The sequence below is a fragment of the Qipengyuania huizhouensis genome, from assembly GCF_019711635.1.
In the GTDB taxonomy this organism is placed as follows: Bacteria; Pseudomonadota; Alphaproteobacteria; order Sphingomonadales; family Sphingomonadaceae; genus Qipengyuania; species Qipengyuania huizhouensis.
Genome location: NZ_JAIGNT010000002.1, coordinates 166,553 through 277,918, shown reverse-complemented (window position 1 = coordinate 277,918; position 111,366 = coordinate 166,553). Strand labels below are relative to the sequence as shown.

Genomic DNA, 111,366 nt, shown 5'->3' with positions numbered 1-111,366 from the left:
CCGAAGGCATGCATGTCACGCTGCAGAGCGAGAACGGAATGCTGGGCATCGGCCCTTTCCCCTATGAAGGGGAGGAAGATGCCGACCTGATCAATGCGGGCAAGCAGACGATCAGTGAATTGCCCCACAGCGCCTATTTCGACAGTGCGCAGAGCTTCGCGATGATCCGCGGCGGCCATATCGACCTGACCGTGCTCGGCGCGATGGAAGTGGCGGAGAACGGCGATATCGCCAACTGGATGATTCCCGGCAAGATGATCAAGGGAATGGGCGGCGCGATGGATCTTGTGGCCGGCGTGAAGAAGATCATCGTGGTGATGGACCATAATGCCAAGGACGGATCGCCCAAATTCATTCCGTCCTGCACTCTGCCGCTGACCGGGCAGAACGTGGTCGACATGATCGTGACCAATCTCGGCGTTTTCCATCGCCCGGATCACGAGAGCGCTTTCCGACTCATCGAGCTCGCCCCCGGAGTGACGGCTGAAGAGATCGCCCAGAAAACAACCGCGAAATACGAGGTCGCGCTGGGCTGACCATTCATGGCCGACTGGCTCGAGAAACCTCGTAATGAGAACAGCCCGCTCGCAGGACTGAAGGTACTCGAACTCGCCCGCGTCCTGGCCGGTCCATGGGCGGGCCAGATTCTCGCCGATCTCGGCGCCGACGTCATCAAGGTCGAGAGCCCCGAAGGCGACAATACGCGCATCTGGGGACCGCCCTGGGTCGAACATGGCGGCGAAACGACCTCCGCCTATTACCATGCCTGCAATCGCGGAAAGCGCGGGATTACCGCGGATTTCAGAAACGAGAGCGAACTTGCGCACATCGCGGAACTGGCGACGGGTGCGGACGTCTTGCTGGAGAATTTCAAGCCCGGAGGGCTCGCCAAATTCGGCCTCGATTACGAGACGCTGGCGCGCGCAAATCCCGGAATCATCTATTGTTCTATCACGGGATTCGGGCAGGACGGCCCGCGGCGCAACGAGCCCGGCTACGACTTCGTAATCCAGGCGATGAGCGGCTTCATGGCACTGACCGGAGAGCCGGAGGGAGATCCCATGAAGATGGGCGTGTCCATCAGCGACCTGTCTTGCGGATTGTGGGCCACCAACGCTGTGCAGGCAGCGCTGTTGATGCGGCACCGCACGGGCAAAGGTCAGTGGATCGACATGAGCCTGCTCGATTGCTCGGTCGGCCTGCTTGCCAATCAGGCGATGAGCTACCTTGCGACCGGGGAGAACCCGCCCCGCATGGGCAATGCGCACGCGCAGGTCAGCGCCTATGGCGTATTCCCGACACAGGATGGTCCTGTGGTCCTGGCCCCGGCGAACGATGCACTATTCCGGAAGCTGCTGGCGCTGATCGACCGCAACGACCTGCTCGATGATCCGCGCTTCGGTACCAATGCAGACCGTGTGGAACATCGCGCTGAATGCGACGCGCTTATTGGCGAAGCTACGGCAGGATGGTCACGCGATAATCTCCTCGCTGCCTGTGCGAAATCAGGCATTCCCGCAGGTCCGATCAATTCCATCGACGAGGTCTTCGCCGATCCGCAAGTGGTCTCAAGAGGCATGCGGATCGCCCCCGAAGGCATGCCGGGCGTGCGCAGCCCCTTCGTCTTTTCCGACGCCGAACTGACTCTCGACAAGCCTTCTCCTGCCAAGAGCTAGAACGACGAAATATCGACGCGTTGCGGAAAGTCGTTGACGCAGTCAGTAATTTCTGTATTTTCAGAAATAAAGAAAAGGGAATCGGTTATGGCCGACATCATGGACATCCCCGAAGCGCGTGCTTTTATCCTCCACTGGGGTGAGATGGGCAGCGAGTGGGGCGTGAATCGCTCGGTCGCGCAGGTCCATGCCCTGCTCTATCTCTCAGACAGGCCCCGCCATGCAGAGGACATTTGCGAAAAGCTGGGCCTGGCCCGCTCCAATGTCTCGAACGGCCTCAAGGAACTCCAATCCTACCAGATCGTCCGCCGCGTCCACGTCGAAGGCGACCGGCGTGACCATTTCGTCGCCGAAAGCGATTTGTGGGACATGCTGATGAAGATCACGGCCGAGCGCAAACGGCGCGAGATCGATCCCACGATCCAGCTGCTTGGCGAATTGTCGGAAAGCCTCGGCAAGCGCGATGACGTACCTGCCCATGTGCGCGAACGTATCGGCCGGATGCATGAATTCATCGGCAATCTTGCAAGCTGGTATTCCGACGTTCGGCGCCTGCCCAAATCGACCTTGGTCACGCTGATGAAACTCGGCAGCCGCGTCGCGCGCTTGCTCCCCGGAAGCAAGACGAAGACCTGATCCCACAGACCTGAGAAAGGATGGACAATACCTGCAATCCCAAATGTGATTTCTCAAATTACAGAAATTAGAGGAGAAGCAATATGTACCTCGTTCCCGCCTATATCGTCTATCTCGTCGTGAGCATTGCGCTAACGGTCTGGGTCGCACGCACGCTGTCGAAGAACGGAATCGTATTTCTCAAGGAGTGCTTCGGGCATGACGACAGCCTCGCCCATTCGACGAACCACCTGCTTGTCGTGGGCTTCTACCTGGTCAATCTGGGATGGATATTGCTGTCGCTGCGGTTTGGCAGCGAACCGCAGGGAATGGCCGAAGCCTTCGAGTTTCTATCGACGAAAATCGGACTGGTCGTCGTCGCGCTCGGCTTCATGCACTTTTTCAATATGAACGCTGTCGCCAAATTCGGCCGCAAAGTAGGACAGTGGCTGCGTGAAGATGATTTCGGCAATCAGTTGAAGCCGGAACCGCAACGCGGCATTCTCGATTGAACGACGCAAGCCAACGGAAGGGGCGGCCCCGCAATGGCCGCCCTTTCCTGTTAGCGCAGAGCGGCTTTCAGGTCCTCGATCAGATCTGTCCGCTCCCAGGGGAAGTATTCACCATCCGCCTGGCGACCAAAATGACCGTAAGCGGCACTCTTGCGATAGATCGGCTTGTTTAGGCCGAGGTGCATCCGGATACCGCGCGGGGTCAGGCCGCCGAGCTTTTCGATATTGCGGATGGCGTCTTCGAGCGCTTCATCGGTTACGCCTTCCGAACCGGTGCCATGCGTGTCGACATAGATCGAAAGTGGCTTCGAAACCCCGATCGCATAGGACAGCTGGATCGTGCAGCGCCGGGCAAGGCCCGCAGCGACAATGTTCTTCGCAAGGTAGCGGGTGATATATGCTGCCGAGCGATCGACCTTGGTCGGATCCTTGCCGCTGAACGCTCCCCCGCCATGCGGCGCCGCCCCGCCATAGGTATCGACGATGATCTTGCGGCCTGTCAGGCCTGCGTCCCCATCGGGCCCGCCGATTTCGAAAGCGCCGGTCGGATTGATGTGCCATTCGGTCTCGTCCGACACCCAGCCTTCGGGCAGGATTTCTGCGACGACGCCCTTCACATAGGCCTTGAGCTCGGCTTCCTTCTCGCCCTCGTGATAGCCCTTGGCATGCTGGGTCGACACGACGATGGCCGTGCAGGCGACCGGCTTGCCGTTTTCATACCGCAGCGACAACTGGCTCTTGGCATCGGGCTCGAGGAAGGGCGCCTTGCCATTCTTGCGGTCGGCGGCAAGCCGCTCGAGGATCTTGTGCGAATAATCCAGCGTCGCCGGCATGAGATCGGGCGTTTCGTCGCAGGCGAAGCCGAACATGATGCCCTGATCGCCAGCGCCTTCGTCCTTATTGCCATTAGCGTCCACGCCTTGGGCGATTTCGCTCGACTGGCCATGGAGGTGGTTTTCGAAAGTCAGCGTCTTCCAGTGGAAGCCGCTCTGCTCGTAGCCTATTTCGCGAACGGTACGGCGCACGGCCTGTTCGATCTCTTCCTTCGCGCCCGGTGCCCAGCCGCCGTTTTCGGCCCATGCGGCATTGTTTGCGTCATACATCGGCGCGCAGCGAATCTCGCCGGAGAGTATCACGCGCTGAGTTGTCGTCATCGTTTCGCAGGCGACGCGCGATTCCGCGTCCTTCGACAGCATCAGGTCGACGATTGCATCGCTGATCTGGTCGGACACCTTGTCGGGATGGCCTTCCGAAACGCTTTCGGAAGTGAACAGGTAACTGGTGCGCATCAAAACCCCGGCAGAAAGATATAAAGAAAGCTTTATGTTGTGCGAGACAGGTAACGATGGCGCGCGCCCATGGCAACCAGCGATCCGGCAAGAAGCACTACGCCCCATAAAAGCGTGAGCCAGTGACCCAGCCTTGCGAACCACGTAGGAACTGCGGGGGGAGGCACGAGCGTATCGATCCGGTCGGCCTTGTCGCGGCCGATATGGCTTCTTAACACACCGCGCGCATCGATGACTGCGCTGATCCCCGTAGTGGTGGAGCGCAGTACGGGCAGGCCTTCCTCGATCGCCCGCATGCGCGCTTGGGCCAGGTGCTGGGGTGGCCCCCATGCACCGAACCAGCCATCGTTGGAGGGGTTGAAGATGTAATCGGGCCGGTTGCCGCGTTCGGCCACCTCGCCCGAGAAAACGATCTCGTAACAGATCTGCATTCCGGCCTGCCCGTAAGCGCCAAGGTCGATGGTCTGGGGCCCGGGACCGGGGATGAAATCGATCGAACCGGCCACCAGCCGCGACATTCCGAGCGGTTCGAGCAATGCACGCATCGGAAGATATTCGCCATAGGGCACCAGATGCGCCTTGGCGTAGCGCTGGCCCAGATTGCCGTCGGCATCGATCGGCGTGATCGCGTTATAGGCTCCCACCGCCCGCTCCCGTCCCTCGACTTCGGCTATTTCCAGGTCGACTGCGCCTGTCAGCAGTAGGCTGCCTTCGCCGATCGTCCGGCCGATGCGGAACCTTGCGAAGGCCGGGTCGCCGCCAGCGGTCATCTGGGTATAGTAGCGCTGCGGATAGCCGTCTCGCAGATAATCGGGCACGCCGCTTTCGGGCCAAAGCACCAGCCTGCGGCTGTAGGCACGTTGCGGTTCGCTTAGGGCGGAGATGCGCTGGAACTGCTCTTCGTATTTGCTCGGATCGTCGAGTTCTTCCTGCCTCAGGTTCGGCTGGACCAGCGTCAGGGGAAGGAAGCCGTCTTCGGCTTCGGGTGCCGGCCAGAACATGCCCGCGGTCACAATCACTATCACCGCCCCCAGGCCTTTCCAGCGGCGCGTGGATGCGAGCAGGGCGAAAATGCCGGCAAGGGTCACGACGAGGCCCGAAAGCGCGTAAGAACCCATGAAGGGCAGCAGGCCCGCGACGCCTGGCCGATCCCAATCGCCCAGCATCATTTGCGAGAACGGGCCCCAGGCATAGCCGGTGAAGACCCAGCTCCGCAGCCATTCCGCCGCGATCCAGAAAGCGCCCAGCAGGAGCGCGAAGACACCCACCCCCCGCCCTCGCCCGAGTAGCCATGCAGCAAGCACTGCCAGGGCAGGCCAGACCGCGAGGTAGAGCGAGAGCAGCGGAACAGCCGCCCAGCCGAGCGCGGCGGGCATTTCTGCCTGATAGGTGAAGGCCGTGGCGATCCAGTTGTTGGTCAGCGTGAAATGGGCAACGCCGAACAACCAGCCGAGCAGGAATGCGCGCTTGCCGCTGTCTTGCTGGTAAGCCAGCCAGACGAACGCCGCCATCGCAGCGAGGCCCGCAGGCCAAAGGTGGAGCGGCTGGAATCCGGTCGCCGAAATCAGGCCGAGAAGAAGCGCGCTCCAGCGAGGGTGGCGCTGCAGGAATTCAGGGATACGATCCATCGACTGCGCCTGTTAAACCGGGGCGCGGCGATGGCAAGGAAAAGCAGACGGGACGAGCGCGATCAGCCGACCGCGCTCACATCCTCGTTCTCTTCGACCTTGCGGCGGCGGCGCGGCGCCGGCTTGTCGTCTCCGCCGATTGCGGGCGGCAGGGCAGCCGCATCGATCTCGCCTTCGTTGCCGGGCGCGCCTTCCTCGCCCTTCTTCGCCTTGCGCGGGGCACGGCGCTTCTTGGGCGCTTCGACCTCGTCATCCTTGCGGATGAAAGGGTTGTCGGCGGGCTCGTAATCGTTGCCTTCGCTATCGCCTTCATCGTCCCTCGACGCGCGGCGCGGCTTGCGGCCACGATTGTCCTGCTGGCCCTGATCGTCGTCGCGACGGACCCGTGGACGACGGTTCTGGCGGTTGTCGTCACCGTCGTCGTTCGATTCGTCGTCCGACTGGTTCTGGCCGCGATCGTCTGGGCGCTTGGCCTTGGCCTCGTCCTGACGGGCCTTGTTGTCGGCGATCACGCGGAAATAATGGTCGGCGAACTGGAGGTAATACTCGGCCTGCACGCGGTCGCCATTGTGCTGGGCGTCCTGAGCAAGCTTCTTGTATTTGTCCAGCAGCTGGGGCGCATTGCCGCGTGCCCGGCTGTCGATCCTGTTGGCCGAATTGCCGCCGCCCTGGGTACGATTGTTCTGACGACCGCGGCGACGGTTGTTGCGATTGTTGTTCAAGGAATACTCGTCCTTTTCATGGCGCGGCGCGAACCCTCGGTCCGCCTCTGGCCGCGTTGCCCATCGGTCATACTGCGCCCTCACGCAGTATGCGTGCTCCTGTCTGTGCATGGTATACGGGGCCTGCGCCTCGCACCGGAACTGCCATGTCGGAGCTGTGAGCCGGCGGGTCGGACATATCCGCGCACCACTGGCCTATGGCCAGAGGTAGAGCTTCGATTCCGCTTTGCCAACCCCTTTATGTCAAAATGAGGGCGCGGGGGCGATTCGCAAGGTCGCGGCGGAGGTTTACGGCGAATTTCTGCGCCCGCGCAAGAACGCTTACGGGCTCCGCCTGCTCGTGCCCGATTTCGAGAATCGCCACCCCGCCATCTTCCATCAGGCTGCGCAATTGCGGGATGAGGATGCGGTAATCGTCGAGCCCGTCGGCGCCTGCGAACAACGCGCCATGCGGTTCGTGGTCGCGCACATCGGGATCGAGCGCGGCATTCTCCTCCACATAGGGGGGATTGCAAAGGATCAGGTCGAAGCACCCGAGTTCGTCCGCCCAGCCTTCCTGCCGCCAGTCGAGCAGGTGGAAGCGGACGCGCTCTTCCAGGCCAAGGAGGTCGGCATTGTCATGCGCCACGCCAAGCGCCGCGGGCGAGCGATCCGTGCCCACGCCCCGCGCGCCGGTTTCGGCAATCACGCTTAGAAGCAGTGCGCCCGTCCCCGTCCCGAGATCGAGCACGCGACCTGCATCGGGGTTGAGTTCCAGCGCCGCCTCGACCAGCACTTCGCTGTCGCCGCGCGGGATCAGCGTGTCGGGGGTCACCCTGAACCGGCGCCCGAAGAATTCCTGGTGGCCGAGGATATGCGCCACGGGCTCGTGCCGAGCGCGGCGCTCCACCATCGCTGCGAATGACGACGGCACGGCATCGCGCATCGCGCGCAGCAGCATGTCTGACCTTTCTATGCCCAGCGCATCCGCCATCAGCAGCTCGGCATCGAGCCGAGCGGTTTCGCTGGTTTCGGACAGATGTTCAGCGGCGGCGCGAATAGCATCTACTACCCGAAGCCCCGTTCGCCCTGAGCTTGTCGAAGGGCCGTCCTTCATTTTGGTGCTGCGCTCAAAGAAAAATACTGTGCTTCGACAAGCTCAGCACGAACGGATTTAGAGCGTACCGGCACTCTCACTCGCTCAGCGCCGAGAGCCGCTTGGCTTCGTCCTCGGCGATCAGCGCGTCGACCAGCTCGCCCAATCCCGGTCCGGCCATGATTTCAGGGAGCTTGTGCAAGGTCAGACCGATGCGGTGATCGGTCACGCGTCCCTGCGGGAAATTATAGGTGCGGATGCGCTCGGAGCGGTCGCCGCTGCCGACCATGGCCTTGCGCGCTTCGGCTTCGGCGCCCTGCGTGGCTTCGCGCTGCGCCTCGTAGAGCCGCGCGCGGAGCACCTGCATCGCCTTTTCCTTGTTCTTGTGCTGGCTGCGGGCGTCCTGGCAGGTGACAACCGTGCCCGTAGGCAAGTGCGTGATGCGGATCGCGCTGTCGGTGGTGTTGACGTGCTGTCCGCCCGCCCCACTGGCGCGATAGGTGTCGATCTTGAGGTCGTTCTGGTCGATCTGCACATCGACCTCGTCGGGTTCAGGCAGCACCGCCACGGTTGCCGCAGACGTATGGATGCGTCCGCCGCTTTCGGTTTCGGGAACGCGCTGGACACGGTGCACACCGCTTTCGAATTTCAGCTTCGCGAACACGCCGGCCCCGGCGACATTGGCGACGATTTCCTTGAAGCCACCGACTTCGCTGGCGTTCATGCTTACCGGCTCGACCTTCCAGCCCTGCTCGACGGCGAAGCGTTCGTACATGCGGTAAAGATCGCCCGCGAACAGCGCCGCCTCGTCGCCGCCCGTTCCGGCCCGGATTTCAAGCATCGCGGGCCTGCTGTCAGCGGAATCGCGCGGCAGCATGGCGATGGCCAGTTCGCGCTCTGCATCGGGCAGGCGCTTGCGCAGATCGGCCAGCTCTTCCTCGGCCATCGCCCGCATTTCCGGATCGGCGAGCATTTCCTCGAGACCGGCGATCTCCTCGCGTGCCGCCTTAACCTCTGCGGCGACTCGGGCCACCGGCTCAAGCTCGGCATAGTCGCGGCTCGCCCGGACGAATTCGTCGCCCTCGAGCGTGCCCGAAGCCATGCGCGCCTCGAGCTCGGCGAAGCGGTGAGCGATCTGGTCGAGACGTTCTGCTGGAATGGTCATTTTGATCGAATGAAATCCTCGACCGCCGTTGCCCGCTCCCCTCCATCACCAAGTACCCTCAGCGGAGAGCCGGAGTCGGTCACTGTGAAGGAAACCAGAGTATGCGATGGAAGTTTCTTCGCCTTGTCAAAGCGCTTACGGGGAGAGCCAGTAGCAAAAAGTTCAGCGGCAAACTGCGCGTTTCGAAGTGCCGTCACCATCTTCATCGCTTCGTCGAGCCGTTCGTCATTCTCGACAACGACTACAACGTCAGCGGTCGGTTCGTCCCTCTCACCGACCAACATCGCCAGCCGTTCGATCCCCGCTGCCCAACCCACCGCAGGCGTTGGCGCTCCGCCGAGGCTTTCCATCAGCCCGTCATAGCGTCCGCCGCCGAGAATGGTGCTCTGGCTGCCGAGCTTGCCCGCCGCTTCGCTGCCCTCGTCGGGAATGAATTCGAAAGCGGTGTGGCGGTAATAGTCGAGCCCGCGCACGAGACTTTCGGCGCGCTGCCATTTGACGCCTGCCGCATCGAGGCCGCTGGTTACCGCCTCGAAAAACGCCCGCGCATCGTCGGACAGGAACTGATCGATCTTCGGCGCATCTGCAACGAACTTCCGGTCACGGCGATCCTTTGAATCGAGGATGCGCAGCGGGTTCTTTTCCAGCCGTTCCTGCGAATCTTCCGAGAGTTCATCCTTCACCGCGCGGAAGTGTTCGACCAGCGCGGCGCGCCATGCTTCGCGGCTGTCGCCATCGCCCAGCGTGTTGAGGTGCAGCGTCACGCCGGTGATGCCCAGTTCCTTCAGCAGCTGGTCGGCCATCGCCAGCAGCTCGACATCGGCCTGCGGTTCGGCAGCGCCGATGATCTCCGCATCGATCTGGTGGAACTGGCGATAGCGCCCCTTCTGCGGGCGCTCGTAACGAAACAGCGGCCCGTGCGTCGCCAGCTTGACCGGCGCGTATTGCTGCCAGCCGTTGGAAAGATAGGCGCGCGCAATCCCGGCAGTGAATTCGGGCCGGAGAGTCAGCGACTCTCCCCCCCGGTCCTCGAAGGAATACATTTCCTTGGAGACGATGTCGGTCGTCTCGCCGATGGAGCGAGCGAAAACCTCGGTCTTCTCGAAAACAGGCATTTCAACCCGGCGGAAGCGATAGAGCCTGCGTACGCGCTCGAAGGTTTCGACCACGAAGGCGAAGGCTTCGGCATCTGCTCCGAAGATATCCTGTGTGCCGCGAACGGCCTGCGGTGTTTTCGACATGGCGCGCGCTTAGGCGAGAGAACAGGTTGCCGCAATATCGCAGGGACGCTATCGGCCCCGCGAAGTCTTTCTGGGGAGAGGGGCCGACAACATATTAACTAGAGAGCCGCAATGCGTATCGACATGATCCCCGCGGGCGACAATGTGCCCGAAAGCCTCAACGTCATCATCGAGGTGCCGACCGGCGGCGAACCGGTGAAGTACGAATTCGACAAGGAAAGCGGCGCGCTGTTCGTCGACCGCATCCTGCACACACCGATGCGCTATCCGGCGAATTACGGCTTCGTCCCGCACACGCTGAGCCCCGATGGCGATCCGCTCGACGCGCTGGTGATTGCCCGCTCGCCTTTCATCCCGGGCTGCGTGGTGCGCGCCAGGCCGATCGGCGTCCTCAACCTCGAAGACGAGCATGGCGGCGACGAGAAGCTGATCTGCGTCCCTGTCGACACGACCTTTCCCTATTACTCCGATGTCGGGGAAACAAAGGATCTGCCTTCGATCATCTTCCAGCAGATCGAGCATTTCTTCACCCACTACAAGGATCTGGAAAAGGAAAAGTGGGTCCGTGTGGGCGCATGGGGCGATGCGACGGAAGCGCGAAAGATCGTGCTCGAAAGCATCGACCGCTACAAAGCGAACAAGAAGTAGGAGAGAGGGGCGCCGCGAAGCGCCCCTTTTTCATTCGACCGGGCGTGAATGATCGAGCAGATCCCGGTCCTGCTCGCTGCCGCTCTCGCGGCGTTCCTTCTCGACCATTTCGGCGATTTCATGCGTGGGCCGCACATCCTCGCTCGCCGCAATGGTCGCAGGCTGCCGGACATCTCTTGCAGGAGGGGCAGAAGCCTCATCGCGCTTCCCCTCTGCGGCATTCCCGAACGGCACAGAAGCCGAGCGCGGATCGAAGCGCAGGCGGTAGATCGGTTCGGGCAGGCCGAAGCCGGCTTCTTCCAGCGCGTGTTTGACCGCCGGAATCGCGCGGCTCTGGGCCTTCCACCAATCGGTTTCGTTCTGGTCGATCCAGCCGAGGAAGCGGATTACAACGTTCGAATCGCCGACCTCCACGATCCGCCCCTCGGGCGGCGGATCGGCGAGGATGAAATCGAGCCCTTCCAGCACTTCGCGCCCCAGCTGGCGCGCAGCCAGCGCATCATCATCCGCATCGACGCCCAGATCGAACTGGAAGCGGCGCTGCGGATTGCGGGTGAAATTGGTGATGACCGCCTTGAAGACCTGGGCGTTCGGGATGCGCAGGTGATTGCCGTCCAGCGTCATCATCACCGTGGCACGGCTGGTCAGGCGGATGACGCGGCCTTCGAGGTCGCCGATCATGACCCAGTCGTTGGCCCGGAACGGCTGGCGCAGCGACAGCATGAGCGAGGCGACGTAATTTTCGATCGTTTCGCGTAGCGCAAAGCCGAGTGCGAGGCCGATGAGCCCCGCCCCGCCCAGCACCGCGCCGAGCAATGCGCTCGCCCCCAGAATCTCGAGCGCGATTACCAACCCGCCGATGACGAAAACGAACCTGATGGAGCTGGCGATCAACTCGGCAAGAAAGCCGTTGGGTGCGAGCCTATGCCACAGCGCTCCGAACCCTGCGATCAGATAGCCGAGAAAGGCGATGACCGCCCAGACAAGCAGCGCCAGCCCGATCAGCGGCACCATGGCGACGAAGCCGTCCCACCTTTCCGCAAGGCTGGCGATTCCGCTTCCCTGCGAAGAAATCGACAGGTCGCGCTCCAGACCGTTCTCGACCGTTACCACGCCGCTGACACGGCCAGCGATAGCTTCGGCGCGGGCGATGTCCTCCTGTCTCGGGACGGTGCCCGAAAGGGTCACCACGCCCTGGCTCACGTCGACCTCGACTGCCCCGAATGCCGGAAGTTCGGAGAAAATCCCCTCGATGCGCTGCGCCATGCGCTCGTCCGCTCCGGCGGCTTGCGTATCCTCGATAGTCTGAACCGGCGCCTCGGCCTCGGCCGTCCCACCTGTCTCAGGTATCGCCGGCAGGAGCGCCGATGCAGGTGTTCCGGCAATCAGAACAAGGATCGGAACAAAAAAGGCGGCAATGAAGCGCTTCATTCACCAGCCACCATCATACGGTCGATGCGCAATGTGGGCACGTTGATGGAACGGATCATCTCCAGATCGTCCGCCGGGGTCAGCGCGCGGAACATATCGATGAGATTGCCCGCGATCGTGATCTCGGCCACCGGCTCGGCAATCTCGCCCTTCCTGATGCGGAAACCCGTCGCCCCGCGGCTGTAATCCCCGGTGACGGGGTTCACACCTTGTCCGAAGAGCGAGGTGACGTAGAGCCCGTCCTCGATATCTTCCATCAACCGGGTGGGCGAGACACTGCCCGGCTCCATGTGCACATTGCTTGCGCTGACGCCTGGCGATCCGCCGCCTCCGCGCGAGGCATGGCCGGTGAGGCCGAGGCCCAGCTGGTCGGCCGAAGACACGTTGGTCAGCCAGCCGGTGACACGCCCGCCCTCGACCAGCGTGCGATCTGTACAGGGAACGCCCTCTCCATCGAACGGCCGCGAACGCTGGCCGCGCTTGCGCAAGGGTTGTTCGACGATGCGGATGGCGGAATCGAACAGGTCCTCGTCCTCGCGTCCCAGCAGGAAGCTCGCCTTGCGGGCGATGGCAGGCCCAGACATCGCGCCAAGCAGATGCCCCAGAAGACCGCCGCCAATGCGTGGTTCGAACACGACTGGAAGCTCGCGGCTCGGCATCGATTTGGGATTCAGCCGCGCAACGGCGCGCTGTCCGGCCTCGCTCCCCACCGATTCGGGAGTGGGCAAATCGGCGCGGAAGCGGGCACTGCGCGAGGCATGATCGGTCTGCATCGAGCCACCCTCACCCGCTATGACGCTGGCCGAAAGCGAAAAGCCGCTGCCGGCATAGCCGCGCGCAAAGCCTCCTGAAGTCGCCAGGGCTACGACCGCCCGGTTGGCTTCCGCACCGCCACCATTGCTGTTGGTCACACCATCAACCGCCCGCGCCGCATCCTCGGTGGCCAGAGCCGCTTCGCGCAGGGCTTCCGGGTGAGGCTGGTCCGGATCGTCCAGCTCGAGATCGGGCATCTCGCCGGTAAACAGCTTTTCCTGCGGGGCTAGGCCGGAGTGCCGATCCTCTGGTGCATGGCGCGCCATCTGGACCGCCCGCTCGGCGAGTGCCAGAAGGCCGTCGGGCGCAAAATCGCTGGTGTGGATCGAGGCGGAGCGTTTGCCGACGAAGACCCGCAACCCGATCTCCTCGCTCTCCGAACGCTCGACCTCCTCCAGCTTGCCCAGCCTCATGCTCACTGCTTCGGAAGCATTGGCCCGGGCGATAGCATCGGCCGCATCGGCACCCATTCTCTGCGCAAGCGCGACGAGGTCCTGGCAACGCGCCAGCGCGGTTTCTTTATCGATCATGTCGTTTCTATAACTCCGCAAACCTTCAAGAGGTCCGGCTAGGGAGCCGCAGCGGGTGGCGCAAGACTTCAGGCGGTTGCGGAAAAGATCGCCTTGAACAGCGCTGTGAGAATGAGCGGGAGTCCGATTGCGGCAGCCCAGAGAATGATCTGGTCGCGGCGGAATTCTCCTTTCAGCGATTCGTCGCTGGCGGCTTCGGGCGAGAGGTCCTTCCAGCGTTTTTCCGCCCAGCGGCAGGCCGGGATAATCGCGGCGACGAGGATGACGAGGGCGAAATAAGGCAACGTTGAGGACACGCCTTCCTTCAGCGCATTGACCGTCACGAAAATCTGCAGGCCGGTATAGACGATCAGGGCGAGCGCGACATTGTCGCTCATGGCCTTGCGCCAATCGCGCGGGCGGCCGTGATCCACAGCGCCCATATCGTGGTTATTTTCGATCGCCTTGCCCATCGCATGTCTCCCCGGACATTCTCTCCGAAAAGGTATAGTTTCAAAATTGTTGCAATCTGGCAAGCGGCGCGTGTCCTGATGCACCGCTATCTGCGGTTCATGCACGAATCTTGCCAACTTCGTCGAACAGCGCCCGCTCGGGGGTTTTCCTCTTCGCCCCGCATGCTATGGCGCCGCGCATGGCCGAAGACCTGATGAGCCCTGACAATCAAGCGGTGCACGATGCCGCCCCGCCAATCCCGCAGGGCGGGCTCGAAGTGATCTCGATTGCCAAGAGCTACGACAAGCGGCAGGTGCTGACCGATATTTCGCTCAGCGTCGGCAAGGGCGAAGTGCTCGGCCTGCTGGGTCCGAACGGTGCCGGCAAGACGACCTGCTTCTACTCGATTATGGGCCTCGTGCGCCCCGATGCGGGCCGCATCCTGATGGATGGCGAGGATGTCACCAACCTGCCGATGTATCGCCGCGCGATCCTCGGCCTCGGCTATCTGCCGCAGGAAACCAGCATCTTCCGCGGGATGACGGTGGAACAGAATATCAATTGCGTGCTCGAAATGGTCGAGCCGGACAAGGAGGCGCGCACCGCCGAACTCGATCGCCTGCTCGACGAATTCGGCCTTACCCGCTTGCGCGAAAGCCCCGCTATGGCGCTCTCGGGTGGCGAACGGCGGCGGGCGGAAATCGCTCGCGCCCTGGCGGCCAAGCCCTCGATAATGCTGCTGGACGAGCCCTTCGCCGGAATCGATCCCCTCTCGATCAGCGATATCCGCGACCTCGTGAAAGATCTCAAGACCCGCGGCATCGGCGTGCTGATCACCGATCACAACGTACGCGAGACCCTGGAAATCGTCGACCGCGCCTGCATCATCTATGGCGGACAGGTGCTGTTTGCCGGGACGCCCGAGGCGCTGGTGGCGGACGAGAACGTCAAACGCCTCTATCTCGGCGAGAACTTCACGCTGTGATTGCGGCGCGCGTCCGGAGCTAGATCATGGCGCTCGGTCCGAGGCTCGACCTACGGCAAACGCAATCGCTGGTGATGACGCCGCAGTTGCAGCAGGCGATCAAGCTGCTGGCGCTGTCGAACCTCGAAATCGAAAGCTTCGTTTCCGAGGCGCTGGAGAGCAATCCGTTGCTCGAAGTGGGCGAGGTCAGTCGCGAGAAATCCGAAGATGCAGGCGAAACTGCGGGTGAGCATGAAGCGACGCCCGACTTCGACGGGGATTCCGCGCTCGACATCGCCGATTATGCGCGCGATCCCGAATCCGCGCCGGGCGACCGAGGTGACTGGTCGGAAGCTGGCGCTACGGGACTTGGCGGAGAGGATTTACCCGATCTCGAGAACCGCTCTTCCGACGGGCCGAGCCTTGCCGAACATCTGTCCGGCCAGATCGGTGCCCTCGCCCATGACGCGCGCGAAGCATTGATCGCGGGGCGGATCATCCACGAGCTGGACGAGGCCGGCTACCTCCATACCGAGCTTCGCGAAATCGCCGACGATATGGGCGCCCCCCTGGCCGAAGTCGAACGCGCGCTGGCACTCGTACAGTCACTCGATCCGACGGGAGTGGGTGCGCGCAACCTGTCGGAATGCCTCGCCCTGCAGGCGAAGGAGGCGGACCGCTACGATCCGTGCATGGCGCGGCTGATCGATCATTTGGATTTACTTGCCAGCGGTGATATCCTGCGGCTCAGGCGTCTGTGCGATGTCGACGAGGAAGACTTCGCCGACATGCTCGCCGAACTGCGCAGCTACGACCCCAAGCCGGGCTGCCGCTATGGCGGGGAAAGCGAAACACCCATCGTACCGGATGTCATCGTCACCCCGGCCCAGGATGGCGGTTGGCAAATCCGCATCAACGAGGCGAGCCTGCCCCGTCTGGTGGTGAACCGCGAATATTATGTCGAGCTGGAGGCAGGGGCGCGGGACAAGGCATCGCGGGCGTGGCTGAACGAGCAGCTGGGCGAAGCGGACTGGCTGATCCGTGCGCTGGACCAGCGGCAGAAGACCATTCTCAAGACCGCGAGCGAGATCGTGAAGCGTCAGGAAGGCTTCTTCCGCGAGGGCGTGTCCGCCATGCGGCCGCTGACCCTGCGCGAAGTGGCCGAGAAGATCGAAATGCACGAATCGACGGTGAGCCGCGTTACCAGCAACAAATACCTGTCCTGTCCGCGTGGCACTTTCGAGATGAAGTATTTCTTCTCCAGCGGCGTCGGCGCAGCCGATGGCGAGGGTGCCAGCAGCGAAGCGATCAAGGCGCGAATCAGGACGCTGTGCGAGGCGGAAGACCCGAAAAAAGTTCTCTCCGACCAGAAGCTTGCCGACCTTCTGAACGAAGAAGGCTTCGATCTCGCCCGCCGCACCGTTGCCAAATATCGCGAGGCCATAGGAATCGGATCATCGGCGCAGCGCCGCCGCCAGAATAAACTGCGCGGTCTCTGAGTCCTTCTTGCAACAGGGAAAAAGTTAACGGCTTTTACCTCGCGTTAACCTTTTTCATTCACACCCCAAATAGTTAACAAGGGACGACACCCCTCCTTAGGGGGAAGGGGCACCGCAATTCAGGGCTAGGGGGGACTACCCATGCGTGTACTGCTGATCGAAGACGAGCCGACAACGGCGAAAGCCATCGAGCTCATGCTCACCACCGAAGGCTTCAACGTCTACTCGACCGATCTGGGCGAGGAGGGCCTCGATCTTGGCAAGCTGTATGACTACGACATCATCCTGCTCGATCTGAACCTGCCGGACATGCATGGCTACGACGTGCTCAAGAAGCTGCGCGTGGCCAAGGTACAGACCCCGGTCCTGATCCTTTCCGGCGTTGCCGAGATGGACAGCAAGATCCGCAGCTTCGGGTTCGGCGCCGACGATTACGTCACCAAGCCGTTCCACCGCGAAGAACTGATCGCCCGCATCCACGCCGTGGTGCGCCGCTCGAAGGGCCACAGCCAGTCGATCATCCGCACCGGCAAGCTGGCCGTGAACCTCGATGCGAAGACGGTCGAAGTCGACGGCGCCCGCGTCCACCTCACGGGCAAGGAATATGCGATGCTGGAGCTGCTCAGCCTGCGCAAGGGTACCACGCTGACCAAGGAAATGTTCCTCAACCACCTTTACGGCGGCATGGACGAGCCCGAACTCAAGATTATCGACGTCTTCATCTGCAAGCTGCGCAAGAAGCTGAGCCACGCATGCGGCGGCGAGAACTACATCGAAACCGTCTGGGGCCGCGGCTACGTGCTGCGTGACCAGGAGGACGAGGCGGAAGCCGCCTGATACCGAATTCTTCCTGGACGGGACAGCGAGACGCCCGGAGGCCTTGGCTTCCGGGCGTTTTGCTTTTAGCGGGCGCGGCATGAGTGCGTTCAAGGAAGGCGACCCCACTACCCTCAACCGGCTTTATGGTCGTAGCCAGGGAAAGCCCCTGCGCGCCGCCCAGCAGGAACTGGTCGACAAGCTGTTGCCGCAGATCGCCGTGCCGCAGGAAGGCCCTGTGACTTCCGAAGCGCTGTTCGGCTTCGACCGGCCGCTGCATTTCGAAATCGGTTTCGGCGCAGGCGAGCACCTTGCCTATCGGGCCGACCTCCTGCCCGATCATGGCTTCATCGGGGCCGAACCATTTCTCAACGGCGTGGCGCAGGCCCTGACCCACGTCCGGGATGGGAAACTGGCGAATATACGCATCCACCACGGCGATGCTCTCGATGCCCTCGCCCGCGTACCGGACGGCGCGCTCACAATGCTCTACTTGCTCCATCCCGACCCCTGGCCCAAGAACAAGCACGCGAAGCGCCGCATGATGAACGATGGTCCTGTGCGGATGATCGCCGACAAGCTGAAATCCGGCGGCGAATTCCGCTTCGGGACCGACCATCCCGTTTATTTACGCCATGCGCTGATGGTGATGCGCCGGTTCACTGCGGAATTCGAATGGGTGGTGGAGGACCGACACAGTTGGGAGAACCGACCTTCAGGCTGGTGCGAAACGCGCTACGAACACAAGGCGCGCAACACCTATGGCCACGAGGTATGGTACTTCCGGTTTCGGCGTCGATGATTCAATCGATTGCGGCAGTAACTCGTGACTCTACCGAGTTTTGGATACGCCGCTATTTTCGATATTCCACCATGAATTCCGCCTACATGATTGCCAAAAAGGACATGAGGGTCCGGAATGGCAGCATTGGGTCAGTTCTTTAACGCAGCGGCGATCCGGCCCAGATGGTTCAGCAGCATTGATAGTCGTTCCTCTTGGCCCAATCGAGCCTGTTGCTCGGTAGCAAATTCTTGCTGGCCAGTTCCGCCAACATCGCATCGAACCTACTCTTCGAAAGCCAGCGCCCGTCCGAAAACACGCCGGCAATCTTGCGTGTATTGGCAATGTCGGCAAGCGGATTGGCATCCAGCAGAACGACGTCGGCGAGCTTGCCCGGTTCGATCGTCCCGATCCGATCTTCCAGTTCAAGCCATGTGGCCGAACGGACAGTGGCGGCGGCCAGAGCTTCCTCTGGCGTCAGCCCGGCTTCGACAAGCAATTCCAGCTCGTCATGCAATGAGAAGCCCCAGACAATTCCCGAAGTCTCGGCATCCGTACCTGCGAGCATAGGGATCTGCGCATCGAGAAAGGCTCGTACAAGCAGTCTGTGGAATGCAACGAGTTGGTCGTAATATGCGATCCGGCGGGGATTGGAGCCGGCGTTATACTGGTTTGCGGTGATCCATTTGCTCTGCATCAGGGGATGCACATATTTGAAGCTCGGCAAGTTTCGGATCGCATCGAGACCGCGCCCTTGCTCCGCGATACGAACCAGATTGGACAGGTTCGGTATGACCCACGTCCCATTGGCTTTCGCCATTTCGGCGAAGCGGCGCGCTTCTGCCGCAGTGAACTGATCCGCCTGCTTGGAGAATTCTTCCGCATGGGCGACCAAGCCAAAATGCGGAACGAACGCGTCTTCGGTATGGCCCTCGAAAGTGCTGGGTATGTGTCCGACGACCTTCAGCCCCTGCTTTTCGGCTTCATTGATGATCGCTTCGAAGGTTTCTTCATCGAGGCGGCTATAGACCTTGATGAACTCGTAACCCTGCGCTTTGGCAATACGCACACTCTGACGACCATCTGACGGCGTGTGGGCAGCATTGCCGGATTCGCCCCCATCGATAAGGAACGCCAGTGCTATCCGAGGGCCGATCACCTCTCCTTTCGCGATCTGATTGCGCTGCGCGAAATGCTCTACCCTGCCATTGAGCTCGAAAGCAGTCGTAACGCCGTGCAATCATCATAGGCATCGCGTTGTGGTTCGGGTAGTCCGCAAAGTAGATCCAATCTCTCCACGTCGGCTTTCGAGAGCACGTTGGCTCTGCTCAATGTCCGAATGGGGACAAAGCGGACCTGCTGATTTGGAGACTGGTCAAGGATCGGTGCAGGCAAGTTTGAGATTATACGACGCTTGGGCAATTGCTGGCGCTTCTTTAAGTCAATGACTTAGCAATATATTGCTACGGAGTCTGGCACTTCAGGTTCCGGCGCAAATAGGTTTCGGAACGGGACCGGAGCGCGGCGATTGATTGGGTGAACCCAGCCCGGAGCATCCACCCGTGATCACCACCACCAACCCCGCAACCGGCGAGACTATCGCCACCTACGAAACGCTCGACGAAAAAGGGATCGACGCGAAGCTCGAGACGGCGGCACGCGCCTATCGGGAATGGCGCGGCACCTCGCTTGACGCTCGCACGAGGGTACTCTCCGCTCTTGGCGATCTTTACGAGGCGAACAGAGAAGAGCTCGCCCGCCTGGCCGTGACAGAGATGGGCAAGCCGATCACGCAGGCGCGCAGCGAAATCACCAAATGCGCGAGCCTGCTGCGTTATTACGCCGAACATGGGCCTCCCATGCTCGATTCGAAATTCTGGGACCTCTCCGACGGTGGCCGCGCCGAGGGCCGCTGGTTGCCGCAAGGTCCGGTACTGGCGGTCATGCCGTGGAACTTCCCCTACTGGCAGGTCATCCGCTTCCTTGCGCCGACGATACTGGCAGGCAATGTCGGCGTGCTGAAACACGCCAGCATCGTGCAGGGCGTGGCGCAGCGGATGGAGGAGCTGGTCCTCGAAGCCGGTGGGCCGGAAGGGCTGTTCCAGAACCTATGCGTATCCTCCGATCCGATCGGCGACATTATCGCGGACCCCCGCGTCGTTGCCGCAACGCTGACCGGCAGCGAAGGTGCAGGCAGCGCGGTGGCGCAGCAGGCGGGCAAATACCTGAAGAAGGTCGTGCTCGAACTCGGCGGCAGCGACCCCTTTATCGTTATGCCCTCGGCCGATCTCGACCAGGCAGTGAAGGACGCGGTGACAGCACGCATCCAGAACAATGGCCAGTCCTGCATCTGCGGCAAGCGCACCATCGTCCACGCCGAAATCTATGACGATTTTTCCGACAGGTTCATCGCGGCGCTAAAAAATGTGAAGCTGGGCGATCCGATGGAGGATGATACCGGCCTCGGCCCGCTTTCGAGCGAAGGCCAGCGCGATACGGTGCTTAAACAAGTTGCCAAGGCCAAGGAGGAAGGGTGCACGCTGCTGTTCGGCGGCGAGAAGATCGACCGCCCTGGCGCATGGATGACCGCGGGTCTCCTCACCGATGTCCCGCTCGCCAGCGAGACGGGGACCGACGAAATCTTCGGCCCGGTGGGCCAAATCTACAAAGCCAGGGATATCGACGAGGCGACGGCCATCGCCAACGCCATACCCTTCGGCCTCGGCTCCGCAGTCTGGACCCGCGACGAAGGGGAGAAGGAGCATTTCGCCAATGCCATCGAGGCGGGCATGACCACCTTCAACGGTGTGAACGGATCGAAGATCGAAGCGCCCTTCGGCGGCATCAAGCGTTCCGGACACGGGCGCGAACTGGCCGAATTCGGCCTCCACGAATTCATGAACCTGAAAACGCTGGTCCACCCGGCTTAGGAGTTATTCGAAATGAGCAAGCATATCCTCATCGTCGGCGCATCGCGCGGTATCGGCCTCGGCCTCGCCAAGGAATTCAAGGCGCGTGGCTGGGACGTGACCGGCACGGAACGATCGAAGAGCGAAGAATTGCACGCAGTTGAAGGAATCCAGATCGAAACGCTGGACGTAACCGAACCTTCCACCTTCGACGCTATCGAAGGCGAGTTCGATGCGGTTATCGTGAATGCGGGCATCACTGGCGCGAGGCACCAATCGAGCGAGCAGGCGACTGCAGAGGAGGTGGCCGAGGTCATCATGACGAACGCCTTCGGCCCGGCGCATCTGGGCAAGAAGCTGCTGCCGCATATCAGGCAGGGCGGCTCGCTGTCCTTTATGAGTTCGCTGATGGGATCGATCGAGGATTCGTCCGGCGGCTACGATCTCTATCGCACCAGCAAGACAGCGCAGAACATGCTGGCCAAGGGCATTGCCGAGCAGGAGGCGAAGGAGCGCGGCGTGACTGTCCTCTCGCTCCATCCGGGGTGGGTGCAGACCGATATGGGCGGCCCGAACGCCAAAATCACTGTCGAGGAAAGCGCGAAGGGCCTTGCCGATGTGGTCGAGAATGCTCGCGGTGGCTATGCATTCATCGACTACACCGGCAAGACCCTCCCCTTCTAGCGAGGGTTAGCTTTTAGAAGCGCACGCCCAGGCCAAGCGTGACCTGGTCGGTTGTGGCGTCGCCCTGATCGATGTCGGCCAGGTCGTCATATTGCGAACGGCGATATTCGAGACGGCCTTCGAGGGGGCCGGGAAGCTGGACCTGCAGGCCTGCACCGTAGCGGATGCCGTTGGCGTTCTCGTCCAGTTCGTCAAGCGATCCGCTTTCGGTGAACGCCTTGGTGTCGAGAGCGGTGTAGCCAACCTTGCCATAGGCCGCGATGCCGGGCGTCAGAGCAAAACCGGCACGCGCGCCGATGTAATACTGCCCGCCGGTCTCGAGGCCCTCGCGGGCACCGTCGAAGCTGTCGGGGAAGCTGGTCGAACCGTCGCTGGTCGAAAGCTCGCCTTCGACGCCAATGAATGCGCCGCCAAGACTGAGGTCGTAGCCGGCGTTGATGCCGTAAACTACGCTGTCGGCGGTTGCGGTCGCCGAACCGTCGGCGGATTCGACGTCGACACCTTCATAGCCGCCGAGCGCGCCGACATAGAAGCCGCCGGGAGCCTCGTTCTGCTGCGCCATTGCAGGAGTAGCCGCGAAGCCTGCGCCGATGACGGCGAGAGCGATATATTTCTTCATTTTTCGTCCTTTCCTGTGCGATCCCATGCACGGTGAAAGGCGCTTAGCGCTGCGACCGATTGCCGCGGGATGAACTGGGGCAAACCTCGTCGACGGGTCGTGCAGGCAAATCGTTCAGGCGAGGCAATCGCGAAGGGTCTGGACCAGCGCGTCGGTATCGGCGGATGTGTTGTAAAGATGTGGTGTCACGCGCAGCGACGAACCTCTGAGCGAAACATGGACCCGCCGTTCCGCCAGACTCTGGGTAAGGCCATCGGGCACGCCGTCCGGAAAGCCGAGCGAGAGGAAATGCGGTGCGCGGGTCCCGATGGGCGCAGAGACCAGCCCGAGATCCTGCGCTTCGGTAGCAAGTTCTTCGGTCCGGTGACCAAGTTCTGCAGAGATCGCCTCTACGCCAAATTCCATCAGGAAATCGAGCGCCGCGCCTGCTCCCTCCAGCAGCGGCGGGTTCGACTTCTCGCCCATGTCGAAGCGCCTTGCCCCGGGTTGGAAATCGTCGCGGTAGTCGACCAGACGGGCGAAATCTTCCGAGCCCGCGCGGTTGATCCAATTGTGCTCGATCGGCTCGCCATCGTGATACTTCGGATCGACATAGAGCATGGCGATCCCGTAAGGACCCATCAGCCATTTATAACACGCCGCGACGGCAAAATCCGGCTGCACCGCCGCAAAATCAAGCGGCATCGCACCCAGAGACTGCGTGAGGTCGAGCACCAGTGCCGCACCATGTGCACGGGCTTTTTCCCCAACCGCCACAAGATCCACCAGTCGCCCGTCGGCCCAGTGATTATGTGGCACTGCCACAATCGCCGTGTGGGGTCCGATGGCATCGAGCACCGCCTCACTCCAGCAGCTTTGCGACGGACGCTGCACCGCGATCACCTGACCGCCGCAGCGCGCAGCCTTCTCCTGCCAGACGTAAACATTGGAAGGGAACTGGTCGCCGAGTGTCACGATGCTTTGGCCGCGTTCCAGCGGGATATTGGCTGCAGCAACCGCAAGGCCGTAACTGACCGAGGGAACCACCGCGATACGGTCGGCATCCACCTTCGCCAGACGCCCCGCCCGCTCGCGAAACGCCTCGACTACGGCGAAGAAATCTGCCGGACGAAAATTCCACGGCTGTTCCTTCAGCCGCGCACCTTCCACCATAGCCCCACTGACCCCATGTGACAGCGGCGCCATATAGGCACAGTTGAGGTAGTGAAGATCCTCAGGAATCGCAAAGCGATGGCGCTGCGACGCGATGCCCGGCAAGCCTGCCCTCCCCTCAGCCGACCACGCCCGCGCTGGCAAGCACTGCCAACGTGAGGAGATCCGGCGCGATGGCGGTCATCGGCGCGATCTGGACCGGCTTTTCGCTGCCGATCATCATCGGGCCGATCATGGTCTCGCCGCCCAGTTCGCGTAGCAGCTTGGCCGAAAGATTGGCCGATTGCAGGCCGGGCATTATCAGGACGTTGGCCGGGCCCGACAGGCGATTGAAGGGATAAAGCTCCATCACCTTGCGGTTCAGTGCGGCATCCGGTGCCATTTCGCCCTCATACTCGAAATCAACGCTGTCGTCGGCATCGAGCAGCGCCACTGCGTCCCGGAGGTTGCCCAGCCACTGACCGGATGGATTGCCGAACGTCGAATAGGACATGAAGGCAACGCGCGGTTCATGACCCATGCGCCGAGCCACGGCGGCGGTTTCCCTGGCGATATGCGCGAGCTCGGACGCGCTCGGACGTTCGTTGATCGTGGTATCGGCCAGGAAGGTGGTCTGGTTCTTGCCGATCATCATGTGAATGCCGAAAGGCGTGGCACCGGGCTTTGGATCGATCACCCGCGCCACTTCGCGCGCGGTCTGCGCGTAGGTGCGGGTCAGGCCGGTTATCATACCTTCACCATGACCGAGAGCCACCAGCAGCGCGGCGAAGACGTTGCGTTCCTGGTTGACCATGCGGCTTACGTCGCGCTGGGTATAGCCACGGCGTTGTAGGCGCTTGTAGAGATAATCGTTCATTGCCGGCACCTTGTCCGACAGGTTCGAGTTCTCGATGATCCAGTCCTCGGGATCGTCCACGCCAAGTTCACGCAGCTTGTCGAGTACCTTGTCGGTCCGCCCGACGAGGATCGGTTCACCATAGCCGTAGTCACGATACTGGATCGCGGCACGCAGGGCGACTTCCTCTTCCGCCTCGGCAAAGACCATCCGCTTGGGGTTGGCCTTGGCCTGATCGTAGATATTGGTGAGCGCGCCGGTGGTCGGATTGAGCCGCGCTTTCAGCGAATGGCGGTAGGCATCGAAATCCTCGATCGGGGCTTGCGCCACGCCGCTGTCCATCGCCGCCTGCGCCACAGCGGAGGACACCACTTCCATGAGCCGCGGATCGAAGGGCGCAGGGATGATGTATTCCCGGCCGAACTGATGGCTCACACCATAGGCGGCAGCAACCTCTTCGGGCACGCGTTCGCGGGCGAGTTCGGCAATGGCGCGCGCGGCTGCGATCTTCATCTCTTCATTGATCGCGGTGGCCTGCACATCGAGTGCGCCGCGGAAGATGAAGGGGAAACCGAGCACGTTGTTGACCTGGTTGGGATAGTCGGAACGTCCCGTGGCAATGATCGCGTCGGGACGCACGGCCTTGGCATCTTCGGGCATGATTTCGGGCACGGGATTGGCCATGGCAAAAATGATCGGCTCATCCGCCATGTTCGCCACCCATTCGGGCTTGAGTGCACCGGCAGCCGACAGGCCGAGGAATACGTCCGCGCCAACCAGTGCTTCTTCCAAACTTGTCGCCTCGGTCGCCACGGCATGGGCGCTCTTCCACTGGTCGACATTGTCGCGGCCCGGCGTGATCGGGCCGGAACGGTCGCACACGATGACGTTTTCGTGCCGCACACCCATCGCCTTGATCAGCGCGGTACATGCCAGCGCCGAAGCTCCGGCGCCGTTTACCACCATCTTGACTTTGTCGAGATCGCGCCCGGTCAGATGGCAGGCATTGATCAGTCCGGCTGCGGAAATGATCGCCGTACCGTGCTGGTCGTCATGCATGACCGGGATATTCATTTTCTCGCGCAGTGCCTGCTCGATGATGAAGCATTCAGGCGCGGCAATATCTTCGAGGTTGATGCCGCCGAAGCTCGGTTCCATCAGCGCGACCGCATTGATGAAGGCCTCTGGATCTTCGGTGTCGAGTTCGAGGTCGATCGAATCGACGTCGGCGAAGCGCTTGAACAGCACCGCCTTGCCTTCCATCACCGGCTTGGAAGCCAGCGCGCCGAGATTGCCGAGACCGAGGATGGCGGTGCCGTTTGAAATCACCGCAACGAGGTTGGAACGGGCAGTATAGCGCGCCGCATTCTTCGGATCGGCGGCAATCGCCTCGACCGGGGCCGCGACGCCCGGCGAATAGGCCAACGCGAGATCGCGCTGCGTCGCCATAGGCTTGGATGCGATGATCTCTATCTTACCGGGACGGATTGTCTCGTGATAGAATAGCGCTTCGCGCGTGTTGAAACCGGTCTGCTTTTCTTCGGCCATGCGTGTCCTCTGCTATCTTGTGGAAAGCCCCTAAGGAGATTTTTGAAGAAGTCATAGGGGAAACACTTGCGGCGCCGCTTCCCGAATCGAGGAACGGGCCGCTACGGCATGGCGAATGGCCGACAAACCCACCCCGATGATGGAGCAATACCTCGCACTCAAACGCGAGGCGGGCGATGCGCTGCTGTTCTATCGGATGGGCGATTTCTTCGAGCTGTTCTTCGAGGATGCCAAGGTGGCCGCGCAGGTGCTCGACATCGCGCTGACCACGCGGGGCGAGCATGAGGGCGAACCTGTACCCATGTGCGGCGTGCCGGTCCATTCTGCCGAAGGCTATCTCGCCAGGCTGATCAAGGGCGGCTGCCGCGTTGCCATTGCCGAGCAGACCGAAACGCCGGACGAAGCCAGGGAGCGAACCAAACGCGAAGGCAAGCCGGTATCCAAGGCACTGGTTTCGCGCGACATAGTGCGCTTCGTGACGGCTGGGACGCTGACCGAGGAAGCGCTGCTCGAGCCCCGGCGCGCAAACCTGCTGGTGGCGGTTGCTCCCGTGCGCGACGGGGTAGGCATCGCAGCCTGCGACATTTCGACCGGAAGGATGGAGCTGGAAGAATGCGCTCCCGACCGGCTCGATGCGGCACTGGCGCGGCTCGGGGCGAGCGAGATAGTGGGACCCGAGGATTGGGACGATGCCTCTTCCGACGTCATTGCCCGACCGCGGCACGATTTCCGCAGCGAGGACGGCGAAGCGAGGCTGAAGGATATTCACGGGATCGCAACGCTCGACGGACTGGGCGATTTCACCCGGCCGATGCTGGCGGCGGCGGCGGGGCTCATTGCCTATCTCGGCCATGCCGGGCGCGGCAAGCTGCCCTTTCTCCTGCCTCCGGTTGCAAGAGGCAGCGGCACGCACCTTGCAATGGATGCGGCAACGCGGACCAGCCTCGAAATTCTCGCCGCGCAGAATGGCGGGCGTGAAGGTAGCCTGATCGCCTGCATCGATCGCTGCGCAACCGGCGCAGGTGCGCGCCAGCTTGCGGAGGACCTGTCAGCCCCCCTCGCCGATCTCGGCTCGATCGAAGAGCGGTTGGCGAGCGTGCATCATTTCCATGTCGACCCACTTCTACGCGCCGATCTTCGGGGCGTCCTGCGACAGGCACCCGATATCGGCCGGGCACTGGGGCGGCTCGTTGCGGGCCGCGGCAGCCCCCGCGACCTCGGCCAGATCCGCGATGGCCTGTCCGAGGCGAGGCGCGTGCGCGAGATGCTGTCTGCCAGCGTGGACCTGCCGCCGCTGCTGAACCGCATGATCCAGGCGCTCGGCGGCCATGCAGCGCTGGTCGATCACCTCGCTCGCGCACTTGTACCCTCGCCGCCAACCGAGCGCAGCCAGGGCGGTTTCATCGCCGGCGGCTACGACCACGCGCTCGACGCCCTGAGAGAGACATCCGGCAATGCGCGCAAGGCCATCGCCGCGCTGGAAGCGAAATATCGTGACGAAACCGCAACGCCTTCGCTCAAGATCAAGCACAACAAGGTGCTCGGCTACTTCATCGAAGTCCCAGCGAAGCACGGCGACAAGCTGATGGCGCAGGACAGCGGGTTCACGCACCGCCAGACCATGGCTGGGGCAGTACGGTTCAATTCGGTCGGTCTGCATGAAGAAGCAACGCGCATCGCACAGGCAGGCGCGCATGCGATCGCTGCCGAGGAAGCGCACTTCGAGGAACTGGTCGGCGAGGTCATTGCCGCGCGCGAAGCGATCGCGGCGACCGCCGCCGCCCTTGCCCGCATCGACGTGTCGGCAGGGCTCGCCGAACGGGCGGTGGAAGGCGATTGGTCGCGCCCACAAATTCTCGACGAACCCTGCCTGGAAATCACCGGCGGGCGCCATCCGGTCGTCGAGCAGGCACTGGCCAGGGCAGGCGAACGCTTCGTCGCCAACGACTGTGCCCTCGACCCCGACGACCGGCTCTGGCTGATTGGCGGACCAAACATGGGGGGCAAGTCGACATTCCTGCGCCAGAATGCCCTGATCATACTGTTGGCGCAGGCAGGCAGTTTCGTGCCAGCCACTTCGGCCAGGATCGGCCTCGCCGACCGCCTGTTCAGCCGGGTGGGCGCATCGGACAATCTTGCGCGCGGACGCTCGACCTTCATGGTCGAGATGGTCGAGACTGCGGCGATCCTTTCGCAGGCGACCGAACGCAGCTTCGTGATCCTCGACGAGGTCGGGCGCGGCACGTCCACCTACGACGGCATGGCGCTGGCATGGGCGGTGGTCGAAGCGGTGCACGAGCAATTGAAATGTCGCTGCCTCTTCGCCACGCATTATCACGAACTGTCGAGGCTGGCCGAAACCTGCGACGCGCTCAGCCTCCACCACGTTCGCGCGCGCGAATGGAGGGGCGATCTGGTGCTGCTGCACGAATTGGCCAAGGGCGCAGCCGACCGCAGCTATGGCCTGTCGGTCGCGAAACTGGCAGGTATACCCCCGCCGGTGATCAAGCGCGCAAAAGCGGTGCTCGACAAGCTGGAAAAGAGCCGTGCGGAAACGGGCGGTCTCGCGGCGGGACTTGGCGATCTGCCCCTGTTCGCGGTCACGGCAGAGGCAGAGGAGAAAGGCGATGCCCTCCGCGAGGCGATCATCGCGCTCGATGTGGATTCACTTTCGCCGCGCGAGGCGCTGGACGAACTCTACCGGTTGAAGGCCGAAGCCGCGAAAAGCGGATTTTAACTATTCAGGGCCAGAATCCGCTTATGTCCCTCCGCTCGGCCTTCATCGGATTGGCTCTCCTCACTGCCCTATGCGGCGGGGGACTTTACGTGCTGCAAAGCCATTTCGGACGCGAGACAGAGATGCGCGATGCGGAACGGGCCTTTCTTACCGGGCATGCAGGTAATAACGCCCCGGACAGCATAGTAGCCACCGATCCCTCGCCATCCCGGGGCGGCTCCGCGAGCGTTCCCGCCGAACCTGCCGCCCTGAGAAATGAGGAACCGCTGACACTGGATAGCTGGTATGCGGACGCCGGTTCGAACGAAGGCCCCGCGGACACGGTTCCTGAAGACAAGAGCTACCTGATCAACGATGCCCAACCTCTGGTCAGCGCCGAACCTATTTGATCGTTCTGGAACCGCGATCCCTGCGGGTCGGTTGTTCTCACATGGCACAGGACGATCCGCCTGAAGATCAAGACAAAAGCACGGCGTGGGCAGAGCTTCGGACCGACCTGGCCGAAGATCGCAACATCATGGCGATGGAGCGGACCTTCGCGGGATGGATGCGTACAGCCTTTGCCGCGATCGGCATCGGCCTCGCATTCAAGGCCGTGTTCGGGGAATTCGATCCGCCATGGCTGGCCAAGGCGATCGCCACCATCTTCATCCTTGCCGGAGGCTGGCTAGCGATCAATGCACAAAGAAGGACCTATCACACGCTCAAAAAGCTTGATTCGCATAAGCTCGATCCGATCGAGCAGCCGAATTTCCGCCTGCTCGCCTATTCGGTAGCGTTCGGAGCACTATTGCTGACCGCCGGGCTGTGGCTCCTTAACGACGGAAATCTCGACAACAATTGATCAGGTGCCGTCGCCGCGCAGGCCGTCGGGCTTTTTGCCCTTGCCGTATTTGTCGACATTGTCATCGTGATTTTCCTCGCCGCGATAGGCACCCATGTCGATGCGGCCCGAACTTTCCATGTCGCGCATGTGATCGACCGTATCCTGCGTCGAATCGTTCATCAGACCGGACACGTTCTCGCTCTTCTCGCTTTCGGTCGGTGAGTGGGTTTCGGTGGTCACGCCGCGGGCTTGCTCGGCGACTTCCTGCGCTTGATTGCGGTGATCGTCCTGCTCATCGTTATGTGTTTCGGGGGCGAGGCCCGCCTGGCGCGCTTCCTGGCTTTCGCCAACGGGGGTGTTCTTGCTGTCGTTCATTGAAAATCTCCTTTTCGAATGAACGAGCGGCGCTTCCGCCCCGTTCCCGCTTCTTGCCCGCTATCTGGTAGGAACCGGCTCCTCGCCCGAATAATCGTAGAACCCGCGCCCGGTCTTGCGCCCCAGCCAGCCGGCCTCGACATATTTCACCAGCAGCGGCGCGGGCCGATATTTGGTGTCCCGCGTAGTCTTGTAGAGCACCATCAGGATGTCGAGGCAGGTATCCAGTCCCACGAAATCGGCCAGTTGCAGCGGCCCCATTGGGTGGTTCAGGCCGAGACGACACCCCTTGTCGATATCCTCGATGCCGGCGGTCGACTGGCCGAGCACGAAGACGGCTTCGTTGATCATGGGCAGAAGGATACGGTTGACCACAAACCCAGGTTCGTCCTGGCTCAGCACCACTTCCTTACCGAGCGCCTCGGCGAAAGCCCGGGTACGGGCAGTCGTGGTTTCCGAGGTGGCAAGACCGGGGATCACTTCGATCAGGCCCATGACGGGCACGGGATTGAAGAAGTGCAGCCCGATGAAGCGGGCCGGATCGGGCGCATAGTTTGCCATGCGGGTGATCGGGATCGAACTGGTGTTCGAGGCCATGATGGCATCGGCGCCCAGCTTCTCGCCCGCCTTCTCGAAGATCGCCTTCTTGATCTCTTCCTTCTCGGTCGCCGCCTCGATGATGAATTCGGCCTCGCCCATCCGGTTGTAGTCGCCGACCGGGGTGAGGCGCTTCATCGCGGCGTCCGCTTCGGCGATCTCGATTTTGCCGCGTCCGACCAGCTTGCCGAACGCCTTGTCGATCTTACCGACAGCCTGTTCGGCCAGTTCGAGACTGACGTCGGCGAGCAGCACATCCATGCCGTTCTGGGCGATGGTCTGGGCGATGCCCGAACCCATCTGGCCAGCGCCGATAATGGCGATCGTCTTGCTCATCGAAAAATCCCTTCGCACCTGCAGCAAAACGCGCGGTCTAACGAGGGAGAGGAGCCTTGGCTAGCGATTAGCGCCCGGAATCCATTTCACGTCGTCCCTACCGCCGTCGTTCGCGACGCGGGCAAGCACGAAGAGGTAATCCGACAGGCGGTTGATATAGGCAAGCGCCTGCGGATTGGTCGGCTCGGTAGCCGCCATGGACGTCATCGCACGCTCGGCGCGGCGCGCCGCTGCGCGTGCGACATGGAGGCGCGCGGCCTGCTCGGTCCCGCCCGGCAGCACGAAGCTGGTCAGCGGCTCGAGATTCGCGTTGAGGGCATCGATACCCTTCTCCAGCCATTCGACCTGCGCCGATACGATCCGCAGCACCATTTCGGACGGGCTGAAATCGTCACCCTCCCCGGCCGGTGTGGCAAGGTCGGCGCCAAGATCAAACAGGTCGTTCTGGATGCGATTGAGCGCCTCGCCATGCTCGCTGGGGGCCAGCGCCACGGCAGCGAGACCGAGCGCGGAGTTCGCCTCGTCCACCGCGCCAATCGCTTCCATGCGCGCGGCATGCTTGGGCAGGCGCGAACCATCGACGAGACCCGTGGTGCCGTCATCCCCGGTACGGGTGTAGATCTTGTTGAGCTTGACCACTGGCGGCGGCGGATCAGCTGGCGGTTGCGAGGATGACCGCGATGATCACGATCGCCACTGCCTGCCATTTCACGCGTGCCATCATCGCCTTGTTCTGCTTCAGCTGCATCTGTGTGGCGTCGACCTGCTCGCCGCTTTGCAGATCGATCTTGGTGCTTTGCAGGAAAGCGACCACTCCCCGCACGAGCGAGATGACGACCATGATCATGGCCAGGAGCAGGACAATGACGAGGACTGTGTTCATGCCCCCTACTTAGGCGCTCGCCAGCGTAATACCAGCGGGGAATTCCCCCTTCCGAAGCTGGCGGGCGAGCGCGCGCCCGTCTTCGCCCGCTGCGCGGCGGTCGGCCAGGCTGGGCGAGCCGCGCCGCTTGGCCAGCTTCTCGCCTTCCTCGTCCAGCAGAACCGGGTGATGGTGCCATGTCGGCACCGGCAGGCCGAGCAGTTCCTGCAATACACGGTGGATATGCGTGGAGGAAAACAGGTCCTGCCCGCGCGTGACCAGCGTCACCCCGTCGGCGGCATCGTCGAGCGTCGCGGCGAGATGGTAGCTCGCCGGCGCATCCTTCCTGACCAGCACGACATCGCCGAAGGGCCGCGGATCGGCGATCTGCGTGCCGTCCACCTCGTCTTCCCAGAACAGCTCACCCAATGTCGTCATCGCGCGGTCGACATCGAGTCTCAGCGCCGCCGGCTTGTCCGGATCGAGTGCCTGTCCCTTGCAGGTGCCGGGATAGACCACGCCTTCCGGGCCCATGCGCGGTCCCAGCGCAGCGATATCCTTGCGCGTGCAGGTGCAGGGATAGAGCAGGCCTTCGTGCAGCAGGTATTGCGCCGCCTCCTCGTAATTCGCCAGCCGGGTCGATTGTTCAGGCACCTCCTCCCATTCGAGACCCAGCCAGGCTAGATCCGCACGAAATTCCTCTGCCTTTTCGGGCAGCGAGCGTTCGCCGTCGATATCCTCTATCCGCAGAAGGAAGCGCCCGCCCCGCTCTTTCGCGATATCGTGCGCCGTAATCGCCGAAAAGGCGTGACCGAGATGCAACGATCCGTTGGGACTCGGCGCGAAACGGGTAACCACCATGCGTGCTTCCTATCGCGGCCCATGTGGATATGCACGGGACAAGTCTGTGGAAAGCCAGTGCGTAACACACTTGACGCTTTCCCGTGCAAGTGGATGTATCAAACCCAAGAGATCGGGGAGAACGCCAAAGTGTTCAGGGCCGAACTGCTGGAACGGGCCGCCAGGTTCCGAAGTAGCGCCGAGGATCCGACGCGCAATCTGCAATCGTGCCCTAGCCTGGTGCTCAACGCGGACTATACGCCGCTGTCCTATTACCCGCTCAGCCTGTGGCCCTGGCAGACGGCGATCAAGGCGATCTTCCTCGACCGGGTCGACGTGATCGAGACCTATGACCGCGAGGTCCATTCGCCTAATCTCGACATGAAGATCCCCAGCGTGATCGCCCTGAAGCAATATGTGAAGCCGTCCGAATTTCCGGCCTTCACGCGCTTCAACGTCTTCCTGCGCGACCGGTTTTCCTGCCAGTTCTGCGGCGACCAGCACAATCTCACCTTCGACCATGTCGTCCCCCGCCGACTGGGCGGCAAGACGACATGGGAAAACATCGCCACCGCCTGCGCGCCCTGCAACATGAAGAAGGGCGGCCGCACACCGAAGCAGGCCGGGATGCAGCTCTATGCCGAACCGATCCGCCCGACGCATTGGCAGTTGCAGCAGCACGGCAAGCAGTTCCCGCCGAACTACCTCCACGAAACCTGGCGCGACTGGCTCTATTGGGACATCGAACTGGAAGCGTGATTCGTTCAGCGTCGCGAGTGTGACGCTGAGACATGGACCACCTGTTACACTGTCCAAGAGCTAAAAAGCTGGAGGGAGCGGTAGCCCGTTTTCTACGGTGTTTGTGAAGGGGAAGCTGGCAACGCATCATGCCGCGATGGCATAAATTGCGGGATGTAGGACAGCACGTGCGGGAAGTCTGCTAACGACGCCATTCAGGACATTCCAATGCCTCGCAAACTGCATAAAAGCGGACTGTGATTTTACGGTTGCTCTGTTTTGCCGGCGTCGGGCTATTATCGGGATGCGCAACCGCTCCGTCATCTCTGGCTTTGTCACCGATAGAAATTGAAGCGATCTGTGAAATGACCGCTGATGTTGAATGGCAGCCGTTCGGGACTGTCTCCTGGGAAGAAGACCCCAAAAGAATGGCTGACCTAAACGCCATTTCCGGCGATGAGAAATTTAAGGCGCTACCAGCCCGAGTTCGATGCCCAGGCGGCCGGGTCACGCTTCATCACTCCAATGACATTCCTTTCGACAAATTCTGGATCTCATCGGACGCCAGACAAGCAGCTATTTCCGGAGGCTGGCTCGGTGGTGAATTGCTCGGTAGCGGCGGTGTTTGCTATTTTTCGAGGATAGAGAACAAGTGGGTCCGACAGGGCTGCGTCTCCACTTGGTCGGTCTAATATGGTGACCGCTTTTGAGGTTTCCTTGGCTAACAGCCGACGGTCGCAAATCCACCCCATTTTAGTTATCAGGTAACCGCTGCCCGCTCGCGAAATTCGTCGCGCTGCCATTCGCCGGTTTCGAGCACTTCTGCCAGATGCCGCGCGGCTTCGGTCATATCCTCGAAGCGTAGATAGGCCGGGGCAAAGCCGAAGCGGAGGATATCGGGATCGCGGAAGTCGCCAATGACGCCGCGAGCGATCAGCGCCTGGCAGATGGCGTAGGCCGCGGACGCACGGAAGGAAAGCTGGCTCCCGCGCTGGGCGGGATCGATCGGGCTGACGAGGTCTAGTATGATGCCCTGTTCGGCGAGGCACTGGCGGAAGAACTCGGACAGTTTCTGCGATTTCGCATAAAGCCGTTCGACACCGATTTCGGCGATGAGGTCGACGCCCACTTCCAGCGCGGCGAGGCCGAGGATCGGGGGCGTGCCGCAGAGCAGTTTCTCGACGCCCGGTGCAGGGGCGTAATCGTCGCTGAAGGCGAAGGGGGCGGCGTGGCCCATCCAGCCGGTCAGCGGTTGCTGCGCGGCTTCCAGATGCCGTTCGGCGACGAAAGCATAGGCCGGCGCGCCGGGGCCGCCACCCAAATACTTGTAGCCGCAGCCGACGGCAAAGTCGGCTCCACACCCGTTCAGGTCCACCGGCAGCGCGCCGCCCGAATGGGACAGGTCCCACAGCACCAGCGCGCCTGCGTCATGTGCGGCGAGGGTCAGTTCCGCCATGTCGAACAGTTCGCCGGTCTTGTAATGCGTGTGGGTGAGCAGCAGCAGGGCTACGTCGTCACCCAGTGCTTCGACCAGCTTGCCCCGCTCGGCCAGTCGCCGTGTCGCAAGGCCCTGCTTTTCCAGCCCGTCGATCATGTAGAGATCGGTCGGGAAATTGCCGGGTTCGCTGAGAACGACCTTGCGATCCGGCCTCATCGCCAGCGCGGCGGAAATCAGCTTGAACAGGTTCACGCTGGTCGAATCGCAGGCGATCACTTCGTGCGGCTGCGCGCCGATCAGCGGGGCGATCTTGGCCCCGACGCGGACGGGCATGTCGATCCAGCCGGCGCTGTTCCAGCTGCGGATGAGGTCCTGCCCCCACTCTTCGCGCACCACCTGTTCGATCCGTGCTGGCGTGGCCTTGGGCAGGCAGCCCAGCGAATTGCCATCGAGGTAGATCACGCCTTCTGGCACGAGGAAGCGTTCGCGATAGTCCGCCAAGGGATCGCCCGCATCAAGGACTCTTGCCCGGTCGAGCATCACGCAAGCTCCCGCAGGATCGCACGGCACAGCCCGGCATCGCCGCCGCCAACCTTGAGCGGCGGGGCGATCAGTTCGTAACGCCCTTCCGGCACGTCATCGAGCACCAGCCCTTCGAGAATGCGCATATCGTGTTTCAGCACCGCGTGATGCGCGTCCATCGTCTTGCTCTCCTGCGGATCGACGCTGGGCGCATCGGTGCCGATCAGCTTGACGCCCTGCAGCGCGAGCCATTCGACCGTTTCGGCGGCGATCGGGAGCCAGTCGCTGCGCCATTCGTCATGTGGGAACGCGTCCCAGGTTCGGAACAGCACGCGGTCCACGCTGTCGATATGCGGCAGATCGGCCACGTCGACTTCGCCGTTCACGCCGCGCGCATCGACCACGAGGCAGGTGCCGATATAGGGGTCGAGCTCCATGCTCGCTGCGTCGAGCCCGTCTTCGGCATAATGCAGCGGCGCATCGGCATGGGTGCCCGAATGCGTGCTCATGGTCATCTTGCCGACATTGACTGGCGAGCCTTCGTCCATCCGCCATGTGCGCTCGAAAGCGAAGGCGGTATCACCCGGCCAGACGGGCAGGCCCGGACGGAGGACCTGGCTGATATCCCAGATACGGCGCTTGCTCTTCCAGCTGCTCACAGGGCCGTCCTCACGCTGAGAAGTTCCGGGAAGAAGGCAGCCTTAAGCACGCCCGCGAGATACGGAACGCCAGGAGTTCCACCGGTGCCCTTCTTGAAACCGATGATCCGCTCGACCGTCTTGAGATGGCCGAACCGCCAGCGCTGGAAATGGTATTCGAGATCGACCAGCTTTTCGGCGAGTTCGTAGAGGTCCCAATATTCTTTCGGATCGCGATAGATTTCAGCCCAGGCGGCCTCCACCGCGGACGAATGCTCCCAAGGGCTGCCATGGTCGCGAGCGAGCACCTCTGCCGGAATATCGAGCCCGCGCCGCGCCAGCAGTGCGATAGCCTCGGCATAAATGCTCTTGCGGGTGAGTTCCTCACGCAGCTCCTTGGCCACTTCGGGCGTCGCTTCGTGCATGGTGATCATGTCCGGATTACGCCCGCCGAGGAGAAATTCCATCATCCGGTATTGCGCGCTCTGAAACCCGCTCGATCCGCCGAGGAAGGGGCGGATGGTCGAATAATCATGCGGGGTCATGGTGCTGAGCACGTCCCAGCTCTGGATCAGCTGCCCCTGCGCACGCGCCACGCGGGCGAGCATCTTGAAGGCGGGGCGCAGCCGGTCCTGCTGGATGCAGGTCCGGGCTTCCTCCAGTTCGTGCAGGCACAGCTTGAGCCACAGCTCACTGGCCTGATGGACGATGATGAACAGCATCTCGTCATGCGCATCGCTGGCCGGATGCTGGGCGGACAGGATTCGGTCGAGATCGAGATAGCTCGAATAGGTAACGTCGGAAGCCATGCCCGCCGCCCTAGCGCGCATTACGCGCCGCGCAAACTACTGGTCGATGACCTTCGTTTCGGGGTGATGCCTGTCGAGATGTTTCCTGATCGTCTTCAGGTTCCTGCTGTTCGACCGGTAAACGAGGTCGAACGCATCCCCCACCAGAGGTACCGCGCCCACCGCCGTATCGAAACCGATGCGACCCATCATGTGCCACAGCTTCCATTTCGGCAGGCCGAGATTGCGCGCTTCCCAGACGATGTAACTACCCATAGCGGCCGTAATCAGATCGCCAATCACGGGCACAAGACCCACGATGGTATCGAGACCGATCCGGTAGTTCGTGCCCGGCAAGACCAGGCTGCGCTCAAGGATCATCTCCATCGCTTCGACCCGGCGACGGATCGACTGAGGATCGCTGCCGGTCGGAAAGTCAAAACGCAGCGGTCCCGTGGTGCCTTGCGAACCGAATCCCGTATTCCCAGAGGCATTCTCAGGCTCGATCGGCGTAAGGCGATTGTCTTCCATCGAGCCTAGATGGGGGCGCGGCTCAATGGGAACAAGGGATGGAAAGCCCAGCTGTTTTCCGAAAATCCTTCCACCCCCGCCCGCACCTGCGACCAGCGGATAGGCGCGCCCAGGGGGACGTAGAGATTGGTCGCGGTGAGCGTCTGTTCCGCTTCGGAAAGGTACGACGCTTCTTCCGCCGGGTTCGCCGCGTCGACCGAAAGCTGGACGAGGAAATCCACGTCCGCCGAACAGACTGGTGCCGAAACCTCGCAATTGAACTGGTTCAGGAACCAGCGCGCGCCGGGATAACGCGCGACCGTATCGCGCAGGGTTAGGTCGGCATACTCTGCGCTTTGAACCCTTTCCAGATCGACCCCAATCGCCGAGAAATCTCGTGCAAGGGCGGAAAAGAGAAAGTCGGAGCCGGGACCGGGCGGCAGTGCGATGGCAAGCATGACATCGCTACCGGCCCCATTTTTCCATTGCTGCACGATCGAGGAAGCGCGTGCACGCCGCTGTTCCAGCGAAAGACCCTGCCAGCGTTCGCCCACCGTACCATCATCGCCCGGCAGGCCATCGGCCACGATCCGGCTCGATCCGGTCCAGCCGGCAAGATTGAACTGCTGCACAAGTGCGGGCCGATCTATCGCCAGCGCCAGCGCTTCGCGGTTAGTCGGTGAAGCGAGAAAACCCTCGGGCCGCACCACATCCAGCCCGTAGAGTCCGATTGCCGGATCCACCCGTACCGTGCCGCGCGACAGGGCCCCGGTAATGGCCAGTGGCAAGGTCTCCAGCCGTCCGCCAAGGAGAATGTCGACCTGTCCCTGTGCGAAGGCGCGAGCCGCCGCTTGCGGCGCAAGGGGGCTGATGCGCACCGTCCTGACCTGGTCTTCCCAGTCGTCCTGCGGGGACAAGCCCCGCTGTTCTGGGGGCAAGGCCTGAAGCACGGCCGCGCCGTTTTCGAGATTCGCCACCATCGGCCCCGCATCGGTATTGCGCAGGGCAATACCCAGTTCGGGCTGGGCGAGCAGGCTGAGAAAGCCCGGCATCGGGCTGCGCAGACGTATCTCGATGACCCGCCCCGTCATTGCGCGCACATCGAGCACCTTTTCCAGATCGAAACCGAGGCTGGTGCCATCGAGCCGGTCGATCGTGCGGTCGAGGCTGTCCGCCACGGCCTGCGCCGTCAGGCGCGTTCCATCCGGCAGATCGAATTCCCTGATTCGGAAGATGTAGCTTTCCCCGTCGTCGGTCACGATCCAGCGTTCGGCCAGTCCGGGGACCACTTCGCCCTGTGCGTTCAGGCGCACGAGGCCCTGCCGCTGGGCGGAACGCATCAACTGCGCCCCGGCGTTCAGTTCCCGATCGGAGGAAAACAGCGATGCGGTAGTACCGATATAGGCCACGTCGACCTCGCCGTCATCCGCGCCGGCGCTGCAGGCGCCCAGCAGGGCGAAGATCAGCAGGACCGGAATGGGGCAGCGCATAATTCCGACGTAGCAGCGCCGCGCCTATGTTCAAGCACGCCGTTCAGACCTGGCGGACACCCCAGACGTGCGTTGCCGGAGCGACTGCGGGGCGGGCATAGCGCGGTGCCTCGGACTTTTCGCTCACGAGGCTGGTGCGGGCGAGCCCGGCATCGACCGGTTCGTCAAAGGAAATTCCAACGCGCGCGCTCTGGCTCCACGCCACCACACCACCTACTTCGCCAATCTTTTTCAAGGTGACTACGACGCGTTGCCCGGCTGAGGCGACCAGTTCGCCTTCTATCATCATGCCGCCATCGGAAAGGTTGCGGACCTTGACCCGTTCGCTCCGCTCAGACCCTTCGAGCCGCACGTCGGCCATGAGGAAAAGGCTGTCGCGCTTCAGATTGCGCGTGTCGATTGCAGTCATCACACTTCGCTTCCCGTTATTATCGATCCCGGTCGCGTCCTGTCCCAATGGCAAGAAACCTACGCGCAGGATGATAACCAATGGTTGGCGAAAACGGTTAATCCGCTAACTTTTCCAGTAAGACGTTCAATCGTCGCGCGAAATTTTCTCGCGGCGTTCATGCGCTTCCTGCGCTTCGACCGTCATGGTCGCGACCGGCCGAGCGATAAGACGCTTCAGGCCGATCGGATCGCCGGTCACTTCGCACCAGCCATATTCGCCCTGGTCGATCCGTCGCAGGGCAGCGTCGATTTTCGAGATCAGCTTGCGCTGGCGATCACGGGTCCGCAGTTCGATACCCCAGTCGGTTTCCGAAGAGGCCCGATCATTGAGGTCGGGTTCGCGGATCGGACCATCCTGCAGGGATTGGAGCGTCTGGTCGGCCGCATCGTGGATCGATTTCTTCCAGTCGAGCAAAAGCATGCGGAAATAATCGAGCTGCCTGTCCCCCATGTATTCTTCGTCATCCGAGGGCACATAATCAGGGTCGACGGCAGCCTTCGCCTTGGCGAGCTTTTCCGAAACATTCGAAGCCGTAGTGGCCATTGAGTGTGGTACCCTTCTTCCCAACTCTCTTGTGCGGAGAGCCGCCTTCCCGCTGGCCCGGATTTTTCCGGCTCCCGCGGCGCTCCGATGGCGCGGCCTATAGGAGCGCCACAGAATGCCCGCAAGCGGCTTTCGGGAATTCCCATAGGCTGTGACAGATTAAGCGCAGACTACCGAAGAGGATCGACGCAATTCGATGCTTTTCGCCGTTAACTATTTATTGACCATAACAGGCGAACTTGGACTTCACCGGCGGGGGCCGGATCCGGAACGGGGGAGTTTCCGAACATGCAACTCAAGGCCATTGAAGGCGGCGCAGGCCGTATCGAGCAGAGCGACGAAGCTCTGGTCACCATCAACGAATATATGCGTGACTACGAGAACGGCAGTCTCGATGCGCTCTACGATCTGGGAGTCGCCTTTTCGACCGGCAGCCACGGCTGCTGCGCCGACATGATCGAAGCCCACAAATGGTTTAACATCGCTGCCTCGAAGGGTCACGAAGAAGCGGCCTGGTGCCGGGCGGACGTTTCCGATGAGATGACTGCCCGCGAGATCGCCGAAGCCCAGCGCCGCGCGCGCGAATGGCTGGCAGACGGATCGCGCAAGGTTGCCTGAATCAACCCCCTTTGCGGAAGGGCGTTCGACTCTCGAGATAATTGCGATCGGCGGCCACGCCTTGGCGCTCGCGCTCGAGGAAATCCGCCACCGCCGCGCGGAAGCCGGGATCGGCAATCCAGTGGGCGGAAACGGTCTCGACCGGTTCGTAGCCGCGGGCCAGCTTGTGCCCGCCCTGCGCACCCGCCTCGACCCGCGATAGGCCCCGCTCGATCGCCAGATCGATAGCCTGATAATAGCACAACTCGAAATGCAGGAAGCGGACCTGCTTCGTGCAGCCCCAATATCGCCCGTAAATTGCCTCGGCGCCGATGAAGTTGAGTGCCCCGGCAATGGGTTCGCCGTCTTCCAGCGCCAGTACCAGCACGATTTTTTCGCCCATTCTTTCGCCCAGCAGGTCGAAGGCTGCGCGGGTCAGATAGGGCTGGCCCCACTTTCGCGCCCCGGTGTCCTGGTAGAAATGCCAGAACGCATCCCAGTGTTCGGAGCGGATGGCATCGCCGGTGAGCCGGACAATTTCCAAACCTGCCTGCGCAGCAGCGCGTTCCTTGCGCAGATCCTTGCGCTTGCGCGAGGTCAGCGTGGCGAGGAAATCGTCGAAACTTCCGAAGCCCTGATTGATCCAGTGGAACTGGATATCGCTCCGCAGCAGCCACCCCGATGCTTCGAACAGCGGAACCTGATCCGGTTCGATGAAGGTGGCGTGGGCAGAGGAGAACCGGTTCTGCAGGCAAAGCTGCTCGGCCGCCGACAGCAGCGGCGGGGCCAGCGCCGGGTCCGACAGCAACAGTCGCGGTCCCGTGGCAGGGGTAAAGGGTACGGCGATCTGCAGCTTGGGGTAATAGCTTCCTCCGGCCCGCTCATAGGCATCGGCCCAGCTATGGTCGAAGACATATTCGCCCTGGCTGTGACCCTTGGCATAGGCGGGCATGGCGGCAAGTGGCGGGCCGTCTCCGGAAGAAATCGCCAGCGGCACGGGTTGCCAGCCCGTGCCGGGACCAACGCTGCCCGAATCTTCCAGCGCGGTGAGGAATTCGTGGGAAACGAAGGGATTGTCGCCTGCCAGCGCGTTCCATGCCGCGGCGTCTATCGAGCCGACCGATGCGGCGATTCGCGCGGCTAGCCCTTCCCCGTTCACGCCAGGCCTTCTCCCTCGGCGATCAAGGCGTCTGCATGCGCCAGGCCGTGCGCGCGAGCGGCGGGAGAATCCACCGTCCAGGTCAGGACCGGCATACCACGGCCTTGAAGTGCGGAGACCATCGAGTTGGGTAATGCCGCAACGTGATAGGCCAGGAATTCAGGCTTCGCGACCCACAGCGCCATGTGCCGCTGCCACGCCTTCTGCGTCATGCCGACTTTATCTTCACGCATCACGAGGCCGCAGACCGTCTGCGGCGAGTGCTTTACGAACCACACGCATACGCGCGGGTCGAAGCTCATCACCGCATGCGGCCCGTCATAGCCTTCGAGCGCCTTCGCCACCGCACGGCAGCTGCGTTTCACATCGTATCCGCGCCGTGACTTGATCTCGATCAGGATCGGCACCCGTCCGCCGACGATTGGCAGCAGGTCGTCGAGCCGCGCCAGCTTGTGCTCGCTGTCGAGGAAGGCGATCTGCGCCAGTTCCTCCGCGCTATGCGCGGCAAGCGGCCCGCTTACGCCGGTCAGCCGTTCGAGTTCCCAGTCATGGACAAGCATGGCACAGCCATCGCGGCTGCGCTGGATATCGCATTCGATGCCCAGGCCGCGCTCGACTGCCAGCGCGAAGCCGGCGAGCGAATTCTCCGGCACGCCCGGGCCATGCAGCCCGCGATGAGCATAGGTCCATTCACGCAACCACCCGACCCGCGCTGGATCGGGCGAGTGAACGATTAACCGGTCAAGCGGGGCGAAGAGCGACAATCGCGTCAACCTCGACCGCGGCGTCGAGCGGGAGCACCGGTACGCCGACCGCGCTGCGAGCATGGCGGCCCGCATCGCCGAACACTTCGGCCATCAGGTCGCTGCACCCGTTCACCACCTTGGGCTGACCTGTAAAGTTCGGCACACTACTAACGAAACCGCCCAGCTTGACGACCTTCTCCACGCGGTCGAGCAGGCCTGCCGCCTTCAACTGCGCGAGGATCATCAAACCGCAGGCGCGCGCCGCTTCCTGTCCGCGTTCGAGCGTGACGTCCTGGCCCAGCTTGCCGGTAACGAGATTGCCATCGACAAAGGGCAATTGGCCCGAGACATAGGCCGTGTCGCCCGACACAACGAGCGGCTGATAGCTGGCAACGGGCGCAGCCGCTTCGGGCAGCGTTATACCCAGCTCTTCCAGTTTGGCTTCGATACTCATGCGTTTTCCCTTTCCAGTTGCGCTCGCAGCCACGGCAAAGCATCATCCCAGCTGTCGATCCGCGCGTCGGCATGGCCCGAACTATGGGCGCAGTCGATATGCGGGGCGAGCATAGGCTCGCCGCACAGGTGGAGCGTCGTGATATCCGAAATCGTTTCGCGCGCGGACCGGTGGTGCTGCGCCAGATCGTCGATGAAAATCGCCTTGGACGGGCGATATTCCTGAAGGATGTTCTGCAGTGCCGGGCCCTTGGGGCCCTGGTTGGTGAAGACTCGTGCGTTGAGGCCGTGGCCCGCAAGCTGCTCTGTCCGCATCGCTTGCCGCTTGTCCACGAGATTGGTGAGGATCACCACATCGGCTTCCTCGGCCAGTGTGTTGATCCCCTCGATCGCTCCCGGAATCGGGGCCTGCCTGTGCATTTCGGTGTCGAAAAACTGACCGAGCTTGCGCCAGATTTCATCCTGCTCGAGCACCTCGCCACTGTCCTGCCAGCGCAGCGCCTGCGAAAAATCATTGCCGCTCATGCGGAATTCCACGCCCTGCGTTTCGGCCAGCCAGTCCCTGAAGGGCGAGACCATGTAGAGCAACACCTCGTCGCAGTCGGAAATGATCAAGGGGCGGGTCATGCGTTCAATTCCTTCGCGGCAGCGACAAGGGTTTCGGGCCTGGTATTAAGGGCATCGGCAGCGGCGACGAGATCGGGTTCGTGGCCTGCGAGAAAGTCCAGCACCGCTGCCTGGACGCTGCGGTCGTCGATTCCGTGGCGCAGACGTTCGGGGGTGAGACCCGTCAATGAAAGCAGGCGCTCAGCGCGCTTTTCATCGGTCAGCGCCCAGCCGAGCGCTTCCAGTGCGAACACCTCGGGCGTGCGCTCGTCTCGATCCGCCGATTTATCGCTTACCGGAATTGTCAGTCCTTTCGCTTGCTCCTAAGCCTGCGGTCCATATTCGCAGGAGTGACTGGCCCCGTGGCAAAGAGAATCCTCGTTGTCGAGGACAACGACCTTAACCGTAAGCTGTTTTGTGACGTGCTGAAGGCGAACGGTTATGAAGTGGTGCCGGTTTCCGACGGAAGCAATGTTCTGGCCACTGCGAAGAAATCCGAACCGCAACTGGTCATTATGGATATCCAGCTTCCCAATGTCAGCGGGGTGGATCTGATCGCGCGGCTGAAGGCCGACAAGTCGCTGGAAAGTATACCCGTTCTTGCCGTAACCGCCTATGCCGGCAAGGGCGATGAAGAGCGGATCCGCGATGCAGGCGCGGAAGATTACCTTGCCAAACCGGTGTCGATTGGCCCCTTCATGGCCGCCGTGCGCAAGCTGCTTTCCGACTGAGAGAAACGGCTGCACGCTTGACAAGCGGCACCGGAAACCGCTTTGCCGCCCCATTCGTTCGGACCCGTAGCACCGCGGGCCGCACCGCTTATTTTGAAGAACTGGACCCACCAATGGACCGTGCAGAGGTAGACGCGAAAATCCGCGAACTTGCCGAACCCTTCAACAAGAAGGGCATCGAGATCAAGGAAGAGACCACTTTCCAGAACGATCTCGAATTCGACAGCCTGACGGTGATGGATTTCGTTGCCGAGATCGAAGACGAATTCGACATCATCATCTCGATGAACCAGCAGGCCGAAATCGAGAATTACGGCCAGCTCGTTGACGCGGTCCACAAGCTCCAGGCCGATTCATGAGCGAAGGCATCCTTCAGCCGGACAAGCCCGAGGCGCTGGAAGGCGATAACCGGGACCTGTTCTCCAAGTTCGACGATGTCATCGCGCTGCGCGAAGGCCTGCTTGCGCAGGGGCGGGAGGATCCGTTCAACCTGGTGATGGAAAAGGTGCTCTCGCCCACCCGCGCGATCTGTAACGGGCGCGAGACGATCCTGCTCGGCACCTATAATTACATGGGCATGACCTTCGATCCCGATGTGGTCGAAGCCGGAAAGCAGGCCCTGTCCGATTTCGGTTCCGGCACCACTGGCAGCCGCGTCCTCAACGGCACCTACCAGGGCCACAAGGAATGCGAAGAGGCGCTGCGCGAATTTTACGGAATGGACCATGCGATGGTCTTCTCGACCGGCTACCAGGCCAATCTCGGGATCATCTCCACCATCGCGGGCAAGGGCGATTACATCGTTCTGGACATCGACAGCCATGCCAGCATCTGGGACGGCTGCGCGATGGGCCAGGCCGAAGTCGTGCCGTTCAAACACAACGATATCGAGGCGATGGAAAAGCGCCTGCGCCGCATCCCCGAAGGTGCGGGCAAGCTGGTCGTGCTCGAAGGCGTCTATTCGATGCTCGGCGACATTGCGCCCCTGAAGGAAATGGTCGCCATCGCCAAGAAATACGGCGCCATGGTGCTGGTCGACGAAGCACATTCGATGGGCTTCATCGGCGAGAACGGCCGCGGCGTGGTGGAAGATGCGGGGGTGATCGACGATGTCGATTTCATCATCGGCACTTTCTCCAAGAGTGTCGGCACGGTGGGCGGTTTCTGCGTCTCGAACCACCCGAAGTTCGAGATCATGCGCCTCGTCTGCCGTCCATATGTCTTCACCGCCTCGCTGCCGCCGAGCGTGGTCGCGACTGCGGCCACCAGCATCCGCAAGCTCATGCACGGCTCCAACAAGCGCGCGCATCTGTGGGAAAATTCACGCGCCCTGCACAAGGGTCTGCGCGATCTCGGCTTCAAGCTGGGGACCGAGGAGGCGCAGAGCGCGATCATCGCGGTGATCATGCCCGATCTCGAAAAAGGCGCGCATATGTGGGAGGCGCTGATCCGCGGCGGGCTCTATGTGAACCTTGCACGGCCCCCGGCAACGCCTGCCAATATGACCCTGCTACGCTGCTCGCTCTGTGCCGAGCACAGCGAAGAAGAAGTCGGACAGATACTCGAAATCTTCGAGAAAGCGGGCCGCGAAACCGGGATCATCTGAGGCGGCCCATGCCATCGGGTCGCGCCGAACTCTCCATCGCCGATAGGCAAGGACGGGGCCGGCCTGCCGGGCAGGAAGCATGAGAGTAGTTTTCGGATGGCTGGGACGGACGGGACTGCTCTATCTCGTCCTCTGTCTTGCCTTTGCCTTCTACATCCTCGCCTGGCCGCGCATCGTGCCGCAATTCGGCAGCGACAGCCTGCGGCAGGACACCATGTCCGTTGCCCAGATCCGCGAGACTGTCCTGCAGGAACGCGAACAGCTTCAGTCGGAACTAACGCAGCGCGAGGCGGATATTCGGGCCATGGGCGTGGGGGCAATCGACCGGCGGCTGGTGCAGGCGCGCCGCCAGCAGGAAGAAGTGCAGCGCGAGATCGAGGAGAGCAACGGGTTTCTCGACGCGGTCCGTCCTTCGCGCATTCTCGCCCTGCAGCGTGCGAAATTGCGGGACGCCGCGCTCGAAGCCGAGATTGACGCACTCGAATCCGCTCGGAAGGCTAAGCTTGCCGGCTCGCTCATTACCCGGGCAGAGGCCGAGTTCGACCGCTATTCGAGAATTCCGACCGCTAATGCCGTGCGGGTATCCCACCGGCTTTGCGACAGCGCCGAGAAGGATCTGAAAGAGTTCGAGCGGCGCAGCATGCTGGACCAGACCACGCGCGAGATTTTCCTGCGCGAACGGGAGGTGCTGGAGGCGACCCGCGACCGCCGCTGCGATGCGGCAGAAAGCCGCGAGACCCGGCGAAACGCAGGTCTTGCCGCCAGTCAAAAGCTCGCAAAGGCCCACCGAGCCTACGAGGAAGCGCGCGAGTGGGACATGGCTGCCCTGCCCGACACGACGCTGGGTATGTCGGAAACGAGCCTGCGCGAAGTTCTGGTCGCCGCCGCATGGGCGTTGCTGGGTATATTGCTCCTGCCCTATCTGATCCGCACCCTTCTCTACTATGTCATCGCCCCCATCGCGCAGCGGCGGCGGGCGATCCGGATCTCGGTTCCGGGCATGAACAGCGTGGCAGTGAAACCGCCGCAGGAACAGTCGCGCGCCTCGATCCCCGTCCGGCTCGGAGCAGGGGAGGAATTGCTGGTGCGGCAAGGTTTCCTGCAATCCAGCCCGGCGGATGCGAAACTGCGCACGCGCGCCCTGCTCGACTGGAAGGCCCCGCTCGCCAGCCTTGCCAGCGGCATGGCCATGCTGACCCGCGTGCGTGGCAGCGACACGACGACAGTGATTTCCGCCGATGACGATCCCTTCGCCGAAATCACCGCCATCGACCTGCCCCAAGGCGCGGCCATGGTGCTTCAGCCCCGCACGCTGGCCGCAGTGGTCCAGCCGCAGGATAGGCCGTTGCGGATCACCAGCCACTGGCGGCTCTTCAGCCTCAACGCATGGCTGACCCAGCAATTGCGCTTCCTCGTCTTCCACGGCCCTGCCCGGCTGATCGTCAAGGGCGGACGCGGCGTGCGGGTGGAGCCGGTCGACAGCGGCCGCCGCTTCGGGCAGGACCAGTTGGCGGGCTTTTCCGCCGACCTGTCCTATTCGGTCGCCCGCAACGAAACCTTCGTTCCCTATCTCCTCGGCCGTGAACCGCTGCTGCGGGACCGTATAGAAGGCGGAGAGGGCGTGCTGGTGCTGGAAGAAACACCCTATGCGGGCCGCCGGAAAGGCATTCGCGGCGGGCTGGAAGGGTTGTTCGATGCCTTCCTGAAGGCCTTCGGTATCTAGTGCGCATCCGGCAGTAATCGAAAGAAAAACCTGCCCTTGGGTTCAATTTTTATTTCTGAACGGGGCGTGACCCGAAGTTCAGAATGCGTTCAATGGAGTCCTCCTAGAAAGTTCCCAATATTTCAGGAGATTTCGGGATGACCCTATCCATAATGAAGGCAGCTGGCCTTGCAGCGGCAACTACATTACTAGGCGCCTGCAGCATCGGTTCATATGGCGGACTGTCAGTAGGCAGCGCAGGATATTACGATGACGGATATTACGACGACGGCTACTATGGTTGGTACGACGATTACTATTATCCGGGCACCGGTTATTACGTTTATGACCCCAACCGGACGGCCTACCGCTGGAATGCACGCCAGCAGCGTTACTGGATGGCACGCAGGGCCGCGATCCGCGACCAACGCCGCATCCGCGCCAACTGGAACCGCTGGGAACGCCGCGAAGCACGGCGCGAATATCGCCGCGACGCCAGACGGGATGCCAGGCGTGAATATCGCCGCGAATACCGACGCGATGCACGGCAGGAAGCAAGGCGCGAGGCCAGGCAGGTAGCCCGCCAGCAGGCTCGTCAGCGCGCCAGGCAACAGGCACGGCAGGAAGCGAGGCGTGAAGCCAGACGCGAAGCCATTCGCGATGCCCGTCGCGAAGCGCGCATGGACAATCGCCGCGACGCGAGACGCGATGCACGCCGTGAAGACCGGCGCGAACGCCGCCGCGAGAGGCGCCGCGAACGCGACGATTGATCGCCGCCAGCACGCCGGGCAAAGGAACATAGCTCCTTTCGGGACGTCTCATTCCCGAAAGGAGCTTTTTCATGAAGATCACGAATTCGGGCAGCGCCACCTATGAGGGCCTCGGCAAGGACGGCAAGGGCCATGTCTCCACCGGATCGGGCGCACTCGCCGCCCAGCCCTACGGCTTCAACACCCGTTTCGAGGATGCACCGGGGACCAATCCGGAAGAGCTGATCGCCGCCGCGCATGCCAGCTGCTTCACCATGGCGCTGAGCTTCAAGCTGGCCGAAGCCGGTTTCACCGACGGCCGCGTGACCACCAGCGCGGAAGTGACGCTGGAAAAGGAGGATGGAGGCTTCACCGTGACCAGGTCGGCGCTTTCCACCAAGGGCAAGGTCGAAGGGATGGATCAGGCCAAGTTCGAGGAGCTGGCCGCCGACGCCAAGGCCAATTGCCCGATCTCCAAGCTGCTCAAGGCAGAGATTACCCTCGACACAAAGTTCGAGGGTTAGAAGTAGCTAGGACTGCGAAAGCCGCATCTTGCTATTCCACCAAGCGAATCTCGATCGGTTGATCGTTTCGTAGCACCGTCAGCCGCTGCGCCGACCGGGCCGGGCCCGCTTCCACCAACCACTGCGCCGTCTCGCAATTGGATGCGCCGGTCGCAAGCGTCCGGTCGTCGATGGCCACCACCTTGTCTCCCAGTTTCAAGCCGGCCCGCTCTGCCAGCGAGCCGTGGTAAAGTTGTACGACGCGAACGTTCCCGGCGAGTTGCATCAGCGCATAGCCCGGATGCGGAGGAGCGGTATGGGGCCGTTCACGGGGATGGAGGATTATCCGCGCCTCCGAATAGTCGAGCGCTACATCGTGCGTATCAAGGATGCCGAGCCCAACTAGAGAGGGAGGGGCGCTGCGCGTCGTTGCGCGGTGCTTTCCCAGCTCCGTCATTCCCATCCGCATGCCCTCGATCTCGAAGCGCAGCAGGTCAGTGTCGGCTCCCAGGCCAGCGGCTGACACACCGTGCGAACCGCGTCCCTCGCGTACGGTGCCAGGAATGATCGCACTTGCAACCCGAGCGTCCTGCATCACCTGGTCGAACAGAACGATGGTATCGGAATTGCCGGTGTCAAACAGGCCCTTGTCGGCAAATTCACCTATGGCGTAATCGAATACCGGGGCGTGCGGATAGCCGAAGTCGTGCAGCGGGACGACGATCGTATCTTCCGCCGCTGCAATCTCAGGCAAATCCGCAAGGCGTTCCGCGATCTGCAAGATCTGCCGTTCTGCATCGATGTGCCAGACACTGCCGGGGAATATTTCCGAGCCAATCACGCCTGCGTCGATGAAGCATCCGGCCGGATCGATGGCGCGAAAATCGCTTACCAGCACCGGCACGGAGCGGAACGTCACGCCGCCGATCGTCAACCGGTCGACGATGCCGATATCGGTCGTAACCTCCCGTCCGTTGGCGTCGCGCCCGGTGTTCGAGCCGATTACTACCAGATCGAGCTCGGCTGCAAGCTCGCGCGAGATCATGGTGGGAGACCCGGTGTCGAAAACAAAGCGGCGTTCGAGACCATTCATGGCTGCATTGATCGAGAACTTGCCCATGTGCGGGATGAGGGGCACTCTCGCGACCACTTCTTCCCGCTCGATCGCGATCGGTTTTTGTAAAACCGTCGCCACCTCGGGTGTAATTTGCGCGTGCGTTTGCAGCGGCAGGAGCATTGCCGACAGCGGGAAAAGAATTGCAACCGCGAATGATTTCATGGTCTGGTTCCTTTTCTGACAAAAGGCCGCACGGCATTGGAAACTTGCGGGTGAACCGGACCTTAGTCCCACTCGGTCCTTTTCGGAATGTTCAACCAAACCCGACAGGCCGCTCCCGACCCATAGCAGCCATCCCCACTCAGGCCTCTCTCATCACGGCAGACCCTTCCTCCGCGATCAACCCTTTTTGCTCCGGGAACACCGGCCACAGCAGTTGCTGGCCCAACGTGGTCGGCGGCAGGTTCTCCACGCCGTAACTTTCGGGATAGGTCCGCGTGATCTTTGCGGTGCCGAACAGTACATCCCAGAAAAACAGCAGGTTTCCGTAATTGCCCTTGTAATGGACCGCCGGATCGCTCGCGTGGCGGCCGTGGTGCGCGTGATGAGTGGCGGGGGTCGAAATGGTCCTTTCGACCAGCCACATCACCGGTGACAGCCACTTAACTGCGTAAAGCGGCCGGTCCCAGGCGATGTCCGAATGCGCGCCGGTGATGACCGCCAGCTTGACCACGATATAGCCCGCATAGACCCAGCCGAGGCCGAGGTAGATCAGCACGCCCGACAGCCAGATGCCCGGCATCATCATGTAGTAGAAGAGATTGTTCCGGTAGACGACCCGCACGCTCATGTAGCGCGCGTTGTGGTGCGGGCGGTGGAGATTGTAGAGCCACGGGAAGGTGTGCGCTGCGCGGTGCCACCAATATTGCATCATGTCGTCGAGCAAGAGAAACAGCGCGATTGCCGCGAAGGCGTTCAGATCGGCAAGCGCGCCGGCATATTGCGGCGCGACCATTCCAGCGAACGCAGCGGAGAGGAACAGGATTGCCGGCTGGGTCAGGCCGAGCAGCACGACAATGCTGGCCGCCTCGACGATCCCGTCGTCACGGGTCTGCCCTGGCTTGGCGAACAGATTGCTGCGCCATAGCTCGAGCAACGCGAAGCCGAGATAGATGGCAAGGATGGCGATGGTCGATGCGGGCATGGTTCTCTCTCCCCGAGGCGAACTTGTCGATTTGCCTTCTAACCTTTACCGAAGCGCAAGAATGTCCAGAATTTTACATTTGAATGCGACTCGGCGATCGCTGGTCACGCCGATGCTGTTTTCGGCGCTCGATAACGGCTTGCAAGCGCATCTCGTCCGCATCTCGCATCTGCGCAAATTTGCCGACGGGCAGATCATCCAGCAGCGGGGCGATGCGGCGGATGGCTTCTGGCTGATCAAGGACGGTGCGGTGCGGGTCGGGCAATTCCTGCCCGATGGGGAGTTCCGCGCGGTCGCCCTGCTGGGCCCCGGCGATTCCTATGGGGAGCTGGCAGTATTTTCGGGCAAGCCGCGGATCGTCGATGCCATTGCGCGCGGGACCAGCCGGTTGCGGTTGATCGGCGCGCGCGCCTTCCTCGATGCGCTGGGCAATTACCCCGCGTCCAGCCGCGCGCTACTGGGTGCGCTGTCGGAGCAGTTGCAGGATACGTTATCGCTACTCGCCGGACTGCGGCACGGTACCAACCCGGCGCGCCTGGCCGGGCTGCTCGCCGCTATGGCGGGCGAAGGAACGGGCGCGGCGGAGGTCACCATCACCCAGCAGGAGCTGGCCGACCTTCTCGGCGTGACCCGCGCCACCGCCAACGCCGCTCTGCGCGAACTGCAACGCCAGCGGCTGGTGAAGCGCGGCTATGGAAAGATCCGGATTGCCAACCGCGAAGCCCTCGCCAGTTTTGCGCTGAGTTAGGGCTTGGGCTCCACCGACTCCCGCACCGGCATTACGGGAATGCGCAGGTAGGCGACGCCGTTCGCTTCCGCTTCGGGGAACTTGCCCGCGCGTATGTTCACCTGGACCGAGGGGAGCAGCAGGCGCGGGACAGCGAGGTCGGCATCGCGCGCTTCGCGCCTGGCGACGAATTCGTCTTCGCTCACCCCGTCGTGGACATGGACGCTGTTGCGGCGCTGTTCGGCCACAGTGGTTTCCCAGGCGTAGGTATCGCGCCCGGGCGCCTTGTAATCGTGGCACATGAACAGGCGCGTGTCCCCGGGCAGTTCGAGCAGGCGGCGGATCGAACGGTAGAGCTGGCGCGCATCGCCGCCGGGGAAGTCTGCCCGAGCGGTGCCATAGTCGGGCATGAACAGCGTATCGCCTACGAAGACCGCATCACCGATGTGATAGGCAACGTCGGCCGGGGTGTGGCCGGGCACGTGCAATACCTCGACTTCCATCTCGCCGATCCGGAAGCGTTCGCCATCGGCAAACAAATGGTCGAAATCCGAACCGTCGGTCTTCAGGTCGTCGAGCCCGAAAACCGGACGGAAGATCTTCTGCACCTTGCGAATATCCTCGCCGATACCGATCGCCACGCCGGTCTTCGCCTTGATGAAGGGTGCGGCGGAAAGGTGATCGGCATGGGCATGCGTTTCCAGCACCCAGTCGAGCGTGACGCCTTCTTCCTTCGCCGCATCGAGGATGGCTTCGGCCGAACGGATGTCCGCCTTGCCCGCGGCGAGATCGAAATCGAGCACGGGATCGATCACCGCACCGCGCATGGTGGCCGCGTCCCAGACGAGATAGCTCACCGTATTGGTGGGTTCATCGAAGAAGGCGCGGATCAGGGGGGTGGTCATGAGAAGCTCCTTTCGCTTGCCCTTGACATATATTAGCTGTACCTTATTTAGCAAGAGCTAATGGAAAAGACATCTATCTTCCCCCCGATGGACCTCGCCACGTTCGAGGCCAATGCCGGCACGGTGGCCGAGCTGCTCAAAGCACTCGGCAATACGCGGCGGCTGATGATCATGTGCAAGCTGGCCGAACATGGCGAGATGCGCGTGGGCGAACTCGCCGAAGAGGTCGGCCTCGGCCAGTCGGCGCTGTCGCAGCATCTGGCGAAGTTGCGGGCGGAAGATCTGGTGGCTTTCCGGCGCGAGGCCCAGTCGCTGTGGTACCGGATCGCCGATCCGCGCTGCGAAACGCTGCTGGCCACGCTCCATCATCTCTATTGCGAGGAACCCGAAACATGAGCCTGCCGACCATTTCCCCCGTCAATGCCAGCGAGCTGGTACGCCGCGGCGCACGGCTGATCGACATTCGCGGCGCGGACGAATTCGCCCGCTCGCACGCCAGGGGCGCTGAGAGCCATCCGCTGGATACGCTCGGCCCCGTCACCGGCGAAGCGCCGGTCGTCTTCCTGTGCCGTTCGGGCATGCGCACCAGCGCCAATTCGGCAAAGCTGGCCGCATTGCGCGAAGGCGAGGCCTTCTGCCTCGAAGGCGGGCTCGATGCCTGGCGCGCGGCGGGCCTGCCGGTTGAAGAGGACCGGTCCGCTCCGCTGGAAATCATGCGGCAGGTGCAGATTACCGCCGGCCTGCTGGTGCTGGCGGGCGTGGTGCTGGGCTTCACGGTAGCGCCTGCATGGTTCGGCCTGTCTGCCTTCGTCGGCGCAGGGCTGACCTTCGCCGGGGTGACAGGCTGGTGCGGCATGGCGAACCTGCTGGCGCTGATGCCCTGGAACCGCTCGGCAGCCTGATCGGGCCATGCCCTTCCCCGAATTCGTCCTGCCCGCGCTGCTATCGGGCGCGCTGATCGGCTTCGTGCTGGCGCTGGTGGGCGGCGGCGGGTCAATCCTGGCCGTGCCACTGCTGGTCTATTTCGTCGGCGTGGGCCAGCCGCACATGGCCATCGGGACGGCGGCAGTGGCAGTGGCGCTCAATGCGGCGACCGGCCTTGCCGGGCATGCCCGCGCCGGAAACGTGCGCTGGGCCTGCGCGGCCTCCTTCGCGCTGGCGGGCGTCATCGGCGCGGCGCTGGGCGCGGAGGCGGGCAAGGCCTTCGACGGGGATAAGCTGCTGGCGCTGTTCGGCCTGCTGATGGTGGTGGTGGGTGCACTGATGCTGCGAAAGCGCACCGGCGGCGAGAACCCCGATGTCCGCATGACCCGCGAAACCGCGCGCCCCCTGCTCGGCCGGATCATTCCAACCGGCCTCGGCGTGGGGCTGATGGCGGGCTTCTTCGGGATCGGCGGCGGGTTCCTGATCGTGCCCGGCCTCGTCTTTGCGACCGCCATGCCTATCTCGCTCGCCATCGGCAGTTCGCTGCTGGTGGTCACAGCGCTGGGCGCGACTACGGCGGCGTCCTATGCGCTGTCGGGCCTCGTCGACTGGGTGCTGATCGGCTGGATGCTGGCAGGCGGAATCGCGGGCACACTACTCGGCCGGATGGCGGGCAAGCGGCTGGCGGGGCGCAAGCGGACGCTCGAGATCGGGTTCGCCGTAATGGTGATCGCGATCGGGGTCGGGATCGTTGCCGAAGGCGTGGCCAAGCTGGCCTAGCGCGCCTCTATCGGCGGGGGATTTGCACACACCCCGCCCTCCTCGTCCTCTCCGCCGAGCTGGGTGAGGACCAGCACGCCGCCAACCACCAGCAGCACGAAGACGGTCGTCACTGTTCCGAGATAGTTGTCGATGAAGCGCTTGATCGGGGCGCCGAACACGCGGAACAGGATTCCCACCGTCATGAAGATCAGCGAGCGGCCCACGATGCTGGAAAGCACGAAGGTGGCGAGGTTCATGCCGATGAAGCCGGCGGTGATCGTCAGCAGCTTGAAAGGCACCGGAGTGGCGCCCGCAATCAGGATCGCCTCGAAATCATATTCGCGCAAATGGCAGGCGGCGACGGGGAAGGCCTCGGTCAGGCCGAGCGCACCGATCAGCCACACGCCGATCGTGTCGTAGAGACCCCAGCCGATCGCATAGCCGAGCAATCCGCCCGCGACCGAGGCGGCGGTGCAGACCGCGGCGAACTTCACCGCCTTCTTCGGCTCGGCCAGGCACATCAGCCCCAGCAGCGGGTGCGGCGGGATCGGGAAGAAGGAGGATTCGACGAAGCTGAAGAACGCCAGCCACCAGATGGCGTGCGGGTGCGAGCTCTTCTCCATCGTCCATTCGTAGAGCCCGCGCAGCGGCTTCATGATCATGTCAGGGGGTATCCTCGCGTCCCGATGGGCGCGGGGTTAGGCGAGCGCGGTGGCGGGGGAAAGCCCCTTTTTGCCGCTCACCACCAGCGGCTTCGCCTGCGGTGCCTTTCCCTGCGCTTACGGCGCAGGGCGGCGATCATGATGCCGATGCCCACGGCTATTATGGCAATGATTATGTAGGCGAGAATCGTGCGGGTTTCCATGCGAGGTGCATTCCGGAATGAGAGGGAAGATTTTCGCCGCAAGTGCGCGCCACAAGCTGTATGGGAGGTGTCAGACCGGGCGCTTTTCGTCGGGCGGCGCGGATTTCGGGACCGGCTGCGCGCAGGCGCGTAGGACCCGCTTACACGTTAACCTATTTGGCACTTTTTGATTGACATCGTCACGCTGTTCTGGCACAAATAAGGAACATCGCGATAGTGCATCACGAACGGGCGGGGCCTGACCCTTCAGGGGGTCGGGCCGCCGCCCTTTTTCGTGCCCGCCGTCGCCAGCAGAAGGAGCAGAGGACATGAACAGGAAGGACCGGCGCAAGGACAAGGACGAAACCCCCGCATGGGCCGAACCCTTCCTCGCCGCCCTGCGCGCCGGAATGGGCGTCCGCGCCGCGGCGCGCGAGGTGGGCGTGGCAAGTTCCACCCCCTATCACCTCCGCCGCCGGAACGTGCCCTTCCGCAAGGCGTGGGAGAAGATCCAGCCGGTCGATGATCGCCGCAAGAGAAAGGCCGGACCGCGCGCCCTGCGACAGGCCGCCCGGCTCACCCGGTTCCTCGAGGAGCTGGCGCGAACTTCCAATGTCGCGGCGGCAGCCGAGGCGGCCGAGGTCGGTCTGGGCCGGGTGTACCGCCTGCGCCGCGAGGATCCCGATTTCGCGCGCCGGTGGTATGCCGCGCTGGCGGAAGGCTACGACAATCTGGAGATGGAGCTGCTCCACAGCCTGCGCAGCGGCGAGAGCGCGGACAGGCAGAAATTCGACACCGCCACCGCGCTGCGCTGCCTGACCGCGCACCGCGAGAATGTCGCCCGCGAAAAGGCGCGGCGCAGGCTGGCCGAAGAGGTCACCACCATCGCCGCGATCAATGCCAAGATCGATGCCATGCGCGCCCATGCGAAACAAAGCGATGCGGCGGTCCGCAAGGCGCGGCAGGCCAGATCGGCGCAGGCGAAGAAGGCGGCAGGTCGCCATGACGCATGAACCGCGAGTCCCCTCTCGCGGAAGCTGGCTGCGGCGCCCCGGCCCCGAGGCGGATGCCGAGCGCGAGGAACTGGCCCGCCAGCTCGCCCCGCACGAGCTGGCCGCGCTGGGCAGCTATTACTGGGAAGGCTGGGCCCGCGATGCGCAGCTTCCCCCGCCCGAGAACCGGAAGAACCCCTGGCGGACATGGCTGATCTGCGCCGGGCGCGGCTTCGGCAAGACCCGTGCGGGCGCCGAATGGGTGCGCGGCGTGGCCCGGGCCGACGGCAAGGCGCGAATCGCGCTGGTCGGGGCGAACCTGGCCGAGGTGCGCAACGTGATGGTCGAGGGCGACAGCGGCGTGCTGGCCGCCGCACCCGGCGCGCTGGCCCCGGTGTACGAACCTTCGCTGCGCCGGCTGACGTGGGAAAACGGCGCGATCGCCTGGCTCTATTCGGCAGGCGAGCCCGAGATGCTGCGCGGGCCGCAGCACAGCCATGCATGGTGCGACGAGATCGCCAAATGGGACAATTCCAGCCAGCGCGCCATGGCCGCGTGGAACAATCTGCAGCTGACCATGCGGCTGGGGGACGGCCCGCGCGTGCTCGCCACCACCACCCCGCGCCGCACCGAACTGATGCGCAAGATCATGGCCGAAGCGGAGGCGGGCAAGGTGGCGCTGGCCACGGGCCGCACGCTCGACAACCGCGAGGTGCTGCCCGCCGAATATTTCGCCGCCATGATCGAACAGTTCGAAGCCAGCGCCTTCGGGCGGCAGGAACTCGACGGCGAGATGGTCGACGCGGTCGAAGGTGCGCTGTGGAGCCGCACGCTGCTCGACCGCTGCCGCCACGAGGGGGCGATACCCCCTGCCCGGCGCGTGGTGGTCGCGGTCGATCCGCCTACCAGCGCCACCGGGGATGCCTGCGGGATCGTGGTCGCCATGCTCGGTGCGGACGGCGCGGCCTATGTGCGCGCCGATTGCACCGTGGAAAGCGCCACGCCCGAGACATGGGCCCGCGCCGTGGCGCAGACTGCCCACGCCTGGAACGCCGACCGCGTGGTGGCCGAGGCCAACCAGGGCGGCGCAATGGTCGAAAGCGTACTGCGCGCCGCCGACATCGCGCTGCCGCTCAAACTGGTCCACGCCAGCCGGGGCAAGGTGGCGCGCGCCGAGCCCGTCGCCGCGCTCTACGAAGCGGGACGGGTAAAGCACGCAGGCCTGTTCGCCGCGCTGGAGGACCAGCTGTGCGGGTTGATGACGGGCGGCGGTTACGAGGGGCCGGGGCGGTCGCCGGACAGGGCCGATGCGCTGGTGTGGGCGCTGAGCGAGCTGATGCTGGTGAAGAAGGCGAAGCCGCGGGTGTGGCAGTTGTGAGAAGAACTGCACTGGTCCGGGTCAAGCCCGGACCGACGAAATGGGGAGGCAGTCTATTTCCTCGTCGCCCCGGACCTGATCCGGGGCCGGTGCTTCCTTTGGAAAGTCCACGCTGCCAACCAAGCGAGCGGCCCTGCCAATGCGATGGACGCAATCATGGTACCAGACGGGTCATATGTCGCGATCAACATACCGCCCAGAGCAAAGAACACGACTAAATTGGCGCCGAACTGGATCGACCACCCTTGGTCAATAGAAGGTCCACACCGCGCATTCCAGAAGCAAAGCGCAGCGATCCCGAACAACAGCGCCACCCAGCATAAAACCAGATACAGATCTTCGGGTTCACGCTCGAACCTGTTCAATACGCCCGGAAGAAAAGCCAGCATCAGGACGCAACCGATCAAGAGCAGTCCGAAGGCGATGATATTGACCGACTTGATGACCATTTCCGCAGGTTAGCACGCTCTGTGCAGCGGGCAAGGAGGGGGTGGTTCAGGAGCGGAAGAGCAGCACTGGCCCGGGTCAAGCCCGGGCCGACGATGCGGGTTTGTCGCCTGACCTCGACCCGTCGCCCCGGACCGATGCGCTGGTGTTGGCGCTTGCGGAGCTGATGCTGGGGAAGAAGGCGGAGCCGCGGGTGTCGTTGGTTTGAACGGTGACTATTCGAACGAATAGGAAGGATAGCCTTCGACTTCCCAGATCAACTTTTTCTCGAATATCTTCTCAACGAAGAATGTCGACGGGATTTCGGGGAACAGGCGACAGGTTTCTTTGCGCCCTACGAACTTGAGTGCCCAGAGACGCGCATGCGTTTTTGAACCCGGCGGCGCTTCCACCCCCTTCTTGAACGCGAGGTTCGGCGGAAGATAGTCCGGGAATGCTTCCTCAGGAGTAGGTTCGCGTCCTTCAAAAAACGCGTTCCATTCGAAGTCCGTGGCCCAGGAGCCTTCAATGATCATCGGTTCGGAGTGTGGAACGCACGCATACCACATGGCTTCGAACTCCTCATTGCTTCCTGACGAGGAATAACGGTCATAGCAATCGTCGAACTGCGCCCTGGCAACTTCGCAATCCTGAGGAGGAGCTTCGACCTGCCCGGCGCATCCTTGCAATAGAGCCACCGTCAAGAAAGCCACGCCGATCCGCATGGCCTTTACTTAACGCGAATTCAGAGGTGAGCAAACGCCTTCACACCAACCGGAGAAACCCGTGTGGGGAACTGAACCGGTGTCCGGGGCGGCCTACCTCGTCGCCGAGAGCGGGGCCGGTGAATTCCTCGGCATGGACGGAATGATAGCCAGCTGGGACGGTCAGCAATGGACTTTCGTGGCGCCTACGGCGGGGATGATGATCCGCGACATATCTTCCGGAACCTTCGTGCGCTATTCGGACGGCTGGGAGCGGCTGATCGCTCCCGCAGATCCTTCGGGTGGCACAAATGCCGACGAACAGGCGCGCGCCGCAATTTCCGAACTGATTATCGCTTTGAAAAATTTTGGCATGTTTTCCTGAACGCCCGGGAACCAGCGCATACCCGCTGCGTTTGCCCCACGTTATCTGGAGGGAAGTTCAACCCGGATATCTCTGAAATCAGTAGGGAATTGCGACATTCTTGCAACAGTTCCCAACCAATGCCCGCTTGCCACTGGGATGAGGCAAAGATAGATAAGCTTCACTCGGTGGCTCCAATTCGCAAAAAGGGGAAATAAATAATGCGGAAACTAGTCATAGGATTGGCGATGGCCTCTACGGCCATAGCATCGCCTGCCCTCGCAAGAGACAACTCGTGGTACATCGGTGGCGAATTCGGCCCGATGCTTGCCGAAGATATGGATCTGACCGCAACCGATGACAGCGCCGGAGCACCGGCTATCGGCATCGATTACGAATACGGATTCGATGGCGGCGGCTATGTCGGCTACGATTTCGGCGCTTTCCGTCTGGAAGCAGAAGTCAGCTATCGCGAAGCCGATCACGACACCATTCAGCTCGGCAGCGTCGGCTCGTTCGATGCCGACGGTTCGACCAACTCGCTCGCATTCATGCTGAACGGCATGTTCGACTTCGGACCCGATGACGGTCTGCAGGGTTATGCCGGTGGTGGTATCGGCGTTGCACGTACCAGCCTCGACGGTGGCGTAAGTCAAACCCAGTTCATCGACGATTCGTCGAGCGATCTGGCTTGGCAGCTCATCGCCGGTGTTCGCGCTCCGCTGACCGACAATCTCGACGTTGGCCTGCGTTATCGCATGTTCACTGCCGAAGATGTTCGCCTGGTCGACAGCTTCGGTGACGAGCGTGAAGACAGCTGGCGCACCCACTCGCTGATGGGTACGCTGACCTATAACTTTGGCGCGCCTGCTGCGGTCGCTCCGCCTCCGCCGCCTCCGCCTCCGCCGCCTCCGCCGCCCCCGCCGCCGCCTCCGCCGCCTCCGCCGGCTCCGGTTTGCGAGCAGGGCCCGTACATCGTCTTCTTCAACTGGGACGAATCGGACATCACGCCGGAAGCAGCGACCATCCTCGACAACGCAGTCTCGGCTTACGCCAACTGCGGCACGGCTTCGGTCATGCTCGCCGGTCACACCGACACCTCGGGTTCGGCGCAGTACAACATGGGCCTCGCCGAACGTCGTAACTCGTCGGTCCGCGACTACCTCACCTCACGCGGTGTCCCCGGTGGTCGTATCTCGAGCGAAGCCTTCGGTGAAACGCAGCTCCGCGTTCCGACCGCCGACGGCGTCCGCGAACTCCAGAACCGCCGGGTGGAAGTCACCTACGGTCCGGGTTCGGGCATGTAATCCGCTCGAAAGAGTAGAAACACCGAGAAGGGGCCGGAGCAATCCGGCCCCTTTTTCGTTGGTGGGGCAGGACTAACGAAACGGGACAAGAATTATGCGCATGATCCTCGCCGCCTCGCTTGCTTCACTCGCCCTGACAGGTTGTTCGACACTCGAGAGCCTGCCCTCCGATCGTATCGGCCAGGCACAAATGAACCGGGCCAACGGCGTGCCCGTCGGAACTGCGCAATTGCTGTCGAATGGGCAGACCCTGTCGCTTGCAATGGCAGCAACGGGGCTGGAGCCAGGGGAACACGGCTTCCATCTCCACACCACCGGTCGCTGCGACGCCCCCGATTTCACAAGCGCGGGCGGTCACCTCAATCCGCTAGGCCGCGAGCACGGCTCGCTCAATCCGGAAGGCCAGCATCTCGGCGACATGCCGAACCTCGTAGTCGGCGCCTCGCGCACCGGCAGTTTCGAAATCGATATCGGGCCGGACACCCCTGCCTATCGCGACTACCTGTTCGATGCCGATGGAACTGCCATCGTCATCCATGCAGGACCCGATGACTACCGCACCGATCCGGCAGGCGATGCCGGTTCGCGCGTGGCCTGCGGCGTTCTCAGGGCAAGCTGACGCGACCCGTCAGATTTCTTCACCCGCGGCGCGAGCCCGATCCAGCAAGGTCCGCTCCGCCGTCGGCACAGTCCGGTAGGCGACGAACAGCAGTACCAGCCCGATCGGCACGGCAATCAGCAGGCTGAGGCCGCCGGTCGAGAGACTGCCCGTCATCGTGGAGACCTGTCCGGCCATATAGGGTCCAAGGGCAAGGCCCACGAGAGTAGTGGCGAGGAAGAAGGTCGCGGTGGCGGTTCCTCGCATGCGGGGCAGGACCAGGTCCTGGGAGGTCGCTGCTGCCGCACCGAGGGCCGAACTTCCGAAAAGCGATTGCAGGAAAGCCGCGATGTAGAAGATCGTGGGGTCGAGCGTGGTGAACATGATGAAGAGGAAGGGGGCTGCGGCAGTGAGACCGAACGCGACCACGAACAGGCGGCCCGTCGGCATACGCTCGCGCAACCAGTCGGCCGCGCGGCCACCCATGATCACGCCGAGGAAGCCGCCCAGCGCGCCCGGTCCGCCGATCCACCAGCCTGCCGTGGAGGGAGCTTCCTCGAGGATCCGGATTGCATAGGGAGCCGCCCAGAAGGATGCGGCATAGGACATGAAAGCGACCATGCCGTATCCCAGGATCGTCGTGAGGAAGGCCGGAGTCCCCCAGATCAGTGTGAAGGTAGGCTCGTCGCGGCGCTTGAGGGTCGAGGCCCATGAGAAGATGGCGTAATATCCGATTCCGACAGCGCCCCATTGCTGCGCATTGCCGGTAAAGTCGGCCATGAGATAAGCGATGCCGCCGATAACCAGCGCCCCCGCGAGGTTGACTGCGATGCCGCGTGCGCCGCCCCTTGCGGCCCCGATCAGGGTGAAGGGCGGGATTACGGCGATGAGTTCGTGGAAGAACCCGCGGAACGGATCTTTCGGCGGCGGTGTGATGATCCCGTCACTCTGGCCGCGGACGGGTTCGCGCAAGGTGAAGACGAGTAGCGCGAGGAGCAGCCCCGGAAGGCCCACGATGATGAAGGCGGCCTGCCATCCGGCGAGCCCGAGCGGAGCATCGGTGGGGAAGGCTTCGTTCCAGTTCTCGACGATCGCCCCGCCGATCAGCAGCGATACGCCGCCACCGATATAAAGCCCGGAAGAGTAGATCGCGAGAGCGGTCGCGCGCATCTTCTTCGGAAACCAGTCCGAGATCAGCGAATAGGCGCTCGGGCTGGCCGTAGCCTCGCCGACGCCCACGCCGATACGCGCGACGCTGAGCATGGTGAAATTCTTGGCAAAGCCGGAAAGCGCGGTGAAGGCGGACCAGATGGCGAGCCCCGCCGTCATCAGCCTGACCCGGTGCCAGCTGTCTGCCAGCTTACCGAGCGGAATGCCGAACAGCGCGTAGAAAACCCCGAAAGCCGTGCCGTAGAGAAAGCCGATCTGGTCATCGCGCAGGCCGAGATCCGCCTTGATGTCCTCGGCGAGGATCGAGATGATGTTCCGGTCGACGAAATTCAGGACATAAATAATGACCAGAATGCCGAGGGCATACCAGCTATATGCCGGGACTTTGCCCTGCGCCCCTTCCTCGGCTGGGATCTGGTGAGGGGCGGCGGAAGTCGGTTGGGTCAAATTTCTACTCCGGCAGGGCAGGTGCGTCCTTGGAATAGACAGTGGTATCGACAAGTCCCGCCTCGTCAAACCCCTTTCGACGTAGTCGACAGGAATCGCAGGCGCCGCAGGCGAGACCCTCGGGCGTGGGATCGTAGCAGGACCAGCTCCACGCGGGGTCCAGGCCCAGGCGATCGCATTCTCGCGCGATGTCGGCCTTGCTCATGTGCTGTAGCGGGGCGTGGATCGTGAAAGGTTCGCCGCCAACACCCTGTTTCGTGCCCAGCCGCGCGGTTTCGGCGAAACTGGCAATGAATTCGGGGCGGCAATCGGGGTAGCCGGAATAGTCCAGCGCATTCACACCGATGAAGATGTCGCGCGAATGCGAAGTCTCGGCAAAGGCGGTCGTCAGTGCGAGAAACACGAGATTTCGCGCCGGGACGTAAGTGACGGGAATATCCTCCCCCACCCCGCCTTTGGGCACGTCGATATCCGCAGTCAGCGCCGAACCGCCGAACTGGCGCAGGTCCAGCGGCAATTCGACATGGCGTTCGATGCCAAGCTTTTCCGCAATCGCGCGGGCTGACTGGAGCTCGCGAACATGGCGCTGCCCGTAATCGATGGTGAGCGCGTGTACTTCGAAGCCGCGCTCGCGCGCGAGCGCGGCGGTCACCATGGAATCGAGTCCGCCCGAAAGCAGCACGACTGCAGGACCGGAATGATCGTGGGATATATGCGTCATGCGGGGCAGCTAGGTGCTGGTGCCGTAGCTCGCAAGACTATCGGCAGCTGCCTGTGTGACGTGCCTCGGCCGAAAACTGGAAGGGCCGTCCGTCGACGATCCCCTGGCTGTCGATCTGGACGAGCTTGCTGCCTTCCTTGCGGATATGCGTCCGGCCATAGCCATTGCCGCGGCAGGTATACTGGACCGTAACCTCGCTATCGCCATCCTCGACGACGAAGCGATTGCAGCCACTTTCGCTATGGCGAAGCTGGATGAACTCGCGCCCGCTCCGCACGCAGATATTGCGCGGCGTGGTGCCGTCACGATAGCGCAGCTCCCAGCCCCCACGATCGAGCGTATCGAGCATGGCGAGAGAAGATTGTGCCAGCGCTGCGCCCCCCAGAAGGGCCGCAGGAACTGCCGCAATGGCGGCACCGATCCAGGCGATTTTACGATTCGACATGAGTTTCACTTCTCGTTTCTTAGCACACCAAAACGGCGAGAGGATTAGCGCTCATTCTAAATTGCAGCGATGAACCGTTCTATAACAGCGATGAATTGTTTGGCACAGACTATCTACGCTTCGATAGGGAACTTCTTCGAACAGAACGCGCAATCTACCACGATCTTTCCCTCATCATCGCGCATTTCCTTGCGGTCTTCTTCTGGAAACTTGGACAAGACATCCTGATAATGTTCGATCGAGCAGCGGCAGCCGCGCTCGATCGCAGCGCCGCGCTCGATCCGCACCTCCTGCTCCTCGTGAAAGAGGCGCCAGACGATAGCTTCCAGCGACAGGGCGGAATCGAGCAATTCCTCGTGCTTCACCGATCCCGCAAGGATGGCGACATGCTCCCATTCCGGGTGGTCGAGACGGGCGTGCAACCGCTCGCGGCCTTCCTCGCCGTCAGGCAGGTGCTGGACCAGCATGCCCGCCGCGCTGCATTTGCCCCCACCCGACCTTACCGCTGTGCGGATCAGCGTCGGCACCTGTTCCGATTGGAAGAAGTAGGCTTCGCAGGCCTCCGCCAGGGTCTCGCCCTCGAGCGGGACGATACCCTGATACCGCCCCTTGCCCTTTGCGACATCGAAAGTGATGGCAAGATAGCCCTTGCCGAACAGCGCGAAGAGCGAGGGATTGGCCCCGAGCTCCGCCAGGCGTGAATGGTCGAAATCCACATAGCCGCGCAGCTCGCCGCCCTTGTAATCGCAGACCAGCAGGTTCACCGCGCCGGCCTCGGTCTGGGCCTGCATGGTGACCTGCGATCCGTCATCCTTGAGGAGCGAGCCCATCAGCGCGGCCAGCACCAGCGCTTCGGCGAGCAAGTGCGTGATCGGCGCAGGATAATCGTGCGTCGCAAGGATTTCGTCGAGCGCGCGATCGAGCCTCACAATCCGTCCGCGCGTGTCGCGCGAGGGAATGGTGAAGGCGAGCGTGCGGCCCGAAAAGGTCTCTACGGCGGCGGGGTCGGTCTGCGTCATGCGCGCGCATATGGGAACGCCGACGCAGATTGAACAGGGTGGAGCCTAGCCGCCGATCTTCCCGAAACACCACAGCAGGATCGATTTCTGCGCGTGAATGCGATTCTCCGCTTCGTCGAAGACCACCGATTGCGGACCCTCGAAAACCTCCTCGGTCACCTCGTCGCCGACATGGGCAGGCAGGCAATGGAGGAATTTCGCATCGGGCCGGGCAAGGCCCATCAACTCGCCGCCGACCTGGAAAGGCGCCATCGCCGCAAGCTTGTTGTGAACGTGGTCCTGGCCCATCGAAACCCAGGTATCGGTGACCACGATGTCCGCGCCGCGTGCGGCTTCGGCGGCGTCCTGCGTCAGTGTAACCTGTGACCCGCTCTTGCGCGCCAGTTCGACGAATTCTGAATCGGGCTCGTAACCCTGCGGCACGCCGATGCGGACATTGAACTTGAAGATACCTGCGGCCTCGAGGATCGAGTGCAGCACATTGTTGCCGTCGCCCAGCCATGCGAGTTCGAGACCGGGCAGCGCCTTGCCGTGTTCGACCATCGTCAGCAGATCGGCGACGATCTGGCACGGATGCGAACGATCGGTCAGCCCGTTGATCACCGGCACATGCGCATGATGCGCCAGTTCTTCGGCCTTGGCGTGATCGTCGGTCCGGATCATGATCGCATCGACCATCCGGCTGAGCACCCGCGCGGTATCGGCGATGCTTTCCCCGCGCCCCAGCTGGCTGGTGCCCGAATCGAGGATCAGCGCCGATCCGCCGAGCTGACGCATGCCGATATCGAAGCTGACCCGCGTTCGGGTCGAGTTTTTCTCGAAGATCATGCCGAGCACATGGCCCGCAAGCGGCGCGTCCGCGTCGGGCCTGCCCTTTGGCCACCCTCTTCGCGCGGCCTTGCGGTCCTGCGCATCGGCAAGCATGGCGGCGATCGCATCCCCGCCGGCATCCGACAGGTCGAGAAAGTTTCTCGCCGCGGCAGCGAGGTCCATTGCGTCGCCGCCGGTCATCAGCTTGCTGCCGGATCGAAGCTAGCCGCACCGGCGGAAAGCTTGTCGAAGAATTCGTCGAACTCCGCATCGTCCGCCACCAGCGGCGGCAGCACGCGCAGGGTCTGGTCGCCCGCCGCCACGGTAAGCAGCTGGTGATTGTCACGCAGATGGACGAAAAAGGGCCGGCTTTCGACCTTCATGCGAATACCCAGCATCAGACCCTTGCCGCGCACGAAATCGAACAGTTCGGGATAATTGCCGATGAACTGTTCGAGGCGGCTGCGCAGGCGTTCGCCCTTGGCGGTGACTTCCGCAAGGAATTCGTCATTGGCGACGGCATCCATCACAGCTTTCCCGGCAGCCATGGCGAGCGGGTTGCCGCCATAGGTGGAACCATGCGTGCCGAAGCCCATGCCGCGTGCCGCCTTTTCGGTGGCAAGGCATGCGCCGAGCGGGAAGCCGCCACCGATGCCCTTGGCGCTGGCCATGATGTCAGGTGCGATTCCGTAATGCTCATAGGCATAGAGCTTGCCGGTACGCGCGACACCGCACTGGACTTCGTCGAACACAAGCATGAGGTCGTGCTCGTCACAGATGGCCTTGAGGCCGTGGATGAATTCGTCCGAAGCGGGGCGGATGCCGCCCTCGCCCTGGATCGGTTCGACAAGGAAGCCTGCGGTCTTGTCGCTGACCAGGGCTTTCGCGCTCTCCAGATTGTCGAATTCGGCGTATTGGAACCCGGCGAGCAGGGGCATGAAACCCTTGTGCATCTTCTCCTGGTTCGAGGCACTGATGGTCGCCATCGTCCGGCCGTGAAAGGCGTTGGTGAAGGTGATCAGTTCGGTCCTGTTCGAATCGCCGTCGTCATGCTGGTGATAGGCGCGCGCCGTCTTGATCGCGCACTCCACCGCCTCCGCGCCCGAATTGGTGAAGAACACCGTATCGGCAAAAGTCTTGTCCACCAGCTGCTGCGCCAGCGCCTCGCCCTGCGGGCTGCCATAGAGGTTGGAGACGTGCATCAGCGTTTCGGCCTGGCGCTGGATCGCGCCGATCAGGCCGGAGTGGCTGTGACCGAGCAGGTTGACCGCGATACCGCTGGCGAAGTCGAGATAACGTGTGCCGTCCTCGTCGATCAGGTGGCAGTGATCGCCCTTCACGGGGCGCACGCCGCAGCGGGGATAGACGGGCATCAGCGGGCTAATCGACATTTCTCTACGCTCTCCTCAAGAGGTCAAAGACAAATGGCGGCCCCGGAACGGGAGCCGCCATCTGCGTGTTTGCCAGCGATCTATTCCCTTGCGCGCGCTTGGTCAAACGCGATGCGAGGGACTGGTCGGCGTCCTATTCGGAAGCAGGAACCAGGTTGACCGCGGAATATTTGCCGCGTCGGTCGACCTCGAGGTCGAACTCGTAACGTTCGCCTTCGTTGATCTGCGAAAGGCCCGAACGCTCCACCGCGCTGATGTGCACGAATGCATCGGGCTGGCCATCGTCGCGCGTGAGGAAGCCGAAGCCCTTCATCGAATTGAAGAACTTGACCGTACCGGTCGCCTTGTCGCCAGTGAGTTCGCGGCGCGGAGCTTCGCTTTTCTGTTCGACTTCGATGATGTCGCCGACGATCTGCAGATCCTGTGCAGAGACCTTGCCACCACGATCGACGAGGTTGAACTCGAGTTCCTGTCCTTCGGCCAGGCCTTCGAGGCCGGCGCGCTCGACGGCGCTGATGTGGACGAAGATGTCTTCGCCGCCGGTTTCCTGCTGGATGAAGCCGAAGCCCTTTTGCGTATTGAAGAACTTGACCGTGCCCTTGCCGGTTCCGACGACCTGCGCCGGCATCCGGCTACCGCCACCACCGCCGCCGCCACGCGGGCCGCCGCCGAAGCCGCCGCGATTTCCACCGCCGCCGAAGCCACCACGGTCGCCGCCACCGAATCCGCCGCGGTCACCACCGCCGAATCCGCCGCGATCGCCGCTGCCATGGTCGAAACCGCCCGGAGGACCACCGAACGGGTCGTAGCTGTCCTCTCCGATATTGTCCCGCTTGTCCCGTCCGCGGCGCCGCCCTCTATCGTAACCCATAAGTCGTAAAATACCTTGTCGCGCAGCCGCGTAATCTTCGCGCCGACACGCAGGCTGCAAGGCGTGCCAGACGCAGGCGGGGAGGGAATTCCTTCGGAATATCCTCCCACATCACCCCAATGCATAGCGCGAAAGAACGCATCATGCGAATGATTTAGCGCTCTGACTTCTTGTGGCGCACAAATGTGACATTTTCGCATGGCGAAATCGGCCATCGTTTCGCTTGCAAGAAATCGATCCCTTGGGCATCGGTTGCCGCCATGGATCTCATCGCACTTTTTTCCGACCCTGCCGCATGGCTGGCCTTGCTCACCCTGATCGCGCTCGAGGTCGTCCTTGGCGTCGATAACCTCATCTTCATCGCGATCCTGTCGAACAAGCTGCCCGAGCACCAGCAGCAACGCGCCCGTAGAATCGGGCTGGCGCTCGCGCTCGTCATGCGCATCGGCATGCTGATGCTGATCGGCTGGCTGGTCACTCTCCAGACCCCGCTCTTCGATCTCGGCATCAAAGGAAGCCCCGGACCTTACGGGCAGCCTACGTTCGAGACCGCCTTTTCGGGCCGCGACCTGATCCTGCTGGCAGGCGGCCTGTTCCTGTTGTGGAAGGCCACCAAGGAAATCCATCATTCGATGGAACCGGAAGACAATTCGGGCGACCTGCTCGACAAGACCCCGGGCGCGGCCGCAGCAGTCAAGGCCACCTTCGGCACGGTGATCGCGCAGATCGTCGCCATCGATCTCGTCTTCTCGGTCGATTCCATCCTTACGGCAGTCGGCATGACCGACCACATCCCGATCATGGTCATCGCCGTCGTGATTACCGTGGGGATCATGATGGTCGCCGCAGATCCGCTCGCCCGCTTCATCGAGAAGAACCCGACGCTGGTCATGCTGGCGCTCGCCTTCCTCGTGATGATCGGCCTCGTGTTGATCGCCGACGGTTTCGGCTTCCATGTACCCAAGGGCTATATCTACGCAGCCATGGGTTTTTCGGTCGGCGTCGAAATCCTCAACATAATCCAGCGCGGTCGGCGTTCGGCAAAAACCGCCAGCCAAGGAGCCTGATCGATGACCCAGTTCAAACCGATATCAGACATGCTGCTCGCCTCCGGCCAGATCCAACCGGGCGACGTCGAGTGCGCCAAGGCGGAAGGCGTGACGCTGATCGTCAACAATCGGCCCGATGGCGAAGAATCTGGCCAGCCTGAAGGCCGCGAGATCGAAGAGGCGGCCCGGCAGGCAGGGATCGACTATACTGCGATACCCGTCGGCTCTGCCGGTTTCAGCCTGCCGCAAGTCGATGCCATGGCCGCGGCCATCGGCAGTGCCGAGGGCAAGGTGCTGGCCTTTTGCCGCACCGGTACGCGCTCGACGCTGCTATGGGCGATGACACAGGCCAAGGCCGGCCGCGATGTGGAAACGATCGCGCAGCAGGCGCAGGCGGCGGGCTACGACATCTCTCCGGTCCGGTCGACGCTGGAGATGCTGAGCCAGCAATCCGGCGATTGAGTGCAGGACCAGCTGCTCCAGTTCCTCGGCTCGCTGGCGGCAATCCTGCTGCTCGCGGGCGTGGCCTGGTGGCTCAAGCTCGGGCCCGAACGCAGGCTCAACAGCGAAGACGAGGCGCGCCGCGCAGCCGCGGAAGCAGCCGACGGTTTCGAGGCAAAGGATCTGGCGCTCGATGCGGAAGGCCGTGCCGCGCTACTGCGCGATGCCGGGGGACGCATCATGCTGCTGAGGCCGCACGGAACGCATTTCGCCGCCCGCATCCTGACCCCGGCAGCCACTGCACGGATCGAGAGCAACACGCTCGTCGTCGACACAGCGGAGCGGCGTTATGGCGGCGCGGCCCTGCGCATTGCCGAACCACAAGCTTGGGTTAAGCGGATCGAGGCTATAAAGTAGCGCGACGATGCCCGATTTTTCGCCCACCCAATATGCCGTGCCCGGTTTCGTGGCGCTGGTCCTGATCGAGATGATCTGGGCCTGGCGCCGGAACCGCCATGCCTATGAACCGAAGGACACGCTCACCAGCCTGGCCTTCGGACTCGGCAGCACGGTTTCGGGCCTGCTGTTCGGCGGACTGTTCTTCGCGCTCTACCTCTTCCTGTGGGAATTCCGGCTGTTCGACATCGGCTGGGCATGGTGGGCATGGATCGCCTGCTTCGTGCTCGACGATCTCAAATACTACTGGGTCCACCGTTTCGGCCACCGCGTGCGCTGGTTCTGGGCCAGCCATGTGAACCACCATTCGAGCCAGCATTACAACCTCTCGACCGCGCTGCGGCAGACCTGGACCGGATTCCTGACGCTGGGTTTCCTGTTTGCGCTGCCGCTGGTGCTGCTCGGTTTCCACCCGGCGATGATCGCGATCTGCGGCGGCTTTAACCTCATCTACCAGTTCTGGATCCATACCGAGGCGATCGGCCGCATGCCGCGCTGGTTCGAAGCGGTGATGAACACGCCCAGCCACCACCGCGTCCACCACGCCACCAACCCGCGCTATCTCGACCGCAACTATGCCGGTGTCTTCATCGTGTGGGACAAAATGTTCGGCACTTTCGAGCCGGAGAGGGACGACGAGAAGATCCGTTATGGCATCGTCAAGCAGCTCGGCAGCTTCAACCTGCTGTGGGCCGTGTTCCACGAATGGATCGGCATCGCGCAGGACATGTGGCACGCACCGTGGAAGCACAAGCTGTCCTACCTCATCCGCGAACCCGGCTGGACGCATGACGGCAGCCGCGAGACGAGCGACCAGATCCGGGCCGCATGGCTGGAGCGGCAGGGTCATGTCGCGCCCCAAGAACCGGTTGCATCTCAAAACCCGATTGCAGGCGACGCAGAGCCTGCCTAACCTCTCGAATCGAGAGGAGAATACATGGACGAGTTTGATATTGTCGTTGTCGGCGGCGGCAGCGGGGGCAGCGCCGTGGCCGGCAGGCTGGCGGAAGCGGGGAAAAGCGTGTGCCTGCTGGAGGCGGGAGGCCGCAACAATGGCATGCGGATCACGATGCCGGGAATGCTGGCCATCCCCAATCCCGCGGCCAATTACATGTATGAAACGGTGCCGCAAAAAGGGCTGAACGGGCGCGCCGGGTACCAGCCGCGCGGCAAGGGCCTGGGCGGATCATCGGCCATCAACGCGATGATCTACATCCGCGGCAACAAGTGGGATTACGACAATTGGGCCGCGCTCGGCTGTACCGGCTGGGGGTTTGACGATGTCCTGCCCTATTTCAAACGTGCCGAACACAATGTCCGCGGCGAAGACGCCTATCACGGCGACGATGGTCCGCTGTGGGTGAGCGACCAGAAATGGGCGAACCCCGGCAGCCATGCTTTCGTCGAAGCGGCTGCCGAACTCCAGCTTCCGCGCAATGCCGATTTCAACGGCGGGAAGCAGGAAGGTTTCGGCCTCTACCAGGTGACGCAGAAGGACGGCGAACGCTGGTCCGCTGCGCGCGCCTATGTCGAACCGCAACGCGGGTCGAAGAACCTCGACGTCCGCATCGGCGTGACGGTGCAGAAGCTCGAAATCGAGGATGGCCGCGTCACCGGGGTCACCTATTCGGCGGGCAAGCGGACGCGGACCGTCAGGGCCCGAGGCGGCGTGGTGCTGTCGGCGGGCGCCTTCAATTCGCCCCAGATCCTGATGCTGTCGGGCATCGGTCCCGGCGCGCATCTGAAGGAACACGGCATCGATGTCGTGGTCGACAAGCCTGCAGTCGGTTCGGACCTGCAGGACCATATCGATTATGTTTCGAGCTGGCAGACCGAGAGCAAGGATTTCATCGGTTCAAGCCTGGCGGGCAATGTCCGGATGGCCAAGGCGATCATCGAACATCGGCGTAAGCGCACCGGCATCATGACCACCCCCTATGCCGAGGCCGGGGGATTCTGGAAGGTCATGCCCGATGCGCCCGCACCGGACGTCCAATGGCACTTCGTCCCCGCAATGCTGGAAGATCACGGGCGCACCAAGGTCAAGGGCCACGGCTTCTCGCTCCATGCCTGCGTGCTGCGTCCGGAAAGCCGCGGCACGGTGAGGCTGGCGAGCCGGAATGCCGAAGATGCACCGCGCATCGATCCGAACTTCCTCGATGACGAGCGGGATCTGGCGACCTTGCGCGAAGGCGTGCGCCTGTCGCACCGCATCGTGGCTTCCCCCGCGCTGCAGGCCTATGATCCGCAGGACCGCTATCTGGTCGACCTCGACGACGATGCGCAGCTCGACGAACTGATCCGCAGCCGCGCGGATACGGTTTATCACCCCGTCGGCACCTGCCGCATGGGCGCGGACGAGAGCGACGTGGTCGATCCGAAGCTGAAGGCCCGCGGCGTGGACGGGCTGTGGATTGCCGACGCTTCGATCATGCCGCGGCTCGTATCGGGCAACACCAACGCGCCCAGCATCATGATCGGCGAACGCTGCGCCGATTTCGTAAAGCAGGCTCTGGCTTGACAGCGATCCGCGTGGACTGATCTCGTCAGTCAATGAAAAAGGGGCCGGAAGCTTGCGCCACCGGCCCCGGCCCTCCCCCAAGGAAACAGGTATTACCAGCTCTGGCGGACAGTCAGCCCGAAGGTCCTCGGCGTGTTGGTGCGATAGGCGAGCCTCGCACGACCGCCGCGTTCGCGGTCGAAGCTGAGCAATGCGTTCTCGTCCAGCACATTGTTCACATAGACGATGAGCGAGAGCCCGGAGACGAAATCGATCCCTGCGTTCAGGTTCACGATGTCATAGCTCGGCAACAACAGGTCGACTGTGGTCGAGGCATCCGCCGGCGCGCCCAGATAGGGTAGCCCGTGCACGAAGGTGCGCGGGTTGTTTTCCTGGTCGGCTGGCTGCGTATAGCGGTTACCGACGTGGCTCCATGAGCCAGAGAAATAGGCATCGGCGCTATCGCTTACGGGCCATTCGTAACTGCCCGAAGCGGTAAACTGCAGCTTCGGCACCGAAGCCAGGCGATTGCCTTCGCGAATACCGGTTGCGGCTACAAGCGCAGCATCGTCGCTGATGGTGCTGTCGAATTCGGCTTCGATCCAGCTTCCTGAAAGGACGAGATCAAGGCCGGGAACAGGCTCGATGCCCAGTTCCGCCTCGAGGCCCATGGTGTGGGCCTCGGGCACGTTGAAGACCACGCGGGAAGAGCAGCTTCCTGCGTCGAGCGTGACCTGCAGATCGCTGATATCGTTATAGAAGCCCGCGACATTCGCATAGAATCCGCGACCGGTTGCCTTCGCACCGACCTCGTAGTTCCAAAGCGTTTCATCCTCATAGGTCTGAAAACTTCCGAACAGCGCTTCATCCTCCGGCGAACACAATGTGATGTTGAGCGGATCGTTAACCCCGCCGAGGCGGAAGCCCTTCGAGGCCTGTGCATTCACCGTGACCGATTCCGACACGTCGTAGCTCAGCAGCAGGCGGGGGCTGATCCCGTCCGATGCGGTTCGGTCGAAAGCATTATCGCCATTGGCGAAGAGACCGCCGGAATTGAATTCGCGCTCTTCCTTATAGTCATAATAGCGCGCGCCCACCGTCACATCGAATTTGTCGGTCAGCGCATAGGTGCCTTCCCCGAACACTGCGATCTGCTCGAGATCGTAGGGCAGGTCGGCATTGTAGGGAGAATCGAGGTTCGGGAACCCGTTGGAAACTGCTTCCGAAGTTCCGTCGCCCAGAGTGTCGTCAGTCACCGCCGCATAGCCCGGCGTGGGCAGGCGTTGACGATAAAAGCGGTCGGTTTGGGAATAGAAGCCTCCAACCACCCATTCGAACGGCCCGCCTGTATCCGAAGCCAGGCGCACTTCTTGCGTTATGGCCGAAACATCGGTCGTGTCGCGCAGGTTCGCGGGAAGCGCGATTCCTTCATCCGGATAGCCGAGATCGACCGAAACGGAACCGGTCAGGGCGCTCCCATCGCGGCTCACCAGGATGGCGCGATCGGTATAGGAACTCACCGAAGTCAGTACGACCGCGCCAAGGTCGGCCTCCGCCACGAGGTCGACGATCAGCGTTTCGTCTTCGAAAGCCTCGCGCAGTTTCAGATACTGTTCGCGTTCATCGAAAGTAGTCGGATTGGTCTGGTAGGGATTGGCGTAGAGATTGTAGATCTCCTGCCGGTTGAAGCCGTTGGCGCTGACCTTCTGATAGATCAGTCGCGGGGTCAGGCTGAACCCGTCGCCGGTATCGACGCGGAAAGCGAGACGGCCGCCGTAACGCTCGCCATCGTTCACATCCTCGCCGCCTGCCGGGCCGATCGCATTGATGAAGCCGCCGTAGCGCGTGTAATAGCCGACTGCGCGCATGGCCGCCTTGTCGCCGAACGGTATGTTGACTGCTCCCTTGAGATGCCAGCCGAGATCATCGCCATCGACGAGGTTGACGTTACCTTCGACCTGCCCTTCCGCAACGCCGATGACCGGCTGGTTGGTGATGTAGCGGATCGTCCCGCCGACGCTGCCCGAACCGAACAGCGTGCCCTGCGGACCGCGCAGCGTTTCGACGCGGTTGAGATCGAAAAGGTCGAGATCGGGCGTGAAAAGCGAGAGCGAGATGACGGATTCGTCGAGATAGACGCCGACCTGTTCCTTCACGCCCGGCTGATCGCGTACAACCTGACCGGCGGAAACGCCGCGTACCGAAACCTGGCTTTGCCCCGGTCCGAGGTTCTGGACCGACAGGCCCGCGACATTGCGGCTAAGGTCCTCAAGCGTCGCTGCACCGGACTTCTGGATGTCTTCCTGCGTCTGGGCGTTGATCGAGAAGGGAACGTCCTGGATCGCCTGGTCGCGCTTCGTTGCGGTAACGATGATGACCTGGCTGTCGTCTTCGGCTTGCTCGACCTCCTGTGCCGCTACGGGAACGGCGGTCAGGGTCAGCGCGCTACCGGCCAGCAGAGCCGGACGCGTGAAGAAGCGATTGATTTGGCAAATTTTTTTCAAATTCCCCTCCCATTTTCAGGCCCTTAGAGGGCTTCTCCTCATAGAAATGGTGAATCCGAATTTGCGTAAAGACAATCCATGCCCGCTCGCCAGACCAAGATTGTTTAGGAAATGTTACACACGGGACACACCTGCCAAAACCGAAAAAAGGGGCCGGAACTTCGAAAGTCCCGGCCCTGTGGTAGGCTATGTTCGCAGGAGGAACATGGTTGGGCGGGGCCGCCCAAGGAGAGAGAGGAGAGAATGACGGCCCCGCCGAACTCGTGATTTCTGGTTAGTTAGTTGTAGGCGCGCTCCCCATGTTCGGAGATGTCGAGCCCTTCGACTTCGGCCTCTTCGGTGACACGCAGGCCGACCAGTGCCTTGACGATCAAGCCGGCGATCAGCGTACCGATTGCCGCCCAGGCGATCGTCACGAGGACGCTGAAGACCTGGATGCCGAACTGCGTGCCGAGCGCGGTCGAGCCATCGCCGGGCCCGCCGAGGAACGGCTGGTAGACCACCGCCGTACCGATGGCGCCGACGATGCCGCCGATGCCGTGGATGCCGAAAGCGTCGAGGCTGTCGTCATAGCCGAACTTGGCCTTCACCTTGGCGACGAAGAAATAACAGATGGCCGAGCTAAGGATGCCGAGCAGGATGGCGCCGAAGGGGCCGCTGTTGCCTGCTGCCGGAGTGACGGCAACGAGGCCCGCGATCACGCCCGAACAGAAGCCGAGCGCCGATCCCTTGTGACCGGCAAGCCGCTCGATCACCATCCATGCCAGCGCCCCTGCCGCAGTCGCGACGAAGGTGTTGATCATGGCAAGCCCTGCGGAGCCGTCCGCTTCCAGCGCCGAACCGGCGTTGAAACCGAACCAGCCCACCCACAGAAGGCCGGTGCCGACCATGGTCAGCGTCATCGAGTGCGGCATCATGGGCTCCTGCGGCCAGCCGCGGCGCTTGCCGAGGAGATAGGCCAGCACGAGACCGGAGACACCGGCATTGATGTGCACCACGGTGCCGCCTGCAAAATCGAGCGCGCCGTCTTCGAACAGCAGCCCGCCGCCGGCCCAGACCATATGCGCGATCGGGAAATAGACGATGGTCAGCCAGATCGGCACGAAGGCCATCACCGCACCGAACTTCATGCGTTCTGCCGTCGCGCCCAGGATCAGCGCGGCGGTGATCGCGGCGAAGGTCATCTGGAAGCTGATGAAGACGTATTTGCTGATCACCTCGTCGGTGAAGGTGGCCGCCGTGCTGCTCGCATCGGTGCCGGCAAGGAAATAGCTCCCCCCGCTGATGAACAGGCCCAGCGTGCCTTCATAGGTGGTGTCCCCGAAGGCGAGCGAATAGCCCCACATCACCCAGATGATCATCGCCAGCGCGGCGGTGGCGCCGATCTGGGTCATGGTGGAAAGCATGTTCTTCGACCGGGTCAGGCCGCCATAGAACAATGCGAGCCCCGGCAGGATCATGAGCAGGACGAGGACCGTCGCGGTCATCATCCAGGCATTGTTGCCGGGATTGGGAACGGCAGCCGCAACTTCGGCGGCCTCCTGCGCATGGGCGGCAGTAGCGGTGAAGAGCGCGGCAGTCGCCGTGGCGGCGGTGCGCATGAAATTAGGCATGGTCATGATGTCCCTCCAAGGCGTCACAGCGCGGTTTCGCCGGTTTCGCCGGTGCGGATGCGGGTGGCGCTGGCTAGGTCGAAAACGAAGATCTTGCCGTCGCCGATCGCTGCGGTGCTGGCGGTTTGCTGGATCGTCTCGATCACCTGCGCCGCGAGATCGTCGGCAACCGCGATTTCGAGCTTCACCTTGGGCAGCATATTGGTCGAATATTCGGCCCCGCGATAAATCTCGGTCTGGCCCTTCTGCCGTCCGAAGCCCTTGACTTCGGTAACGGTCATTCCGGCCACCCCAATCCCGCCTAGGGCCTCGCGGACCTCGTCGAGCTTGAACGGCTTGATGACTGCGATGATGAATTTCACGCTTTCACCCCTCTTGCTAAGCGCACCGGCCCAAACACCGGCTTTCGCACATGCAGCAAAAGCCGTGCCAATCAGGCGGAAGACGGGAAAATGCGCAATTTCGGTTTAGTGGGGATGTTTTATTGCCTAAATAATAGGCGTGTGGTTATTTATTAATCAGCTCTAGCGTCGCCACGACCGGAAGATGGTCGGAGGCAATGGCGGACAGGCCGGTATGGTGCACCCTGGACTCGACGCACTTCCAATGGGTGCTCGCCACAATGCGGTCGAGCGCGGCGACCGGCTGGCGCGAGGGGTAGCTTTTGCCCGGGGTCACGACCGCCCAGCGATCGGCGAACTCGCGCATGGCCCCGGTCGCCCTGCCCCACTGGTTGAAATCCCCCATGATGACCGAGGGCAGGTTGCGCGAACAACCGTCCACGAAGCCGCATAGCGAGCGGATCTGGTCGCGCCGTCTCAGCCCGGACAGGTCGAGATGCGTACCGATGATGCGGATGCGCTGGCCTTCGACCGTGATCTCGCCGCACGCCGCGCCGCGCGGCTCGAGCGTGGGGAGGTCGAGCGGCTCGGCGTCATGCACCTCGAACTTGCGCCGCACGAGCAGGGCATTGCCGTGCCACCCGATGCTGCGCGGACGCTTCGCCACCTCGACCAGCCGCCAGGGCGAATCGTCGATCTCGGCGCGGGGGATGCAGGTTTCGCGCGCGCCGATCCGGCGGTCCGCCTCCTGCAGCGCGATGATATCGGCGTCGACTTCGTGCAGGACCGAAAGGATGCGCTCCGGATCGCGCTTGCGATCGAGCCCCACGGCCTTGTGGATATTATAGCTGGCGAAGGTCAGGCGCACATGGGTCTCAATGCATGATCCCCGCCGCTTGTGCCGCGAGACCTACAGAAATTCCCGGATCGTCGCCATGAAGCGATCGAACTGGTCGTGGTGGAGCCAGTGGCCGGCGTTTTCGAACTCGATCACCTGCGCATTGGCGAAGTGATCCAGCCGCCCGTCGCCTTCGGGGTTGGAGGCCCAGCTGTCCGCCCCGTACAGCAGCAGCGTCGGCGCGGTGATCGCCGCCCAGGTCTGATGGAGGAATTCGTCGGCGATATCCTCGACCGGCCAGACGTTGAGATGCGGATCGAACTTCCAGCTATAGGTACCGTCCTCGTTCCGGTTCACCCCGTGAATGGTGAGGTGGCGCGCCTGATCTTCGGTGAGATAGCTGTTCTCCTCGATCATGCGGGCGAAGGCGGCTTCGATGCTTTCGTATTTGCGCGGGGTCCGACCGGCCGCCTTGCGCTTCTGCCCGATCCACTCGTTGAGCCGCTCGGGATAGCTTTTCTCGCGCATCTCCGCCTGCCGCTTGGGGCTGGGCCCCAGCCCTTCGATGGCGACGATCTTCTTCACCATGTCGGGGAAGGTCCCGGCATAGCGGAGCGAGACGTTGCCGCCCATCGAATGGCTGACGATGGTCACCGGGCCGACGCCCAGCTGGTGGACCAGCTGCGCCAGGTCATAGACCATGTCGTTCGCTTGGTAATTGCCGTCGCTCACCCAGTCGGAATCGCCGTGGCCACGGTGGTCCATCGCCACCACGTGCCAGTCCTCGCGCAATTCCTCCGCCACCCAGTCCCAGCTACGCGCATGGTCGCGCCCGCCATGGACGAGCACCAGCGGCGGCTTTCCGCGATTGCCCCAGTCGAGGTAGTTGAGCCGCAGGCGCTGCGAAATGAAGGTCTGTGAGGTCGGGCCGGGAATGGTCATGCGCGGCCTTTGCTTGAACCCCGCGCCGGATTCAACCTCAACGCTCCTTCGTGGCCGAAAAGGCGAGGTCCGGGTTCTTCTCTTCCTGGTAATTCACGTCCCACGGGCTTTTCGCCATGAAGACGAGATCGCCATCGCGGTCCTTGGCGAGGTTCGTCAGGTTGAACTTCTCGAACTCGGCCAGCGCCTTGTCGTCGCCCTTGATCCAGCGCGCGGTGGCGAAGGGAGAAGCCTCCAGCTTCGCCTCGACCTTGTATTCGGCGGAGAGGCGCGAAATCAGCACGTCGAGCTGCAGCTGGCCCACCACGCCGATAATCCACTGCCCGCCGAGCTGCGGATAGAAGACCTGGATCACGCCCTCTTCGGACAGGTCGTCGAGCGCCTTCCTGAGCTGCTTCGTCTTGGTCGGATCGACCAGCGCGACGCGGCGCAGGATTTCCGGCGCGAAGTTGGGCAGGCCGGTGAAGCGGGTCTGGTTCTTCTCGCTCAGCGTATCGCCCACGCGCAGCGTGCCGTGGTTGGGAATGCCGATAATGTCGCCCGGCTCGGCGGTGTCGGCCACTTCGCGGTCCTGCGCAAAGAACAGGATCGGCGAATGGATCGCGACCGGCTTGCCGAGGCCGCTGGGCGTCAGCTTCATGCCGCGTTTGAAGGTGCCCGACACCTGCCGCATGAAGGCGATGCGGTCACGGTGATTGGGGTCCATATTGGCCTGCACCTTGAAGATGAAGCCGGTCACCTCGTCGCGGTCCGGGCTGATCTGCTCCTCGCCCGCGGGCTGCGGACGCGGCGGCGGGGCGTATTTCGCGATCGCCTCGATCAGTTCGGTCACACCGAAGCCCTTCAGCGCCGATCCGAAATAGACCGGGGTGAGATCGCCATTGCGATAGGCTTCGAGGTCGAATTCCGGATAACCGATCTGCGCCAGCTCGATATTCTCGGCCACGGCTTCGGGCAGGTCGAAATTCGCCACGCGCTTGCCCTTGAATTCCTTCGACGGGCCTTCGGGCACCACCACGTCGCCCGAAGCGAAATCGAGAATGCCCTGGAATTCGCCGCCCATGCCCACGGGATACATCTGCGGGCTGACATCGAGCGCCAGCATGTCGGCGATCTCGTCGAGCAGTTCGAAGACCGGGCGCCCTTCGCGGTCGACCTTGTTGACGAAGGTGATGATCGGCACGCTGCGCAAGCGGCAGACCTCGAACAGCTTGCGCGTCTGCGGCTCGATGCCCTTGGCCGCGTCGATCACCATGATGGCCGAATCGACCGCAGTCAGCGTCCGGTAGGTGTCTTCGGAGAAATCCTCGTGCCCCGGCGTGTCGAGCAGGTTGAAGGTGATACCCTCACGCTCGAAGGTCATCACGCTGGAGGTGACCGAGATGCCGCGCTGCTGCTCGATCTTCATCCAGTCGGACCGCGCCCGCCGCGCCTGCCCGCGCGCCTTGACCTCGCCCGCAAGATGGATCGCGCCGCCGGTCAGCAGCAGCTTCTCGGTCAGCGTGGTCTTACCCGCGTCGGGGTGCGAGATGATGGCGAATGTGCGGCGGTCTGAGGTCATGAGATTTTTCTATCTATCCCGTTCGGGCTGAGCTTGTCGAAGCCCTGTCCTTCACTTCCGCCGCCGCTCCTGAAAGAAGAAGGGCGGCCCTTCGACAGGCTCAGGGCGAACGGCTGGAGGTCAGGGTTCCCGCGCAACCTGGAAACCGGCGTAGCTCTGGCTCACCGGCATCAGTTCGAGCGTGTTGATATTGAGGTGCGGGGGCAGTTCGGCCACCCAGCGGATCGTTTCGGCAATGTCCCCGGCGGTCATGGGATCGGCACCGCCATAAAGCTTCTCATGCGCCTCGGCATTGCCGCCGGTCCGCACAAGCGTGAATTCCGTCTCGACCATGCCCGGCTCTATCGAACACACGCGCACGCCGGTGCCGTGGAGATCGCTGCGCAGCCCCAGCGTGAACTGGCGCACGAAGGCCTTGGTCCCGCCATAGACGTTGCCGCCCGTATAGGGATAATTCGCCGCCACGGAGGACAGGTTCACGATCGCGCCCTTGCGTTCGATCAGGACCGGCAGCAGCTTGTGGGTCAGCGAAACCAGCGCCGTGACATTGGTTTCGATCATGGTCTTCCAGTCGGCCAGATCGCTGTCCTGCGCCGGACTGGTGCCGAGCGCGAGACCGGCATTGTTCACCAGCAGGTCGATCCCCGCAAAGGCATCGGGCAATGCATCGAGCGCCGCATCGCGCGCGGCCTCGTCGGTCACGTCGAAACAGGCCGCGTGAACCTTGTCCGGCCCCAGCTCGTCCACCAGCGCATCGAGCCGTTCCTTGCGCCGCCCGGTCGCCACGCAGCGCCAGCCGCTCCCGACCAGCGTGCGGACGGTCGCTTCGCCGATTCCGGCAGTTGCGCCTGTGACCAGTGCCGTCCTCATCCGCGCAGCTCCGCACCCTGCTTGGCAGCGTTCCCCACCACACGGTCGGAAATCGCCTTGATCTCCTCGTCGGTGAAGCTCTTGTCGCCCGGCTGGAGGATGACCTCGACCGCGACCGACTTCTTGCCTTCGGGTACACCCTGCCCGGCGAACACGTCGAACACGCGCGCATCGACCACGGCCTTCTTGTCCGCACCGCGCACCGCCTTGACGAGATCGCCCGCCGCAAGGTCCGCAGGGACGAGGAAGGCGAAATCGCGCGTGACCGCCTGCAGCGCCGGGGGCGCATAGGCAGCGCGGGCGAACCCGCCGCCGCTCTTCTTTGCAGGGATGGCATCGAGAAAGATCTCGGCCGCCATTACCGGCCCGTCGACGTCGAAGGCCCGGCAGGTATTCGGGTGTAGTGCACCGAAGCGGGCGAGGACGTTCTTGGGGCCGAGCCGCAGCGTGGCCGACTGGCCGGGATGGAACTGGTCGCCCGCCTCGCCCATCACCATGAGATTGGCAACGGGCGCGCCTGCCGCTTCGAGCAGCGCCACGGCTTCTGCCTTCGCGTCATAGGCATCGAATGGCTGCGCTTTCCCGTGCGCCCAGCCGCGTTGCATTTTCTCGCCCGAGAGCACGACGCCGAGCGTCGGTTTCTCGTCGCTCGCACCGTCCGCCCCGCGGAAATAGCGCCGACCGATCTCGAACAGGCGCGCACCGTCCGCGCCCCGGTCGGCATTGCGCTTGGCGGCGGAGAGCAGGCCGGGAATGAGCGAGGGCCGCATCACCTTCATGTCTTCGCTGATCGGGTTTTCGAGCACCCATAGCTCGGCCCCGTCGGCGAAATACCCGGCTTCGGCAGCGGGAAGGAAGGACCAGGTTATCGCCTCGTTGAGGCCGCGTGCGGCAGCTGCACGGCGCAGCTTGCGCTCCATCGCCTGCATCGGCGTCGCGGTCGGCAGTGCCACGCCCGGGCGGCGCGGCAGCGGCGTGCTGGCGACATTGTCGATGCCGTGGATGCGGACGACCTCTTCCACCAGGTCGGCAGGGCCTTCGATGTCGTGGCGGCGGGGGGGACAGGTCACCACCCAGTCGTCCGAAACCTTGAAATCCAGCGATTCGAGAATGGCCCGCTGCTCGTCATTCGCCACGTCGAGACCGCCAAGGCGCGCGGTAAGGCTGGGGTCGAAGGTAAGCGACTTGGCCTCGGCAGGCGGAGTGCCGGCACGGACAGCTTCGGTGGGTTCTCCGCCGCAGGTCTTCGTGATCAGGCTGGTCAGGATTGCGAGACCGTCGTCAAGAAACTCCGGATCGACGCCGCGCTCGAAGCGTGTGCGCGCATCGGAAGCGAGGCCCAGCTTGCGGCCGGTCACGCCGATCCGCTCGGGATCGAAATAGGCGATTTCGAGGAGGACGTCGGTCGTCTCCTCGCTTGCACCCGAATGGGCACCGCCCATGATGCCCGCAATATCGTGGACGCCCTTGTCGTCGGCGATCACGGTCATCGTGCTGTCGAGCGTATAGGTCTTCTCGTTCAGCGCATCGAAGGTCTCGCCGTCACCGGCGTGCCGCGCGACCATTGCGCCCGACAGCTTGGCGAGGTCATAGACATGCGCCGGGCGCCCGAAAGCGAGCATGAGATAGTTGGTTGCATCGACCAGCGCCGAAATCGGCCGCTGGCCCGCCGCGATCAGGCGGCGCTGCATCCATTCCGGACTGCTGCCGTTCTTCACCCCGCGAATGACCCGGCCATAGAATGCCGGACAGCCTTCGGGATCGTCGATGCGGATTTCCACCGGGCAATCGCCCTTGGCGGCGATGTCCGAGATCTCGATCGGCCTGAACGTGCCGAGCCCTGCCGCCGCAAGATCGCGGGCGATGCCCATCACGCCCATGCAATCGGGGCGGTTCGGGGTGATCGCCACGTCGAACACGGGGGAGGCTTCGTGATACTCAGCCATGCCCATGCCGACCGGCGCATCCTCGGGCAGCTCGATAATGCCGTCCTGCTCGTCGCCCAGTTCGAGCTCGCGCACGGAGCACATCATGCCGTTGGATTCGACGCCGCGGATCGCGCTCTTGCGCAGCTCCATGCCATTGGCAGGAACCACCGCGCCGGGCAGGCCGAGCACGCCCTTCATGCCAGCGCGTGCATTGGGCGCGCCGCAGACGACCTGCAGCGGATCGCCCTCACCGGTATCGACGGTCAGCACCTGGAGCTTGTCGGCATCGGGATGCGGCGAAGCCGTCAGCACCCTGGCGACCCGGAAGCCCTGGAGCTTTTCGGCCGGGTCCTCGATCCCTTCGACTTCGTGACCGATGCGATTGAGCGCAGCCGCGATGTCCGCCACGCTGGCATCGGTGTCGAGGAAGTACTTCAGCCATTCGAGCGAGAACTTCATGCGCCTGCTCCCACACCGGCGGAAAGGGTCGGCTGGTCGAAGGGCGAGAAGCCGTAATGGTCGAGCCAGCGCTGGTCGCCGTCGAAGAAGACGCGCAAATCGTCCATCCCGTATTTGAGCATGGCGAGCCGGTCGACGCCGACGCCGAATGCGAAGCCCTGCCATTCGTCCGGATCGAGCCCGGCAAACTCGAGCACGCGGGCATTGACCATGCCGCTGCCGAGCAATTCCATCCAGCCATGACCCGGCGCATCGCCGTCCCCGCCCAGGACCTTGCGGCCATTCACATCTTCCCAGCCCACGTCGACCTCGACGCTGGGTTCGGTGAACGGGAAATAGGAGGGCCGCAGCCGCAGCACGATATCGTCGCGCTCGAAGAAGGCCTTGAGAAAGGTTTCCAGCGTCCACTTGAGATGGCCGAGGTGGATACCCTTGTCGACCACGAGGCCTTCGATCTGGTGGAACATCGGCGTATGCGTCGCGTCGCTGTCGGAGCGATAGACCCGGCCCGGAGCGATGATGCGGATGGGTGCGCCCTGCTCTTTCATGGAGCGGATCTGCACCGGCGAGGTGTGCGTGCGCAGCAGCATGCGCCGGGTGTTCGGCGCGCTGTTCGCGGCCGTATCAGGCGCTTCATTCGCACCCTCCGCCGAACAGTAGAACGTGTCGTGCATCGCGCGGGCCGGGTGGGTTTCGGCCATGTTGAGCGCGGTGAAATTGTGCCAGTCGTCCTCGATTTCCGGGCCGGTCGCGACCGAGAAGCCGAGGTCCGCGAAGATCTCCGCCAGCTCGTCCATCACCTGGCTCACCGGATGCACGCTGCCGCGCGGGGCCGTAGGTGACGGCAAGGTCAGATCCAACGTTTCGGACGCCAGCTTGCGCTCGAGCTCCTCAGCCTCGAAAGCCTCCTTGCGCGCCGCAATCGCATCGGCAACGGCAGTGCGCGCACTCTGGATCTTGGGTGCCTGCTCCTGCCGCTCCTCGGGCGACATCTTGCCCAAAGTCTTCATCAGCGCGGAAATCGAACCCTGCTTGCCCAGATATTCGATACGCAGCGCCTCAAGCGCCCCGGCGTCGCTCGCCCCTTCGATGCGTTGGAGCGCATCCTCTTGCATTGTCGGCAGATCGGTCATGAAACTCTCGAGATAGGTCCTTGCGCGCTGCCTCTAGCGGCATAGGCAGGAATCCTAAAGCCCTGTGTGAAACCTGCGAGAACCTTCAGGGCCGGTGGTGCGAATTCCGTCGCTGGAAAAGCGATCGCTCATTCCCGCTCCGGTGAAACTTCTCTTCGAGGCTCGGGCAGGTCCGTGGAACGGGGCGGGTCGAGCGTCTGCACCGGCGAACCCCAGACACGCTGGCGTTCAGCCATGAAGGCATCGAGGATCGGGTGTTCCATGCGTGCATACTGGCTCGGGCTCATACCCATGAAACTGTGAAATTCGTGCACGAAATGGGCCTGGTCATGATAGTGCCGATCGATCGTTTCCGACCAGCTTTTCATGTCTGCCAGCATGAAAGCCGCCAGGCTGCGCATCATTCTCTGGCGGCGCAGCAACAGCTGTGGCGGAAAGCCGAAATGACGCCCGCAGACGCGTTCCAGCGTCCGCTTCGTAAGCCCCACCCGCTCCGCCAGAGTGGCGACTTCGATCAGGTATGGATCGATCATTGCCTCGTGGATAGCAAGTATTCGAGCCGCATCTTTGGGCGGTGGTGCCAACTCCCTGAAAAACTCGGTGATGGCGGAAAATTCGTCCTCGTCCGATCCGCTTGATGCGCATAGTTTCTTACACAGGGGCGCAAATCGGGCGAAGCAGTGGTGGGCTTCGCCATCGAAAATCGTATCTGCGTAATCCTCGGCGGGCTCTTGCACGTATCGCGCCCACCCCAATGGCAACAGGCCTATGCCCCACATGCTGCAGGAACCCATTTCGAAACGCATGGGATGCGAACTGGGCCCTGTCGCCGTAAACCGGGCGCTGAGACTTTGGCCGTCCCCAACCGTGGCGCTCGGCGGATTGCGCATGAAGAACCGCAAATTCGCCCATTCGGGCTGGAGGTGATCTGTGACCCTCCGACCTTGCGGAAGAACAACCTCCATTTTGTAGAAAGTGGTGAAGCACGGCGCGAGATCATCGGGCGGCGCAAAGAACCTGACGTTTACCTGCTGTCTCAATCCGTGCTTTTCGAGAACCCTCATCGGCTCACCTTAGCCGAGAATGGAGATTCGTTCCAAACAGACTGACAAGAAAACGGGCGCCTCCCGAGTTGAGTGGCGCCCGTTTGCTTTGAATCAGTTGGCCTTGATCAGGCAGGCAGAGCTTTCTTCGCCTGGTCGATGATCGCCTTGAAGGCCGCGCCTTCGTTCATGGCGAGATCGGCCATTACCTTGCGGTCCAGTTCGATACCGGCCAGCTTGGTGCCGTGCATGAACTGCGAATAGGTCAGGCCTTCGGCGCGGACCGCAGCATTGATGCGCTGGATCCAGAGAGCGCGGAAATTGCGCTTCTTAACCTTACGGTCGCGATAAGCGTACTGGCCGGCCTTTTCGACGGCCTGACGAGCGACACGGATGGTATTCTTGCGGCGACCGCGATAGCCCTTGGCCTGGTCTAGGAGCCGCTTGTGCTTCTGGCGTGTAGTAACGCCGCGTTTAATGCGAGGCATATCAGTTTCTCCTTAAGTATCGCGATCAGTCGAGGCCGTAAGGCGCCCACTTTTTCACCGTCTTCGTGTCGGCTTCCGACAGGACAGAGGTGCCGCGGTTCTGGCGGATATACTTCGCATTGTGGCTGATCAGGCGGTGGCGTTTACCGGCCACACCGTGCTTGATCTTGCCGGTTGCGGTGATCTTGAAGCGTTTCTTCACACCGCTCTTGGTCTTCAGCTTGGGCATTTTCATCTCCTTTGTCAGAGACACGTCCGGACCAGCCCTGGCAGCCCTTGTCGCCAGGCCGGCTGAGAATCACGTGTCGGTGAAGGCGCGCGAAATAGCGGTTTTGCGCCAGGATGCAAGTCAGAAGTGGGTTACGTAGCCGCCGTCGACGAACAGCGTATGTCCGGTGATGTACGAAGCCTCGGGTGAAGCAAGGAAGGCGACAGGGCCTGCAATCTCGTCGGGCGTTGCCCATCGACCGAGCGAAGTGCGGCGGGCGAGATGCTTGGAAATATCGGGCGTTCCGGTAAACCAACCCCTATTGGTTTCCGTAAGCACGAAGCCCGGCGCTACGGCGTTGACCGTGATGCCATCGGCCCCGAGCTCGGCGGCAAGCGATCGCGTCACGCCGGTCAGCGCAGCCTTGCTCGCAGTGTAGGAAGCATCCCCGCGGGCGATCTCGGAGGCAATCGAAGTGATGTTTATGATTCGTCCGTAGCCACGCGCCCGCATCAACGGCACAGAACGGCGCGCAAGATCGAAAGGCGCGACGAGATTGCTGTCGAGCAGGCGGGCGATGTCGCTGCGCGCAATTTTTTCGAAAGAGCGCCGATCACGCTCCCCCACATTGTTGACGAGGATGTCTATGCCCTGCACGGCCAATTCCTCGAACGCTTTCACGGTGGCGGCTTCATCGGTAATATCGAAGACCAAGGGATGTGCTTGCTCGCCGATATGGGCAACAGCTTCGGACAAGGCTGCTGCATCGCGTCCGTTGAGCCAGACGCGCGCGCCAGCTTCCGCCAGCCGTTTGGCGATAGCAAGCCCCAAACCACGCGCCGCGCCCGTCACCAGCGCGATCCGTCCATCAAGGGTTCTGCATTTTCCCACCATGCTGCGCGGTTAACCGCTTCCCGCCCCGACTTCCAGCCCGCGCGCAGTTGCTCTTGACCGCCTTTGCAGTAGAACCAAGCGCAATGGACGAGAGCGAGGTCCCAAAATCGGGTTACGACTGGAGCGGCGCTGGCATGCGCTGGATGGCAGGCATGCTGGCGCTGGCTGCCTATGCGTTGGCTGGATATGCACTCGTCGACCTCGTTCGGCCTGACGCCGGCTATTTTTCCGTCAGCTTCGCTATCCTCCAGCCGGCCGTACTCTGCGCGTTTGCCGCCTGGATGGGAGATCCACACTTCCGGCGGGAGAGCCGCTACTATTTACGCGTACCGGCCTATTTGATGATCGGGATGTGGGCGATCTCGATTCCGGTCCTGAAGGAAGGCACGATCTGCGTGATCATGCTTTCGCCCATCTGGCTCGCAAGCGGCGCGGCCGGTACGCTTCTGCTTCGCCGGATGCGCAGGAAATTGGGAGATGGTGCCCCGGCGAACCGGATGCACGCGCTGGGCATCGCGGCTCTGCCTCTCGTCATCTTTCCTCTCGAGATGGCTCTGCCCACACCGGAAGCAGATTACCGCGTCGAACGAAGCGTCATCATCGATGCATCTCCCAAGGCGATCTGGCCGCTGATGCGGGGTATGAAGCGCATCGCGGAAGACGAAGGCGCGTTCAATTTTTCCCAGGATATTGCGGGTCTTCCTCGCCCGCTGGAGGCAGAGCTCGAAGGCGAAGGCGTTGGCGCTCGCCGCGAAGGATTCTGGGAAAAGGGAATTCGCTTCGCAGAAGTCGTCGACAGATGGGAAGTGCATCGCGAAATCGGATGGGTGTTCGACTTTGGCGACAGCGCGGGCTGGGAGTTCACGGACGCACATCTCAACCCGGGAAGTAAGCACATGCAGATCCGTCGCGGTGGCTACCGCCTAGAAAGACTGGCCGGCGGAAAACAGCGCCTCACGCTTCACACGGACTATACAGCCCGTACTCACCTCAACTCCTATGCCGCCCTGTGGGGCGAGCTGTTCTTGGGTGATATCTCGGAAAACCTGCTCGAAACGATCCGCCAAAGGGCCGAGGCTCAATCTTAGCAGAGTATCTTTACGGTCATCCCCATCGTTTCCTGACACTAGGCATATCTGCAAGGTTGTCCATTCGCTGCACGCGCCGTGTCGCGAGATTACGTCAGGTTCATGGCCTCAAGGACATCCTCGAGCCGTGCCGGATCACCGATGGCCAGAGCATTGCCGTTGCTTTCGGCGTGGAGCGGCTCCCCTGCCCAGTCGCACATGATCCCGCCCGCACCTTCGACCACCGGGGCAAGCGCTGCGAAGTCGTGGAGCTTGAGTCCGGCTTCGCAGACCACATCGACATAGCCGCTAGCGACAAGGCCATAATTATAGCAATCGCCACCATAGATGATCTTGCGCTCCGCCACCGCTTTCGCAAGGCCCATGAAGTGGTCGGCCTCCTGGTCGGAAAACTGGTGCGGGGTGGTGGTCGCGAGCACTGCATTCGCGAGTTCTCGGCAGGCTGCGCTGCGCACCGGCTTGCCATTGAACGTAGTTCCTTCGCCCGTGCGGCCAGCCCAGCGCTCCTTCGCGATCGGCTGGTCGATGATGCCGAGGACGGGAAAGCCATCCTGCATCAGGGCAATCAGCGTCCCGAAGATCGGCCGTCCGGCGATGAAGCTGGTGGTTCCGTCGATCGGGTCCAGCACCCACTGACGCCCGGCACCTTCGTTACGTGTCCCGTATTCTTCACCGATGATGCCATCGTCGGGCCGATCAGCTTCGATTATGGCACGCATAGCCGCTTCCGCAGCACGGTCCGCTTCCGTTACGAAGCTGCGGTCAGACTTCTGCTCCTCCCCCCAGTCCCCGCGAAACATGGGGCGGATCACCTCGGCCGCAGCATCTGCAAGACGGTGAGCGAGATCGAAGTCGGATCGTGAAGTCATGGCGGCGCATTTGACAGGATTGCGGTTCTGGTCAAGAGAGTCGGCAGGGACTTCACCCTTCGGGTCGCACTGAAGGGAAGCTACCGATCGACAGGGAACAGGGCAATAACTCCCCACCGGGGAAGGGGCGGGATTCTGCGCGTGGATTCGTGTCAACGACCGGATCAACGCCGGAGGGACTTCCGCTCGCCTTCAACCGCAATCCCTGTGATCCGCTCAAGCCCTGGATAACGCGGATCGGCGTGACGTCTGTGACGCTTCCCGAAGGTCAGTCGATCGAATGCGGCACCTTCGGAGAACATCCGATCATGCGGATGATTTACGGCTCGCGCTGGACGGCGCAGACTGCCGATGGGCTGCAGGAGTTCTCCCCGGGAGAGCGAGGCCTTGCCCTGTTCTTCGGACCTTGCACCAAGATGATGCGCCTGAAAGCCCACGGCACGTTTCGGGTCGTAACAATCAATTTCGCTCCCGGAGCGATCCAGGGGTTGGACTTGCCCCCGATCGAACAATTGAACGATCGAATCCTTCCCATCGACTGTTTCACTCATGAAGCCTCTCCTGCAGAGACATACTCTCCTCAGACCGACGTTTCAGCCTGGCTCGCTTCTGCAGAGAACCAGTTGCAGCGCGATGTGAAGCGCGCGGAACTCCCTCCACCGAATCCTCTGCTTCGCGAGTTCGAGACATTGTGCCTCACAGATCCCGGCGCATCACTTGATCGCTTTGCGAAAGCCAATGGAATAGCCCGCCGTACACTCGAGCGGATCGTCAATCGCGATCTGGGCGTGTCACCCCGCTTCGCCATGCGGCGTGCCAGGGCACTCGATATGGCGGCGGCTTTGCTGAAAGTAGCGAGCAGGGAGGAGGAGCCGGAAATTGCCCTTCGCTATTTCGATCAGTCTCATGTCACGCGCGAGATGCGCCAGCTGTTCGACACGACACCCGGTCGTCTCAAGAAGGGGAGCCACCCTCTGCTGCTGATTACGATGGAAATCCGCCAGTCGCGGCGGCTCGATGCGATTGCGCGTCTATCGAGTGACGAACCGCGCCCCTGGCGCGACCCAGCGGCCGAGCCGCAGTAACCCCGTATCAGTCGAAGAGAGAACTGACCGAGCTTTCGTCCGCGATCCGGCGCACGGCCTCACCGATCAGTGGAGCGATGGTGAGGATGCGCACCTTGGTCGAGTCCTTGGCCGCATCGGTCGGGCGGATGGAATCGGTAATTACGAGTTCCTTCAGCGAAGAGCCGTCCACCCGCGCCACCGCTCCGCCCGAAAGCACGCCGTGGGTGATATAGGCCGCGACCGAAGCGGCGCCCTGGTCGAGCAAAGCCTGTGCCGCATTGCAAAGCGTGCCCCCCGAATCGACGATGTCGTCGATCAGGATGCAGTGCCGGCCTTTAACTTCGCCGATGATGTTCATCACCTCGCTCTCGCCCGGCCGGTCGCGGCGCTTGTCGACGATTGCCAGCGGCGCATTATCGAGCCGCTTGGCGAGCGCACGTGCACGAACCACGCCGCCAACGTCGGGGCTGACGACCATGAGGTCCTGATCGCCGTAACGCGCCTGGATGTCGGCTGCCATCACGGGCGCGGCGAACAGGTTGTCGGTCGGGATATCGAAGAAGCCCTGGATCTGGCCTGCGTGCAGATCGACCGCGAGCACACGGTCGGCCCCTGCCTCGGTAATCAGGTTGGCGACCAGCTTGGCCGAGATCGGGGTGCGGGGCCCTGGCTTTCGGTCCTGCCGAGCATAACCGAAATAGGGGACCACCGCGGTAATGCGCCGCGCCGACGCGCGCTTGAGCGCGTCGATGCAGATGAGCAGTTCCATGAGATTGTCGTTCGCCGGGTAGCTGGTCGACTGGACCACGAACACGTCCTCGCCGCGCACGTTTTCATGTATTTCAACGAAGATTTCCTCGTCGGCAAAACGACGTACGCCAGCATCGACCAGTGGCATTTCGAGGTAGGCCGCGATCGCCCGGGCGAGCGGCAGGTTCGAATTGGCGGCCATGATCTTCATGCTTGCGATTCCCGTGTCGGCTGGCTGTCAGTCCCGCCTAGCCGAGCGTCATGGGATTGCAACATCGAAGGGCGCAGTTTTGCGCCGCTTATCCGACGCGGTGCTCACCCTTGATCCAGCGAACCGTCCCGCTCGAAGCGCGCATAACCACGCTCTCGGTGGTCATCTTTCCGCCGCGACGGTACTTGACGCCTTCGAGCAGCGAGCCCGAAGTCACGCCCGTCGCGGCGAAGATGCAATCGCCCTTTACCAGATCATCACGCGTGTAGATCCGATCGAGATCCGTGATACCCCACTTGGCAGCGCGTGCCTTTTCGTCCTCGTTGCGGAACACCAGACGGCCATTGAATTGCCCGCCCACACAGCGGAGCGCGGCAGCCGCCAGCACACCTTCGGGTGCGCCGCCCTGGCCCATGTACATGTCGATGGTGGTGTCTTCATCGGTAACGGCGATCACTCCGGCCACATCGCCATCGCCGATCAGGACCACGCCGCAGCCCAGTGCGCGCAGTTCGGCGATCAAATCGGCATGACGCGGGCGGTCGAGCACGCAAACGATGATGTCGGAAGGCTCGACGCCCTTGGCCGCAGCTACGGCCTTCACATTCTCTGTCGGTGACTTGGCAAGATCAATGATGCCATCGGGATAGCCCGGGCCCACCGCCAGCTTGTCCATGTAAACGTCCGGCGCGTTGAGCAGGCAGCCTTCGGCGCTGGCCGCGAGGACAGCCAGGGAGTTGGGTCCTGCCTTGGCGGTGATCGTGGTTCCTTCCAGCGGATCGAGGGCGATGTCGATTTTCGGCCCCTTGCCGGGCGCGCCGCCTACCTTTTCGCCAATGAAGAGCATCGGTGCTTCGTCGCGCTCGCCCTCGCCGATCACCACCGTTCCGTCTATTTCGAGCGTATCGAATGCCTTGCGCATGGCCTCCACCGCGGCAGCGTCGGCGGCCTTCTCGTCGCCCCGGCCGATCAGCTTTGAGGCAGCCACCGCTGCAGCTTCGGTCACGCGGACCATTTCGAGTACGAGAACACGGTCGAGAGGATTGGAGGCAGGCGAGTTCATCGAGAGTTCAGTCCTTGAAGCCAGAGGTGCCGCTGCGCGGATGTCTTGCTGCGAATTCGTATGCAGGAGGCCGTTAGACAGGGAGCTTACGATTGTCGAGACGCAGGCTGAGACTTCTGGCTGGCCTCGTCGTTTGCTCGCAGGCCATATCCGGCAGCGCGCAAGAATCGCTCGGGCCGCAGAGAGGAACCATGCCCGAAAGGATCGATATTCTGATCGAGCCACAGACCGAAAGCGATGAAGTCTACGAGGATTGCGAAGAAGATCAGGACGCCGCGACTATCACTGGCGAGATTATCGTATGTCGGCGGCGCTCCGAGGACGAGAACCGCCTTTACGACAAGGAGGGAGCGGAGCGCAGGCATGCCCAGCGGACACAAGGCCCGCAACCGGTCGATGTAGCTGGAGGAGGCATTTTTCGGGGCCAACCAACCGTGTCCGGGCTATGTTTCATTCCGCCCTGCCCGAAGGATCCTGTCTACATGGTCGACTTCGACGAATTGCCTGAAACACCACCCGGTTCCGATGCGGACAGGGTCGCGCGCGGACTCGCACCGCGAGGCAATCAGGTCGGAACTGCAGACGTGGTACAGATTGCCGGAGAGCCGCAGCAGCAAAGCAATGCGAAAGAACTGGGTTTGCCTCCCCCTTTGGAAGCGGCGCAGGACGGCAGCATCAATCCTTCAGGATCGGCATCACCAGAGGCGGAGCCGTCAGATTAGGCGATCCTTCGAGTAGTTCGAGAGCCTTACTGACGCAATTTTCCGGACCGTCATGCGTGACCATCGCCACCTGCACCTCGCCCCCATCCTTGTCGCGTCCGTGCTGGATCAGACTCTCGATCGAAACGTCCGCATCACGCATGGCAGCCGTCAGTTCCGCCAGTACGCCCGTGCGATCGGCTACGGTAAAACGCAGATAGTCGCGGCCCACACGATCCCCCGGATCGGCCGGCGCGCATTGCACAAGCGCGCCGCTAGGCACGGAAAACGGTGCGCCGCTCTGGCCGCGGGCGATATCGATTAAATCCGCGACGACCGCGCTCGCCGTCGGCTTGTCCCCTGCCCCGGCGCCCTGGAACAGCAGGCGCCCCGAAAAATCGCCCTCCGCGACCACGGCATTGGTCGGGCCGGTTACAGCCGCCAGCGGATGGCGGAACGGGACGAGACAGGGCCGTACACGTTGCAGTAGGCGCCGTTCCTCCCCTTCCCCGAACAAAGAGGCGATGCCCACCAGCCGGACGACATAACCCAGCGCATCGGCCTGCGCGATATCGCTGGCGCGCACTTGGGTAATACCCTCGGTCCGCACCGCATCGAAATCGATCCGCGTGCCGAATCCGATCGCCGCAAGGATGGCCAGCTTATGAGCGGCATCGATACCTCCTATGTCGAAGGCAGGATCGGCCTCGGCAAAGCCCTGGTCCTGCGCCGCTTGGAGCATCTCGTCGAAATCGGCACCCGTTCGCTCCATCTCGGACAGGACGTAATTGCAGGTGCCGTTGAGGATGCCGTAAATTCTCGTCAAAGCATTGGCTGCCGTGCCTTCACGCAAGCTCTTCACCACCGGAATGCCGCCCGCGACCGCCGCTTCGAAGGCGAAAGGGGAATTCTTTATCGCGGCCAGTTCGGCGAGTTCCAGTCCGTGATGCGCGACCATCGCCTTGTTCGCGGTGACGAGACCTTTGCCGGCATCGAGCGCGGCACGTGCGAGTGTGAGCGCCGGACCGTCCGACCCGCCAACAAGTTCGAGCACGACGTCGACGTCGGAACGCATCGCCATTGCCTGCATGTCGTCCACCCAGGCATAGGACGACAAATCTATCCCGCGATCCTTGCCTCGTTCCCTTGCCGATATGGCTACGACTTCAATCGGTCGTCCGGCGCGCGCCGCGATCATTTCACGATTGGTCTCGATCAGGCGGATGACGCCTATGCCCACCGTGCCGAGCCCCGCGATGGCTATCCGGAGCGGTTCAGCCATTGACCGTCTCCCTTGCCGGAAAGCCGCACGCCTGCCGCATTCCGTCAGGAACAGGCGAGGGTCGGCCTTCGGGCAGGTCAACATGGACCGTCAGAAGCCGAATTTCGGCACGCAATGAGCCGTCCTCCGCACCGTGCAGGGTAACAAGCGTCCGCATACTCGAGTTGCCGATAGCCTCGACGGTCAGCCGACCTTCGATCAGTTCCTCGAGCCGGATCGGCGCGAGATAATCGACTTCCGCGCGCCGAACATGGAATTCGGCATCTACGGGTAGTCCGCGCTCGCGTGCGTCACGGAAAAACTCGCTCACCAGAACATCGGCATATTCGAGATAGCGGGAGTTGAAGACCACGCTCTGCGGATCGACTTCTGCGTATCGGACGCGAAAGGTATGGCGAAAAGGTTTCATGCCGGGTCGCCTAGCGCATTGAGACTGCCCGCGTGAACCAGTTTGTCTTTTCACGCACTAAGCTACGTGTGCAGCAATGCCTTTACCTCAAAGACTCCGCTCGCAACTGCCAAGTTGTTCGATAACATAAGAGTAATCTCGCGCTGCCAGGCCGCGCGAACGGGAATCGCGCGACAAGTTCGCTTCGCCGGGAAGTTCTGCAGGAAGGGAGCAGGCCAGCCTGTACCATTCAAGCGTGTCCGGCTGGGGCGGGCGCGCCGACTGGTCCACGATTTCGGTCCAGGAGACGCCCCAGCGAGGCGGCTGGTTCGGCCGGCGGACCACGGTGATCGAAACGGGGCCATCGTTCTCGGTATCGAGAAAAAGCTGCGTCTCCGATTCTCCCGCCAGCGTACCTTCCACACCCAGCGCATCGGCAACCCGGAGGATGCGGGGTGGGGCATCCGGCGCGACCAGGGAGGTCAAAATGGGACGCAGACGCGCTTCCAGCTCAGGCGTGTAGGTCTGCTGGGCACCTTCTCCCACCAGCTGTATCTCGCCCGGGCGCCCCGGCACGGTGCGCGCGAAGAGGAGCACATCCATTTTCTTCAGTTTGGGTGCATTGCCTTTTGCGTCCACGGGAACATCGACGAGATAGCGCAGGTCTTCTCCCAAGGGTACGTCCCCGGCAAGAAGCGCCTGGGTACGCGCTTCGACATATAGACGGAGATAGCCCGGAGCGAGTCCGGGAGAGCGTTCGGGTTCAAGCGTCGCCTGGTCGCGGATCTCGGCCCGCACTACCAGCGGCGCGCTTTCTGCCAGCCCTACGATATCGGCATAAGTGAGAGCGTTTTCCTCCGATCCCACTTCCTGGGCCATGAGGGGAATTGCCGAAAGAAGGGCGACTGCGGCGGCGAAGATCGGTACTCTGCGCATGAATGAAATGCAAACCTCTCACGATAACATCTGCTGTATGCAGTCGGGAAACCACTTGGCGGTATCGGGAGTTCCCTGAGAGCCCAGCCGTGAATTGACGGTTAACCGATAAAGCGTTTGCCCCCCAAGGTCTCGCCCGCTAAGGGGTGCACAAAATCTGGGTCAGTGATACAATATTGCCTGAAAGTTGCCTTTGGCGACTATATCGGGAACAGGCCTGGACAAGCACCGACGTTCCTGCATGGGTCGCCGAGGTGTAGATTGGAATGCGGTGCCGTGGACAGTTCTACTTGTCCTCCTTCACGGCGCCTCGAATGGCCCGGTGCGAATCGGGCGGATACGATGGAGTGATGCAACCGAATGGCTTATGCTGACCAACAGATGAGTGGGAATCGCGTAATCGCGATCATCATCGTTGCCCTCATCCACATTGCCCTCGGTTACCTGCTGATCACCGGTCTTGCCGTAGATGCGGTCAAGAACGTGGTCGAGCGTGTAACGACGATCGATGTGGAAGAGCCGCCGCCGCCGGAACCGGAGGATGAACCGCCGCCTCCGCCCGAAGATGTTCCGCAGACAGTGCCGCCTCCGGTTGCGCCGCCGCCGCCGATCAATATCGCGCGAACGCCGCCGCCCGTGCGGACCACGCCTACGATTCCTCCGCCTGCTCCGCCAGCGCTGAGGATACCTCCGCCGGCACCCCCGGCGCCTCCTGCTCCGCCCGCACCGCCTTCGCAGGCACGTGGCGCTTCGCCGGACAATCTGAATCGTTGGGCTGCGCGCATTCAGGGCGACTATCCTTCCAGCGCACTGCGCCGCGAGGAACAGGGTACGGTTACCATGCGGATCACGATCGGGGCAAACGGGCGCGTCGAGGCGTGCAGCGTAACCGGCAGTTCCGGGTCCAGCGCGCTCGATGACGCGGCGTGCCGCGGAATGCAGCGATACGCACGGTACAATCCGGCTTTGAATGCTGCCGGCAACCCGATTTCAGATACTACCACCCAATCGATCCGTTACGTTCTGCCCGACTAGGGACCACGGCAGGACAGAAGACGCATTTTTCAAGAGGACTTTCCGTTATGATTATCCAACTTCTCGCTGCAGGTGTCGAAGCACCCGAGAGCTCTTTCGGTTTCTGGCAGGCCATGGAAGAAGGCGGCCCTGTCGCCTGGTCGATCCTAGGCGTCATGATCATCATGTCCGTCGGCTCGTTTTACATCCTTTTCACCAAGCTGTTCGAACAGCAGAAGGTGATGAACCAGTATAAGGATGTCCGCAGCAACTTCTGGCGGGCTAACACCATTCGGGAGGGCGCCACCAAGCTGGAAAAGAACAGCGCATGGCGCCAGCTGGCCGACGATGCGATCGCCGCCGAAGACAAGCACGCCAAGCTCAACGATAGCCTCGAAGCACATGACTGGATGCACGGTTCGCTCGCACGCTCGGAGCACGCCATCCAGGCGAAGCTCAACGGTGGCCTGCCCTTTCTGGCGACCGTGGGTGCGACTGCTCCCTTCGTAGGCCTGCTCGGTACGGTTATCGGTATCTACCGCGCACTGATCAACATCGGCGTCGCCGGTTCGGCCTCGATCGACAAGGTCGCCGGCCCGGTCGGTGAAGCACTGATCATGACCGCCATCGGTCTGCTGGTCGCGGTTCCGGCCGTGTTCGCCTACAACTGGCTGCAGAGCCGTAACCGCAAGATCTTCGACATGATGAGCGGCTTCTCCACTGATCTGCTCGCCAACATCAACTCGGGCGGCACCATCAAGCCGGCTACGATGACGGCGACCTCGACGCAGACCGCAGGCAAGGCGGCTGCCGGTCGGACCACCACCGCGGCAACCACGCCGGCGGCGGGTGCATCGACCACTACGACGACCAAGCGCTAAGTCGAACGGTGCGGGGGCGATCTCCGGTCCCGCACCATTCGCTCGCAATTGTGTGACTATTAGTACGGATAGGATGTAAGCTATGGCGATCCAGATGGGCGGCGGCGAAGATTCGCCGATGTCGGACATCAACACCACGCCGCTCGTCGACGTGATGCTGGTGCTTCTGATCATCTTTCTCATCGCGGTCCCGGTCGCGATTCAGACAATCGATCAGCTCGAAATCCCTGTCCTCGAATCGGTCGAATCGAAGGACAAGGTCGAAAATCTGCTGCTCACGGTGAGCACCAGTGACGAAGCGGGTCGCAGCGCTGGTGACACCGGCTATACGGGCGCCTCACGTACCGGCGAATGCCGCGTCTATTTCAACAACATCACCCCGGTCACCTCTGAAGAGCTGTATGATCAGGCCTTCGAGCGCCTCGATGCTATCGTGCAGCGCGCCGGCGGGCCCGAAGCGATCATGAACGATCCCGAAGCGATTCCGCAGGTTCACATCCGCGCTGACGTGAATGCCCCGTGGTCGTGCGTCGCAGGTGCAGTATACAACGTCCAGGCTGCCGGTTATCCGACCGTCGGCTTCATTTCGAACCCGGTCGACCCGAACTGATTGCGTTCATACGCAACGGTACCGGTTCCAGAATTCAGGAGTAACCCACCATGGCAATGTCAGGCGGCAAGGACGATGGCAGCCCGATGATGGAAATGAACATGACGCCGTTGATCGACGTCCTGCTCGTTCTTCTCATCATGTTCATCATCACCATTCCGGTCGCGACGCATTCGGTAGATATCGACCTGCCGCAGCCCAACCCTGACCCGCCGCCGGTCGACGTCGAGCCCGACAAGAACAAGCTCGTGCTCACCCAGGACGACCGGATGCTTTGGAACGGTCAGGAAATCACACAAGGCGACCTCGTGAATCTGCTGCAGCAGTCCACCACGATCAATCCGGAACCCGAGCTCCAGTTCGAACCGGAAGCTCTCGCCAGCTACGATCTGTCGGCCCGCGTGCTGCAGATCATCAAGGCCAGCGGCGTGACCAAATTCGGCTTCGTCGGCAACGAACGCTACCGCACTTTCGGCAAGGCCGGAATGCAGTAAGTTCGACGCGAATTCTCGAACTATTGAAGGGGCGGAGCAATCCGCCCCTTTTCTTTGTCCGGGTCTGGATGGGGCCGTGACATGCCGTTGGCCCCGAACAAACTTGATTCTCCACACTCGCTGCCCGGGGAGTGTGCCACTCCAGCCAGCAACGGCTTCAGGCAGGACGATAGGGCACTCTAGTGAAGCGCATCATCGACGCGCATCGCCGCCCCGGCAAGGCTCTCGGCTTCGAGCAGAAGCTCGTCATCTACTGACCCTTGGGGCGTCGCCTCCCGACCGATCATCACCATTACCGGCACGGCGAGCGGGCTGACGCGATCCAGTTCTACGTGAACCAGCTGCTCGGCTGATCGGTCGAGTAGGTCACCCAACCTTCCCACGTCTGTCATGCGTGTACGAGCATCGGCCCAAGCCGCCTCAAGCAGAACGTGATCCGGTTCATACTTGCGCAGGACGTCATAAATCAAATCGGTCGAGAACGTGACCTGCTTGCCGGTCTTCCGCTTGCCAGGATGCTGGCGCTCGACCAGTCCCCCGATCACTGCGACTTCCCGGAATGCTCGGCGCAAAAGGTGCGAATTCTGCACCCATTCGATGAACTCGTCCCGGAGGATCTCAGGCGATAGAAGCGGAGCCGGGTCTTCGACTGGCTTCAAGCCCCAGACGGCCAGCGAATAATCGTTCGCCACGAAACCGCTCGGCATTAACCCGCGATCCTCCATCCGGCGCGTAATCAGCATGCCGAGGCTCTGGTTCGCGTTCCAGCCTTCAAACGTATAATAGACGCTGTAATGCCGTTTGGCATGCGGGAAGCTTTCGACCAGCAATTGCCCCGGCCCAGGCATCCGGCTTCGCCAGTCCTGCACCTCCAGCCACTCGCGCACGTCATCGGGAAAGCGCGCCCAACCTGCCCGGTCTGCAAGCAGGGTGCGAACGCGCTCGGCAAGATGCGTAGTCAGCGGCATGCGTGCCCCACCATAGCTCGGTATCATCGCATTTGAGGTGGCGGCTTTTACGAGCACCTCCATGTCCTGCAGTTTGACGACCTCCAAGCTCATCCCTGCAAATGCGAAGGTATCACCCGGCGATAGCGAAGCGGCAAATCGCTCCTCGATCTTGCCCAGGCTGCGCCCTCCTCGCCCACGCCCGGAATTGATCCGCACTTCTAGCATCTCGCTATCGATGATGATGCCGGCGTTCATCCTGTGGCGCGCAGCCTGCTCCGGATGGGTCAGCCGCCATACCCCTTCCGTATCGCGCACGATCCGCTTGAACTTGTCGTAGGCCTGCAGGGCATAACCACCGGTCGCAACGAATGTCAGGATGCGTTGCCACACCTCCTCGTCAACCCAGGCGTAAGCAAGGCTCGAACGTATCTCGCGCAGAAGTTCGCCCTCCTGGAACGGAGCGGCGCATGCGCAGGCCATGACATGCTGGGCAAGCACATCGAGCCCTCCGGGACGAAAGCTCTCACCGTCGCGCACTCCCTCGTCCACGGCTTCCTTCGCCGCAGTTGCTTCAAGGAATTCGAACCGGTTGCCCGGGACGAGTACCGCGCGACTGGGTTGATCGAGTCGATGGTTGGCGCGCCCGATCCGCTGGAGCAGGCGCGACGAGCCCTTGGGCGCACCCATCTGGACTACCAGGTCGATATCTCCCCAGTCCACACCGAGATCGAGGCTGGCGGTCGCGACAAGTGCGCGCAGTTCGCCGCGTGCCATTGCGCCCTCCACCTTGCGCCGCGCCTCTTTCGACAGCGAGCCATGATGAATCCCTATCGGGAGCTTGTCGTCATTCACATCCCACAGGTTCTGGAAGATGTATTCGGCAAGGAAGCGCGTATTGGTAAACACCAGCGTCGTATTGTTGCGCCTGATTTCCTCGTAGAGCTGCGGAATGGCCCAGGTCGCGGCATGGCCGCCCCAGGGGACCCGCTCTTCCTCTGGCAGGAGAATCTCCACTTCGGCAGGAGCGACATGTTCGCCTTCGACCAGTTCGACGCTTTCGGCCTCACCCCATGGCGCCAGCCATTCGCGAAATGTTCCAGGCCGGGCTACCGTCGCCGAAAGCGCCGCGCGTTGCACATCGGGCGCAATCGCCTGCAAGCGGGAGAGTGCAAGCGCCAGCAAATCACCACGCTTTCCGGTGGCAAAAGCATGGACTTCATCAATCACCACGCGCTTCAGTCCGGAAAACATCTCGAAGCTGTCCGGATAGGAAAGGAGAAGGGAGAGGCTCTCGGGTGTCGTCAGCAGGATATTTGGCGGCCGGGTGCGCTGGCGCTTCTTGCGATCGGACGGCGTGTCGCCGCTACGTGTCTCGACGGTGATAGGCAGATCAATCTCTGCGATCGGGGTGAGAAGATTGCGCTGCACGTCATGCGCCAGCGCCTTCAAAGGCGAGACATAAAGCGTGTGCAAGCCTTCCGGCAGCGTCCCCTCGGTGCGCGAGGGCGCGAAGGCCGCGAGGGTCGGAAGAAAACCGGCGAGCGTCTTGCCAGCCCCCGTATCGGCAACGAGAAGCGCGTGGTGTCCCGCATCGCTCGCCGCAAGCATGTCGGCTTGATGCCGCCGCACGCGCCAACCGCGAGCAATGAACCAATCAGCGATTTCGGGCGGGATCGGGTGCGAGTTCACGCTGTAAGAGCGTTGTGGTCCGATTACGGTTCCGCCAAGCGCAAGCTCAATGCCCCACGCTTGCTCCACGCTGCAGGCCGCTTAGCGATAGTTGCTCGTCTATCTGGGCCATGAGTCGTTCGAGCCCCTCCTCGGTATCGCTCTCCGCCCGGGCGACCAGTACATCCTGCGTGTTCGAGGCGCGCAGCAGCCACCAGCCATCAGAAGTATTCACGCGCACCCCGTCGGTGCCGTTGACATCCGCATTCGTGCCGGAGAGGCGTTCTTTCACCTCCTCTATCGCCGCGAACTTACGACTTTCATCGACCTGGAAGCGCATTTCGGGCGTGTTGATCATCTGCGGCATGTCGCTGCGCAGTTGGGTGACAGATTTGCCGAGGCGTGCCGAGGCGGCCATGAGTCGCACACCGGCATAAAGTGCGTCGTCGAAGCCGTAATAGTCATCGGCGAAGAAGACGTGCCCGCTCATTTCGCCCGCAAGCGGCGAGCCGGTTTCCTTCATCTTGGACTTGATCAGAGAATGGCCGGTCTTCCACATCAGCGGCTCCCCGCCGCAAGCCGCGACATGGTCATAAAGGGCGCTGCTGGCCTTCACATCGGCGATGATCGTCGCGCCCTTGCGGCTCGCCAGCAGGTCTTCGGCATAGATCATCAAAAGCTGATCGCCCCAGATCACCCGACCCTCGCCGTCGATCGCCCCTATGCGGTCACCATCGCCATCGAAGGCCACCCCGAAATCGAGAGACTTCCCTGACACCAATGTCTTCAGGTCCGCGAGATTTTCTTCAACTGTAGGGTCGGGATGATGGTTGGGAAAACTGCCATCGACCTCTGTAAAGAGAACATGGTGTTCTCCCGGGAGCTGGGCAACAAGCTGTTCGAGCGCGGGTCCGGCAGCACCATTGCCCGCATCCCAACCGATCCGCATGCCCTCGAGCCGGCCAGGATCTACCCCTTCCAATGCAGTGAGCATGCGGGCGACATATTCATCGAGAAGGTCACGGTCCTCGGTTTTACCCGCCCCATCGGCCCATTCGCCCGCAGCCGAGCGGCGCCCGAGTTCCTGGATGTCGGCCCCGAAGAAAGGACGGCCCTGGAAGACCATCTTGAAGCCATTGTAATTGGGCGGATTATGGCTGCCGGTTATCTGGATACCACCATCCACCTCGCCGTCGCTAGCTTCTGCATAGTACAGCATGGGCGTCGCCCCGAGGCCCACACGCACCACGTCGCAGCCGCTGGCCGTCAGGCCCTCGACCAGAGCGTGTTCAAGCATGGGTGACGAACGCCGCCCATCATAGCCCACCGCCACGCGACTGCCGCCGGCTTCGCGCAGCATGGAACCGAAGGTTCGGCCGATCGCCCGGGCATCGTCGGCCCCCAATGTTTCTCCGATGATCCCCCTGATGTCGTATTCGCGCAGGACAGTGGGATCGAATTCATGGTTCATTGGGTAACTCCGGGACGTCGTAAGGTAACTCATCCAAGAGAAGGTCGCGCGCGGCATTGAGTTCCTGCATTTGCGCCTTGTCGCCCCCGCGGTCGGGGTGTGCGAGCCCGGCCATGCGGCGATGTGCCTCGCGGATTTCCTTATGATCGGCACGCTCCGATACGTTGAGCAGCTTGCGCGCACGCCTGATCGCTTGGATGCGGGTTGGTGCGGACCGCAGGTAATCCCAGGGCCACTTGCCGAGCGCCCATCGGAACAGGACCGACAGGACGATAACGAGCATCAAGGCCTTGATCATGCGTCGATCGTTTCGAGTGGCTGTTCCACGCGCTTCTTCTCGGGCAGGCGTAGTGCGGCCATGAGCTGTCGCAATTCCTGCCGTGCGACGAGGTGGCTGGTCCCCAGGTCACCGAGATGGCCCTTGTCGAGCAACGTCAGTCCCGAAGGAAAGAGTTCGCGGTAAATGACGCGCTCGGACAGACCATGGGCTACGCGAAAACCGACACGTTTCGACATTTCGGATAGCGCCTGCTCTATACGGCTGCGATTGCGCGCCTCGGTGTGGCCGGTCCGGTTGCGGACTACGACCCAGTCCATTTCGGGGCGGCCCTCATCGATCCCCTTGCGGCTACGCTTGATGCGAGCCTCCCAGAGCAGCTCGGCATAGAAGGACAGCTTGCGCACCTTGAAGCTCTCGCCTTCGACCTGGCCGATCAGGTCGAAATCGACAAAACTGTCATTCATCGGCGTCACCAGCGTATCGGCTTGAGTCGCAGCGTAACGAGCCAGTGGATCGTCTCGCCCCGGTGTATCGATCAGGATGAAGTCGGCACGCCTCCCATGCTCCATCACTATCTCGCCGAATTCTTCGTCCGGGATCGGCGGTATCGTGTGACACTCGATAGTGGGAAGTTCGATTTTGCGCCGCTGCGTCGTTTCCGCGCGATTTTCGATGTAACGGGCAAACGTCCGCTGCCTATGATCCAGATCGAACCCGACGACTTTCGCACCGCGATAGGCAAGTGCAATCGCCACGTGCACGGCCGTGGTCGACTTACCCGTTCCGCCTTTCTCATTGGCGAAGGTGATCCAGTGCGGGGCGGCGTGGGGCAAGGCTGTATCCGGCTCTTCTTGTCGTTGTGCTGGCTGCCCTCAATTCGCTAGGGCAGCGGATAGGAAACCATATCTGAGGGGACTCGGGGTTGCAAACCGCTCGCACGCTCGAATTGTTGAGGAATTCGCTGTCTGTCCTGCGCCAGGACGGCGGCAGTATCGCCCTCGTACCCACAATGGGCGCACTTCACGAGGGACATCTCACGCTGGTTCGCCGCGCGCGGCAACAAGCGGATCACGTTGTCGCCTCCATTTTCGTCAACCCGCGCCAGTTTGGTGCAGGTGAGGATCTCGATGCCTATCCGCGCCAACTGCAACGTGATTCCGAGTTGCTCGAAGCAGAAGGCGTAGCCCTGCTATGGGCGCCTGCACCGGATCAGGTCTATCCTGAGGACTACGCCACCAACATATCGGTATCCGGTGTGAGCGAAGGGTTGTGCGGAGCCGAACGCCCCGGCCATTTCGACGGTGTGGCGACAGTCGTTTGTAAACTGTTCAATCAGGTCATGCCCGATATGGCCTTCTTCGGCGAGAAGGACTGGCAGCAGCTAGCGGTTATCCGCCGCATGGCGCGCGACCTCGACCTTACACGACCGCATGTCGACAATATTCACGGCGTATCCATCGTACGAGAGACGGACGGTCTCGCGATGAGCAGCCGCAACACCTACCTTTCACCCGAAGCGCGCGAGCAGGCGGCAAGCCTTCCCCGCGCCATGCGCGATGCCATTTCGGCGCTTGCCGGCGGAGGTGAAGCTGACCAATCGCTCGGCAATTTACAGGAAGTGTTGCTAACCAGCGGCTTCGACAGTGTCGACTACGCCGAACTCCGCGATGCCGACACCTTGGCAAAGCTTGAGACAGATAACGGCAATGCCAGACTGTTTGTCGCGGCGCGGATCGGAGGAACAAGGCTGATCGACAATATGCCGGTTAGTTAGGGTATCGATAGGAAGGATGAATGGAGCGGGTAAGGGGAATCGAACCCCTCTAGCCAGCTTGGAAGGCTGGAGCATTACCACTATGCTATACCCGCGCTCCGGGCGATGGCAGATGCCCGCCTTCGCCAGATTCGTCAACCGGTCATCGCACCTGGCGGCCAGCGCGGTCACTTGCTCGTGACGATTGCGTTTCGTCCTGCTCGGACTCGCTCAGTGTCTCAATGAGCGTTTGTTCGCGGTCCACCTGGCGCCCGGTTTCAACCGTCACCTCAACCCGACGATTTGCCGCGCGCCCTTCTTCGTTGGGGGAACCGTCTGGCAGGGCATTTGGCTCGATCGGGTTCTGTTCGCCGAATGCTATGATCTTGATACGTTCCTCAGCGATCCCGTTCTCCACGAGAAAGTCGCCAACGGCCTCCGCTCGTGCTCGCGAGGTTTCGAGATTTATTTCATCGCTCCCGGCAGAATCCGAGTGACCACGCAGCACGATGGAACCACCCGCATCGACTTGCGGGGACTCGACGATGGTGGCCAGTTCCGCGCGCACCGCTTCGGTCAATTCGGGTGTGCCATCCGGAAAGGACAATGTCGTCTCGAGTGGCAGCAATACCGGCGGGGGGAGCATGGATTCGCCAGACTCGGTCGGATCCTGCTGGAAAATCGAGCGGCCGTCATCTGGCGACGGAGCAGGATCGGGCTGTTCCTCTTCCGCATTTCTACAACCGGAAACAAGCAGCGCGCTTGCAGCCGCTGCTAGAATAACGGAATTCTTCAATTCCCGCCTCATGTGGGCTGCACCCCCTGCTTCTTGCTCGCCTTTTTTGCCGCTTTTTCTTCAGCTGTCTTCGTTTGTGGCGGTGAAAAACTCAAGATCGTATCCCCTGCTCGCGGCTCGGGCTTCGCCGCGTGGGTAAAGAAACGGATAGTCCCGTTGTCGCGTATCAGCAAAAGCATGTTCGCGGCGTCTGGAAGCTTCTCCTGCATTTTCTCGAAGTCGAATTCTTCGGACAATCGCGTCTTGCGGAAAACCCAGCCCTGCCGCTGGCGCTCGCTGACGTCTTCCACGCCGAAGCCGGATTCGAACAAGGCGCGTCCCCGCAGGCTCGCTGGAAGCGCATGCTTATCGTCACCATCGGCCGACTCGCCGAGTTGGAAGACGCGGTCACGGCCGATCTCATGTGCGAATTCATTGCAGACCAATGCGTTATACGCCTCGTTCTCTGTCGCGGCGACGAGATTCTGGTAAGGGGCCAACTCGAGATTATGCTCGGTCGCCTCATTGAGGATTTCGCCGTGATAGAACGGAATGCCTTTCTGCCGCGCTAGTGCAAGCCGTTGCCAGCTGGCATCCACGACGATCACTGGGGCTTTCATATCGCGCATCTGTTCGGCCAGAGCGATGGTCCACGGCGTGCTTCCGACGATCAGCATACCCGGGCGGGTTGTGCCCTTCACCTTGAGCAGCTTGGCCACGAAATCTACCGTGAACCCGTGGGCAACGATAGTTACGACCACGACAGCGAAACTCAGCCCGATGAGCAGGTTTCCGTCAGTATAGCCTAGATCCGAAAGGCGCAGGGCAAACAGGCCGGAGATTGCGACCAGAACGATCCCACGGGGAGCTATCCATGCGAGGAAGAGACGCTCATTCCAGGGAAGGTTGCTCCCCAGGAGGCTGAGCAGAATGGTCGCCGGACGCACCACGAAAAGGAGCGCCAGAAGGAACAGGCCGATGGGCCAGTTTATGTAGCGAATATCTTCGATGCTGAGCGATGCCGAAAGCACGATGAAGATGCCCGACACCAATAGAACCGCAACGTTCTCCTTGAAGGGGTGAATGGATCGCAGGCTGGTGACATCCATATTGGCAAGCGCGACGCCCATCACGGTCACTGCCACGAGACCCGCTTCGTGTTCGATCAGGTTGGAGATGACGAAGACGCCGATGACCGTAGTGAGAAGGACGGGCACCTTGAGATATTCGGGTACCGCACCCCTCGGGAAGGACCATGCGATGGCTAGCGCGGCGACATAGCCGATAAGGCCCGCGATAATCGCCGCGATAATCAATGGCGGGACCACTTCGAACAGGGTCGCGCCGGGCTGTTCGGCTACCTTGCGGAAGTATTCATAGGCGATGACGGCGCAGAGCGCGCCCGTGGGATCGTTGACGATCGCTTCCCACTTCAGGATGGAAGCGGGGCGTGATTTGACCGAGCTTTGCCGCAAGAGCGGAATGACCACTGTCGGGCCCGTTACCACAAGGATCCCGCCGAACAGGATGGCGACCTCGGGAGCGAGTCCAGCGATATAGATCCCGGCCAGTGCGCCGAAGAGCCAACCCAATACTACTCCGATCGTTGCCAGCCTCCCTACCGCGCTGCCGGTGTGCCGCAACTCCCGAAAATCGAGGCTCAGCCCGCCCTCGAAAAGGATGAGCGCGACGCCAATGGCCACCATGGGTTCGAGCAAGGCGCCAAAAGCGTGTTCGGGATCGAAAACGCCCAGCACCGGGCCCGCCAGGAACCCGGCGATCAGCATAAGCACGATGGCAGGAAGCCCGGTACGCCAGGCGACCCACTGCGCGCCGATACCGAGGATGCCCACCAAGGCTATGACGAGTGTCTGTTCCATGCCCCTCGTTGAATGACTGCCCCAGGCCGGGCTGTTCCAGTCACCAATGCCCTACCACCGGGTTTTATCCAAGGGCACTGGCGGTTTTTCTCAATCGCCGGCGAAATCCATCACTGCAGCGACGCTTACCCCGCATTCGCCGAGCCTTTTCGCCCCGCCCAGATCGGGCAGGTCGATAACGAAGAATGCATGTTCGACCACCGCACCCGCCTCGCGCAGCAGCCGGGCGGTAGCGCAAGCAGTTCCGCCCGTGGCGAGCAAATCATCGACCATCGCAACCTTCTGCCCAGGCGCGACCGAGGCTGGGTCCATCTCGAGCCGGTCGGATCCATATTCGAGAGCGTAGTCGACGCCGATCGTGTCGCATGGCAGCTTTCCGGATTTGCGAATGGGGAGGAAAGGCAGCGCGAGTTTTGCGGAAACCGCAGCGCCGAAGATGAACCCCCGGGCCTCCATTCCGGCAACCGCCTCAGCTGCGCTACCGCGAACTCTTTCAGCGAGCCAGTCTACTGTGGCAGCGAAGCCTTCACCATGTCCGATCAACGTGGTGATATCGCGGAACTGGATGCCCTCGATCGGAAAATCGGGAATGGTCCGGACCAGCGATTTCAGTTCGCGAGGGGAAATAATCTCTCTCCTTCAAAACGAAAACGCCCCTCGCATCACATGGATGGAGGGGCGCCGTGTGTCATTAGAGCGGCTTACTTCTTGGGTTTTACTGCCGCCCAGATCTGTTTCTTCGACATATATGCCAGGATGGTCGCGAAGAGCAGGAAGATCAGCACGGGCCAGCCGGTCTGCTTGCGCTTCACCATGGTCGGCTCGGCAGTCCAGGTAAGGAATGCTGCCACATCCTTGGACATTTGCTCGATGGTCGCTTCGGTCCCGTCATCATAGGTCACCTGACCGGCCGTGGTTATGGGAGGAGCCATAGCGAGGTTGAGGTTGGGGAAATAGGGGTTGTGATAGAGACCTGGCCCCGGTGCCGCTTCGGGATGCTCCTCAAGCAGCTCTGCCGACGGTTCCTGATAGCCCATCAGCAACGAAGCGACATAGTTGGTGCCATTGCCACGCGCTTTCGTCATCAGGGAAAGATCCGGCGGGATTGCATTGTTGTTCGCCGCAGCAGCAGCCACCGCATTGGGATAGGGCGAAGGGAAATAGTCGGTCGGCAGTCCGGGACGCATGGTCGCTTCACCGGTGTTCGGATCGATACCGGGGACCTGCTTGGCCGCAGCATAAGCCTTAACCTGCCCTTCCGAATAGCCGAGCTGTTCAAGGTCGCGGAATGCGACAAATTTCAGGCTGTGGCAGGCCGAGCAGACCTCGTCATAAACCTTGAGACCCCGCTGAAGCTGCGCATGGTCCCACTTTCCGAAGGGGCCATCGAAGGACCAGGAGAGGTCCATGGGATCTTCGTAAGGAAGGTGTGGTGCAACCTCTTCGGTGGCGGCGTTATAGGCACCGACCACAAAAGCCCACAGGGCGGCAACGGCAAAACCGAGGCCGACGAGGATGGCGACAAGGCGGACGCTGAGAAGCTTGGTCATTGGTCTCTCGTTACTCGCTTAGACGGCCGGCGTCGTATTTTCGCCTTTGACGACCTTCTTGTCCGAGCCGAGAACGGCTTCGGTGATCGAATAGGGCAGCGGTTCGGGTTTCTCCACGTTCGAGATGATCGGAAGGATCACCAGGAAGTGGAGGAAGTAATAAGCGGTCGCGATCTGGCTGAGCATCACATAGGGTTCTTCAGCCGGCGCGCCGCCACAGATGAACAATACGATCATCGCCGGGATCAGACCGAACCAGAAGAACTTGCGGAACAGCGGGCGGTAGTGACCGCTACGTACCGGCGACTTGTCGAGCCAGGGCAGGAAGAACCACAGCAGGATCGACGCGAACATGGCGATCACGCCCATCAGCTTGGCGGGGACGAACAGGAAGTCGACCGTGAAGGCGCGCAGGATCGCGTAGAACGGCCAGAAATACCATTCGGGCACGATGTGCGCCGGGGTCGAAAGCGGATTCGCCTCGATATAGTTGTCTGGGTGGCCGAGCGCATTGGGCAGGAAGAAGACCAGTGCGAAATAGGCCAACAGAGCGATGCCTAGGCCGAAGCCGTCCTTCGCTGTGTAATACGGGTGGAAGGGAACCGTGTCGCTTTCGCTCTTCACTTCGACGCCCGTGGGGTTCGAAGAACCCGGGATGTGCAGCGCCCAGATGTGCAGGATCACCACGCCTGCGATCACGAAGGGCAGCAGGAAGTGTAGCGAGAAGAAGCGGTTCAGCGCGGCGTTGTCGGGGGCGAAACCGCCGAGCAGCCAGACCTGGATCGGCTCGCCGACCAGCGGAATTGCGCCGAACAGGCCGGTAATGACCTTGGCACCCCAGAAGCTCATCTGGCCCCAGGGCAGCACGTAACCCATGAAGGCGGTGGCCATCATCAGCAGGAAGATGACGACCCCCAGCAGCCAGATCATTTCGCGCGGCGCCTTGTAGCTCGAATAGAACAAGCCACGGAAGATGTGCAGGTAGACGACGATGAAGAAGAAGCTTGCGCCGTTGGCGTGGGCATAGCGCATCAGCCAGCCCCAGTTGACGTCGCGCATGATGTGTTCGGTCGTCGCGAAGGCGACCTGCGCATTCGCCGCATAATGCATGGCCAGCACCACGCCGGTGACGATCTGCACGACGAGGAAGAAGCCGGCAAGAACGCCGAAATTCCAGAAGTAACTCAGATTGCGCGGAACCGGATAACCGGCGCCAACGGCATTATAGACCAGGCGCGGAAGCGGCAGCTTCTCGTCAAGGAACTTCGTGACCGCATTCTTCGGTTCGTACTGGCGGGCCCAGGGAAAGCTCATGTGTCTGTCTCTCGTCTTCTAGCTCAGCCGACCTGGATCACTGTGTCCGAGGTGAACTCGTATTCCGGCACTTCGAGGTTGGTAGGCGCCGGGCCTTTGCGGATGCGGCCGGCAGTATCGTAATGCGAACCGTGGCAGGGGCAGAAATACCCGCCGAATTCGCCCTTCACTTCGCCTTCGGCAGCGCCCAGCGGCACGCAGCCAAGGTGGGTGCAAACACCCATGGTGACGAGGATATCGGCGTGGCCTTCCTTTGTTCGTTCAGCCAAGCTCTGGGGATCCCGCAGTGAAGCGGTCGGCGTTGCGTTGGCCGCAGCGATCTCTTCGGGCGTCAGGCGCTTCACGAAAAGCGGCTGCTTGCGAAACACCGCCTTGATGGCCTGGCCGGGCTCGATCGCAGAAACGTCGACTTCTGTAGAACTCGCCGCGAGCACGTCCTTCGACGGCGCCATCTGGCTCACCAGTGGGTAAACCACCGCAAGACCGCCGATGCCGGCAGCGCTGACCGCTGCAATGTCGAGAAAATCGCGGCGACGCACACCTTCGTGGGCGGTCGCCGTCGCGGGATTAGCGGTTGCAGTCGTGTCTGCCATCAGCGCTTTGCCTTGCCTGCCTTAAGCTCTGCCGCACTGTTGGGCGCGGCGGGATATGTTGCGGTCCTGTGTCCGGATGATGCCGTTGGCCGACGCCGAAAAAGCGTGCGCGAATGCCCCCGGTATTTCCGGTTTGGTGGCGCCTCTAGCCGCTATGCGACCCCTTGCCAACCGCCATTTTGGTCCGAATGCACCGTTGGGTTCGACAAGCTCAATCGAGAGAGGGCAAGGCAATCACGCTGGTCTGTCGCCCCCCTGTCTCCTCACCGCGATGGGTCGCGCGACGATAAGAATGGAATCGGCTCTCGTCGGCGTAGGTATCGAGCGCGAGATCGGCGATTCGCCCCGTACCCGCGGCACGCAACCGCCAAGCAACATAAGCAGGCAGGTCGAACTGGAAATGCCCGCCATGTCCGGCCCGGAAGAACGGATCGTCAGCGAGCTCGAATTCGCTGCGAAAGGCGGCGTCCACTTCGTAGCTTTCCTGCGCGATGGTAGGCCCGATAGCGGCAGCGATCCGAACCCGGTCGGCGCCAAGTTCTTCCATCGCCTCCAGTGTATTCTCAAGCACCCCTGCGCGCGCGCCTCGCCAGCCCGCATGGGCCGCCCCCACTACACCAGCCTTGAGGTCGGCGAACAGGACAGGCGCGCAATCGGCGGTGACGATCCCGAGCAGCAGGCCGGGCCGGTCGGTTACCATGGCATCGCCCGTACGCACATCGCCGCCCGCTTCGCGGATGATCACCACTTCGGCGGAATGGACCTGATCGAGCTTTACCATGGGCGCGCCGGGCAGAACGTCTTCGCCCTGCAACCCCTCGCGAGTGGAGAAGCCATGCGGCACGCCGTTGAGCGCCTCGGAAGTCAGCACCTCAGCCAAGCGAACGGGTGACCTGTTCGAAAGTATCGCGCGACAGCTTGGGCGAGGCGGCAATGCGTTCGAGTTCCGCGCGCATGAACGCCGATCGGCCTGGCTCGAGCTTCCGCCAGCGCCCTAGAGCGGGCACAAAGCGCGCCGCAGTCTGTGCATTGATCGGGTCCAGATCCAGGATGAGATCGGCGATCAATTTGTAGCCCTCGCCATTTGCGGCATGGAAGCCATGAGGTGCGCCGGTGAATGGCATGTAGAGCGAGCGAGCGCGGTTCGGATTCCTGAGCGTGAAGTCCGGGTGTTCGGCGAGCGCTTTGACATGCTCGATGACCTGAGGGTGGAGTGAACTAGATTGCAAAGCGAACCATTTGTCGATCACCAGCGCGTTGCCCTGATAGCGGTTATAGAAGTCCAGAAGCCGCCCGGTCCGCTCGGCGCTATCGATC

119 protein-coding genes and 1 tRNA gene (2 of these 120 only partly in view) are annotated in these 111,366 nt (G+C 62.3%); 45 read left to right on the top strand and 75 right to left on the bottom strand.

The features are described from left to right. The 4 genes from K3180_RS03885 to K3180_RS03870 all read left to right on the top strand — a co-directional run. Positions 1–536, top strand: partial view of a CoA transferase subunit B gene (locus tag K3180_RS03885; protein ID WP_160727780.1) — the 3' portion only. The gene continues 130 nt to the left of window position 1, outside the view; 536 of the gene's 666 nt are visible here — the last part of the coding sequence; its start codon lies beyond the left edge, outside the window; its stop codon occupies positions 534–536. Between the two features lie 6 nt (positions 537–542). After that, entirely contained in the window at positions 543–1,676 is a 1,134-nt protein-coding gene (locus tag K3180_RS03880) for a CaiB/BaiF CoA transferase family protein (protein ID WP_221538354.1), read from the top strand. A gap of 87 nt (positions 1,677–1,763) precedes the next feature. Then, positions 1,764–2,312: a GbsR/MarR family transcriptional regulator gene (locus K3180_RS03875; RefSeq protein ID WP_221538353.1), complete on the top strand. Its 549-nt coding sequence runs from the start codon at positions 1,764–1,766 to the stop codon at positions 2,310–2,312. Positions 2,313–2,395: 83 nt separating this feature from the next. Beyond that, the gene (locus K3180_RS03870) at positions 2,396–2,803 is read left to right on the top strand and encodes a hypothetical protein (RefSeq protein ID WP_221538352.1); all 408 of its coding nucleotides are present in this window, start codon (positions 2,396–2,398) and stop codon (positions 2,801–2,803) included. A gap of 50 nt (positions 2,804–2,853) precedes the next feature. Here K3180_RS03870 and metK read toward each other — a convergent pair whose 3' ends face one another. The 6 genes from metK to hisS all read right to left on the bottom strand — a co-directional run bounded on the left by metK (position 2,854) and on the right by hisS (position 9,923). Further along, positions 2,854–4,092 carry a methionine adenosyltransferase gene (metK, locus tag K3180_RS03865; protein WP_221538351.1) on the bottom strand — a complete coding sequence of 413 codons (1,239 nt, stop codon included), beginning with the start codon at positions 4,090–4,092 and terminating at the stop codon, positions 2,854–2,856. 32 nt (positions 4,093–4,124) lie between these two features. Then, the gene (gene lnt / locus K3180_RS03860) at positions 4,125–5,720 is read right to left on the bottom strand and encodes an apolipoprotein N-acyltransferase (RefSeq protein WP_221538350.1); all 1,596 of its coding nucleotides are present in this window, start codon (positions 5,718–5,720) and stop codon (positions 4,125–4,127) included. A gap of 62 nt (positions 5,721–5,782) precedes the next feature. Beyond that, positions 5,783–6,442, bottom strand: coding sequence for a DUF4167 domain-containing protein (locus K3180_RS03855; protein ID WP_221538349.1), 660 nt, complete (start codon positions 6,440–6,442; stop codon positions 5,783–5,785). A 238-nt stretch (positions 6,443–6,680) separates the two neighbouring features. Then, the gene (gene prmC / locus K3180_RS03850) at positions 6,681–7,538 is read right to left on the bottom strand and encodes a peptide chain release factor N(5)-glutamine methyltransferase (protein WP_221538348.1); all 858 of its coding nucleotides are present in this window, start codon (positions 7,536–7,538) and stop codon (positions 6,681–6,683) included. A gap of 76 nt (positions 7,539–7,614) precedes the next feature. Continuing rightward, positions 7,615–8,682, bottom strand: coding sequence for a peptide chain release factor 1 (gene prfA, locus K3180_RS03845; RefSeq protein WP_221538347.1), 1,068 nt, complete (start codon positions 8,680–8,682; stop codon positions 7,615–7,617). Next, positions 8,679–9,923 carry a histidine--tRNA ligase gene (gene hisS / locus K3180_RS03840; protein WP_221538346.1) on the bottom strand — a complete coding sequence of 415 codons (1,245 nt, stop codon included), beginning with the start codon at positions 9,921–9,923 and terminating at the stop codon, positions 8,679–8,681. Before hisS ends, prfA begins: the two co-directional genes overlap by 4 nt. Positions 9,924–10,034: 111 nt before the next feature. Here hisS and ppa point away from each other — a divergent pair, with 111 nt between their 5' ends. Then, positions 10,035–10,571, top strand: coding sequence for an inorganic diphosphatase (ppa, locus tag K3180_RS03835; RefSeq protein ID WP_221538345.1), 537 nt, complete (start codon positions 10,035–10,037; stop codon positions 10,569–10,571). Positions 10,572–10,601: 30 nt separating this feature from the next. Here the strand turns inward: ppa and K3180_RS03830 are convergent, their stop codons facing one another. From K3180_RS03830 to K3180_RS03820, 3 genes are all read right to left on the bottom strand, one after another. Then, positions 10,602–12,002, bottom strand: a complete 1,401-nt coding sequence (locus tag K3180_RS03830; protein WP_221538344.1) for a mechanosensitive ion channel family protein — start codon at positions 12,000–12,002, stop codon at positions 10,602–10,604. Then, entirely contained in the window at positions 11,999–13,345 is a 1,347-nt protein-coding gene (locus tag K3180_RS03825; RefSeq protein ID WP_221538343.1) for a TldD/PmbA family protein, read from the bottom strand. Before K3180_RS03825 ends, K3180_RS03830 begins: the two co-directional genes overlap by 4 nt. A gap of 68 nt (positions 13,346–13,413) precedes the next feature. After that, the gene (locus K3180_RS03820; RefSeq protein ID WP_221538342.1) at positions 13,414–13,797 is read right to left on the bottom strand and encodes a hypothetical protein; all 384 of its coding nucleotides are present in this window, start codon (positions 13,795–13,797) and stop codon (positions 13,414–13,416) included. Positions 13,798–13,991: 194 nt separating this feature from the next. Here K3180_RS03820 and lptB point away from each other — a divergent pair, with 194 nt between their 5' ends. The 4 genes from lptB (at position 13,992) to trmB (ending at position 17,858) form a co-directional block, all read left to right on the top strand. Continuing rightward, entirely contained in the window at positions 13,992–14,762 is a 771-nt protein-coding gene (gene lptB, locus K3180_RS03815; RefSeq protein ID WP_247710303.1) for an LPS export ABC transporter ATP-binding protein, read from the top strand. Between the two features lie 26 nt (positions 14,763–14,788). After that, entirely contained in the window at positions 14,789–16,240 is a 1,452-nt protein-coding gene (rpoN, locus tag K3180_RS03810) for an RNA polymerase factor sigma-54 (RefSeq protein ID WP_221538340.1), read from the top strand. Positions 16,241–16,381: 141 nt separating this feature from the next. Then, positions 16,382–17,077 carry a response regulator transcription factor CtrA gene (ctrA, locus tag K3180_RS03805; protein ID WP_221538339.1) on the top strand — a complete coding sequence of 232 codons (696 nt, stop codon included), beginning with the start codon at positions 16,382–16,384 and terminating at the stop codon, positions 17,075–17,077. Positions 17,078–17,156: 79 nt separating this feature from the next. Continuing rightward, a complete protein-coding gene (gene trmB, locus K3180_RS03800) occupies positions 17,157–17,858 on the top strand; it encodes a tRNA (guanine(46)-N(7))-methyltransferase TrmB (RefSeq protein WP_221538338.1) in 702 nt (233 codons plus the stop codon). A gap of 169 nt (positions 17,859–18,027) precedes the next feature. Here the strand turns inward: trmB and K3180_RS03795 are convergent, their stop codons facing one another. Then, entirely contained in the window at positions 18,028–19,077 is a 1,050-nt protein-coding gene (locus K3180_RS03795) for an amidohydrolase family protein (protein WP_221538337.1), read from the bottom strand. 322 nt (positions 19,078–19,399) lie between these two features. Between K3180_RS03795 and K3180_RS03790 the strand changes: the two genes are divergently transcribed. Together K3180_RS03790 and K3180_RS03785 are read left to right on the top strand one after the other, a co-directional pair. Then, a complete protein-coding gene (locus K3180_RS03790) occupies positions 19,400–20,767 on the top strand; it encodes an NAD-dependent succinate-semialdehyde dehydrogenase (protein ID WP_221538402.1) in 1,368 nt (455 codons plus the stop codon). A gap of 12 nt (positions 20,768–20,779) precedes the next feature. Beyond that, a complete protein-coding gene (locus K3180_RS03785) occupies positions 20,780–21,430 on the top strand; it encodes an SDR family NAD(P)-dependent oxidoreductase (protein WP_221538336.1) in 651 nt (216 codons plus the stop codon). A gap of 13 nt (positions 21,431–21,443) precedes the next feature. Here K3180_RS03785 and K3180_RS03780 read toward each other — a convergent pair whose 3' ends face one another. From K3180_RS03780 to K3180_RS03770, 3 genes are all read right to left on the bottom strand, one after another. Beyond that, positions 21,444–22,049: an outer membrane protein gene (locus tag K3180_RS03780; protein WP_221538335.1), complete on the bottom strand. Its 606-nt coding sequence runs from the start codon at positions 22,047–22,049 to the stop codon at positions 21,444–21,446. Between the two features lie 114 nt (positions 22,050–22,163). Next, positions 22,164–23,306, bottom strand: coding sequence for an aminotransferase class V-fold PLP-dependent enzyme (locus tag K3180_RS03775; RefSeq protein WP_221538334.1), 1,143 nt, complete (start codon positions 23,304–23,306; stop codon positions 22,164–22,166). 13 nt (positions 23,307–23,319) lie between these two features. Next, positions 23,320–25,584: an NADP-dependent malic enzyme gene (locus K3180_RS03770; RefSeq protein WP_221538333.1), complete on the bottom strand. Its 2,265-nt coding sequence runs from the start codon at positions 25,582–25,584 to the stop codon at positions 23,320–23,322. Between the two features lie 115 nt (positions 25,585–25,699). Here K3180_RS03770 and mutS point away from each other — a divergent pair, with 115 nt between their 5' ends. Genes mutS through K3180_RS03755 form a run of 3 tightly spaced genes read left to right on the top strand, consistent with a single transcriptional unit; the run spans position 25,700 to position 29,165 of the window. Further along, the gene (mutS, locus tag K3180_RS03765; RefSeq protein ID WP_247710274.1) at positions 25,700–28,321 is read left to right on the top strand and encodes a DNA mismatch repair protein MutS; all 2,622 of its coding nucleotides are present in this window, start codon (positions 25,700–25,702) and stop codon (positions 28,319–28,321) included. A 23-nt stretch (positions 28,322–28,344) separates the two neighbouring features. Further along, entirely contained in the window at positions 28,345–28,710 is a 366-nt protein-coding gene (locus K3180_RS03760) for a hypothetical protein (RefSeq protein WP_221538332.1), read from the top strand. Between the two features lie 41 nt (positions 28,711–28,751). Continuing rightward, complete coding sequence (locus tag K3180_RS03755) at positions 28,752–29,165, top strand: YidH family protein (RefSeq protein ID WP_221538331.1); 414 nt, start codon at positions 28,752–28,754, stop codon at positions 29,163–29,165. Here K3180_RS03755 and K3180_RS03750 read toward each other — a convergent pair whose 3' ends face one another. Genes K3180_RS03750 through gluQRS form a run of 5 tightly spaced genes read right to left on the bottom strand, consistent with a single transcriptional unit; the run spans position 29,166 to position 32,178 of the window. Next, positions 29,166–29,522 (bottom strand): hypothetical protein, encoded by a 357-nt coding sequence (locus K3180_RS03750; RefSeq protein ID WP_221538330.1) that lies wholly within the window; start codon positions 29,520–29,522, stop codon positions 29,166–29,168. It lies immediately after the preceding gene. A gap of 60 nt (positions 29,523–29,582) precedes the next feature. Beyond that, complete coding sequence (locus tag K3180_RS03745) at positions 29,583–30,455, bottom strand: 3-hydroxyacyl-CoA dehydrogenase NAD-binding domain-containing protein (protein WP_221538329.1); 873 nt, start codon at positions 30,453–30,455, stop codon at positions 29,583–29,585. 60 nt (positions 30,456–30,515) lie between these two features. Further along, complete coding sequence (locus K3180_RS03740) at positions 30,516–31,094, bottom strand: cob(I)yrinic acid a,c-diamide adenosyltransferase (protein ID WP_221538328.1); 579 nt, start codon at positions 31,092–31,094, stop codon at positions 30,516–30,518. A 13-nt stretch (positions 31,095–31,107) separates the two neighbouring features. After that, positions 31,108–31,338, bottom strand: coding sequence for a hypothetical protein (locus K3180_RS03735; RefSeq protein WP_221538327.1), 231 nt, complete (start codon positions 31,336–31,338; stop codon positions 31,108–31,110). 9 nt (positions 31,339–31,347) lie between these two features. Next, positions 31,348–32,178: a tRNA glutamyl-Q(34) synthetase GluQRS gene (gluQRS, locus tag K3180_RS03730; protein WP_221538326.1), complete on the bottom strand. Its 831-nt coding sequence runs from the start codon at positions 32,176–32,178 to the stop codon at positions 31,348–31,350. Positions 32,179–32,271: 93 nt separating this feature from the next. Here gluQRS and K3180_RS03725 point away from each other — a divergent pair, with 93 nt between their 5' ends. Both K3180_RS03725 and K3180_RS03720 read left to right on the top strand, forming a co-directional pair. Continuing rightward, entirely contained in the window at positions 32,272–32,916 is a 645-nt protein-coding gene (locus K3180_RS03725; protein WP_247710273.1) for an HNH endonuclease, read from the top strand. Positions 32,917–33,260: 344 nt separating this feature from the next. Continuing rightward, positions 33,261–33,587, top strand: coding sequence for a hypothetical protein (locus K3180_RS03720; RefSeq protein ID WP_221538325.1), 327 nt, complete (start codon positions 33,261–33,263; stop codon positions 33,585–33,587). Between the two features lie 68 nt (positions 33,588–33,655). Here the strand turns inward: K3180_RS03720 and kynU are convergent, their stop codons facing one another. The 7 genes from kynU to dksA form a co-directional block, all read right to left on the bottom strand. Then, entirely contained in the window at positions 33,656–34,873 is a 1,218-nt protein-coding gene (gene kynU / locus K3180_RS03715; RefSeq protein WP_221538324.1) for a kynureninase, read from the bottom strand. Further along, on the bottom strand, positions 34,873–35,514 hold the full coding sequence (gene kynB / locus K3180_RS03710; RefSeq protein ID WP_221538323.1) for an arylformamidase: 642 nt from the start codon (positions 35,512–35,514) through the stop codon (positions 34,873–34,875). Before kynB ends, kynU begins: the two co-directional genes overlap by 1 nt. Beyond that, positions 35,511–36,302, bottom strand: coding sequence for a tryptophan 2,3-dioxygenase (locus K3180_RS03705; RefSeq protein WP_221538322.1), 792 nt, complete (start codon positions 36,300–36,302; stop codon positions 35,511–35,513). The genes kynB and K3180_RS03705 overlap by 4 nt, the downstream gene beginning before the upstream one ends. A gap of 36 nt (positions 36,303–36,338) precedes the next feature. Then, positions 36,339–36,812 carry a DUF4112 domain-containing protein gene (locus K3180_RS03700; RefSeq protein ID WP_221538321.1) on the bottom strand — a complete coding sequence of 158 codons (474 nt, stop codon included), beginning with the start codon at positions 36,810–36,812 and terminating at the stop codon, positions 36,339–36,341. Between the two features lie 5 nt (positions 36,813–36,817). Beyond that, the gene (locus tag K3180_RS03695; protein WP_221538320.1) at positions 36,818–38,281 is read right to left on the bottom strand and encodes an ABC transporter substrate-binding protein; all 1,464 of its coding nucleotides are present in this window, start codon (positions 38,279–38,281) and stop codon (positions 36,818–36,820) included. A gap of 43 nt (positions 38,282–38,324) precedes the next feature. Next, positions 38,325–38,690, bottom strand: coding sequence for a PilZ domain-containing protein (locus K3180_RS03690; protein WP_221538319.1), 366 nt, complete (start codon positions 38,688–38,690; stop codon positions 38,325–38,327). A gap of 126 nt (positions 38,691–38,816) precedes the next feature. Then, a complete protein-coding gene (gene dksA, locus K3180_RS03685) occupies positions 38,817–39,275 on the bottom strand; it encodes an RNA polymerase-binding protein DksA (RefSeq protein ID WP_221538318.1) in 459 nt (152 codons plus the stop codon). A gap of 288 nt (positions 39,276–39,563) precedes the next feature. Here dksA and K3180_RS03680 point away from each other — a divergent pair, with 288 nt between their 5' ends. Continuing rightward, positions 39,564–39,893 carry a hypothetical protein gene (locus tag K3180_RS03680; RefSeq protein ID WP_221538317.1) on the top strand — a complete coding sequence of 110 codons (330 nt, stop codon included), beginning with the start codon at positions 39,564–39,566 and terminating at the stop codon, positions 39,891–39,893. Between the two features lies 1 nt (position 39,894). On the opposite strand, the gene K3180_RS03675 is transcribed toward K3180_RS03680, so the two are convergent. Genes K3180_RS03675 through K3180_RS03655 form a run of 5 tightly spaced genes read right to left on the bottom strand, consistent with a single transcriptional unit; the run spans position 39,895 to position 43,090 of the window. Beyond that, positions 39,895–41,031: a GNAT family N-acetyltransferase gene (locus K3180_RS03675; protein ID WP_221538316.1), complete on the bottom strand. Its 1,137-nt coding sequence runs from the start codon at positions 41,029–41,031 to the stop codon at positions 39,895–39,897. Beyond that, positions 41,028–41,795, bottom strand: a complete 768-nt coding sequence (locus K3180_RS03670; RefSeq protein WP_221538315.1) for a glycerophosphodiester phosphodiesterase family protein — start codon at positions 41,793–41,795, stop codon at positions 41,028–41,030. The genes K3180_RS03675 and K3180_RS03670 overlap by 4 nt, the downstream gene beginning before the upstream one ends. Continuing rightward, positions 41,773–42,231: a RidA family protein gene (locus K3180_RS03665; RefSeq protein ID WP_221538314.1), complete on the bottom strand. Its 459-nt coding sequence runs from the start codon at positions 42,229–42,231 to the stop codon at positions 41,773–41,775. The genes K3180_RS03670 and K3180_RS03665 overlap by 23 nt, the downstream gene beginning before the upstream one ends. Continuing rightward, the gene (locus tag K3180_RS03660) at positions 42,228–42,857 is read right to left on the bottom strand and encodes an HAD family hydrolase (RefSeq protein ID WP_221538313.1); all 630 of its coding nucleotides are present in this window, start codon (positions 42,855–42,857) and stop codon (positions 42,228–42,230) included. Before K3180_RS03660 ends, K3180_RS03665 begins: the two co-directional genes overlap by 4 nt. Next, positions 42,854–43,090, bottom strand: coding sequence for a DUF3572 family protein (locus K3180_RS03655; RefSeq protein WP_345719420.1), 237 nt, complete (start codon positions 43,088–43,090; stop codon positions 42,854–42,856). Before K3180_RS03655 ends, K3180_RS03660 begins: the two co-directional genes overlap by 4 nt. A 108-nt stretch (positions 43,091–43,198) precedes the next feature. Here K3180_RS03655 and K3180_RS03650 point away from each other — a divergent pair, with 108 nt between their 5' ends. The 6 genes from K3180_RS03650 (at position 43,199) to K3180_RS03625 (ending at position 48,148) form a co-directional block, all read left to right on the top strand. Further along, positions 43,199–43,567, top strand: coding sequence for a response regulator (locus K3180_RS03650; RefSeq protein WP_221538312.1), 369 nt, complete (start codon positions 43,199–43,201; stop codon positions 43,565–43,567). A 113-nt stretch (positions 43,568–43,680) separates the two neighbouring features. Next, positions 43,681–43,926 (top strand): acyl carrier protein, encoded by a 246-nt coding sequence (locus K3180_RS03645; RefSeq protein WP_221538311.1) that lies wholly within the window; start codon positions 43,681–43,683, stop codon positions 43,924–43,926. Beyond that, positions 43,923–45,173, top strand: coding sequence for a serine palmitoyltransferase (spt, locus tag K3180_RS03640; protein ID WP_221538310.1), 1,251 nt, complete (start codon positions 43,923–43,925; stop codon positions 45,171–45,173). Before K3180_RS03645 ends, spt begins: the two co-directional genes overlap by 4 nt. 79 nt (positions 45,174–45,252) lie before the next feature. Next, on the top strand, positions 45,253–46,896 hold the full coding sequence (locus K3180_RS03635) for a coiled-coil domain-containing protein (RefSeq protein WP_221538309.1): 1,644 nt from the start codon (positions 45,253–45,255) through the stop codon (positions 46,894–46,896). A 137-nt stretch (positions 46,897–47,033) separates the two neighbouring features. Further along, on the top strand, positions 47,034–47,645 hold the full coding sequence (locus tag K3180_RS03630) for a hypothetical protein (protein ID WP_221538308.1): 612 nt from the start codon (positions 47,034–47,036) through the stop codon (positions 47,643–47,645). Positions 47,646–47,716: 71 nt separating this feature from the next. After that, the gene (locus K3180_RS03625) at positions 47,717–48,148 is read left to right on the top strand and encodes an OsmC family protein (RefSeq protein ID WP_221538307.1); all 432 of its coding nucleotides are present in this window, start codon (positions 47,717–47,719) and stop codon (positions 48,146–48,148) included. Between the two features lie 31 nt (positions 48,149–48,179). On the opposite strand, the gene K3180_RS03620 is transcribed toward K3180_RS03625, so the two are convergent. After that, entirely contained in the window at positions 48,180–49,406 is a 1,227-nt protein-coding gene (locus K3180_RS03620; RefSeq protein ID WP_221538306.1) for an aspartyl protease family protein, read from the bottom strand. Between the two features lie 139 nt (positions 49,407–49,545). Then, positions 49,546–50,388 (bottom strand): sterol desaturase family protein, encoded by an 843-nt coding sequence (locus tag K3180_RS03615; protein WP_221538305.1) that lies wholly within the window; start codon positions 50,386–50,388, stop codon positions 49,546–49,548. A 61-nt stretch (positions 50,389–50,449) separates the two neighbouring features. Here K3180_RS03615 and K3180_RS03610 point away from each other — a divergent pair, with 61 nt between their 5' ends. Further along, a complete protein-coding gene (locus K3180_RS03610; RefSeq protein WP_221538304.1) occupies positions 50,450–51,136 on the top strand; it encodes a Crp/Fnr family transcriptional regulator in 687 nt (228 codons plus the stop codon). Here K3180_RS03610 and K3180_RS03605 read toward each other — a convergent pair. Then, positions 51,133–52,020: an MBL fold metallo-hydrolase gene (locus K3180_RS03605; protein ID WP_221538303.1), complete on the bottom strand. Its 888-nt coding sequence runs from the start codon at positions 52,018–52,020 to the stop codon at positions 51,133–51,135. The two genes, K3180_RS03610 and K3180_RS03605, sit on opposite strands and share 4 nt — an antisense overlap. A gap of 60 nt (positions 52,021–52,080) precedes the next feature. On the opposite strand from K3180_RS03605, the gene K3180_RS03600 reads away from it, so the two are divergent. Genes K3180_RS03600 through K3180_RS03590 form a run of 3 tightly spaced genes read left to right on the top strand, consistent with a single transcriptional unit; the run spans position 52,081 to position 53,724 of the window. Next, a complete protein-coding gene (locus K3180_RS03600; protein ID WP_221538302.1) occupies positions 52,081–52,416 on the top strand; it encodes an ArsR/SmtB family transcription factor in 336 nt (111 codons plus the stop codon). After that, the gene (locus K3180_RS03595) at positions 52,413–52,922 is read left to right on the top strand and encodes a rhodanese family protein (RefSeq protein WP_221538301.1); all 510 of its coding nucleotides are present in this window, start codon (positions 52,413–52,415) and stop codon (positions 52,920–52,922) included. Before K3180_RS03600 ends, K3180_RS03595 begins: the two co-directional genes overlap by 4 nt. Positions 52,923–52,929: 7 nt before the next feature. Continuing rightward, the gene (locus tag K3180_RS03590; RefSeq protein WP_221538300.1) at positions 52,930–53,724 is read left to right on the top strand and encodes a sulfite exporter TauE/SafE family protein; all 795 of its coding nucleotides are present in this window, start codon (positions 52,930–52,932) and stop codon (positions 53,722–53,724) included. Here the strand turns inward: K3180_RS03590 and K3180_RS03585 are convergent. After that, the gene (locus tag K3180_RS03585; RefSeq protein WP_221538299.1) at positions 53,721–54,368 is read right to left on the bottom strand and encodes a YqaA family protein; all 648 of its coding nucleotides are present in this window, start codon (positions 54,366–54,368) and stop codon (positions 53,721–53,723) included. The two genes, K3180_RS03590 and K3180_RS03585, sit on opposite strands and share 4 nt — an antisense overlap. A 511-nt stretch (positions 54,369–54,879) precedes the next feature. On the opposite strand from K3180_RS03585, the gene K3180_RS03580 reads away from it, so the two are divergent. Then, complete coding sequence (locus tag K3180_RS03580) at positions 54,880–55,563, top strand: hypothetical protein (protein WP_221538298.1); 684 nt, start codon at positions 54,880–54,882, stop codon at positions 55,561–55,563. Further along, positions 55,553–56,920 carry a DNA-packaging protein gene (locus K3180_RS03575; RefSeq protein ID WP_221538297.1) on the top strand — a complete coding sequence of 456 codons (1,368 nt, stop codon included), beginning with the start codon at positions 55,553–55,555 and terminating at the stop codon, positions 56,918–56,920. Before K3180_RS03580 ends, K3180_RS03575 begins: the two co-directional genes overlap by 11 nt. Before the next feature lie 53 nt (positions 56,921–56,973). On the opposite strand, the gene K3180_RS03570 is transcribed toward K3180_RS03575, so the two are convergent. Continuing rightward, positions 56,974–57,369, bottom strand: coding sequence for a hypothetical protein (locus K3180_RS03570; protein ID WP_221538296.1), 396 nt, complete (start codon positions 57,367–57,369; stop codon positions 56,974–56,976). A gap of 213 nt (positions 57,370–57,582) precedes the next feature. Continuing rightward, positions 57,583–58,071, bottom strand: a complete 489-nt coding sequence (locus K3180_RS03565) for a hypothetical protein (protein ID WP_221538295.1) — start codon at positions 58,069–58,071, stop codon at positions 57,583–57,585. Positions 58,072–58,132: 61 nt separating this feature from the next. On the opposite strand from K3180_RS03565, the gene K3180_RS03560 reads away from it, so the two are divergent. The 3 genes from K3180_RS03560 to K3180_RS03550 all read left to right on the top strand — a co-directional run bounded on the left by K3180_RS03560 (position 58,133) and on the right by K3180_RS03550 (position 60,340). Next, on the top strand, positions 58,133–58,435 hold the full coding sequence (locus K3180_RS03560; RefSeq protein ID WP_221538294.1) for a DUF2793 domain-containing protein: 303 nt from the start codon (positions 58,133–58,135) through the stop codon (positions 58,433–58,435). A gap of 200 nt (positions 58,436–58,635) precedes the next feature. Further along, entirely contained in the window at positions 58,636–59,721 is a 1,086-nt protein-coding gene (locus K3180_RS03555; RefSeq protein WP_221538293.1) for an OmpA family protein, read from the top strand. A gap of 100 nt (positions 59,722–59,821) precedes the next feature. Further along, entirely contained in the window at positions 59,822–60,340 is a 519-nt protein-coding gene (locus K3180_RS03550) for a superoxide dismutase family protein (RefSeq protein ID WP_247710272.1), read from the top strand. A 9-nt stretch (positions 60,341–60,349) separates the two neighbouring features. On the opposite strand, the gene K3180_RS03545 is transcribed toward K3180_RS03550, so the two are convergent. The 7 genes from K3180_RS03545 to K3180_RS12945 form a co-directional block, all read right to left on the bottom strand. Continuing rightward, entirely contained in the window at positions 60,350–61,936 is a 1,587-nt protein-coding gene (locus K3180_RS03545) for a spinster family MFS transporter (protein ID WP_221538291.1), read from the bottom strand. A 4-nt stretch (positions 61,937–61,940) separates the two neighbouring features. Then, complete coding sequence (gene queC, locus K3180_RS03540; RefSeq protein ID WP_221538290.1) at positions 61,941–62,657, bottom strand: 7-cyano-7-deazaguanine synthase QueC; 717 nt, start codon at positions 62,655–62,657, stop codon at positions 61,941–61,943. A gap of 37 nt (positions 62,658–62,694) precedes the next feature. After that, the gene (locus K3180_RS03535; RefSeq protein WP_247710271.1) at positions 62,695–63,102 is read right to left on the bottom strand and encodes a hypothetical protein; all 408 of its coding nucleotides are present in this window, start codon (positions 63,100–63,102) and stop codon (positions 62,695–62,697) included. A 113-nt stretch (positions 63,103–63,215) separates the two neighbouring features. Continuing rightward, entirely contained in the window at positions 63,216–64,121 is a 906-nt protein-coding gene (hslO, locus tag K3180_RS03530; protein WP_221538288.1) for an Hsp33 family molecular chaperone HslO, read from the bottom strand. 45 nt (positions 64,122–64,166) lie between these two features. Further along, positions 64,167–65,132: an ornithine carbamoyltransferase gene (gene argF / locus K3180_RS03525; RefSeq protein WP_221538287.1), complete on the bottom strand. Its 966-nt coding sequence runs from the start codon at positions 65,130–65,132 to the stop codon at positions 64,167–64,169. Beyond that, positions 65,132–66,322, bottom strand: coding sequence for an aspartate aminotransferase family protein (locus tag K3180_RS03520; RefSeq protein ID WP_221538286.1), 1,191 nt, complete (start codon positions 66,320–66,322; stop codon positions 65,132–65,134). Before K3180_RS03520 ends, argF begins: the two co-directional genes overlap by 1 nt. 133 nt (positions 66,323–66,455) lie before the next feature. Next, positions 66,456–67,193 carry a cold-shock protein gene (locus K3180_RS12945; RefSeq protein WP_221538285.1) on the bottom strand — a complete coding sequence of 246 codons (738 nt, stop codon included), beginning with the start codon at positions 67,191–67,193 and terminating at the stop codon, positions 66,456–66,458. 260 nt (positions 67,194–67,453) lie between these two features. Here K3180_RS12945 and K3180_RS03510 point away from each other — a divergent pair, with 260 nt between their 5' ends. The 5 genes from K3180_RS03510 to K3180_RS03490 are packed head-to-tail and all read left to right on the top strand — an operon-like array spanning position 67,454 to position 71,660. After that, complete coding sequence (locus K3180_RS03510) at positions 67,454–68,260, top strand: TerC family protein (protein WP_221538284.1); 807 nt, start codon at positions 67,454–67,456, stop codon at positions 68,258–68,260. 3 nt (positions 68,261–68,263) lie between these two features. After that, positions 68,264–68,704 carry a protein tyrosine phosphatase family protein gene (locus K3180_RS03505; RefSeq protein WP_221538283.1) on the top strand — a complete coding sequence of 147 codons (441 nt, stop codon included), beginning with the start codon at positions 68,264–68,266 and terminating at the stop codon, positions 68,702–68,704. Next, entirely contained in the window at positions 68,705–69,100 is a 396-nt protein-coding gene (locus K3180_RS03500; protein ID WP_221538282.1) for a hypothetical protein, read from the top strand. Between the two features lie 7 nt (positions 69,101–69,107). After that, positions 69,108–70,052 carry a sterol desaturase family protein gene (locus tag K3180_RS03495; RefSeq protein ID WP_221538281.1) on the top strand — a complete coding sequence of 315 codons (945 nt, stop codon included), beginning with the start codon at positions 69,108–69,110 and terminating at the stop codon, positions 70,050–70,052. 24 nt (positions 70,053–70,076) lie between these two features. Next, complete coding sequence (locus K3180_RS03490; protein ID WP_221538280.1) at positions 70,077–71,660, top strand: GMC family oxidoreductase; 1,584 nt, start codon at positions 70,077–70,079, stop codon at positions 71,658–71,660. Between the two features lie 92 nt (positions 71,661–71,752). Here K3180_RS03490 and K3180_RS03485 read toward each other — a convergent pair whose 3' ends face one another. From K3180_RS03485 to K3180_RS03425, 13 genes are all read right to left on the bottom strand, one after another. Next, positions 71,753–74,134 (bottom strand): TonB-dependent receptor, encoded by a 2,382-nt coding sequence (locus K3180_RS03485; RefSeq protein WP_425594515.1) that lies wholly within the window; start codon positions 74,132–74,134, stop codon positions 71,753–71,755. A gap of 287 nt (positions 74,135–74,421) precedes the next feature. Continuing rightward, positions 74,422–75,762, bottom strand: a complete 1,341-nt coding sequence (locus tag K3180_RS03480) for an ammonium transporter (protein ID WP_221538279.1) — start codon at positions 75,760–75,762, stop codon at positions 74,422–74,424. A 17-nt stretch (positions 75,763–75,779) separates the two neighbouring features. Beyond that, entirely contained in the window at positions 75,780–76,118 is a 339-nt protein-coding gene (locus K3180_RS03475; RefSeq protein WP_221538278.1) for a P-II family nitrogen regulator, read from the bottom strand. A 145-nt stretch (positions 76,119–76,263) separates the two neighbouring features. Next, positions 76,264–76,965 carry an endonuclease/exonuclease/phosphatase family protein gene (locus tag K3180_RS03470; RefSeq protein WP_221538277.1) on the bottom strand — a complete coding sequence of 234 codons (702 nt, stop codon included), beginning with the start codon at positions 76,963–76,965 and terminating at the stop codon, positions 76,264–76,266. 42 nt (positions 76,966–77,007) lie between these two features. Then, on the bottom strand, positions 77,008–77,877 hold the full coding sequence (locus tag K3180_RS03465; protein WP_221538276.1) for an alpha/beta fold hydrolase: 870 nt from the start codon (positions 77,875–77,877) through the stop codon (positions 77,008–77,010). Between the two features lie 37 nt (positions 77,878–77,914). Continuing rightward, positions 77,915–79,438 carry a peptide chain release factor 3 gene (locus tag K3180_RS03460; protein ID WP_221538275.1) on the bottom strand — a complete coding sequence of 508 codons (1,524 nt, stop codon included), beginning with the start codon at positions 79,436–79,438 and terminating at the stop codon, positions 77,915–77,917. A gap of 120 nt (positions 79,439–79,558) precedes the next feature. Next, positions 79,559–80,308 carry an SDR family NAD(P)-dependent oxidoreductase gene (locus K3180_RS03455; protein WP_221538274.1) on the bottom strand — a complete coding sequence of 250 codons (750 nt, stop codon included), beginning with the start codon at positions 80,306–80,308 and terminating at the stop codon, positions 79,559–79,561. Then, positions 80,305–82,695: a phenylalanine--tRNA ligase subunit beta gene (pheT, locus tag K3180_RS03450; RefSeq protein ID WP_221538273.1), complete on the bottom strand. Its 2,391-nt coding sequence runs from the start codon at positions 82,693–82,695 to the stop codon at positions 80,305–80,307. Before pheT ends, K3180_RS03455 begins: the two co-directional genes overlap by 4 nt. Beyond that, positions 82,692–83,828 (bottom strand): phenylalanine--tRNA ligase subunit alpha, encoded by a 1,137-nt coding sequence (gene pheS / locus K3180_RS03445; protein WP_221538272.1) that lies wholly within the window; start codon positions 83,826–83,828, stop codon positions 82,692–82,694. Before pheS ends, pheT begins: the two co-directional genes overlap by 4 nt. A gap of 128 nt (positions 83,829–83,956) precedes the next feature. Next, a complete protein-coding gene (locus K3180_RS03440) occupies positions 83,957–84,892 on the bottom strand; it encodes an AraC family transcriptional regulator (RefSeq protein WP_221538271.1) in 936 nt (311 codons plus the stop codon). A gap of 107 nt (positions 84,893–84,999) precedes the next feature. Further along, positions 85,000–85,359, bottom strand: a complete 360-nt coding sequence (gene rplT / locus K3180_RS03435) for a 50S ribosomal protein L20 (RefSeq protein WP_006834668.1) — start codon at positions 85,357–85,359, stop codon at positions 85,000–85,002. Between the two features lie 25 nt (positions 85,360–85,384). After that, positions 85,385–85,588: a 50S ribosomal protein L35 gene (gene rpmI, locus K3180_RS03430; RefSeq protein WP_160727701.1), complete on the bottom strand. Its 204-nt coding sequence runs from the start codon at positions 85,586–85,588 to the stop codon at positions 85,385–85,387. 120 nt (positions 85,589–85,708) lie between these two features. Beyond that, positions 85,709–86,461, bottom strand: a complete 753-nt coding sequence (locus K3180_RS03425) for an SDR family oxidoreductase (RefSeq protein ID WP_221538270.1) — start codon at positions 86,459–86,461, stop codon at positions 85,709–85,711. Positions 86,462–86,544: 83 nt separating this feature from the next. Here K3180_RS03425 and K3180_RS03420 point away from each other — a divergent pair, with 83 nt between their 5' ends. Then, positions 86,545–87,549 carry an SRPBCC family protein gene (locus K3180_RS03420; RefSeq protein ID WP_221538269.1) on the top strand — a complete coding sequence of 335 codons (1,005 nt, stop codon included), beginning with the start codon at positions 86,545–86,547 and terminating at the stop codon, positions 87,547–87,549. 89 nt (positions 87,550–87,638) lie between these two features. On the opposite strand, the gene hisN is transcribed toward K3180_RS03420, so the two are convergent. Continuing rightward, the gene (hisN, locus tag K3180_RS03415) at positions 87,639–88,418 is read right to left on the bottom strand and encodes a histidinol-phosphatase (RefSeq protein ID WP_221538268.1); all 780 of its coding nucleotides are present in this window, start codon (positions 88,416–88,418) and stop codon (positions 87,639–87,641) included. Between the two features lie 149 nt (positions 88,419–88,567). On the opposite strand from hisN, the gene K3180_RS03410 reads away from it, so the two are divergent. Next, the gene (locus K3180_RS03410) at positions 88,568–89,503 is read left to right on the top strand and encodes a helix-turn-helix domain-containing protein (RefSeq protein ID WP_221538267.1); all 936 of its coding nucleotides are present in this window, start codon (positions 88,568–88,570) and stop codon (positions 89,501–89,503) included. 7 nt (positions 89,504–89,510) lie between these two features. Here K3180_RS03410 and K3180_RS03405 read toward each other — a convergent pair whose 3' ends face one another. Together K3180_RS03405 and glpX are read right to left on the bottom strand one after the other, a co-directional pair. Then, the gene (locus tag K3180_RS03405; protein WP_221538266.1) at positions 89,511–90,446 is read right to left on the bottom strand and encodes a ribose-phosphate pyrophosphokinase; all 936 of its coding nucleotides are present in this window, start codon (positions 90,444–90,446) and stop codon (positions 89,511–89,513) included. 88 nt (positions 90,447–90,534) lie between these two features. Continuing rightward, positions 90,535–91,509: a class II fructose-bisphosphatase gene (gene glpX / locus K3180_RS03400; protein ID WP_221538265.1), complete on the bottom strand. Its 975-nt coding sequence runs from the start codon at positions 91,507–91,509 to the stop codon at positions 90,535–90,537. 191 nt (positions 91,510–91,700) lie between these two features. On the opposite strand from glpX, the gene K3180_RS03395 reads away from it, so the two are divergent. Further along, positions 91,701–92,231, top strand: coding sequence for a hypothetical protein (locus K3180_RS03395; RefSeq protein WP_221538264.1), 531 nt, complete (start codon positions 91,701–91,703; stop codon positions 92,229–92,231). On the opposite strand, the gene K3180_RS03390 is transcribed toward K3180_RS03395, so the two are convergent. The 3 genes from K3180_RS03390 to K3180_RS03380 form a co-directional block, all read right to left on the bottom strand. Next, positions 92,185–93,492 carry a homoserine dehydrogenase gene (locus tag K3180_RS03390; protein ID WP_221538263.1) on the bottom strand — a complete coding sequence of 436 codons (1,308 nt, stop codon included), beginning with the start codon at positions 93,490–93,492 and terminating at the stop codon, positions 92,185–92,187. The genes K3180_RS03395 and K3180_RS03390 overlap by 47 nt on opposite strands. After that, entirely contained in the window at positions 93,485–93,901 is a 417-nt protein-coding gene (locus tag K3180_RS03385; RefSeq protein ID WP_221538262.1) for an acyl-CoA thioesterase, read from the bottom strand. The genes K3180_RS03390 and K3180_RS03385 overlap by 8 nt, the downstream gene beginning before the upstream one ends. Before the next feature lie 87 nt (positions 93,902–93,988). Next, entirely contained in the window at positions 93,989–94,816 is an 828-nt protein-coding gene (locus K3180_RS03380) for a hypothetical protein (RefSeq protein WP_221538261.1), read from the bottom strand. A 381-nt stretch (positions 94,817–95,197) separates the two neighbouring features. Between K3180_RS03380 and K3180_RS03375 the strand changes: the two genes are divergently transcribed. The 4 genes from K3180_RS03375 to K3180_RS03360 all read left to right on the top strand — a co-directional run bounded on the left by K3180_RS03375 (position 95,198) and on the right by K3180_RS03360 (position 97,815). Next, a complete protein-coding gene (locus K3180_RS03375) occupies positions 95,198–95,851 on the top strand; it encodes an energy transducer TonB (RefSeq protein ID WP_247710270.1) in 654 nt (217 codons plus the stop codon). 47 nt (positions 95,852–95,898) lie between these two features. Further along, entirely contained in the window at positions 95,899–96,711 is an 813-nt protein-coding gene (locus tag K3180_RS03370) for a MotA/TolQ/ExbB proton channel family protein (RefSeq protein ID WP_221538259.1), read from the top strand. 82 nt (positions 96,712–96,793) lie between these two features. Then, positions 96,794–97,321: an ExbD/TolR family protein gene (locus tag K3180_RS03365; RefSeq protein ID WP_221538258.1), complete on the top strand. Its 528-nt coding sequence runs from the start codon at positions 96,794–96,796 to the stop codon at positions 97,319–97,321. A 50-nt stretch (positions 97,322–97,371) separates the two neighbouring features. After that, complete coding sequence (locus K3180_RS03360; RefSeq protein ID WP_221538257.1) at positions 97,372–97,815, top strand: ExbD/TolR family protein; 444 nt, start codon at positions 97,372–97,374, stop codon at positions 97,813–97,815. A gap of 179 nt (positions 97,816–97,994) precedes the next feature. Here the strand turns inward: K3180_RS03360 and K3180_RS03355 are convergent, their stop codons facing one another. The 4 genes from K3180_RS03355 to K3180_RS03340 are packed head-to-tail and all read right to left on the bottom strand — an operon-like array spanning position 97,995 to position 103,017. Beyond that, positions 97,995–100,454, bottom strand: a complete 2,460-nt coding sequence (locus tag K3180_RS03355) for a ligase-associated DNA damage response DEXH box helicase (protein ID WP_221538256.1) — start codon at positions 100,452–100,454, stop codon at positions 97,995–97,997. Positions 100,455–100,500: 46 nt separating this feature from the next. Further along, complete coding sequence (gene pgmG, locus K3180_RS03350; RefSeq protein ID WP_221538255.1) at positions 100,501–101,904, bottom strand: phosphoglucomutase/phosphomannomutase PgmG; 1,404 nt, start codon at positions 101,902–101,904, stop codon at positions 100,501–100,503. Beyond that, the gene (locus K3180_RS03345) at positions 101,894–102,202 is read right to left on the bottom strand and encodes a J domain-containing protein (RefSeq protein ID WP_221538254.1); all 309 of its coding nucleotides are present in this window, start codon (positions 102,200–102,202) and stop codon (positions 101,894–101,896) included. Before K3180_RS03345 ends, pgmG begins: the two co-directional genes overlap by 11 nt. Continuing rightward, entirely contained in the window at positions 102,199–103,017 is an 819-nt protein-coding gene (locus K3180_RS03340; RefSeq protein WP_221538253.1) for a division plane positioning ATPase MipZ, read from the bottom strand. Before K3180_RS03340 ends, K3180_RS03345 begins: the two co-directional genes overlap by 4 nt. A gap of 89 nt (positions 103,018–103,106) precedes the next feature. Here K3180_RS03340 and panC point away from each other — a divergent pair, with 89 nt between their 5' ends. Further along, positions 103,107–103,958, top strand: coding sequence for a pantoate--beta-alanine ligase (panC, locus tag K3180_RS03335; protein WP_221538252.1), 852 nt, complete (start codon positions 103,107–103,109; stop codon positions 103,956–103,958). Between the two features lie 21 nt (positions 103,959–103,979). Here the strand turns inward: panC and K3180_RS03330 are convergent. The 9 genes from K3180_RS03330 to pepN all read right to left on the bottom strand — a co-directional run. Continuing rightward, positions 103,980–104,053 (bottom strand) — tRNA-Gly (locus K3180_RS03330). A gap of 47 nt (positions 104,054–104,100) precedes the next feature. Beyond that, positions 104,101–104,733 (bottom strand): OmpA family protein, encoded by a 633-nt coding sequence (locus tag K3180_RS03325; RefSeq protein WP_221538251.1) that lies wholly within the window; start codon positions 104,731–104,733, stop codon positions 104,101–104,103. Positions 104,734–104,741: 8 nt separating this feature from the next. Continuing rightward, positions 104,742–106,592, bottom strand: a complete 1,851-nt coding sequence (locus K3180_RS03320) for a cation:proton antiporter (RefSeq protein WP_221538250.1) — start codon at positions 106,590–106,592, stop codon at positions 104,742–104,744. A gap of 90 nt (positions 106,593–106,682) precedes the next feature. Then, positions 106,683–107,219: an adenine phosphoribosyltransferase gene (locus K3180_RS03315; protein ID WP_221538397.1), complete on the bottom strand. Its 537-nt coding sequence runs from the start codon at positions 107,217–107,219 to the stop codon at positions 106,683–106,685. 74 nt (positions 107,220–107,293) lie between these two features. Then, positions 107,294–108,142, bottom strand: coding sequence for a cytochrome c1 (locus tag K3180_RS03310; protein WP_221538249.1), 849 nt, complete (start codon positions 108,140–108,142; stop codon positions 107,294–107,296). 18 nt (positions 108,143–108,160) lie between these two features. Further along, positions 108,161–109,456, bottom strand: a complete 1,296-nt coding sequence (locus K3180_RS03305; RefSeq protein ID WP_221538248.1) for a cytochrome b — start codon at positions 109,454–109,456, stop codon at positions 108,161–108,163. Between the two features lie 23 nt (positions 109,457–109,479). Then, entirely contained in the window at positions 109,480–110,049 is a 570-nt protein-coding gene (petA, locus tag K3180_RS03300) for a ubiquinol-cytochrome c reductase iron-sulfur subunit (RefSeq protein WP_221538247.1), read from the bottom strand. Positions 110,050–110,260: 211 nt separating this feature from the next. Next, complete coding sequence (gene pgeF, locus K3180_RS03295) at positions 110,261–110,929, bottom strand: peptidoglycan editing factor PgeF (RefSeq protein ID WP_221538246.1); 669 nt, start codon at positions 110,927–110,929, stop codon at positions 110,261–110,263. Beyond that, positions 110,922–111,366, bottom strand: the end of a protein-coding gene (gene pepN, locus K3180_RS03290) for an aminopeptidase N (protein WP_221538245.1). 2,207 nt of this gene lie beyond the right edge of the window; the window shows 445 of its 2,652 coding nt (coding positions 2,208–2,652); the start codon falls outside the window, past its right edge; its stop codon occupies positions 110,922–110,924. The genes pgeF and pepN overlap by 8 nt, the downstream gene beginning before the upstream one ends.

What these genes read in the sequence shown, in the direction of transcription:
- K3180_RS03880 (WP_221538354.1), top strand. Translation starts at nt 543, where the DNA reads ATGGCCGACTGGCTCGAGAAACCTCGTAATGAGAACAGCCCGCTCGCA.
- K3180_RS03875 (WP_221538353.1), top strand. Translation starts at nt 1,764, where the DNA reads ATGGCCGACATCATGGACATCCCCGAAGCGCGTGCTTTTATCCTCCAC.
- K3180_RS03870 (WP_221538352.1), top strand. Translation starts at nt 2,396, where the DNA reads ATGTACCTCGTTCCCGCCTATATCGTCTATCTCGTCGTGAGCATTGCG.
- metK (WP_221538351.1), bottom strand. Translation starts at nt 4,092, where the DNA reads ATGCGCACCAGTTACCTGTTCACTTCCGAAAGCGTTTCGGAAGGCCAT.
- lnt (WP_221538350.1), bottom strand. Translation starts at nt 5,720, where the DNA reads ATGGATCGTATCCCTGAATTCCTGCAGCGCCACCCTCGCTGGAGCGCG.
- prmC (WP_221538348.1), bottom strand. Translation starts at nt 7,538, where the DNA reads ATGAAGGACGGCCCTTCGACAAGCTCAGGGCGAACGGGGCTTCGGGTA.
- prfA (WP_221538347.1), bottom strand. Translation starts at nt 8,682, where the DNA reads ATGACCATTCCAGCAGAACGTCTCGACCAGATCGCTCACCGCTTCGCC.
- hisS (WP_221538346.1), bottom strand. Translation starts at nt 9,923, where the DNA reads ATGTCGAAAACACCGCAGGCCGTTCGCGGCACACAGGATATCTTCGGA.
- ppa (WP_221538345.1), top strand. Translation starts at nt 10,035, where the DNA reads ATGCGTATCGACATGATCCCCGCGGGCGACAATGTGCCCGAAAGCCTC.
- K3180_RS03830 (WP_221538344.1), bottom strand. Translation starts at nt 12,002, where the DNA reads ATGAAGCGCTTCATTGCCGCCTTTTTTGTTCCGATCCTTGTTCTGATT.
- K3180_RS03825 (WP_221538343.1), bottom strand. Translation starts at nt 13,345, where the DNA reads ATGATCGATAAAGAAACCGCGCTGGCGCGTTGCCAGGACCTCGTCGCG.
- K3180_RS03820 (WP_221538342.1), bottom strand. Translation starts at nt 13,797, where the DNA reads ATGGGCAAGGCGATCGAAAATAACCACGATATGGGCGCTGTGGATCAC.
- lptB (WP_247710303.1), top strand. Translation starts at nt 13,992, where the DNA reads ATGAGCCCTGACAATCAAGCGGTGCACGATGCCGCCCCGCCAATCCCG.
- rpoN (WP_221538340.1), top strand. Translation starts at nt 14,789, where the DNA reads ATGGCGCTCGGTCCGAGGCTCGACCTACGGCAAACGCAATCGCTGGTG.
- ctrA (WP_221538339.1), top strand. Translation starts at nt 16,382, where the DNA reads ATGCGTGTACTGCTGATCGAAGACGAGCCGACAACGGCGAAAGCCATC.
- trmB (WP_221538338.1), top strand. Translation starts at nt 17,157, where the DNA reads ATGAGTGCGTTCAAGGAAGGCGACCCCACTACCCTCAACCGGCTTTAT.
- K3180_RS03785 (WP_221538336.1), top strand. Translation starts at nt 20,780, where the DNA reads ATGAGCAAGCATATCCTCATCGTCGGCGCATCGCGCGGTATCGGCCTC.
- K3180_RS03780 (WP_221538335.1), bottom strand. Translation starts at nt 22,049, where the DNA reads ATGAAGAAATATATCGCTCTCGCCGTCATCGGCGCAGGCTTCGCGGCT.
- K3180_RS03770 (WP_221538333.1), bottom strand. Translation starts at nt 25,584, where the DNA reads ATGGCCGAAGAAAAGCAGACCGGTTTCAACACGCGCGAAGCGCTATTC.
- mutS (WP_247710274.1), top strand. Translation starts at nt 25,700, where the DNA reads ATGGCCGACAAACCCACCCCGATGATGGAGCAATACCTCGCACTCAAA.
- K3180_RS03760 (WP_221538332.1), top strand. Translation starts at nt 28,345, where the DNA reads ATGTCCCTCCGCTCGGCCTTCATCGGATTGGCTCTCCTCACTGCCCTA.
- K3180_RS03755 (WP_221538331.1), top strand. Translation starts at nt 28,752, where the DNA reads ATGGCACAGGACGATCCGCCTGAAGATCAAGACAAAAGCACGGCGTGG.
- K3180_RS03750 (WP_221538330.1), bottom strand. Translation starts at nt 29,522, where the DNA reads ATGAACGACAGCAAGAACACCCCCGTTGGCGAAAGCCAGGAAGCGCGC.
- K3180_RS03745 (WP_221538329.1), bottom strand. Translation starts at nt 30,455, where the DNA reads ATGAGCAAGACGATCGCCATTATCGGCGCTGGCCAGATGGGTTCGGGC.
- K3180_RS03735 (WP_221538327.1), bottom strand. Translation starts at nt 31,338, where the DNA reads ATGAACACAGTCCTCGTCATTGTCCTGCTCCTGGCCATGATCATGGTC.
- gluQRS (WP_221538326.1), bottom strand. Translation starts at nt 32,178, where the DNA reads ATGGTGGTTACCCGTTTCGCGCCGAGTCCCAACGGATCGTTGCATCTC.
- K3180_RS03725 (WP_247710273.1), top strand. Translation starts at nt 32,272, where the DNA reads ATGTATCAAACCCAAGAGATCGGGGAGAACGCCAAAGTGTTCAGGGCC.
- K3180_RS03720 (WP_221538325.1), top strand. Translation starts at nt 33,261, where the DNA reads ATGACCGCTGATGTTGAATGGCAGCCGTTCGGGACTGTCTCCTGGGAA.
- kynU (WP_221538324.1), bottom strand. Translation starts at nt 34,873, where the DNA reads ATGCTCGACCGGGCAAGAGTCCTTGATGCGGGCGATCCCTTGGCGGAC.
- K3180_RS03705 (WP_221538322.1), bottom strand. Translation starts at nt 36,302, where the DNA reads ATGGCTTCCGACGTTACCTATTCGAGCTATCTCGATCTCGACCGAATC.
- K3180_RS03700 (WP_221538321.1), bottom strand. Translation starts at nt 36,812, where the DNA reads ATGGAAGACAATCGCCTTACGCCGATCGAGCCTGAGAATGCCTCTGGG.
- K3180_RS03695 (WP_221538320.1), bottom strand. Translation starts at nt 38,281, where the DNA reads ATGCGCTGCCCCATTCCGGTCCTGCTGATCTTCGCCCTGCTGGGCGCC.
- K3180_RS03690 (WP_221538319.1), bottom strand. Translation starts at nt 38,690, where the DNA reads ATGACTGCAATCGACACGCGCAATCTGAAGCGCGACAGCCTTTTCCTC.
- dksA (WP_221538318.1), bottom strand. Translation starts at nt 39,275, where the DNA reads ATGGCCACTACGGCTTCGAATGTTTCGGAAAAGCTCGCCAAGGCGAAG.
- K3180_RS03680 (WP_221538317.1), top strand. Translation starts at nt 39,564, where the DNA reads ATGCAACTCAAGGCCATTGAAGGCGGCGCAGGCCGTATCGAGCAGAGC.
- K3180_RS03665 (WP_221538314.1), bottom strand. Translation starts at nt 42,231, where the DNA reads ATGAGTATCGAAGCCAAACTGGAAGAGCTGGGTATAACGCTGCCCGAA.
- K3180_RS03660 (WP_221538313.1), bottom strand. Translation starts at nt 42,857, where the DNA reads ATGACCCGCCCCTTGATCATTTCCGACTGCGACGAGGTGTTGCTCTAC.
- K3180_RS03645 (WP_221538311.1), top strand. Translation starts at nt 43,681, where the DNA reads ATGGACCGTGCAGAGGTAGACGCGAAAATCCGCGAACTTGCCGAACCC.
- spt (WP_221538310.1), top strand. Translation starts at nt 43,923, where the DNA reads ATGAGCGAAGGCATCCTTCAGCCGGACAAGCCCGAGGCGCTGGAAGGC.
- K3180_RS03635 (WP_221538309.1), top strand. Translation starts at nt 45,253, where the DNA reads ATGAGAGTAGTTTTCGGATGGCTGGGACGGACGGGACTGCTCTATCTC.
- K3180_RS03630 (WP_221538308.1), top strand. Translation starts at nt 47,034, where the DNA reads ATGACCCTATCCATAATGAAGGCAGCTGGCCTTGCAGCGGCAACTACA.
- K3180_RS03625 (WP_221538307.1), top strand. Translation starts at nt 47,717, where the DNA reads ATGAAGATCACGAATTCGGGCAGCGCCACCTATGAGGGCCTCGGCAAG.
- K3180_RS03620 (WP_221538306.1), bottom strand. Translation starts at nt 49,406, where the DNA reads ATGAAATCATTCGCGGTTGCAATTCTTTTCCCGCTGTCGGCAATGCTC.
- K3180_RS03615 (WP_221538305.1), bottom strand. Translation starts at nt 50,388, where the DNA reads ATGCCCGCATCGACCATCGCCATCCTTGCCATCTATCTCGGCTTCGCG.
- K3180_RS03610 (WP_221538304.1), top strand. Translation starts at nt 50,450, where the DNA reads ATGTCCAGAATTTTACATTTGAATGCGACTCGGCGATCGCTGGTCACG.
- K3180_RS03605 (WP_221538303.1), bottom strand. Translation starts at nt 52,020, where the DNA reads ATGACCACCCCCCTGATCCGCGCCTTCTTCGATGAACCCACCAATACG.
- K3180_RS03600 (WP_221538302.1), top strand. Translation starts at nt 52,081, where the DNA reads ATGGAAAAGACATCTATCTTCCCCCCGATGGACCTCGCCACGTTCGAG.
- K3180_RS03595 (WP_221538301.1), top strand. Translation starts at nt 52,413, where the DNA reads ATGAGCCTGCCGACCATTTCCCCCGTCAATGCCAGCGAGCTGGTACGC.
- K3180_RS03590 (WP_221538300.1), top strand. Translation starts at nt 52,930, where the DNA reads ATGCCCTTCCCCGAATTCGTCCTGCCCGCGCTGCTATCGGGCGCGCTG.
- K3180_RS03585 (WP_221538299.1), bottom strand. Translation starts at nt 54,368, where the DNA reads ATGATCATGAAGCCGCTGCGCGGGCTCTACGAATGGACGATGGAGAAG.
- K3180_RS03580 (WP_221538298.1), top strand. Translation starts at nt 54,880, where the DNA reads ATGAACAGGAAGGACCGGCGCAAGGACAAGGACGAAACCCCCGCATGG.
- K3180_RS03575 (WP_221538297.1), top strand. Translation starts at nt 55,553, where the DNA reads ATGACGCATGAACCGCGAGTCCCCTCTCGCGGAAGCTGGCTGCGGCGC.
- K3180_RS03570 (WP_221538296.1), bottom strand. Translation starts at nt 57,369, where the DNA reads ATGGTCATCAAGTCGGTCAATATCATCGCCTTCGGACTGCTCTTGATC.
- K3180_RS03565 (WP_221538295.1), bottom strand. Translation starts at nt 58,071, where the DNA reads ATGCGGATCGGCGTGGCTTTCTTGACGGTGGCTCTATTGCAAGGATGC.
- K3180_RS03555 (WP_221538293.1), top strand. Translation starts at nt 58,636, where the DNA reads ATGCGGAAACTAGTCATAGGATTGGCGATGGCCTCTACGGCCATAGCA.
- K3180_RS03550 (WP_247710272.1), top strand. Translation starts at nt 59,822, where the DNA reads ATGATCCTCGCCGCCTCGCTTGCTTCACTCGCCCTGACAGGTTGTTCG.
- queC (WP_221538290.1), bottom strand. Translation starts at nt 62,657, where the DNA reads ATGACGCATATATCCCACGATCATTCCGGTCCTGCAGTCGTGCTGCTT.
- K3180_RS03535 (WP_247710271.1), bottom strand. Translation starts at nt 63,102, where the DNA reads ATGTCGAATCGTAAAATCGCCTGGATCGGTGCCGCCATTGCGGCAGTT.
- hslO (WP_221538288.1), bottom strand. Translation starts at nt 64,121, where the DNA reads ATGACGCAGACCGACCCCGCCGCCGTAGAGACCTTTTCGGGCCGCACG.
- argF (WP_221538287.1), bottom strand. Translation starts at nt 65,132, where the DNA reads ATGACCGGCGGCGACGCAATGGACCTCGCTGCCGCGGCGAGAAACTTT.
- K3180_RS03520 (WP_221538286.1), bottom strand. Translation starts at nt 66,322, where the DNA reads ATGTCGATTAGCCCGCTGATGCCCGTCTATCCCCGCTGCGGCGTGCGC.
- K3180_RS12945 (WP_221538285.1), bottom strand. Translation starts at nt 67,193, where the DNA reads ATGGGTTACGATAGAGGGCGGCGCCGCGGACGGGACAAGCGGGACAAT.
- K3180_RS03510 (WP_221538284.1), top strand. Translation starts at nt 67,454, where the DNA reads ATGGATCTCATCGCACTTTTTTCCGACCCTGCCGCATGGCTGGCCTTG.
- K3180_RS03505 (WP_221538283.1), top strand. Translation starts at nt 68,264, where the DNA reads ATGACCCAGTTCAAACCGATATCAGACATGCTGCTCGCCTCCGGCCAG.
- K3180_RS03495 (WP_221538281.1), top strand. Translation starts at nt 69,108, where the DNA reads ATGCCCGATTTTTCGCCCACCCAATATGCCGTGCCCGGTTTCGTGGCG.
- K3180_RS03490 (WP_221538280.1), top strand. Translation starts at nt 70,077, where the DNA reads ATGGACGAGTTTGATATTGTCGTTGTCGGCGGCGGCAGCGGGGGCAGC.
- K3180_RS03480 (WP_221538279.1), bottom strand. Translation starts at nt 75,762, where the DNA reads ATGACCATGCCTAATTTCATGCGCACCGCCGCCACGGCGACTGCCGCG.
- K3180_RS03465 (WP_221538276.1), bottom strand. Translation starts at nt 77,877, where the DNA reads ATGACCATTCCCGGCCCGACCTCACAGACCTTCATTTCGCAGCGCCTG.
- K3180_RS03460 (WP_221538275.1), bottom strand. Translation starts at nt 79,438, where the DNA reads ATGACCTCAGACCGCCGCACATTCGCCATCATCTCGCACCCCGACGCG.
- K3180_RS03455 (WP_221538274.1), bottom strand. Translation starts at nt 80,308, where the DNA reads ATGAGGACGGCACTGGTCACAGGCGCAACTGCCGGAATCGGCGAAGCG.
- pheT (WP_221538273.1), bottom strand. Translation starts at nt 82,695, where the DNA reads ATGAAGTTCTCGCTCGAATGGCTGAAGTACTTCCTCGACACCGATGCC.
- pheS (WP_221538272.1), bottom strand. Translation starts at nt 83,828, where the DNA reads ATGACCGATCTGCCGACAATGCAAGAGGATGCGCTCCAACGCATCGAA.
- K3180_RS03440 (WP_221538271.1), bottom strand. Translation starts at nt 84,892, where the DNA reads ATGAGGGTTCTCGAAAAGCACGGATTGAGACAGCAGGTAAACGTCAGG.
- rplT (WP_006834668.1), bottom strand. Translation starts at nt 85,359, where the DNA reads ATGCCTCGCATTAAACGCGGCGTTACTACACGCCAGAAGCACAAGCGG.
- rpmI (WP_160727701.1), bottom strand. Translation starts at nt 85,588, where the DNA reads ATGCCCAAGCTGAAGACCAAGAGCGGTGTGAAGAAACGCTTCAAGATC.
- K3180_RS03425 (WP_221538270.1), bottom strand. Translation starts at nt 86,461, where the DNA reads ATGGTGGGAAAATGCAGAACCCTTGATGGACGGATCGCGCTGGTGACG.
- K3180_RS03420 (WP_221538269.1), top strand. Translation starts at nt 86,545, where the DNA reads ATGGACGAGAGCGAGGTCCCAAAATCGGGTTACGACTGGAGCGGCGCT.
- hisN (WP_221538268.1), bottom strand. Translation starts at nt 88,418, where the DNA reads ATGACTTCACGATCCGACTTCGATCTCGCTCACCGTCTTGCAGATGCT.
- K3180_RS03405 (WP_221538266.1), bottom strand. Translation starts at nt 90,446, where the DNA reads ATGAAGATCATGGCCGCCAATTCGAACCTGCCGCTCGCCCGGGCGATC.
- glpX (WP_221538265.1), bottom strand. Translation starts at nt 91,509, where the DNA reads ATGAACTCGCCTGCCTCCAATCCTCTCGACCGTGTTCTCGTACTCGAA.
- K3180_RS03395 (WP_221538264.1), top strand. Translation starts at nt 91,701, where the DNA reads ATGCCCGAAAGGATCGATATTCTGATCGAGCCACAGACCGAAAGCGAT.
- K3180_RS03390 (WP_221538263.1), bottom strand. Translation starts at nt 93,492, where the DNA reads ATGGCTGAACCGCTCCGGATAGCCATCGCGGGGCTCGGCACGGTGGGC.
- K3180_RS03385 (WP_221538262.1), bottom strand. Translation starts at nt 93,901, where the DNA reads ATGAAACCTTTTCGCCATACCTTTCGCGTCCGATACGCAGAAGTCGAT.
- K3180_RS03380 (WP_221538261.1), bottom strand. Translation starts at nt 94,816, where the DNA reads ATGCGCAGAGTACCGATCTTCGCCGCCGCAGTCGCCCTTCTTTCGGCA.
- K3180_RS03375 (WP_247710270.1), top strand. Translation starts at nt 95,198, where the DNA reads ATGAGTGGGAATCGCGTAATCGCGATCATCATCGTTGCCCTCATCCAC.
- K3180_RS03370 (WP_221538259.1), top strand. Translation starts at nt 95,899, where the DNA reads ATGATTATCCAACTTCTCGCTGCAGGTGTCGAAGCACCCGAGAGCTCT.
- K3180_RS03365 (WP_221538258.1), top strand. Translation starts at nt 96,794, where the DNA reads ATGGCGATCCAGATGGGCGGCGGCGAAGATTCGCCGATGTCGGACATC.
- K3180_RS03360 (WP_221538257.1), top strand. Translation starts at nt 97,372, where the DNA reads ATGGCAATGTCAGGCGGCAAGGACGATGGCAGCCCGATGATGGAAATG.
- pgmG (WP_221538255.1), bottom strand. Translation starts at nt 101,904, where the DNA reads ATGAACCATGAATTCGATCCCACTGTCCTGCGCGAATACGACATCAGG.
- K3180_RS03345 (WP_221538254.1), bottom strand. Translation starts at nt 102,202, where the DNA reads ATGATCAAGGCCTTGATGCTCGTTATCGTCCTGTCGGTCCTGTTCCGA.
- K3180_RS03320 (WP_221538250.1), bottom strand. Translation starts at nt 106,592, where the DNA reads ATGGAACAGACACTCGTCATAGCCTTGGTGGGCATCCTCGGTATCGGC.
- K3180_RS03310 (WP_221538249.1), bottom strand. Translation starts at nt 108,142, where the DNA reads ATGACCAAGCTTCTCAGCGTCCGCCTTGTCGCCATCCTCGTCGGCCTC.
- K3180_RS03305 (WP_221538248.1), bottom strand. Translation starts at nt 109,456, where the DNA reads ATGAGCTTTCCCTGGGCCCGCCAGTACGAACCGAAGAATGCGGTCACG.
- petA (WP_221538247.1), bottom strand. Translation starts at nt 110,049, where the DNA reads ATGGCAGACACGACTGCAACCGCTAATCCCGCGACGGCGACCGCCCAC.